Origin of the sequence: Cohnella silvisoli (assembly GCF_021190915.1) — a bacterium.
Taxonomy (GTDB): domain Bacteria; phylum Bacillota; class Bacilli; order Paenibacillales; family Paenibacillaceae; genus Cohnella; species Cohnella silvisoli.
On sequence record NZ_JAIOAP010000018.1, the window covers coordinates 57,672 to 167,402 of the forward strand.

General features: G+C 45.7%; 109 protein-coding genes and 2 pseudogenes (1 of these 111 cut by a window edge). 91 read left to right on the forward strand and 20 right to left on the reverse strand.

Translation table 11 applies throughout. The features are described 5' to 3' along the window. From K7P76_RS26965 to K7P76_RS27090, 26 genes are all read left to right on the forward strand, one after another. Nucleotides 1-426: the 3' end of a hypothetical protein gene (locus K7P76_RS26965; protein WP_232189183.1), read on the forward strand. 621 nt of this gene lie to the left of the window's left edge; 426 of the gene's 1,047 nt are visible here — the last part of the coding sequence; the start codon falls outside the window, past its left edge; the stop codon is at nt 424-426. A 229-nt stretch (nt 427-655) separates the two neighbouring features. Next, complete coding sequence (locus K7P76_RS26970; RefSeq protein WP_232189184.1) at nt 656-1,519, forward strand: hypothetical protein; 864 nt, start codon at nt 656-658, stop codon at nt 1,517-1,519. A 323-nt stretch (nt 1,520-1,842) separates the two neighbouring features. After that, complete coding sequence (locus K7P76_RS26975) at nt 1,843-1,938, forward strand: putative holin-like toxin (protein ID WP_255678823.1); 96 nt, start codon at nt 1,843-1,845, stop codon at nt 1,936-1,938. An 830-nt stretch (nt 1,939-2,768) separates the two neighbouring features. Then, nucleotides 2,769-3,194, forward strand: coding sequence for an NUDIX hydrolase (locus tag K7P76_RS26980; protein WP_232189185.1), 426 nt, complete (start codon nt 2,769-2,771; stop codon nt 3,192-3,194). 256 nt (nt 3,195-3,450) lie between these two features. Next, nucleotides 3,451-4,176: a DUF695 domain-containing protein gene (locus K7P76_RS26985; protein ID WP_232189186.1), complete on the forward strand. Its 726-nt coding sequence runs from the start codon at nt 3,451-3,453 to the stop codon at nt 4,174-4,176. Nucleotides 4,177-4,426: 250 nt separating this feature from the next. Continuing rightward, nucleotides 4,427-5,029 (forward strand): hypothetical protein, encoded by a 603-nt coding sequence (locus K7P76_RS26990; RefSeq protein ID WP_232189187.1) that lies wholly within the window; start codon nt 4,427-4,429, stop codon nt 5,027-5,029. A gap of 351 nt (nt 5,030-5,380) precedes the next feature. Further along, complete coding sequence (locus tag K7P76_RS26995) at nt 5,381-5,476, forward strand: putative holin-like toxin (protein ID WP_255678823.1); 96 nt, start codon at nt 5,381-5,383, stop codon at nt 5,474-5,476. A gap of 437 nt (nt 5,477-5,913) precedes the next feature. Next, nucleotides 5,914-6,504 carry a hypothetical protein gene (locus K7P76_RS27000; protein ID WP_232189188.1) on the forward strand — a complete coding sequence of 197 codons (591 nt, stop codon included), beginning with the start codon at nt 5,914-5,916 and terminating at the stop codon, nt 6,502-6,504. A 259-nt stretch (nt 6,505-6,763) separates the two neighbouring features. Continuing rightward, nucleotides 6,764-7,186 carry a macro domain-containing protein gene (locus K7P76_RS27005; RefSeq protein WP_232189189.1) on the forward strand — a complete coding sequence of 141 codons (423 nt, stop codon included), beginning with the start codon at nt 6,764-6,766 and terminating at the stop codon, nt 7,184-7,186. Nucleotides 7,187-7,667: 481 nt separating this feature from the next. Then, a complete protein-coding gene (locus tag K7P76_RS27010) occupies nt 7,668-8,183 on the forward strand; it encodes a DUF6886 family protein (protein WP_232189190.1) in 516 nt (171 codons plus the stop codon). A 161-nt stretch (nt 8,184-8,344) separates the two neighbouring features. Further along, nucleotides 8,345-8,653, forward strand: a complete 309-nt coding sequence (locus tag K7P76_RS27015; RefSeq protein WP_232189191.1) for a hypothetical protein — start codon at nt 8,345-8,347, stop codon at nt 8,651-8,653. Between the two features lie 491 nt (nt 8,654-9,144). Next, nucleotides 9,145-9,474, forward strand: coding sequence for a low molecular weight protein tyrosine phosphatase family protein (locus K7P76_RS27020; protein ID WP_232189282.1), 330 nt, complete (start codon nt 9,145-9,147; stop codon nt 9,472-9,474). Between the two features lie 837 nt (nt 9,475-10,311). After that, the gene (locus K7P76_RS27025) at nt 10,312-11,157 is read left to right on the forward strand and encodes a DMT family transporter (RefSeq protein WP_232189192.1); all 846 of its coding nucleotides are present in this window, start codon (nt 10,312-10,314) and stop codon (nt 11,155-11,157) included. A 233-nt stretch (nt 11,158-11,390) separates the two neighbouring features. After that, complete coding sequence (locus K7P76_RS27030; protein WP_232189193.1) at nt 11,391-11,603, forward strand: hypothetical protein; 213 nt, start codon at nt 11,391-11,393, stop codon at nt 11,601-11,603. A 77-nt stretch (nt 11,604-11,680) separates the two neighbouring features. Beyond that, nucleotides 11,681-12,058 carry a VOC family protein gene (locus K7P76_RS27035; RefSeq protein WP_232189194.1) on the forward strand — a complete coding sequence of 126 codons (378 nt, stop codon included), beginning with the start codon at nt 11,681-11,683 and terminating at the stop codon, nt 12,056-12,058. Nucleotides 12,059-12,198: 140 nt separating this feature from the next. After that, a complete protein-coding gene (locus tag K7P76_RS27040; RefSeq protein ID WP_232189195.1) occupies nt 12,199-12,594 on the forward strand; it encodes a VOC family protein in 396 nt (131 codons plus the stop codon). A gap of 60 nt (nt 12,595-12,654) precedes the next feature. Continuing rightward, nucleotides 12,655-12,981, forward strand: a complete 327-nt coding sequence (locus tag K7P76_RS27045; RefSeq protein WP_232189196.1) for a DUF3024 domain-containing protein — start codon at nt 12,655-12,657, stop codon at nt 12,979-12,981. A gap of 583 nt (nt 12,982-13,564) precedes the next feature. Continuing rightward, nucleotides 13,565-13,981, forward strand: coding sequence for a YhfM domain-containing protein (locus K7P76_RS27050; RefSeq protein WP_232189197.1), 417 nt, complete (start codon nt 13,565-13,567; stop codon nt 13,979-13,981). A gap of 125 nt (nt 13,982-14,106) precedes the next feature. Continuing rightward, complete coding sequence (gene yqeK, locus K7P76_RS27055) at nt 14,107-14,736, forward strand: bis(5'-nucleosyl)-tetraphosphatase (symmetrical) YqeK (protein WP_232189198.1); 630 nt, start codon at nt 14,107-14,109, stop codon at nt 14,734-14,736. Between the two features lie 131 nt (nt 14,737-14,867). Continuing rightward, entirely contained in the window at nt 14,868-15,314 is a 447-nt protein-coding gene (locus K7P76_RS27060; protein WP_232189199.1) for a GyrI-like domain-containing protein, read from the forward strand. Between the two features lie 177 nt (nt 15,315-15,491). Further along, entirely contained in the window at nt 15,492-15,659 is a 168-nt protein-coding gene (locus K7P76_RS27065; RefSeq protein WP_232189283.1) for a pentapeptide repeat-containing protein, read from the forward strand. Between the two features lie 32 nt (nt 15,660-15,691). Beyond that, nucleotides 15,692-15,940, forward strand: a complete 249-nt coding sequence (locus K7P76_RS27070; RefSeq protein ID WP_232189284.1) for a hypothetical protein — start codon at nt 15,692-15,694, stop codon at nt 15,938-15,940. Then, complete coding sequence (locus K7P76_RS27075) at nt 15,940-16,314, forward strand: glyoxalase superfamily protein (RefSeq protein ID WP_232189200.1); 375 nt, start codon at nt 15,940-15,942, stop codon at nt 16,312-16,314. The genes K7P76_RS27070 and K7P76_RS27075 overlap by 1 nt, the downstream gene beginning before the upstream one ends. Nucleotides 16,315-16,451: 137 nt before the next feature. Continuing rightward, nucleotides 16,452-16,826 (forward strand): VOC family protein, encoded by a 375-nt coding sequence (locus K7P76_RS27080; protein ID WP_232189201.1) that lies wholly within the window; start codon nt 16,452-16,454, stop codon nt 16,824-16,826. Nucleotides 16,827-16,830: 4 nt separating this feature from the next. Further along, a complete protein-coding gene (locus K7P76_RS27085; RefSeq protein WP_232189202.1) occupies nt 16,831-17,505 on the forward strand; it encodes an HAD family hydrolase in 675 nt (224 codons plus the stop codon). Between the two features lie 92 nt (nt 17,506-17,597). Further along, nucleotides 17,598-18,047 (forward strand): hypothetical protein, encoded by a 450-nt coding sequence (locus K7P76_RS27090; RefSeq protein WP_232189203.1) that lies wholly within the window; start codon nt 17,598-17,600, stop codon nt 18,045-18,047. A 148-nt stretch (nt 18,048-18,195) separates the two neighbouring features. Here K7P76_RS27090 and glxB read toward each other — a convergent pair whose 3' ends face one another. Then, a complete protein-coding gene (gene glxB / locus K7P76_RS27095; protein ID WP_232189204.1) occupies nt 18,196-18,579 on the reverse strand; it encodes a methylglyoxalase in 384 nt (127 codons plus the stop codon). Between the two features lie 100 nt (nt 18,580-18,679). Further along, nucleotides 18,680-18,958 (reverse strand): ArsR/SmtB family transcription factor, encoded by a 279-nt coding sequence (locus K7P76_RS27100; RefSeq protein WP_232189285.1) that lies wholly within the window; start codon nt 18,956-18,958, stop codon nt 18,680-18,682. A gap of 374 nt (nt 18,959-19,332) precedes the next feature. Between K7P76_RS27100 and tnpB the strand changes: the two genes are divergently transcribed. The 13 genes and pseudogenes from tnpB to K7P76_RS27170 all read left to right on the forward strand — a co-directional run bounded on the left by tnpB (nt 19,333) and on the right by K7P76_RS27170 (nt 26,929). Further along, nucleotides 19,333-20,442: an IS200/IS605 family element RNA-guided endonuclease TnpB gene (gene tnpB / locus K7P76_RS27105; RefSeq protein WP_232189205.1), complete on the forward strand. Its 1,110-nt coding sequence runs from the start codon at nt 19,333-19,335 to the stop codon at nt 20,440-20,442. A 108-nt stretch (nt 20,443-20,550) separates the two neighbouring features. Next, nucleotides 20,551-20,889, forward strand: a complete 339-nt coding sequence (locus K7P76_RS27110) for a hypothetical protein (RefSeq protein ID WP_232189206.1) — start codon at nt 20,551-20,553, stop codon at nt 20,887-20,889. 336 nt (nt 20,890-21,225) lie between these two features. Continuing rightward, nucleotides 21,226-21,654 carry an SRPBCC family protein gene (locus K7P76_RS27115; protein WP_232189207.1) on the forward strand — a complete coding sequence of 143 codons (429 nt, stop codon included), beginning with the start codon at nt 21,226-21,228 and terminating at the stop codon, nt 21,652-21,654. Between the two features lie 600 nt (nt 21,655-22,254). Beyond that, nucleotides 22,255-22,422, forward strand: a complete 168-nt coding sequence (locus K7P76_RS27125; RefSeq protein WP_232189208.1) for a YHYH domain-containing protein — start codon at nt 22,255-22,257, stop codon at nt 22,420-22,422. Nucleotides 22,423-22,614: 192 nt separating this feature from the next. Then, on the forward strand, nt 22,615-22,869 hold the full coding sequence (locus K7P76_RS27130; RefSeq protein ID WP_232189209.1) for a DUF2164 domain-containing protein: 255 nt from the start codon (nt 22,615-22,617) through the stop codon (nt 22,867-22,869). Between the two features lie 60 nt (nt 22,870-22,929). Then, the gene (locus K7P76_RS27135; protein ID WP_232189210.1) at nt 22,930-23,454 is read left to right on the forward strand and encodes a YfiT family bacillithiol transferase; all 525 of its coding nucleotides are present in this window, start codon (nt 22,930-22,932) and stop codon (nt 23,452-23,454) included. Between the two features lie 28 nt (nt 23,455-23,482). Further along, the gene (locus tag K7P76_RS27140) at nt 23,483-23,944 is read left to right on the forward strand and encodes a VOC family protein (RefSeq protein ID WP_232189211.1); all 462 of its coding nucleotides are present in this window, start codon (nt 23,483-23,485) and stop codon (nt 23,942-23,944) included. 24 nt (nt 23,945-23,968) lie between these two features. Beyond that, on the forward strand, nt 23,969-24,451 hold the full coding sequence (locus K7P76_RS27145) for a GNAT family N-acetyltransferase (RefSeq protein ID WP_232189212.1): 483 nt from the start codon (nt 23,969-23,971) through the stop codon (nt 24,449-24,451). 60 nt (nt 24,452-24,511) lie between these two features. After that, on the forward strand, nt 24,512-24,868 hold the full coding sequence (locus tag K7P76_RS27150; RefSeq protein ID WP_232189213.1) for a RidA family protein: 357 nt from the start codon (nt 24,512-24,514) through the stop codon (nt 24,866-24,868). 77 nt (nt 24,869-24,945) lie between these two features. Continuing rightward, entirely contained in the window at nt 24,946-25,317 is a 372-nt protein-coding gene (locus K7P76_RS27155) for a VOC family protein (protein WP_232189214.1), read from the forward strand. Between the two features lie 30 nt (nt 25,318-25,347). Next, complete coding sequence (locus K7P76_RS27160) at nt 25,348-25,845, forward strand: DUF6933 domain-containing protein (protein WP_232189215.1); 498 nt, start codon at nt 25,348-25,350, stop codon at nt 25,843-25,845. A 70-nt stretch (nt 25,846-25,915) separates the two neighbouring features. After that, nucleotides 25,916-26,392: a DinB family protein gene (locus tag K7P76_RS27165; protein ID WP_232189216.1), complete on the forward strand. Its 477-nt coding sequence runs from the start codon at nt 25,916-25,918 to the stop codon at nt 26,390-26,392. 27 nt (nt 26,393-26,419) lie between these two features. Next, a pseudogene (locus K7P76_RS27170) lies at nt 26,420-26,929 on the forward strand (DUF4188 domain-containing protein). 230 nt (nt 26,930-27,159) lie between these two features. Here K7P76_RS27170 and K7P76_RS27175 read toward each other — a convergent pair. After that, on the reverse strand, nt 27,160-27,459 hold the full coding sequence (locus K7P76_RS27175) for a hypothetical protein (RefSeq protein WP_232189217.1): 300 nt from the start codon (nt 27,457-27,459) through the stop codon (nt 27,160-27,162). Between the two features lie 116 nt (nt 27,460-27,575). Between K7P76_RS27175 and K7P76_RS27180 the strand changes: the two genes are divergently transcribed. The 5 genes from K7P76_RS27180 to K7P76_RS27200 all read left to right on the forward strand — a co-directional run bounded on the left by K7P76_RS27180 (nt 27,576) and on the right by K7P76_RS27200 (nt 33,466). Further along, nucleotides 27,576-28,280, forward strand: a complete 705-nt coding sequence (locus K7P76_RS27180) for a FadR/GntR family transcriptional regulator (RefSeq protein WP_232189218.1) — start codon at nt 27,576-27,578, stop codon at nt 28,278-28,280. Nucleotides 28,281-28,496: 216 nt separating this feature from the next. Then, nucleotides 28,497-29,687 carry a trans-sulfuration enzyme family protein gene (locus tag K7P76_RS27185; RefSeq protein WP_232189219.1) on the forward strand — a complete coding sequence of 397 codons (1,191 nt, stop codon included), beginning with the start codon at nt 28,497-28,499 and terminating at the stop codon, nt 29,685-29,687. A gap of 154 nt (nt 29,688-29,841) precedes the next feature. Further along, the gene (locus tag K7P76_RS27190) at nt 29,842-32,163 is read left to right on the forward strand and encodes a xanthine dehydrogenase family protein molybdopterin-binding subunit (RefSeq protein ID WP_232189220.1); all 2,322 of its coding nucleotides are present in this window, start codon (nt 29,842-29,844) and stop codon (nt 32,161-32,163) included. Beyond that, entirely contained in the window at nt 32,150-32,983 is an 834-nt protein-coding gene (locus tag K7P76_RS27195; RefSeq protein ID WP_232189221.1) for an FAD binding domain-containing protein, read from the forward strand. Before K7P76_RS27190 ends, K7P76_RS27195 begins: the two co-directional genes overlap by 14 nt. Before the next feature lie 3 nt (nt 32,984-32,986). Beyond that, complete coding sequence (locus K7P76_RS27200) at nt 32,987-33,466, forward strand: (2Fe-2S)-binding protein (RefSeq protein ID WP_232189222.1); 480 nt, start codon at nt 32,987-32,989, stop codon at nt 33,464-33,466. Here K7P76_RS27200 and K7P76_RS27205 read toward each other — a convergent pair. Genes K7P76_RS27205 through cdaS form a run of 3 tightly spaced genes read right to left on the reverse strand, consistent with a single transcriptional unit; the run spans nt 33,421 to nt 35,612 of the window. Beyond that, on the reverse strand, nt 33,421-34,455 hold the full coding sequence (locus K7P76_RS27205) for an FUSC family protein (RefSeq protein ID WP_232189223.1): 1,035 nt from the start codon (nt 34,453-34,455) through the stop codon (nt 33,421-33,423). The genes K7P76_RS27200 and K7P76_RS27205 overlap by 46 nt on opposite strands. 21 nt (nt 34,456-34,476) lie before the next feature. Further along, complete coding sequence (locus K7P76_RS27210; protein ID WP_232189224.1) at nt 34,477-34,977, reverse strand: hypothetical protein; 501 nt, start codon at nt 34,975-34,977, stop codon at nt 34,477-34,479. Nucleotides 34,978-34,994: 17 nt separating this feature from the next. Then, a complete protein-coding gene (gene cdaS / locus K7P76_RS27215) occupies nt 34,995-35,612 on the reverse strand; it encodes a sporulation-specific diadenylate cyclase CdaS (protein WP_232189225.1) in 618 nt (205 codons plus the stop codon). A 200-nt stretch (nt 35,613-35,812) separates the two neighbouring features. Between cdaS and K7P76_RS27220 the strand changes: the two genes are divergently transcribed. From K7P76_RS27220 to K7P76_RS27230, 3 genes are all read left to right on the forward strand, one after another. Beyond that, complete coding sequence (locus K7P76_RS27220; RefSeq protein WP_232189226.1) at nt 35,813-36,784, forward strand: aldo/keto reductase; 972 nt, start codon at nt 35,813-35,815, stop codon at nt 36,782-36,784. A gap of 138 nt (nt 36,785-36,922) precedes the next feature. Next, nucleotides 36,923-37,651, forward strand: a complete 729-nt coding sequence (locus tag K7P76_RS27225) for an MBL fold metallo-hydrolase (RefSeq protein WP_232189227.1) — start codon at nt 36,923-36,925, stop codon at nt 37,649-37,651. Nucleotides 37,652-37,669: 18 nt separating this feature from the next. Beyond that, on the forward strand, nt 37,670-38,212 hold the full coding sequence (locus K7P76_RS27230; protein WP_232189228.1) for a DUF1697 domain-containing protein: 543 nt from the start codon (nt 37,670-37,672) through the stop codon (nt 38,210-38,212). 38 nt (nt 38,213-38,250) lie between these two features. Here the strand turns inward: K7P76_RS27230 and K7P76_RS27235 are convergent, their stop codons facing one another. Continuing rightward, a complete protein-coding gene (locus tag K7P76_RS27235) occupies nt 38,251-38,814 on the reverse strand; it encodes a CGNR zinc finger domain-containing protein (RefSeq protein WP_232189229.1) in 564 nt (187 codons plus the stop codon). A gap of 156 nt (nt 38,815-38,970) precedes the next feature. On the opposite strand from K7P76_RS27235, the gene K7P76_RS27240 reads away from it, so the two are divergent. The 4 genes from K7P76_RS27240 to K7P76_RS27255 all read left to right on the forward strand — a co-directional run bounded on the left by K7P76_RS27240 (nt 38,971) and on the right by K7P76_RS27255 (nt 42,426). Then, complete coding sequence (locus tag K7P76_RS27240) at nt 38,971-39,462, forward strand: DinB family protein (RefSeq protein WP_232189230.1); 492 nt, start codon at nt 38,971-38,973, stop codon at nt 39,460-39,462. Nucleotides 39,463-39,652: 190 nt separating this feature from the next. Further along, on the forward strand, nt 39,653-40,165 hold the full coding sequence (locus K7P76_RS27245; RefSeq protein WP_232189231.1) for a hypothetical protein: 513 nt from the start codon (nt 39,653-39,655) through the stop codon (nt 40,163-40,165). Nucleotides 40,166-40,184: 19 nt separating this feature from the next. Then, nucleotides 40,185-40,778, forward strand: coding sequence for a YdeI/OmpD-associated family protein (locus K7P76_RS27250; RefSeq protein ID WP_232189232.1), 594 nt, complete (start codon nt 40,185-40,187; stop codon nt 40,776-40,778). Nucleotides 40,779-40,860: 82 nt separating this feature from the next. Continuing rightward, nucleotides 40,861-42,426: a family 10 glycosylhydrolase gene (locus tag K7P76_RS27255; protein WP_232189287.1), complete on the forward strand. Its 1,566-nt coding sequence runs from the start codon at nt 40,861-40,863 to the stop codon at nt 42,424-42,426. A gap of 52 nt (nt 42,427-42,478) precedes the next feature. On the opposite strand, the gene K7P76_RS27260 is transcribed toward K7P76_RS27255, so the two are convergent. Beyond that, nucleotides 42,479-43,336: an alpha/beta hydrolase gene (locus K7P76_RS27260; RefSeq protein WP_232189233.1), complete on the reverse strand. Its 858-nt coding sequence runs from the start codon at nt 43,334-43,336 to the stop codon at nt 42,479-42,481. A gap of 142 nt (nt 43,337-43,478) precedes the next feature. On the opposite strand from K7P76_RS27260, the gene modB reads away from it, so the two are divergent. From modB to K7P76_RS27275, 3 genes are all read left to right on the forward strand, one after another. After that, the gene (modB, locus tag K7P76_RS27265; protein ID WP_232189234.1) at nt 43,479-44,141 is read left to right on the forward strand and encodes a molybdate ABC transporter permease subunit; all 663 of its coding nucleotides are present in this window, start codon (nt 43,479-43,481) and stop codon (nt 44,139-44,141) included. Nucleotides 44,142-44,248: 107 nt separating this feature from the next. Further along, a complete protein-coding gene (gene msrB, locus K7P76_RS27270) occupies nt 44,249-45,232 on the forward strand; it encodes a peptide-methionine (R)-S-oxide reductase MsrB (protein ID WP_232189235.1) in 984 nt (327 codons plus the stop codon). A 14-nt stretch (nt 45,233-45,246) separates the two neighbouring features. Then, the gene (locus K7P76_RS27275; protein WP_309244795.1) at nt 45,247-45,555 is read left to right on the forward strand and encodes a putative quinol monooxygenase; all 309 of its coding nucleotides are present in this window, start codon (nt 45,247-45,249) and stop codon (nt 45,553-45,555) included. A gap of 100 nt (nt 45,556-45,655) precedes the next feature. Here the strand turns inward: K7P76_RS27275 and K7P76_RS27280 are convergent, their stop codons facing one another. Then, a complete protein-coding gene (locus K7P76_RS27280; RefSeq protein ID WP_232189237.1) occupies nt 45,656-46,555 on the reverse strand; it encodes a DNA-3-methyladenine glycosylase family protein in 900 nt (299 codons plus the stop codon). 127 nt (nt 46,556-46,682) lie between these two features. Here K7P76_RS27280 and K7P76_RS27285 point away from each other — a divergent pair, with 127 nt between their 5' ends. From K7P76_RS27285 to K7P76_RS27300, 4 genes are all read left to right on the forward strand, one after another. After that, on the forward strand, nt 46,683-47,246 hold the full coding sequence (locus K7P76_RS27285; protein WP_304518424.1) for a bifunctional transcriptional activator/DNA repair enzyme AdaA: 564 nt from the start codon (nt 46,683-46,685) through the stop codon (nt 47,244-47,246). An 18-nt stretch (nt 47,247-47,264) separates the two neighbouring features. Continuing rightward, nucleotides 47,265-47,792, forward strand: coding sequence for a methylated-DNA--[protein]-cysteine S-methyltransferase (locus K7P76_RS27290; protein WP_232189238.1), 528 nt, complete (start codon nt 47,265-47,267; stop codon nt 47,790-47,792). A gap of 139 nt (nt 47,793-47,931) precedes the next feature. Next, nucleotides 47,932-48,864 (forward strand): manganese-dependent inorganic pyrophosphatase, encoded by a 933-nt coding sequence (locus K7P76_RS27295; RefSeq protein ID WP_232189239.1) that lies wholly within the window; start codon nt 47,932-47,934, stop codon nt 48,862-48,864. Nucleotides 48,865-48,942: 78 nt separating this feature from the next. Further along, nucleotides 48,943-49,938 carry an LLM class flavin-dependent oxidoreductase gene (locus K7P76_RS27300; RefSeq protein WP_232189240.1) on the forward strand — a complete coding sequence of 332 codons (996 nt, stop codon included), beginning with the start codon at nt 48,943-48,945 and terminating at the stop codon, nt 49,936-49,938. A gap of 69 nt (nt 49,939-50,007) precedes the next feature. Here the strand turns inward: K7P76_RS27300 and K7P76_RS33305 are convergent, their stop codons facing one another. Further along, complete coding sequence (locus tag K7P76_RS33305; RefSeq protein ID WP_309244796.1) at nt 50,008-50,376, reverse strand: zinc ribbon domain-containing protein; 369 nt, start codon at nt 50,374-50,376, stop codon at nt 50,008-50,010. 284 nt (nt 50,377-50,660) lie between these two features. Between K7P76_RS33305 and K7P76_RS27310 the strand changes: the two genes are divergently transcribed. Beyond that, nucleotides 50,661-51,167 carry a metallophosphoesterase family protein gene (locus K7P76_RS27310; protein ID WP_232189241.1) on the forward strand — a complete coding sequence of 169 codons (507 nt, stop codon included), beginning with the start codon at nt 50,661-50,663 and terminating at the stop codon, nt 51,165-51,167. Nucleotides 51,168-51,238: 71 nt separating this feature from the next. Next, nucleotides 51,239-52,117, forward strand: coding sequence for a radical SAM/SPASM domain-containing protein (locus K7P76_RS27315; RefSeq protein WP_232189242.1), 879 nt, complete (start codon nt 51,239-51,241; stop codon nt 52,115-52,117). A 388-nt stretch (nt 52,118-52,505) separates the two neighbouring features. On the opposite strand, the gene K7P76_RS27320 is transcribed toward K7P76_RS27315, so the two are convergent. Together K7P76_RS27320 and rsgA are read right to left on the reverse strand one after the other, a co-directional pair. Next, nucleotides 52,506-53,432, reverse strand: coding sequence for a transposase (locus K7P76_RS27320; RefSeq protein ID WP_232189243.1), 927 nt, complete (start codon nt 53,430-53,432; stop codon nt 52,506-52,508). 528 nt (nt 53,433-53,960) lie between these two features. Continuing rightward, nucleotides 53,961-55,067, reverse strand: coding sequence for a ribosome small subunit-dependent GTPase A (gene rsgA, locus K7P76_RS27325; protein ID WP_232189244.1), 1,107 nt, complete (start codon nt 55,065-55,067; stop codon nt 53,961-53,963). Nucleotides 55,068-55,383: 316 nt separating this feature from the next. Between rsgA and K7P76_RS27330 the strand changes: the two genes are divergently transcribed. The 11 genes from K7P76_RS27330 to K7P76_RS27380 all read left to right on the forward strand — a co-directional run bounded on the left by K7P76_RS27330 (nt 55,384) and on the right by K7P76_RS27380 (nt 81,675). Next, nucleotides 55,384-56,442: a M42 family metallopeptidase gene (locus tag K7P76_RS27330; RefSeq protein WP_232189245.1), complete on the forward strand. Its 1,059-nt coding sequence runs from the start codon at nt 55,384-55,386 to the stop codon at nt 56,440-56,442. Nucleotides 56,443-56,679: 237 nt separating this feature from the next. Then, nucleotides 56,680-57,720: a multicopper oxidase domain-containing protein gene (locus K7P76_RS27335; protein WP_232189246.1), complete on the forward strand. Its 1,041-nt coding sequence runs from the start codon at nt 56,680-56,682 to the stop codon at nt 57,718-57,720. A gap of 23 nt (nt 57,721-57,743) precedes the next feature. Continuing rightward, nucleotides 57,744-58,940 (forward strand): ZIP family metal transporter, encoded by a 1,197-nt coding sequence (locus K7P76_RS27340; protein WP_232189247.1) that lies wholly within the window; start codon nt 57,744-57,746, stop codon nt 58,938-58,940. A gap of 32 nt (nt 58,941-58,972) precedes the next feature. Further along, nucleotides 58,973-59,143, forward strand: a complete 171-nt coding sequence (locus K7P76_RS27345) for a twin-arginine translocase TatA/TatE family subunit (RefSeq protein ID WP_232189248.1) — start codon at nt 58,973-58,975, stop codon at nt 59,141-59,143. 98 nt (nt 59,144-59,241) lie between these two features. Beyond that, nucleotides 59,242-60,483 carry a DUF445 domain-containing protein gene (locus K7P76_RS27350; RefSeq protein WP_232189249.1) on the forward strand — a complete coding sequence of 414 codons (1,242 nt, stop codon included), beginning with the start codon at nt 59,242-59,244 and terminating at the stop codon, nt 60,481-60,483. Between the two features lie 307 nt (nt 60,484-60,790). Beyond that, nucleotides 60,791-68,650 (forward strand): SpvB/TcaC N-terminal domain-containing protein, encoded by a 7,860-nt coding sequence (locus tag K7P76_RS27355; RefSeq protein ID WP_232189250.1) that lies wholly within the window; start codon nt 60,791-60,793, stop codon nt 68,648-68,650. Between the two features lie 10 nt (nt 68,651-68,660). Then, the gene (locus K7P76_RS27360; protein WP_232189251.1) at nt 68,661-76,253 is read left to right on the forward strand and encodes a neuraminidase-like domain-containing protein; all 7,593 of its coding nucleotides are present in this window, start codon (nt 68,661-68,663) and stop codon (nt 76,251-76,253) included. Then, nucleotides 76,247-79,996: a Tc toxin subunit A-related protein gene (locus tag K7P76_RS27365; protein WP_232189252.1), complete on the forward strand. Its 3,750-nt coding sequence runs from the start codon at nt 76,247-76,249 to the stop codon at nt 79,994-79,996. The genes K7P76_RS27360 and K7P76_RS27365 overlap by 7 nt, the downstream gene beginning before the upstream one ends. A 55-nt stretch (nt 79,997-80,051) precedes the next feature. Then, nucleotides 80,052-80,432, forward strand: coding sequence for a type 2 periplasmic-binding domain-containing protein (locus K7P76_RS27370; RefSeq protein ID WP_232189253.1), 381 nt, complete (start codon nt 80,052-80,054; stop codon nt 80,430-80,432). Between the two features lie 25 nt (nt 80,433-80,457). Beyond that, nucleotides 80,458-81,165 (forward strand): type 2 periplasmic-binding domain-containing protein, encoded by a 708-nt coding sequence (locus K7P76_RS27375; RefSeq protein WP_232189254.1) that lies wholly within the window; start codon nt 80,458-80,460, stop codon nt 81,163-81,165. Nucleotides 81,166-81,357: 192 nt separating this feature from the next. Continuing rightward, a complete protein-coding gene (locus K7P76_RS27380; RefSeq protein ID WP_309244797.1) occupies nt 81,358-81,675 on the forward strand; it encodes a DUF4870 domain-containing protein in 318 nt (105 codons plus the stop codon). A gap of 49 nt (nt 81,676-81,724) precedes the next feature. On the opposite strand, the gene K7P76_RS27385 is transcribed toward K7P76_RS27380, so the two are convergent. Then, nucleotides 81,725-82,603 (reverse strand): AraC family transcriptional regulator, encoded by an 879-nt coding sequence (locus tag K7P76_RS27385; protein ID WP_232189255.1) that lies wholly within the window; start codon nt 82,601-82,603, stop codon nt 81,725-81,727. A gap of 140 nt (nt 82,604-82,743) precedes the next feature. On the opposite strand from K7P76_RS27385, the gene K7P76_RS27390 reads away from it, so the two are divergent. The 12 genes from K7P76_RS27390 (at nt 82,744) to hprK (ending at nt 94,649) form a co-directional block, all read left to right on the forward strand. Further along, complete coding sequence (locus tag K7P76_RS27390; protein WP_232189256.1) at nt 82,744-83,574, forward strand: amidohydrolase family protein; 831 nt, start codon at nt 82,744-82,746, stop codon at nt 83,572-83,574. Then, the gene (locus K7P76_RS27395) at nt 83,571-85,064 is read left to right on the forward strand and encodes a tagaturonate reductase (RefSeq protein ID WP_232189257.1); all 1,494 of its coding nucleotides are present in this window, start codon (nt 83,571-83,573) and stop codon (nt 85,062-85,064) included. Before K7P76_RS27390 ends, K7P76_RS27395 begins: the two co-directional genes overlap by 4 nt. Then, on the forward strand, nt 85,061-86,554 hold the full coding sequence (locus K7P76_RS27400) for a UxaA family hydrolase (protein WP_232189258.1): 1,494 nt from the start codon (nt 85,061-85,063) through the stop codon (nt 86,552-86,554). Before K7P76_RS27395 ends, K7P76_RS27400 begins: the two co-directional genes overlap by 4 nt. Continuing rightward, a complete protein-coding gene (locus tag K7P76_RS27405; protein ID WP_232189259.1) occupies nt 86,554-87,489 on the forward strand; it encodes an aldo/keto reductase in 936 nt (311 codons plus the stop codon). The genes K7P76_RS27400 and K7P76_RS27405 overlap by 1 nt, the downstream gene beginning before the upstream one ends. Before the next feature lie 16 nt (nt 87,490-87,505). After that, nucleotides 87,506-88,519 (forward strand): zinc-binding alcohol dehydrogenase family protein, encoded by a 1,014-nt coding sequence (locus K7P76_RS27410; RefSeq protein ID WP_232189260.1) that lies wholly within the window; start codon nt 87,506-87,508, stop codon nt 88,517-88,519. A 410-nt stretch (nt 88,520-88,929) separates the two neighbouring features. Further along, a complete protein-coding gene (locus tag K7P76_RS27415; RefSeq protein ID WP_232189261.1) occupies nt 88,930-89,196 on the forward strand; it encodes a CD3324 family protein in 267 nt (88 codons plus the stop codon). A gap of 148 nt (nt 89,197-89,344) precedes the next feature. Next, the gene (locus K7P76_RS27420) at nt 89,345-89,818 is read left to right on the forward strand and encodes an SRPBCC family protein (protein ID WP_232189262.1); all 474 of its coding nucleotides are present in this window, start codon (nt 89,345-89,347) and stop codon (nt 89,816-89,818) included. Nucleotides 89,819-90,075: 257 nt separating this feature from the next. Continuing rightward, on the forward strand, nt 90,076-90,516 hold the full coding sequence (locus tag K7P76_RS27425; protein WP_232189263.1) for an SRPBCC family protein: 441 nt from the start codon (nt 90,076-90,078) through the stop codon (nt 90,514-90,516). Next, the gene (locus K7P76_RS27430) at nt 90,513-92,105 is read left to right on the forward strand and encodes an MFS transporter (protein WP_349403271.1); all 1,593 of its coding nucleotides are present in this window, start codon (nt 90,513-90,515) and stop codon (nt 92,103-92,105) included. Before K7P76_RS27425 ends, K7P76_RS27430 begins: the two co-directional genes overlap by 4 nt. A 384-nt stretch (nt 92,106-92,489) precedes the next feature. After that, on the forward strand, nt 92,490-93,038 hold the full coding sequence (locus tag K7P76_RS27435) for a DoxX family membrane protein (RefSeq protein WP_232189265.1): 549 nt from the start codon (nt 92,490-92,492) through the stop codon (nt 93,036-93,038). Nucleotides 93,039-93,174: 136 nt separating this feature from the next. Next, nucleotides 93,175-93,702: a ribosome hibernation-promoting factor, HPF/YfiA family gene (gene hpf / locus K7P76_RS27440; protein WP_232189291.1), complete on the forward strand. Its 528-nt coding sequence runs from the start codon at nt 93,175-93,177 to the stop codon at nt 93,700-93,702. 32 nt (nt 93,703-93,734) lie between these two features. Next, complete coding sequence (gene hprK, locus K7P76_RS27445) at nt 93,735-94,649, forward strand: HPr(Ser) kinase/phosphatase (protein WP_232189266.1); 915 nt, start codon at nt 93,735-93,737, stop codon at nt 94,647-94,649. A 38-nt stretch (nt 94,650-94,687) separates the two neighbouring features. On the opposite strand, the gene K7P76_RS27450 is transcribed toward hprK, so the two are convergent. Then, nucleotides 94,688-95,128 (reverse strand): hypothetical protein, encoded by a 441-nt coding sequence (locus K7P76_RS27450; protein ID WP_232189292.1) that lies wholly within the window; start codon nt 95,126-95,128, stop codon nt 94,688-94,690. Then, nucleotides 95,109-95,582: a MerR family transcriptional regulator gene (locus tag K7P76_RS27455; RefSeq protein ID WP_255678833.1), complete on the reverse strand. Its 474-nt coding sequence runs from the start codon at nt 95,580-95,582 to the stop codon at nt 95,109-95,111. Before K7P76_RS27455 ends, K7P76_RS27450 begins: the two co-directional genes overlap by 20 nt. A gap of 213 nt (nt 95,583-95,795) precedes the next feature. Between K7P76_RS27455 and K7P76_RS27460 the strand changes: the two genes are divergently transcribed. Then, nucleotides 95,796-96,578 carry an alpha/beta fold hydrolase gene (locus K7P76_RS27460; RefSeq protein WP_232189268.1) on the forward strand — a complete coding sequence of 261 codons (783 nt, stop codon included), beginning with the start codon at nt 95,796-95,798 and terminating at the stop codon, nt 96,576-96,578. Between the two features lie 177 nt (nt 96,579-96,755). After that, complete coding sequence (locus tag K7P76_RS27465) at nt 96,756-98,036, forward strand: ArsB/NhaD family transporter (RefSeq protein ID WP_232189269.1); 1,281 nt, start codon at nt 96,756-96,758, stop codon at nt 98,034-98,036. An 8-nt stretch (nt 98,037-98,044) separates the two neighbouring features. On the opposite strand, the gene K7P76_RS27470 is transcribed toward K7P76_RS27465, so the two are convergent. Further along, a complete protein-coding gene (locus K7P76_RS27470) occupies nt 98,045-98,947 on the reverse strand; it encodes a DMT family transporter (RefSeq protein WP_232189270.1) in 903 nt (300 codons plus the stop codon). Nucleotides 98,948-99,098: 151 nt separating this feature from the next. Between K7P76_RS27470 and K7P76_RS27475 the strand changes: the two genes are divergently transcribed. Together K7P76_RS27475 and K7P76_RS27480 are read left to right on the forward strand one after the other, a co-directional pair. Beyond that, nucleotides 99,099-100,049 carry a hypothetical protein gene (locus K7P76_RS27475; RefSeq protein WP_232189271.1) on the forward strand — a complete coding sequence of 317 codons (951 nt, stop codon included), beginning with the start codon at nt 99,099-99,101 and terminating at the stop codon, nt 100,047-100,049. A 167-nt stretch (nt 100,050-100,216) separates the two neighbouring features. Continuing rightward, nucleotides 100,217-100,426: a hypothetical protein gene (locus tag K7P76_RS27480; protein WP_232189272.1), complete on the forward strand. Its 210-nt coding sequence runs from the start codon at nt 100,217-100,219 to the stop codon at nt 100,424-100,426. Between the two features lie 10 nt (nt 100,427-100,436). Here the strand turns inward: K7P76_RS27480 and pdxR are convergent, their stop codons facing one another. The 3 genes from pdxR to K7P76_RS27495 form a co-directional block, all read right to left on the reverse strand. Beyond that, nucleotides 100,437-101,885 carry a MocR-like pyridoxine biosynthesis transcription factor PdxR gene (gene pdxR, locus K7P76_RS27485; protein WP_232189273.1) on the reverse strand — a complete coding sequence of 483 codons (1,449 nt, stop codon included), beginning with the start codon at nt 101,883-101,885 and terminating at the stop codon, nt 100,437-100,439. Nucleotides 101,886-101,924: 39 nt separating this feature from the next. Further along, nucleotides 101,925-102,569, reverse strand: coding sequence for a hypothetical protein (locus tag K7P76_RS27490; RefSeq protein ID WP_232189274.1), 645 nt, complete (start codon nt 102,567-102,569; stop codon nt 101,925-101,927). A gap of 109 nt (nt 102,570-102,678) precedes the next feature. Further along, on the reverse strand, nt 102,679-104,130 hold the full coding sequence (locus tag K7P76_RS27495) for an RNA-guided endonuclease InsQ/TnpB family protein (protein WP_232189275.1): 1,452 nt from the start codon (nt 104,128-104,130) through the stop codon (nt 102,679-102,681). Between the two features lie 199 nt (nt 104,131-104,329). Between K7P76_RS27495 and K7P76_RS27500 the strand changes: the two genes are divergently transcribed. Further along, nucleotides 104,330-105,319: a zinc-dependent alcohol dehydrogenase family protein gene (locus tag K7P76_RS27500; RefSeq protein ID WP_232189276.1), complete on the forward strand. Its 990-nt coding sequence runs from the start codon at nt 104,330-104,332 to the stop codon at nt 105,317-105,319. Between the two features lie 76 nt (nt 105,320-105,395). Continuing rightward, the gene (locus K7P76_RS27505) at nt 105,396-106,412 is read left to right on the forward strand and encodes a serine hydrolase domain-containing protein (RefSeq protein ID WP_232189277.1); all 1,017 of its coding nucleotides are present in this window, start codon (nt 105,396-105,398) and stop codon (nt 106,410-106,412) included. 40 nt (nt 106,413-106,452) lie between these two features. Here the strand turns inward: K7P76_RS27505 and corA are convergent, their stop codons facing one another. After that, nucleotides 106,453-107,433: a magnesium/cobalt transporter CorA gene (corA, locus tag K7P76_RS27510; RefSeq protein WP_232189278.1), complete on the reverse strand. Its 981-nt coding sequence runs from the start codon at nt 107,431-107,433 to the stop codon at nt 106,453-106,455. 157 nt (nt 107,434-107,590) lie between these two features. Between corA and K7P76_RS27515 the strand changes: the two are divergent. Further along, nucleotides 107,591-108,457: pseudogene (locus tag K7P76_RS27515) on the forward strand (IS1595 family transposase); the annotation flags it as partial. 362 nt (nt 108,458-108,819) lie between these two features. Continuing rightward, on the forward strand, nt 108,820-109,380 hold the full coding sequence (locus K7P76_RS27520; protein ID WP_232189279.1) for a dihydrofolate reductase family protein: 561 nt from the start codon (nt 108,820-108,822) through the stop codon (nt 109,378-109,380). Nucleotides 109,381-109,731: the final 351 nt, after the last annotated feature.

Consider the following 109,731-nt stretch of genomic DNA (forward strand, 5'->3'; position numbering starts at 1 on the left):
GAGTCTGAGGATGGAGTAAGTAAGAAAGATTTGTGGTGGGGGAAGGAAGACTGGAATGATCCTATTTGTTGGATCAGCAATACCCAAGTTGGTCTTTCAGGGAAGCTCGACATTAGCCTTTTTGATGAGGAAGATATCTTGAACCATCAAAAAGGAACAGTCTATAGAATATATAATGTAACGGATGGTAGCATTGTAAACGAATTTGAAATATATTATGGAAAATTATTTTTCGACACATATTTATTTTGTTCATCTCAGGATAAAGGGTTTCAAATCTATGATCACTCTAATGGAAAAGTTCTTTTTGAGGACAACACAATTAACCCCGTTATTTACCACAATAAATCTAAAGAATTTATTGAAGTCAAAGATAATGAAATAATGATTTGTCAGCTCCTCGAAGGAGAATGCAACTTCAGCTAACACCATGTTCACGCATCGGGCCATTCGGCCCTCGGTCCGGACTGGAGTTAGATGTGAATTCAAGAATGCAATTGGCAGCAGCAGGGAAGCGGAATCAGCCGGACACATCCACACCGAGTAACCGTATCGCGGCCGGACCCTCCGGGTCCTTAACTCGGTGGGACGTCGTGAATACAAGAACGTTATATGAAACCAGCGCTAAATACAAATTTTCAGGGAGGGAAAGAAAATGAATTTTGAGAAAGCTGCCAACTTCATTTGGGAAAATGGAAGATTACTTGAGAGAAGAGTATTTGAATATATTTTTCTAGGGGGAACAAAAAATAACGTTCTAAATGCAATAAAAGCATATCAGAATGATGATGGTGGATTTGGACATGCTTTGGAACCCGACTTGCGCACACCAGAGAGTCAACCTCTCTATACTGGATTTGCGCTAAAATTATTGTATGATTGCGAAATTAAAAATGAAGACCTGACATATAAAGTTATAGACTACGTATCAAAAAGTGCTGATTTAGAAACAGGAATCCCAATCATCTTGCCTTCATCCAGTAAATTTCCCAGAGCAGAACATTGGAACAATCCATTATCTGTGGAACCATCAATAAGTCAGCTAACTGCATTAGTAGGACTGATTAGGTGGCAAGGAGTGAAGCATCCATGGCTTGATAAAGCAACTGATATTTGTTTAAATGTCATATCCTCTCGAAGCGATGACGATGCACATACTATAGCTTCAGCTTTTATTCTGTTAGAAAGTCTACCTCAAATTGAAAAAATAAAGCCATTATTTAACAAACTATCTAAGGATCTCTATCAATCAAGATTCTTTTGTTTGGAAGCTCCTCCCCAGCAGTATGGGCTGACACCGTTAGAGATCGCGCCAGTACCTAACTCTTATTGCAGAAGTATTTTTTCAGACAAAACGATTATGGATCACCTGAAGGTGTTGGTTTCGCAGCAAGATGAAGATGGTGGCTGGCCTATACTATGGGAACCACCCGGGGGAATAGCGTTGAATGAATGGAGAGCATATAGAACATTAATGAATCTAAAAACCTTAAATGCATACAACATGATAAATCATTGAACGTAATTCGAAGAAGGCGCTGGTATCATATAACAATGTGTTCACGCATCGGGGCATACGCCCCTCGGTCCCGGGAGATAAGCCGGAGGAGTGATCGCCGGGACACATCCGCACCACCTAACCGCATCGCGGCAGCCCTTCGGGCTTAAGGTGGTGGGTCGTCGTGAACACGGAAACGTTATCCGAAACTAACGCGATACATGAAAATCAACAGTAATGAATTTACAAACATACGTTCTATTGTTGGTTGAAGAAGAATGGTATAATTAAATCACAATTGAATCTTGGGTGGGCATGGTTTCCCTTCGAAAGGAGGTGAAGCTATGGAATTAAAGGACGCAATATCGATCATGATACTTTTTGCATCGTTGATTATTGCTCTTTTAACTTACATTGGAAATAACTACAAGAGAAAGTAAAAACCCACCCCAAGGTTGCAGCCGCAGGTGGGTTTTTGCCGTCTAGGACCTAGAAGGGAATAACCCATCCAAGCCAATTGTGTAGCCGAGTGTTAGCTGCACTCGGCTTCTTTAATAAAATGATACCATAAAAGAAATTAGAAATAAACCATTGGAAAGATACCAAGGGCACGAAAGATACTTGGGTATTTCAGGGAGGCGTTAATTCGTCTAACACCATATTCACGCATCGGGGCATTCGCCCCTCGGTCCGGACCGAAGTTAGAAGAGAATTCGGTGAGGCAATTTCAGCAGCAGGGAAGCCTAATCAGCCGGACACATTCTCACCACCACATCGCAGCCGCCCCATTGGGGCTTAAGGTGTTGGACGTCGCGAATACAAGAACGTTATATGAAATCTGAGCAACCCATTAAATAAAGGAGTCATTTTGCTAATAGATATATCTCCTGAGCATATTGTAGTCGCTGCTGCGGTTGTATTGAACTTTGGAAGAGCTTTAAAGAACAAATTGAATATTGTTTAAACCGAAAAGAACCATTTCTTATAGAATTTAATAGCTAAGGTAAGGACTTTTTGTAGGTATATCGAGGAAGGCTCAGACATCAAGTAACAACGTGTTTCAGCTTCGCGGCTGTCGCCGCTCGGTCTGCCAGAAGAATATCAAAGAAGCAGATACAGGCAGACACATCGATTCCCCTAAGATAAGAGCTATCTAAGGGGAATGGGACGTCGCGAATATAAGAACGTTAGATGAAACCTACGAAGAGCAATTAAAGTCGAAAATATTTTAGATCATAAATACATATTAATCTTTTTAAGGAGTAAAGCGATGAATCCACCAAAGCATATCGTTTCGGCAGCTGCAATTGTAATAAATGACAAAAACGAATTATTACTTATCAAAGGACCAAGAAGAGGCTGGGAGATGCCTGGTGGTCAAGTGGAAGAAGGAGAATCCTTAACTCATGCTGCAATAAGAGAAACAAAAGAAGAATCAGGAATAGACATAGAAATTATCAAATTCTGCGGAATATTTCAGAACGTTGGAAATTCAATTTGTAACACCCTGTTTTTAGCGAAGCCAATTGGTGGTGAATTAATACAAACATCAGAAAGCTTAGAATCGGGCTTCTTTCCGATAGAGGAAGCACTAAAAAGAGTCGAATGGAAAGATTTCAGACAAAGAATCGAGTACTGTTTAAGACCTGAAATACAACCTTTTTGTATTGAGTTTAATGATGAGAAGAATATTTGAGGGTATCTCAAGAAGCCGGAGGCATCATCTGACACCGTATTCACGCTTCGGGCCATTCGGCCCTAGATCCGGCAGAAGTTAGAAGTAGAATCAAAAAAGCATTTCAGTAGCATGGAAGCATAATCAGCCAGACACACCCGCGCCACCTAACCGCATCACGGCCGGCCACTTCGTGACCTTAAGGTGGTGGGGCGTCGTGAATACAAGAACGTTATGTGAAATGACTGTAACTACTTAAAAATAAAGGAGAATTAATTTGTCTGATCACTGGGAAGTATATCTATCTAAATCCAAAACTGTTGTAAGAGTAGATGTGGGGATAGTTGGAAATGCCCCTATCGATGGTGCAAAAATATTAATGGAAGTAAACATGAAATCAAGAAGTATATTTTCAAAGAAATTAGATAATGAACTTCTTGGTACAGTTGAAGATGAAATAGAAAGCCATTTGACAGAACTTGATTATGTAGTTGGTGCCATCACTTATGCAGACTCTAAATCTTTTTACTACTATACAAAGCATAAAGATTCACTTTTTAATATGCTTAATAAAGCACTTTCGAAATATAAAAAGCTTAAATGTGTAATCTCAATTGGGGAAGATCCAAATTGGGAATTTTATTTAAAAACTTTATATCCAGATGATTTTGAAAAGCAGCGGAAAATAGATAGGGAAGTTGTTGAACAATTAAAAGCAAACAATGATGATCTTCATATACCTCGTGAAATAAACCATTGGGTTTATTTTCTAGAAAATAAGAATAGAGAAGACTTTAAAAGAAATCTCGATTCAAATTTCTATAAAATTGTTGAAGAAGGAACACTACAAGAATCGGAATATCCATATCGATTAATTATCTCACACACAAGTACTGTTGAATTTGAAACAATAAACAAAATTACAACAGAACTACTTAAGAAAACAATAGAAGCCGATGGGAATTATGATGGTTGGGAAAGTCCTGTAATAGAAAGTAAGTGATTCAATGAAGTCAGTCACTTCTGATAACACCATATTCACGCTTCGGGACATTCGTCCCTCGGTCCGGCAGAAGGATTTCAGGGAGTGGTTTCAGGCGGACACACCTGCGCGGCTAACTGCGCAAGAGCAGCCGGACCCTTCGGGTCCTTAAGCCTCTCGGCGTCGTGAATATAAGAACGTTAGCTGAATCAACGAAAAGAACATGGGTATCATTTAGGTAGTTTCACTTAATCCAAAAGGAGGAAAGTCGGTGGGGCTTATACTTGAAGAGAAAACAAGACGAAATATCGAAGATGGCAAGCGAGCTATTTTTACTTTATCTGCTTATACCGATGATTTTCACCCTAATAATGACGAAGGCTGTTATACATGTACCATACAGATTTTCGATCCTAATAATAACATTGTGGATGAGTTCTATAGACACTTTTTGGTGAATGATTTTAATGATAAGTATTACAAACACTTCATTTTGAAATTTTCGAGAGACATAGATTACCGTGAACAATTTAATATCAAGAACGACATAGTAGAAAAACGTAATAAAAATGAAATTGACGAAGAACTTGTAAACATAATTGCTAAGCTTAACTTATTGGGACTTAGGACAGAATATTCTTGCCAAGGAACTAAGACTCCGTGGATGGATAGACCACATAAAAGTGATGGACACAGTATAACGGCTTATATAACATTCGTAGACAAGTTACCGAACGGGTTCATACAACTGGCAAATAAATTTGAATGTATTGTAGTTGATTGCATGACGATTCGCTCTAAGAGACGAGATTATAATATTCTATTTCCCGGATGCATGACCGAAATTATTGACAAATGGGAAACAACACGATAAAGAAAAAATCGAGAGGTTATGAGTAGCTCGAAGAAGTCGTTGACATCAGCTAACACCGTATTCACGCATCGGGCCGGCATTCGCCGACCCTCGGTCCGCCCGAGGCATTTCGAGGAAGTGGATTAGGCGGACAACCCTGCGAACCTAACCGCGTCGTGGCCGCCCCGTTGGGGCTTAAAGTTCTCGGGTTCGTGAATACAACAACGTTAGACGAAACTAACGCGAAACATGAAAATCAACAGTAATGAATATACGACCATACGTTCTGCTATTGGTTGGAGAAGAATGGTATAATTAAATCACAATTGAATCTTGGGTGGGCATGGTTTCCCTTCGAAAGGAGGTGAAGCTATGGAATTAAAGGACGCAATATCGATCATGATACTTTTTGCATCATTAATTATTGCTCTTTTAACTTACATTGGAAATAACTACAAGAGAAAGTAAAAACCCACCCCAAGGTTGCAGCCACAGGTGGGTTTTTGCCGTCTATGACCTAGAAGGGAATAACCCATCCAAGCCAATTGTGTAGCCGAGTGTTAGCTGCACTCGGCTTCTTTAATAAAATGATACCATAAAAGAAATTAGAAATAAACCATTGGAAAGACACCAAGGTCACGAAAGGCACGAAAGATACTTGGGTATTTCAGGGATGCGTTAACTTCGTCTAACACCATATTCACGCATCGGGGTATTCGCCCCTCGGTCCGGACCGAAGTTAGAAGAGGATTCGGTGAGGCAATTTCAGCAGCAGGGAAGCCTAATCAGCCGGACATACCCGCACCACCCAACCGCGTCGCGGCCAGTCACATCGTTCCTTTAGGATGGTGGGGCGTCGTGAATACCAGAACGTTATCTGAAATATGACGAAAAGAGGAAAGATCATGAAGAGAATATTACCTCTCATACTTGTTGTTTGTATGTTATCAGTTTGGTCTTCGGCAGGCGTCGCATCTTCTGCTCAATCAAATAAAGAGATTAGTGCTTTATTTTTGAAAGAGAATCCTAAACTTAAAGTAAAAGAAATAAAATCTGAAGATCTAAATAATGACAAAATGAAGGAATACTATTTACTAGATGATGAAGGTCAGTTTTGGATATATCAAAACCAAAAATTTAGAAATATTAATTGTTGTTATTATAGTGATGATGATTTAGAGCCTGCTCATATTATTTTTCTGAAGCAGAACAGTAAGGAAAAACATGTATTAGTAAGTTTTGAGTATTATCCTTCAAATGCTTCAGTAGCAGTATTTAGATTAAAAAAGGACAAACTGGAAGAAATCTTAAACCTTCAGGGCGATAGAGGCGTATTTATTAAAGGTCAAAGCATATTAATGCAATGGAAAAAATATAGAAATGAAGGAGGTTGGGATGAAATAGCAACCATCTATATTTGGAATAATACAAAAAAGAAATATGAAATAAAAAGTAGCAAACCAAATGGATATAATTCTGATAACTTTATGGAATAGATTTTGATAGAAGTGCTTCGAGGTCGTCATACTTCAGATAACACCATGTTCACGCATCGGGCCATTCGGCCCTCGGTCCAGCAGAAGTAAGATGTGGATTCGGGGATGCAATTGGCAGCAGCGATGAAGTGGAATCAGCCGGATACACCCGCACCACCCAACCGCGTTGCGGCCGCCCTTCGGGCTTAAGATGGTGGGACGTCGTGAACTCATGAACGTTAGGTGAAATCCCTATAAAGGCAAAGGTGGAGTGGACTCAATGGAGTTAATAGAAATCAAGAAAGATTTATTTACAATGCCAGAAGATTATTTCCTGGCTCATTGTATTTCTGCAGATGCTAAGATGGGAGCAGGAATCGCAGTTCAATTTCGTAAGAAGTTTAAGTTGTCTTCACTTCAAGACATGGCTTCAAGAAATGATTTAATAGTTGGTAAGTCGTACAAGGTGGACAGAGTATTTAATTTAATAACAAAGAGTAAGTATTGGTATAAACCAACATATGAAACTTTAACAATGTCATTGAAATCGATGAAAGAGATTTGTGTTCAAGAATCAATTAATAAATTAGCAATGCCTGAAATTGGATGTGGACTGGACAAATTACAATGGGGAAGAGTTAAAGAAATAATAATAAATGAATTTATAGATACACCTATAGAGATCACTGTATGCAGATTATAATTTTCGAGAACACTGTCAGTATTTCAAAGAAGACAGGGACATCACCTAACACCATGTTCACGCATCGGGCCATTCGGCCCTCGGTCCGGCAGGAGTTAGATGATTATTCGGGGAAGCAATTGGCAGTAGCAGGGAAGCGGAATCAGCCGGACACATCTTTCCCCTAAGATAAGAGCTATCTAAGGGGAAAGGACGTCGTGAATACGCGAACGTTATCTGAAATTCAAGTAAATACATATAAACCATGAGGGATTCTATGAAATGTTATTTTCACGATTCACTGAATCTATAAGGCAGTGCATTAACTGTAATAAACCGCTGTGCCAGGATTGTATTCATTCGGAATATCCCGAATACTGCTGGAGTTGTGGATTAGATTATGACAACTCTTTATTAAATACATCAGGAATCCAATTACCAAGATTTTTTGAGAACAGAAGACGCAAATGCTTACAGAACCGTAAGTTCAGGAGGTAAATCGGTGAAGCTTTATCATTTTAGTGATAAATCTGATATAAGAATTTTTAATCCAAGAGTTAAACATAATAGACAGAACATGCCTCCGGTTGTTTGGGCGATAGACCAGCAACATGAATTTACCTTTTACTTTCCACGAGACTGTCCCAGAATTGTTTATACAAGAACTGAAGGAATAAGTGATGAAGACGATCATAAGTTTTTTGGACTTACGGATTCAAATATTGTTATCACTGTCGAAGTTGGTTGGTACAAGAGAATTAATAAGACAACTATCTTCAGATATGAATTACCAGTAGAAAGCTTTAAATTGTTTGATGAATTTGCAGGCTATTATATATCTGAAGAATCAATAAACCCAATTGGAATAAAGCCACTAGATAATTTAATTGAAAGACTTACAGAACTAAATATAGAAATTAGATTCACGCCTAACTTGAACCCATTAAGAGAAACTTTACTAAAGTCTTCAATCAAAGATTTTGGAATACATAGATTTGAGAATGCTAGAAAGCTGTAAGTTATTCAAGAAGAAGCAACTGCTTCTAACACCGTATTCACGCTTTTGAGGACAAGCCCCTCGGTCCGGCAGGAATCAATAAATGATAATCTTTTGAAATCGGGGCAAAGGCTAAAACACTTAAGAATCGAACTAGAATTCTTTAATTTGGGGGAATCAACTTGAAACCATTTGGGTTAGCCTTTTTAATAACAGGGATTTTCTTAATTAGTTTGAGTGGATTAGAAAAAATCATTATATACATCTCTCTAAATGAAAGAGCAGGAGATTACCAATCCTTAAAAATAATAACACCAAATGAAATCTGGGATATTACCAAAATGACATTTATCTTTGGAATATTGATTTTTATCATTGGATTAATTATGTCATTGTGGAAATTTATTGTTAAACAAATGGTTTTGATTACAGAAGCTAATAGACAATTTCAAATAGAACATGGATTCAATAGGGAAAACAAAGAACAATAGTAATTTTGGAAGTAATTCTTCGAAAGCCCCGCCATCATCTAACAACATGTTCACGCTTCGGGCCGTTAGGCCCTAGGTCCGGACCGATGCATTTGATGAAGTTTCGCGGATGTTTCTCATGCAAAGAAGCAGATTTAGCCGGACACATCCGCACCGAATAAGTGTATCGCGCCCGGCGACTTCGTCGTCTTAAGTCGGTGGGACGTCGTGAATACAAGAGCGTTAGATGAAATCGGGGAAAGACTGGTTAATTAAAGGAGAACATTAATGGGTGGTCTTTTACTATTTTCAGCCTTAGCAATATTAAGTGGAATATTTCAAATTATTTAACCTGATGTATTTGTTCGCCTAAGAGTGAATGGCGTGAGAAACCTTAAAGGTGTCATCTGGGGAGGATACTTATCTATTTTTGTAGGAGTTATCATAATCATAATTGCGTTTTTTAACTAATTTTATTTGCAAATTCTGCTGACTATATGGAGGAGTAATTTATTAAACTATTATTTATTTGTAGCCGTAATAAGTGGCGAAGCTTGACGGCAGAGAAGATCTTTGATGGACTCAACGGCTATGAAGTCAGATCCGCCGGAACAGAAGAAGGTGCAAGGATTAAAGTTACAGAAGGACATGTTGGTTGGTCAGATTTGATATTTGTTATGGAGAAGAAACATCTTAGAAGGCTTAAAGACAAATTTTCAAATATTCTAAGTGGCAAACAGATCATTTGTTTGGATATTCCGGATGACTTTAAGTTTATGGATGAAGAACTAATTGAAATTTTGAAATCACGAGTATCGGAGCATATAGAACTTCCGGAATAAAATATGAAATCATTTAGATAGCTTATGAGGGTGCGCGAGAAGCCATGTCACGGATTTCCGTGACTTTTTCGCTATTAAGTGACATATAGGTTAAGGAAGAGAAAGGAAATAATTGAGGGACATGGAATAATAAAAAGTAGGCATTTCGAAGATGTGGAATACTGGTAAATTATGGGGAACAAACACATTTAAGTTCTATATATCCAAAGAGGAAGCCAAATACAAAAGATCCGCCAAAAGGACTGGTAATAGTTATTGGAAGAATAGTAGGTGTAATTGAAAGAAGGCAGGAACATCGAGTAACTATAGTGTTTACGCAATGAAACATCCGCTAAATCATTAAAAACAAGAAGTTGAAAGCACATTATTTGTAACATGGAGGTGCTCACGATTACTTTTTTCTTTTGGCCTTTAATGATTGCATCAATAGTAAGTTCGTTTGTAGGGCTGTTATTCAATAATTATCGATTTTTATATATCTCTGCAGTAATGATAATACCAATGTCCTTATATCTTGCTTTTACTCCGAGGTTTATGTTTTTGAGTTTATTGTTTCCTTTATTTTATATTGGATCAGCAATTTATATAAAGAAAGGAAAACGTATTTTAGCATTAACGATGAATTTACCCAATTATATTATTATTGGATGGTTGGGATATATTGTATTAAATCAATAAAAGCATATAACACCATATCACGCTTCAGCATTTCGGTAGCAAGGTAGCAGATTCAGCCGGACACACCCGCACACCTAACCCCATCGCGGGCCGAAGTGGGGCGTCGTGAATACCAGAACGTTATCGGAAATTCATGTAATGCTAAGAAAGGTGAACTAATTGACCTTAATTGCAGTTCTTTTAGTTATTCTATCAGGATTAATACATTCAATTTGGAACCTTTTTGCGAAGAGAAGTATAAACAAAAACGTATTTCTTTGGTACTGCCAATGGGCAGCTATAGTAATTTTCCTGCCCCTTGTATTAATTGAAATAAGAACAATTGAATATATCCCTTTAGCAGGTTGGCTTTTAGTTATTGCAAGTATGTTATTTCATGGAGTTTATGTACTTTTACTTGCTAAGACTTATACGATAGGTGATATGTCACAAGTTTATCCTTTAATGCGAGGAACAAGTCCTTTAGTGGTACCTGTAATTGGTGTTCTAATCTTAGGAGAGAATCTAAGATTCCAAGGATGGATTGGTATCGTCTGCATTGTAGTAGGAATTTATCTGGTTGGGGACTTAAAAACCAAGGGGCGCTGGAACTTCTCTAACAGGTCTATTATTTTGGCTGTTATGGTTGGAATAATGATAACTTCCTACACTATAGTTGACAAAGTCACGCTTAAATATCTCCCTGCTATAACACTAAATGAGGCAACTAACATTGGTAATTTAATTGCACTTACATATATAACAATTAAGTCAAATGGACTTCGTCAGGAATGGCGAATTAATTGGAAAACAATTATTTTAGGCGGAGTGCTCGCTCCAGGAGGGTACATATTATTTTTGAAGGTACTAGAGACAATGCCTGTTTCGCAACTTGCACCTATGCGTGAAATTGGAACAGTATTTGGAACATTAATGGGAATCTTTATTTTGCAGGAATCGCAGGGAAGAAATCGAATAATAGCTTCAATATTGATAACAATTGGAATAATAATGCTTGCTCAATAATCGGTGGGTATGCCAAGAAGACATGTAGATCCGAAACCACCGTATTCACGCTTCGGTCTATTCGGCCCTCGGCCCGGCAGAAGTAAGATGTGATTTCGGGGATACAGTCGGCAGCAGCAGGGAAGCCGAATCAGCCAGACACACCCGCACCACCTAACCGCGCCGTGGCCGCTCTTTGGGCTTAAGGTGGTTGAAAAATTTAAGTTTTTCTTATGTAAGGGGATGTATCATTCATGGAAGTCGCAGGAATCTTTGTAATATTACTTTTATGTCTAATTGCTATTCTTATTGTTGCTGCTGTTGTGCGGTATGCAGTAGATTCATCAAAGACATCAAAGAAACTTGGTGACTTAATAACTGAAGTGCAATATTTACGCAATGAAATAAGAAAACAAAATGACAATAAAAAAATTGAAAATAAACATATAATTGACGAAAGAGTTTAGAAAGCATATTCAAGACGCCTCTACCCTTATATAACACAAACCCGTACTACCCAACCTCATTGAAGGGATTGAATAACATGCTTCAACAATTTATCGAAGGCATTGAGTATACCGAAATACCTGTTTCAGATTTAGAGCAAGCAATAGACTGGTATTGTAACAAGTTGGGAGCAAAACTTGGATTTAGAAATGATGAACGGGCATATGTGGATTTCACAATGGGGCCAAGCTTATTTTTAGTTAAGACTGATGATGAAACCACTTCCACATTCCTTGTAAATGGAGAAGACCATTACACAATTGGTTTTAGAGTGAAGAACATAGAAGGATTTTATAACTATCTATTAGAACTTGGAACTGAAGTAGGGAAGATAATTGATGAAGGATATATTGGCAAGTTCTTTACATTTTACGACCCGTTCGGGAATATGTTTGATGTTCATCAACCCGCTTAAAAAGAGGAAAAGATTTTAAAACCAAGAAGTCGGGGCCATCACCTGACAATGTATTCACGCATCGGGGCATTCGCCCCTCGGTCCGGACAGAAATTAGATGAGGTTTCGGGGATGAATTCTCAAAATTTGGAGGTATTCCTATGAGCAAAGTTCAAAACTCAGTTCAAGTATTATTAGTTTCAGATTTAGAAATTTCGAAGGCATTTTATAGGGATGTTTTAGAATGCGAAGTTACAGAATGGTGGGCAGTAAGAGATGAATTCGGACTAGGATTTAAATTAATCGAAGCAAACCATCCTGATGATATTACACCTAATACGCCAGGTAAAGGGCAAGATAAATCATGGGATACATATGCTTATGTAGAAACACATATTGAACTAGATGAATTATATAAGCAATTGAAAGATAGAGGGGCAAAAATTAATCAAGTGCCAGAAATTTATGATTTTGAGTGGGGATCTTGGAAGGAATTTTCGATAAAAGACCCAGATAATTATGTAATTGCATTTGGATCTGGGAAGAAGAGTGACTAAGAATACATTTACTTTAGGCGAAACCATTGCTAAAGTTCAAAACACATTGGAGTGATTTAATTGCTAGATGCATTTACCAAAAAGAGAATTGAGAAATTTCTCAATAACTACATCGATCAAAAAATTCCAAAACACCTCAAGCGAGACATTCAAATTAAATACAAGTTCAGAGGGGATACAATTACATTAACCCAAGAAAGACCTTCATTTATGCCAGGACAGCGCGTTGAACTCCCCATTGCTCAATTTAGATTAGATAACTCATTTTGGAAAGTATATTGGAAAGATAGTAGGGATAAATGGCATTTTGTAGATGACATAAAACCAAATGAAAATTTTGAAGAACAAGTAAAGGCTGTAGATAAAAATGATATTTTTTGGGCTTAATCGAGGAAGGTAATGACATCAGCTAACACCATATTCACGCTTGGGGTCATTCGGCAGCAGAGAAGTAGATTAAGCCGGACACACCCACACCACCCAAACGCGTCGCAGACAGTAACTTCGTTCCTTTAAGATGGTGGGGCCTGGTGAATAGCAAGAAGTTATATGAATACCTAAAGTACATAAATATCAATAAGGGAGGAAACAAGCATGACTTTTAGTTGGTCAACTGCAATCATTCAGTTGTTAAGTATAGGAATGATTTTATTGTTATTTTCCTGGCTATATCGATTTAGTAAGACGCGCAACAGAAAATGAATTGCAGGTAACAAATAATGTCGCTTATAAAGCGACATTATTTGTTTTTCAATGACAATAATTGATCAGGAAACGAAAGGAAATCAATGCATTAATATGGAAATAGTTAGAATGGTCATTTGGTCCTTGGTATGGGATCACGATTCAGGGAAGCGGATTCAACCGAATACACCCCGTACCACCCAACCGGTCGCTTCTTTAAGGTGATGGGACGTCGTGAATACACGAATGTTAGGTGAAATCCCCATAAGATCCTAATGATTAGGAAGTGGTAGAAATCAAACAGCTCTATATTCTCACTGCGATAATAGGTTTTCTGATTGCAGGGTGTATGAACCAGAGCAGTTCCATAGAAATTCAGAAACAGATTATTTTAATAAATCTCAAATGTAACCCTAGCATGAATAGTAAAGAATGTAATGATAAGTCATATGAAAATGAAAAGGATATTCAAATTTTTAGAAACGCATTTGAAAAAGCTGAAACAATGTCAGGAGATATCGACTATGGCGCAGAATACATTTTGCAATTAACGTATAAGGATAAAACAATAAAAGAATACCATTTATCATTAGGGACTAGTAGAAATTCAACAGGACTCCTCGTAGATCTTATTAATACAAATCAGGGTTATGAAATTCCAAAAAAAGAAGCTAATAAGTTAAGAGATTTGATAGGGAATTGAATTGATTAAGTAAATTGTATTGGTAGCGCTTCGAAGGTGGGAACATCACATAACACTGTATTCGCGTATCTGGGCATCGTGAATATCAGAACGTTACCAGAAATTAATGCAAAGGAATGAAAAACATGAATGAACTCTTCAAAAAATATACAAAAGACTTTTATTCTTCAGGTGACTTAAATGAAGATATAAATCAATTCTTTACACAGAATGGTGATTTAAGAACGTTGAAACACACTTTAGAAGTTGCTGCCGAGGCAAAGCATATCGCAGAACTCTATGCCATTGATCCAGCTAAAGTCATTAAAGCATCCCTGTTGCATGATATTAGTAATGTGATTCCAATCTCTACAATGCTGGATGTAGCCAAAGAGCTATCTATTGAAATACTCGATGAGGAGCATAAATATGATAGAAGCGTTCACCAAAAACTATCCAAGTATATGGCTCAAGATATTTTTGGAATAACGGATTATGAAATATTAAATGCAATTGAAAGTCATACAACCCATAAAGCGAATGCTAGTATGACCGATAAGATATTATTTGTTTCAGATAAGATCTCATGGAAACTACCTGGAGATCATCCATACCTACAAGAAATGAGAATTAAAGTAAATGAACTTGAAATAGACAAAGCAATATTAATATACCTCAATAACATTTGGGACCAACGAGATAAACTAAAACTAGTACACCCTTGGTTAATAAAGGCGAGAGAAGAACTTATGGAGAATGTCTCAAGAGGCCATTAACTTCTGCTAACACTGTATTCGCGCTTCGGGCCATTTGGACCTCTGTCCGGCTGGAGTTAGAATGTAGATTCGGGGATGCAATTAGCAGTCACTGCGGAATGTTATGAAAGCATATCAATGGGGGAGGAAATTTGAAGAACAATCAAATCGAGATCGTTACTTTAGGAGAGAAGTATTTTGTCGGAGTTCCAGTGACTAATGTATTTCAAAGATTTGATCCTGATAGAATAAAAGAGGCAAATCAGATATTTCTTGCTAGAAAGAGTGAGATTAAAGAAATTATTAATGAGAATGAATATGTATGTCCCCATTTTGCTAACGATGTTCTTTTTACATATATTTACTGCATGGAGGTAACAGAAATCAAGGATATTCCGAAGGGAATGATTGGATTCTGTGTGCCGAATCAACGCTATGTCAAGGTAAGATCAACGGATCAAGATCCATATGCGTTAATAAAATCGTACTTAAAAGCAAATGGTCTTGAAAATAATACAAGATCACTATCACTTGAAGTATTTAGATTTGGAGAAGAACAACATTTCAATAAAGCTGATATTTTTGTACCAATAGTATAAAGGCATTTGTAAACTATTCAGGAAGGCAGTTACTTCAGCTAACACAGTATTCACACATCGGCACATTCGGCCCTTAAGCCGGTGAGGCGTCGAGAATACCAAAACGTTATGTGCAATCATCAATGTTATCTACATATATGAGTACTCTAAATTTGAAGGGAGAAATTTAAAGTGGGAATGAAAGTTGAGAAGTTGGATGTAGAAATGGCGGATATTTCTGGCTCGACGTTTAAAGATGTTAATGCACAAGAGCTCAATTTTGATAATGTTAATTTAGCAAAGTCCCATATTAACAATGCAAATATGAGTGGAATTGTCATGAATGACATCAACTTGTCTGAATAAAAATTACCAACGCGAATTTATCAGGAACAGGAATCCAACACGCAAATTTAAGTCATGCGGTTATTGATCATGTACATCTTTACGGAACGGAATTTCTTAATATTGTGCTTCCCCAGGAAGGTGATGGAAATTTTAATCCTGATGGACAATATAAGCCTATTATTTTTCGGAATAGTAATTTATCCAATATGGAAATAATCGATTGTGATATTTCAGGGCTGAAAATCAATGGAATATTAATTGAAGAATTACTCAGGGACAAAGAAGGAGGTAGACAATAATGATACTTCAAGGAATAATCCCAATTTTCCGTATATTTGATGAACCGAAGGCAAAGGAATTTTATATAGAGTACCTTGGATTCAAGGTGGATTGGGAACATCGCTTTGAACCCAATATGCCTTTATATATGCAAATTTCTATGCATGAGATCAGAATTCACCTTAGTGAACACTATGGAGATTGCAGTCCCGGATCTGCAATTAGAATTGAAGTGAATGGAATCAGAGAATTACAAAAGAATCTAAATGGAAAGCAGTATAACTATTCAAGACCCGGCTTGGAGAAGACCTCTTGGGAAACGGAAGAATGCTCTGTTGTAGATCCTTTTGGAAACAAAATCATTTTCTATGAGGATATTAATAAAGACAAGTGAGATTTAAGTTGGTGGGACGTCTCGTGAATACATGAAAGTTAAGAAATCACAAACTCGGGCTTAGATTACTTGAATCCTACCATGCAGTGGGCTAAATAGAAGGCATTAACATCCAAATTTGTGGAGGTATTTACTAGATGGAACAAGCAGTGTTATCTGGGCCAACAATGGTGTTACTTGTAAAAGATATTGAAAAATCAGTAAGTTTTTATAAGGATCTTGGCTTTAAATATGAATTAATCGGTGGTCCAGATGTTCAACATGTACATATGACAAGGGATAAAGTTACATTTATTCTTCATCAAGCAATAAATCTAGAAGAGGTCAGACCTTTTTCTTCAGTTGAAGGCGGGTTATATTTTGATGCTTTTTGTTATGCAGATGTTCGATTGTTGCTTGAAGAGTTTAGTTCTAAAGGAATAAAAATTGTAAGAGGACCGGATCTGAATGATTCTTTTAGTGAATTTACTATTCAAGATACCGATGGATATAGAATTGCGTTTGGGGGATAGATCTATGGAGGAAACCATGGAGAACATTAAGGCGGTCATTTTTGATCTGGATAATACGATCTTAGATAGGTTAAATACGTTTAGAAACTTTGCTGCTTCTTTTGTGAATACGTACTTTTCTCATCATGAATTAAACGAGAACTTTATTAATAGAATTATAGAACTTGATCAAGATGGTTATAAAGACAAGAATGAATTGTTTAGTGAATTACTAGATGAGCTCCCATGGATCGAAAAGCCTGGAATTACTGAATTATTGGATTACTACGGAGTACATTATGTTAGAAATGCCCTTTTAATGGAACAGGCCAGGGACGTTGTGCAGTTCATTCGAAAGAAATATAAGACTGGATTAATAACTAACGGAAAGACGGCAATACAATATGGGAAGATCGATCAATTAGGGATTAGAGATGATTTTGATTTAGTTATTGTTTCAGAAGAAGCTGGGATTAAGAAACCGAATCCAAAGATATTTCAAATGGCATTAGAGAAGCTTGAATTAAAACCTGAACAATGCGTTTATATAGGGGATCATCCTGTTAAAGATATTGAAGGAGCCGCGAAGGTTGGTATGGAAACGATATGGATTAAAATGAATCAAGAATGGAAAGATGAAGTAACTGTAAAACCACGACACACAATCATTCAATTAAGAGAATTGTATGAGTTACTCTAAACCGAAGAGCCGCGGAAAGATCACAAGATACGTTAACTGAAATCGCCTAGAACAAGAGCATGACTTAAATAATTTAGAGGAGAGTTTATAAGATGAAACTTGAACTAACAAAAAAACAGTATAGAGATTTGATTGAATTGTTATTTTTGGGAAATTGGATGGCAAATGCTTCACGGACAGGAGCAGAAGGTGACGAGAGATTGGAGAAGTATGAAGAAATTCAAAATTACGTAATATCACAAGCAAAACATTTTCAAGCTGAAGATGTTGTGAAAGCAGAAGGAAATGAATTTTATACAACTATGGATTTTGAAGAATCATTAATGCCAATAGTTGAGGAATATGATGAATACACTTTCTGGGAACAGATTTCAATGAAGCTAGCAAAAAGAGATCTTTTAAGAGAAATAGGACCAGTAAGACAATTAAAGGAAGAACATAGGGAAAGAATGTATGAGATTGAAGAGCAATATGAAACTGAGTTTGAAAAGAATGGACTAAAAAATCTTGAAATAATCAATAAGGATAAGAAGAAATTGTAAGTAATCAAAGGTGGGGCGGCATCAGTTAAGAGCCGCTTGGTTAATAAGGAGAGCCATCAGAATATGAGGGCTCTCCCATTTGCAATTTTCAACTATCGTTATCCGTTAGACTCCTTTTTCTTTTAAGTACCGACATTTCGTCATAAAGTTACTTCTGAATAATCTGAATAAGGTTGCCGCATGTATCGTCGAAGACAGCTATTGTGAGTTCGCCCATTTTTGTCGGCTCCATAGTAAACTTCACGTCGTTTTCCAATAATCGTTTATACTCTTTATTAATATCTGCAACGCCAAACATTGTTGCTGGGATGCCATCGGCAGATATCTTCTTTTGATACTCTTTGGCGGCAGGATGGTCATTCGGTTCGAGTAAAAGCTCGGTACCGTCTTGCTCATCGGGAGAAACAACCGTTATCCACCTAAATTTTCCGACGGGAACGTCATGCTTTTTTACAAAGCCCAGCTTTTCTGTATAAAACTCCAATGCCTTGTCTTGGTCTTGAACGAATATACTGGTAACAATGATTTTCATAGTGTTTTGCCTCCTTTGATATTTGCAATGTTGGTGCTCTACTAACAATCTGGCTCCAATCAGAAAAACCCATACATTCGTCAGAAGTTTTTAATTAAAATTACTCTATCCATCCTTTCAGCAAATTTTTAAGTGGTTCGTTGTTGAATATAACCACTCGATATTTTCCCTTTTTTTCTGATTTTACGAGCCCTGCATCTTCCAATGCAGAAAGATGTTTAGCAATCGCCTGTCGCGTAATGGAAAGGTCGTGCTTCGTAATGAGACGCACCGTAAGTTCATACAACGTCTGCTCGTTGCGTTCGGATAGTTCGTCTACTATAAGCCGCCGAGTCGAGTCGCCAAGTGCTTTGAATATAGCGTCTTTGTCCCTATTCATATATCGAGTATAAGCAACTCTAAGGTTGCTTGTCAAGTATAAGCAACTGTAGAGTTGCGTGAGCAAGGAACCGTATCATGCAACCTTATCTTCAAAGAAGAGTGAAATGCAAATTGAAATACGGATAAGGAGCATTTAGATGAGCGAATTTAGTGAAAGCTATCACTTATTTTCTACGAAACAGAATGATGGGATTACTCTTTTGAGGAGAGCCTGGCTTAGAGGATTCGTTTATCATCTGGCTGAGAAGACTCCCTCTTCTACGAAGTAAGAGGGGGAAGAATCGACGGTGTTAAGCTTTGCACTCGAATGGGAACATATGTGCTATAATAGAGGGGTGAACCATCTACTTAGGAGGAGGTGAACAAAGCTCTATGTTGCACCCTAAAGCTTTTCGCTTTCGCCTCTATCCGACGCCCGAGCAGATGACCCTCATTCATAAGATGTTCGGGTGTTCCCGATTTGTGTTCAATCACTTTCTCGCCAAATGGAACGAATCGTACTACGAGACGGGAACAGGTTTGTCCTATCACAAATGTGCGACGGGTATTCCTGCGCTCAAACAATCTTTTGACTGGCTCAAGGAAGTAGACAGTATTGCTCTTCAATCTTCCGTCCGCCATTTGGCGGATTCGTTCGACCGCTTCTTCCGCAAACAAAACGAGGCTCCCCGTTTCAAAAGCCGCAAAAATCCGGTTCAATCCTACACCACGAGATACACGAACGACAATATTGCGATCCGGGATGCAGAATTGAAACTGCCCAAACTCGGATGGGTCCGTTTTGCGAAATCGTGCGAAGTGGAAGGACGTATCTTGTCGGCTACCGTAAGACGGAGCGCAACGGGCAAGTACTTCGTGTCCATCGTCTGCGAGGTGGACATCGTACCTTTGCCCAAGCGGGACACCGTCATTGGAATCGACTTTGGGCTAAAGAAATTTGCCGTATGCAGCCGCGGGGAAGATGAGATTAATCCCAAGCATCTGCGAAAGCGGGAGAGACGGCTGGCCCACTGGCAGCGGATCCTGTCGCGCCGCATACCAGGAGGAGCCAACTGGCACCGTGCCAAGCGGAAAGTAGCCATGATCCATGAGAAAATCGCGAACAGCCGGCAAGATTTCCTGCATCAGATCACTACCCGATGGATACGTGAAAACCAAACGATCTGTCTGGAGGATTTGCAGGTATCGGACATGCTGCAAAACGGAAGATTAGCCAAGGCGATATCCGACGTCTCGTGGTCAATGTGCAGGACGATGCTGGAATACAAGGCAAAATGGTACGGACGTAAGATCAGCGTGGTGGCGAAAGATTACCCGTCCAGCCAACTGTGTTCAAGCTGCGGGCATCGCAACCCGGAAGTGAAGGACTTATCGCTGCGGGAGTGGGATTGCCCGGTATGCGGAAGCCACCACGATCGGGACAAGAACGCCAGCCGGAACATTGAGAAAGAAGGATTGCGTTTGGCAGCGAAGACTGCCTGAACTGCCGGGACGGCAGGGATCGCTTGGTCAAGTTCGGACCGATAGGTACGATTACCCAAGAATCCCCCACTTCAGCGCAACAATGCAGGTGGCGGGAGTGTTCAACCAGTGACTAATAACTGGGTGACGATTATCCCCAATGGTTCAAGGTTTAAACCAAATAAAAGGCTTATTAATAGTAATAATGGGATACTGGTACACTTAGTGAATGCAGAAGACCATGGCTGGTCTTTTAGTATTTATGATGGGAAGAAAAGAACCTTTCATTACGAATGTGCTTGGGAAGAAGATATTGAAATAAACCAAGATGAATACAATAGAAATCGAATTGTAGAACTAATAAATAGTAATCCCAATAAAATGAAGTCAGTGACCCCTTTAGATATTACGAAGATTTTTTATATTTCAGATTTTGAAGAGGTTTTTGAAAGAAATCCAGTAAATTAAGTTGCGGAACTATTAAGACTGGGAAATTTTGAATGATTTCTTATGAGTATGTCCAAAGAGAATATAAAGAAAACCCTATTGAAATTCAGAATAAAGGGATAAGAATAGTTAAGAGTTTGTTTTCATTTTGAACAATAAGGGTTTATAGCTTCGGTCCGGATTGGAGATAGAAGAGGAGTCGGGGTTATAATAGGCAGTAGCAGGGAAATAAGTTCAATTCAATCGGTCATAGCCGCATGTAACTCCGAAGAAGTTTAACGTGACACCTACAAGGGGGATTATCTTATGACAAATTCGTCCAGCAAGAAGAGAACTGATTCTGCATCGAGAGTTATTATGTCATCACCGCGAACTATCTATAAGGCATTCGTGGATCCAAAGGCCCTGGTTTCGTGGCTTCCGCCAAAGGGCATGATAGGCCATATTTATGAGTTCGACGCTCGGAACGGTGGTGCCTATCGAATGTCCTTAACCTATGTCGGAACGGACCACTCAACGATCGGTAAGACCTCGGAACATGCCGATGTTGTCCAGGGGAGATTCCTGGAGTTAGTCCCAGACGAGCGTGTTGTACAACTAGTAGAATTCGAGTCCGAGGACCCCGCGTTCGCGGGCACGATGACAATGACATGGAGTTTGGCAGCCGTTCCGGAAGGTACCGAAGTCACCATCGTTTGTGAAAACGTACCGGAAGGAATACGGCAGGATGATCACGCCGCGGGATTGAGTTCCTCTCTGGAGAATCTCGCTGCTTTCACAGAATGACAAGTTCAATTATCATGGTTCTGTGCGCGCAAATGCCGAGTGGAGAAATTGTTGACAATTAGACATATCTTCACACTTGTGAAGTGCTATGTGTTGTTGGAGAGAAAATGGTATTTTTAGTAAAAAGCAGCCTAGATAAGGGAGGATCTGAACAAAGACGACAGAGAATTTGATAAAATCTTATAAGCGCCTTTCTTGCCGTGTGGGAATTTCCTTTGTTTCGGTTTGTGGAAAACATTGCTGTCGATCCATCCATACGGGGTAGTAACATCGGAGGAAAATTAATGACCGCGTATATCGGAGATTCATTAAATCTCATTCTATTGGAAGTGGAACCTCCTGCTACGGACTTAGTACATTCCCTACCAGAAACATGTCGGATGCTCTTTCGGCTAGACTGAGTCCGATCTGCAGCTGGCTTTGACCTGGTACACGCAGCTTCACCCATCGGTTGTTTTCTCCATAGCTTTTTGTAGTCATTCAAAGGGGCGGGGACCTTTTATAACAACGTATTCTCTATATCCTAAATATGGAATTTGCTATAAAATGATGTTAGATTCTATTAAGTCCTAAAGCATAGGGCAAATAAAGGGTGAAAATATGAAGAAGATCATCGTGATGTTTATTGCTCTCGTAGTATTAGTTGGAACTTCAACTTCTGCTTATGCACATTCAGGAAGAACGGATAAAAATGGTGGACATAATTGCTCCGCAAAATCCAAACAAAAAGGACTTTGCACTGGTTATCACTATCACAATAAAAAATAAACTAAAAGAAAATAACATGTCGAACAACACAATTGTAACTTTTAAACCCAGCTGAGATAATTCAAAGGCTGGGTTTATTAATATTAATCGTTTATCCACGGAAGGAACGGCAGTATTTTTATGCTAATATTATTATATAAGTAATCAAAATCGTGCCAAACACTTGAAAACGATCGAAGAGGAGTAATCTAAATGATCATATCTATCAAGCTCCCAAAAGAAGAAAAGGAGGAAATTGTAAAGAATGTTCAAACCTATTTTGAAGAGGAGCGATCGGAAATTATTGGGGCATTAGGAGCTGAGCAACTAATTGATTTCATGATAAGAGAACTTGGACCGTATATCTATAACAAGGCAATAGCGGATGCCAGAACTATAATAAACGAAAAGAACAATCAAATAGATGATGAATTATACACACTCGAGAAGCCGATTAAACGTAGTTAGGGTGCATCAGATAACACCATTTTCCCGTGGAGTCATTTGAAATATAAGGGGGATCAAAGAGTGGAAAAATTACGTTTTCCTATTGGTCATTTTGAACCGATTCTAACTCCTTCTTCTGAAGAGCGACAAAGCTTCATAAATCAGATCCCTAATATTTCAATAACTCTTAGAAGTCTTTTAAAGGATCTCACTCCTAATCAACTTCAAACCCCATATCGTCTCAATGGTTGGACAATTCAGCAGATTGTGCATCACTTAGCCGATAATGATATGAACGCTTACTTACGGTTTAAGAGGGCGTTGACTGAAGAAGAACCGCTGGCGGACTCTTATCGTGAAGATTTATGGGCAGAACTAAGCGATTACAAGAATGTCCCTATTGAAACCTCACTTTTGCTTCTTGAAATACTCCATAGTCGATTTCTGATTCTACTTAATGGGTTGAACCCAGATGACTTTAATAGAAGATTAAGAACCCAAGTACTAGGTAAAATTACTATTGATACTGCCCTGCAAAGGTTTGTTTGGCATAATCAACATCACATTTCGCAAATTAAATCTTTAATAGTCAGTAAGTGCTGGTAGCGCGATAATTTCTAAGGGAGTGTTTCCATTGAACCAACAATTTGCTTTTTCACGCATAGGCTACGTTTATGTACCAACAACTCAAATAGATGAGTCAATTGCCTGGTATATAGAAAACTTAGAATTCAAGTTGATGGATAAGTTCCAAGACCGAGGCTCAAATTTGGCAGTTCTACATCATCCACATAAGAATTCAATTGCGTTATTACTTGTTGAAACAACAAATAGAAACCCTTTGGAAATAACAAGAAATGGGAACCCTTTCCCCATTATGGCTCTCAATTGTCCAAATATCGAATATACATATAATTTGTTGAAGGATAAAGGAATCAATGTTGAGGAATTAAAAACCCTCGGGGCAGGAGAAGCTAAATATTTTTATTTCAGAGATAACGAAGGGAATTTATTAGAAGGAGCATGGTCAATTTGGGATCCGCAAGATGAAATAAAAGAAGACTTTATTAAGCAGCAGAATTCATATGAACTATAAGTAGCTAATCAAAGGGAGATAACCATGTTATCACATCGAACTCTATCAAATGCTGATTTAGAAACAATTTGTTCTTTTCCTCAGAATCCTGAGGAGTTGTTTTATATGGGTCCTAAATTTCATTATCCACTAACGCCTGATCAAATAGTAAGGGTGTTAGAGAATAGATTTAGTCCAACAGTAATAATAAATACAAGCACAATGGAGTCAATCGCCTATGCTAATTTGTATGATATAGACGATAAGGAATCGATTTGTTGGCTTGGTAATGTAATCGTTAGCCCGGAATATAGAAATAAAGGCATTGCAGAATTTCTAATAAATACAATGACTCATAAGGCCAAGAATGAATATGGAATAAGTAAGATGAAGCTATTTTGTCACAATACAAATACAAGAGGACTAATATTTTATTGCAAATATGGCTTTAAACCTTGTGGCAATAAAATAATAATAAGTCAGGAAAACAAGAAAATAGTTGCGATTGAAATGGAAAAAGAACTTTGAATGCATCTCAAACCGGTATGGCCTTATGCTTGTAATTTTTAATACTACTTGAAGGGATAGATGAACTTGAAAGAATATTTCGGTAAAGACAATTCAATGGGCCTGTCATATTCTCAAGCTATTAAAACCAACAATACGATTTATGTTGCAGGTCAGGGACCGGATAACCTTGAAGCTCCAGTTGATGAACAAATTAGACAAACTCTAAGGAACGTAAAGAAAGTACTTAAAGAAGCTGGAGCTGAATTAGAAGATATAGTTAAGACGAATGTAATATTAAACTACAATTTTATAACACCGGGTCAATTTGAAATTATCTATAAGGAGTTTTTTAAATATCCTTTTCCCGTTAGGACGGTATTAAGCAGTGACATTGGGTTCAATATACAAATAGATGTGGTAGCGGTGATTGACTAAGAGTTTCTAAAAAGCATAATCGGTGATCGCTTAATTATTCTGTAATTAAACTTGAATGCCCTATTGGAGGATTTAGCATGCAGTTGCTTGGTGGATATCATTATATACCTGTAAGTAACCTTCAACGCTCAGCGGAATGGTATTCAGATCATTTGGGCTTTAAATTAGTTTTCGAAGATCCATTGTACCTTGAATTAAGGTCCGAGTCCGGAATTAGAATTATCTTAATAACAAATGAGGATAACGTGAGATCTCATATGACATATTCGAATGGCCCACAAGCTGCCTATGGATTTATCGTTTCAAATATTGAAAGTACATACCAACAATTTATTGAAAAAGGAATTAAGATAGGTAGAATCTCCAATTATCAAGGAACATCTTTTGGATTTCATGATCCTGATGGTAATATTATTGAATTATGGAGTGACTATCCTACTAACAAATAAAACAATATAGATGGTGAAGGGACAAAAGATATGATAACAATCTCATGTACTAAGAAGCTATTTGAAGCTAGCGGTTTTGTTGAAGAACAAGACAATGAACAGAATGACGAGTTTTATAAATGGCATGCTAATATATTTCGCATGGCCAATAAAAATAACTTGATCGTTATGAACAATAAAACAAGATATTGTTTTATTTTATTTGGTATAAAGAAGGAGCATTATAAAAATTTTCAAGAGATATTTATCAATTCACTTATAGAAAATCTAAAGGCAGAAGGAATATCAGATACCTTAATCAACAAATATATAAGCAATGTGAATGATATAAAATTTATCAAGACATATGATCGAAGCGTTCTAGGATCTATGACAGACATGGTCAAAATGACGGAATTCTTAATTGAAGACTACTTACCAATAAAGGCAATGAATATCATCGATTTAAATAAAAAGAATAATAAATCCCCACTTGTAAAACTTAATAAAATCCCGAACCAATATATGAAAGAGACTCTTAGTAACTGAATCGAGAAAATATCGTGTTCACGAATCGGCTGCCAGTAAAAATATAAAAACCAAAGGAATGAATAGAACAATGTCACTTGAAATGCAAAGTTTACTAGAATTTTTTGAAGAGTGGATTTCGTTCACCATTACCTTGCAGGAATTAGATGAAGTGGTTTGGGAATCCAGTATTGAACCAGGTAAATGGGCCATAAGAGACATCATCAGTCATATTATGTTATGGGATAAGTATTTTTACGAGGAAGCAGTTGATAGAATTGCTTCTGACAAACAAGTCACTATCAAACACTTAAATTTTGATGACTTTAATAGCAAGGCAATTATATACGGGAGAACAATATCAACGGACGAATTAATTGAAAAGACCCTATTTTATCGTAAGAGAATCATTGGAGATATTAGAAATTTGTCGGAAGAGGCGATTAATCGAGATTATAAAGATGGGGACGGTAATGTTTTTAATGTTACGCAATACTTGAAGGATTTTATTTGGCATGATCAACATCATATGAATCCATTAAAGGAATATCTAAAAACAATAACCTAACTAAATCGGAATTAAGGAGAGAACGAAATGGCAAAAGTTATCCCAGGCAGATTTACAGCTGGAAATTGACGATTCATTTGTTGTATTTGTAATTGGTATGAGAATAAACCGATTATTTGCATTTCATAAATGGATTCCCGTAGCAAAAGCAATGGGACCCATGGTCAAAGAGTTATATCAAAACCCTGAACTTGGATTTATTAGCACGGAATTTTTTTGGAATTGGAGAGGCGTTACTCTATTACAATAATGGAGAAGTTACGAACAACTAGAGAAGTATGCTCGGGGCATCTAAAAGCCTGGAAAAATTTCAATAAATCTGTTGGGACGGATGGGACGGTAGGAAATTACCATGAAACGTATATGATCTATCCTGGACAATATGAATGCGTATACGGGAATATGCCTAAATTCGGTTTAGCCAAAGCGGGGAAGCATACCCCAGCAGTAGGTCGAATGGAAACATCAAAAAGAAGAATGGGCGGAGAAAATGAACCGGCAGTCCCAACTCCAAATAATCCTGATTTACCAAAATGAGCTGCAATTATTTTTGCTGATCAGGCAAATTTATCGGTAAATCAAGCCAGGCAAGACCGATATCGCGGTAAAAATGGTCAAATCCATGACCTTCTACGCCGTCATAAAATAGGGCTAATTTATTTCCTAGACGAAATACGGAAGGCGCGCCAATGACGGATTTTGACCAATTACACTTGCTGCCGTCAAATACGAGCGCTTTGTTGTCGACATCCCAGTTCTGGATATCCTTAGTCCAATAAACCCATATGGCATCGGTGTATTAATTTGATCTCGTTGAGTCCGACGTGATTGGTGAATAAAAACCATGTTCCGGTTTCTTCCTCGTAGAACACCGTACTGTTCTCGATCTGTTCCTCAAGAGGGAACAGAGGCTCCGGATCTACAGCCCATTGTCCGTCTAAATCTTTTGTGCGCGCAATTCCGTAACAATCCAACTCCTCGCTGCCGCGTCTTAACACAATACCGTGATCCTTGGCGGGTATGGTAAACTGAGTTTCCGATCTGCCATCGAGATATTTTTTGCCCAAAATCATCACGCCTTCCATCGTTTTTGAGTGCTTCGCTATTGACAGCGTTTGCAGTAGAATTTACAATTCAGTTAATTGGTCTGACAACTTACTAGTTATCGTCTGGAGAGATGAGTATGCTGAAGTCGTTAAAGAGACAAAAGCTGCACGAATCCATTACGGAGGAAGTGCTTAAATATATCGAGGAGAAGGGATTCAGCCAAGGAGATCGGCTGCCTACGGAGCGTTTTTTTTGCGAACAGTTTCAAATCAGCCGCCCTTCTTTCCGTGAAGCCATGAAAAAACTGGAAAGCTTCGGCTTAATTGAGATTAGGCCAGGAAGCGGAATGTATCTACGTGCCGAGAAAACGATATTGGCGGAGATGGCTAACTTCACGCTTAAGGTTTCATTGGAAAAGAAGGCATTACTCGAAATGATTGACTTGCGCGAAGTGATGGAGATGCATGCGATCGAACAAATAATTAGCCACGGCAATACCTTTTATCTGGACAAGCTGGGGGAAATCGTCGATGAATACGACTGCAAAAGAAATAAAGGCGGAATCCCTCGTCAAGAAGATTATATGTTCCACCTTGCGTTATACGAAGGATCCGAGAATCGATTAATGCTCACCTTGTTTCAGTCGATAAAGAAAATGGATTCTTTGTGGGCGGACCCCGTCATAGATGGACTGGATATACATGTGTTTGGAAGAGAAACCGAACCGCTGCACCGTCTTATTTACGAAGCGATGAGAAGAGGCGATGTGAAAACGGCAAAGAAACTCATTAGCAAGCACTTTGAAATTATGCGCGACGATCTTAAGAAAATCGGAGGATAGTCTCTCTGTCAACTCAAATTGGTCAGACAACTATCCAATATTATGATGTCAATTGGGGAGTAATGACGGCCGGTGCTGTTATGGCGCTAGTTCCTTCTCTCGTTATGTTCGCTGTTGTGCAACGTTTCGTCGTTGAAGGGTTGTCGGATGGAGCCGTTAAAGGCTGAGTAGGATTGAGAAAAAATTGGGATAGAGACAAAGGATGGAGAGGACAAAATGAGCAAGGAGTCTATTAAAGAAACAATGGATGCAGGTATGCAGACGATGCTAGCCCATTACGGAGATGAAACGTTTCATGGTGCGGTTGTTCCTCCTGTATTTATAAATACGTTATTCGCATTTGATTCGTATGAAGCTTTCCAAAGATCGCAATGGGAGAAAGAGGCTTATTATTATTCAAGAGTCTCTAATCCTACTCAGCAAATTGCCGAGAGGAAGCTGGCCGCATTGGAAAGAGGAGAGGCGGCTAAGCTGTTCTCCTCCGGTATGGCTGCGATTTCCTCTACGCTGCTTCATTGCTTGCAACAAGGAGATCATGTCGTGTGCAGCTTTCCGATATATAACGGTACTTATCAGATGCTCCGGTCGTATTTGCCTAAATTCGGAATTACGGCAGATTTCGTTGATTTTAGACAACTGGATAAAGTTCGTGAAGCGATCAAGCCGAATACGAAAATGCTGTATTGCGAGGGCTTGTCTACTTTCTTCATGGACGTGTTCGATATTCAGGCAGTTGTTCAAATCGCCAAAGAGCATCAATTGCTAACGGTAATGGACAACACCGTTGCCACACCGGCTACTTTGCGACCGCTAGAGTGGGGAATAGATATCGTAATCCATTCCGCTTCCAAATATTTATGCGGACACAGCGACGTGACGGCTGGAGTAGTCATTGCATCGCAAGAGAGGATCGAAGGAATAACGAAAAATGAAGTGGTGTTGCTTGGGGGTACGCTGGCTCCATTCGAAGCGTGGCTGCTGACGCGCGGATTGAAGACATTCGGACTTCGCATGAAGCAGCATGCCGAGTCGGCGATGCGGATAGCTATTATGTTAAGCAATCACCCTCAAGTTAGCAGAGTAAATCTTCCTTTACTAGAACAGCATGAGCAACATGAGCTGGCAGAGCGGCAGTTCAGCGATATTACGGGTTTGTTCAGCTTTGAACTGCATGGAGGTGCCGCTGCGGTCGCACGAATGATGAACAGGCTGCAGTTGTTTAAGATCGGCGTGAGTTGGGGAGGCTTCGAAAGTTTGGTTTATTCCCCCGGCCTCGGTATTCATCCCGATCAGAAGTCCCGAACCGAGCATGAAACCAGGCTGGAGCATACGATCAGAATATCCGTCGGTCTTGAGGATACGGATGATCTAATGAAGGATATTATTCAAGCGCTGGATAGTATATGAAGGAATTAAGCTCAAGCCGAAATCATGCTTGGGCTTTTTGTATGCGTAGAAAACAATATCATCACAGCTATTCGCTTAGTATATTTTAGATAATACGGACAAATAGCCATTTATATAAATAGGTTATCGGGTAGACCGAAGGAGTGGATAACAATTGGGAGCAGTTGGACAAAGCGTTCCGAGAAAGGAAACATGGGAAAAAGTTACAGGGAGAACCAAGTATATAGATGATAACCCGAGACCGGGGCTTTTACATGCTCAAATAGCTGTCAGCCCTCATGCTCATGCCAAAATACTGTCGATTGATACGTCAGATGCCTGGAAAATACCGGGGGTAAGAGCAGTCATAACCGGACAATATTATCCGATTTTGACGGGGTCGCCGCTAGCGGACAGGCCGCCGATCGCAATTGACAAAGTGAGGTATTATGGGGAGCCTATCGCCCTTGTTGTAGCGGAGCAAGAATATATGGCAGAAATGGCGGCTCTTCAAATCAAAGCGGAGTATGAGCTTTTACCGGTCGTACATTCCCCGAGCGAAGCCTATCAGAAGGACGCTCCGCTCATTCATGAGCATCTTGCCGAGTACAAGCGGCACGAAGAGGTTTACCCGGAAGCGGGAACAAACATCGCTAACCGTACTAAAATACGCAAGGGGAATAGGCAGGAGGGGTGGAACAAAAGCGTTCACGCCATAGAAGTGCATGTAACTGTACCGCAATCGGATCACGCCGCGATGGAAATGCGGTGCAGTATTGCGGAGATTTTACCTGGCGGCAAAACGATCATCCATTCCGCCTCACAATCACCTTATGTCATCCGAAGGGCAATCAGTCAATCTTTTCAAATTCCGCTGCATAATGTCGTCGTTCATACCCCTCTGGTCGGAGGAAGCTTCGGGGGGAAATCCGCCATTCAGATAGAATATCTTGCTTATTTGGCTTCCAGAGCCGTTGGTGGAAAAGCCGTAAAATTGGTTAATTCCAGGGAGCTGGATATGATCTCTTCTCCGGTGCATATTGGATTGGATGCCACAATTAAACTTGGCTGTACACATGAAGGGACAATTGCGGCCGCGGAAATTTTATATCTGTATGACGGCGGAGCCTATGCGGATCGGGGAGCGGTCATGAGCCGAGCGGGAGCCGTCGATTGTACAGGGCCTTATCGGATCGATAACGTTTATTGCGACTCATTATGTATGTATACCAACCATCCCTATTCAACTTCTTTTCGAGGATTCGGCCATCCGGAACTGACGTTTGCCATGGAAAGAGCAATGGATTTATTAGCGGATCAAGTGAATATGGACCCTCTGGAATTTCGATTTCATAATGCGATTGGACCGGGGGATACGACCCCGACACAAACTTTACTGGATAGAAGTAATATCGGTGATTTGCCCATGTGTATTGCAAAATTGAAAACGGTAATTCACTGGGATGACCGTCCCATCCTAGAAATCGACGGCCATCTCATAAAGGTGAAAGGGGTATGCTGCTTCTGGAAAACATCAAATACGCCGACAGATGCCGGGGCGGGAGCCGTAGTTATATTTAATCCGGACGGAAGCGTTAATCTGCTTTGCGGCGCAGTGGAAATCGGTCAAGGAACGAGGACGGCGCTTACTCAAATATTGGCCGAAAGGTTGCGTATGGATGATCGGATGATAGCTATTTCTACGGAGGTAAACACGGAAACCGATCCCCAACATTGGAAAACGGTGGCGAGCCGCAGTACCTTTTTAGTGGGTAATGCGATCCTGAAGGCGGCTGACGATGCCATCGAACAGCTAAAAAACATAGCTTCAATTGTGCTGGAATGCTCGCCGATCGAGTTGGATGTCGGAGGGGGGAGGGTGTTCTTCAAAAATCGTTCCGATAGCGGGATAGAGGTTGCAAAGATCGCTAACGGATACAAATTCCCGAGCGGAAATACCATCGGTGGCCAGGTAATCGGACGCGGAAGCTACGCAATGCGTAATTTAACGTTACTGGATCCGGAAACGGGCAAAGGAAATCCCGGGCCGGAGTGGACGGTAGGCGCACAGGCGGTTGAAGTGGAATTGAATACAAGAGATTACACTTATAAAATCGTTATGGCGGCAACGGTCATTGATGCCGGCAAGGTGATCAATCCGGAATTTGCCCGTAGTCAAATCACGGGCGCCATGAGTATGGGGTTGAGTTTTGCTAGTCGAGAGGCTTTTCTGTTTGATAATAAAGGAGTCATATTAAATTCGCAACTGCGAACATATAAACTGATTCGGTACGGGGAACAACCGGAATATAGGGTGGACTTCATCGAAACGCCTCATTTGGAAGCGCCATACGGATTGCGTGGAATCGGTGAGCATGGCTTGATTGGCATGCCGGCGGCATTGGCGAACAGCTTGTCAACCGCTGTCGGCGTAGGACTTAATCAGTTGCCTCTGACGCCGGAATCGATCTGGAGGACGGTTCATGATTCCGTTTGACTTTGACTATTATAAGCCTGCTTCCGTTCAGAAAGCCGTAGAATGGTTTCAGATTTTGCACCTGCAAGGTAAAAATCCGATGTATTTTTCCGGTGGAACGGAAATGATCACTTGGGCACGAAGAAACTCTATTCAACCGGGAGCTGTCCTCGATTTAAAGGCCATTCCGGAATGTAACGTAATGGACTTCAAAAAGGATAGCCTTGTTATTGGATCTTGCGTCACGTTATCGGCTTTGTCCGCGACGAATCTGTTTCCGCTGCTCAGCGAAACGGCACAAGGAGCCGCTGATCAAACGGCCCGAAATAAAATCACGCTCGGGGGGAACATTTGCGGCCAAATTTATTATAGGGAGGCTGTGCTCCCGCTGCTGTTGGCAAACAGTCGCATGGTCATAGCTGGACTGAAAGGCATGAAAGAGGTTTCTATTCATGATGTTTTCTTCCAACAGATAAGATTGGAGAAAGAGGAGTTTCTTGTACAAATCGTAATTGACCGTGGATATTTATCGTTGCCGTATGTTCACTACAAAAAAAGGCAGATCGGCAATGTCGGTTATCCTCTCGTAACGGTAGCTGCTCTTAAAAAAGATAATCAAATTCGCACAGCCTATAGCGGCGTTTGCGCATTTCCTTTTCGTTCCTTTGAAATTGAACAGGCTTTGAACGACCCCTTGTTGCCCCTTGCCGTAAAAATCGAACAGGCGATCGGTAAACTTCCGGCTCCAATTCTGACTAATGCGGAAGGAACCGCCTCATACCGGGAATTCGTGCTCAAACAAACGATGGCTGAAGCCGTAAACGTGTTGGAAGGAAGGTGAAGCATGCCATCTTACGATACTGCTCTTTATCCGATGGAATTTCATGTTAACGGAGAACGGAGAACGATTCGGGTTAGAGCTGCGGATACACTATTATATATTCTACGTGATAACCTTGGACTAACAGGGAGTAAATCCGGCTGCGATAATGGCGATTGCGGCACTTGTACGATATTAGTAAACGGGCTGCCTCAGAAATCGTGTCTCATGCTCGGCGTGGAAGCTTTCGGACAACATATCACCACAATCGAAGGTTTGGTAAATTCGCCTGTGCAGGAAGCTTTTGTTCAAAAGCAGGCGTTCCAATGCGGATACTGCACGCCCGGTTTTATTATGAACTGTCATGGCTTGTTGAATGTTCACCCGGATGCAAATGAAGAAACGATCAGGGTATGGTTGGAATCCAACATTTGCAGGTGCATGTCCTATGAAGAAATTCATAAAGCGGTGAAGGCTGTTTTTACAGGATCGCGGAAGTCTTGAATGAGTTGTTCGGCGTTCATATATAAAGCAAGTGGGTACTGATAGTTCTTTATATGGGAAGGTGCTTTTATTTGTAGTGCCAAAGTATTCGGATCGATTGTGCATGTATCCGGATCACCCAACATTTTTTTCCATTCCTTTATGAGCATTGCTATCGTGTTCAAATGATCAGCCCAAATCCGTTGATCCTCTTTTGTAAAAAAGCCGCTTCCGGACCAGTTAATAAAAATACTTATCATGTCAGAAAGATTCGCATAGCCTAATCGGAGTTGATCTAATTGCCGTGTCAGTTGATTCAAAGCATTGCGTTTTTTTTGAGCGAGCGGATTGTAATGCAAACTTTGGCCCGCTTTTTCCGATTCGGTTGTTGCTTGATGAAGTTCTTGAAATAGGATTTGCAGTTTTGCCTTCATATTCTGAGTTTCAATCAAGGAGCAACCTTTTTCTACCCACCGTGCGGCGTTAAAAAAATGGTTGGTTAAATGGTCCGCGAAATGGATCATCTTTTTCTGGGCTTTATTAATGGAATCGGGGGGGAATAGCAGCATTTGGATCAGTACCGCAACTGCAGCGCCGATAACGGTATCGCGAATGCGATCAAGCGGATAGCTGGGCATCTTGCTTTGAAAGTACATCACCAATAAAATGCTGAGCGCAACTTGAATCATAATCGCATGGTCCAATTTCAACATCGCAACGATGGCGGCCCCGACAAAGAGCAACAGCCCGATACTCCAACCGCTTAAACCAACGTAGGGTGCTATCAACGCAGTGAAAAAGACGCCGGCAATTGTACCTATAACTCGTTGCCATGCGAATTGGATGGATTTACTGACAGTTAGCTGAATGGACAATATGACCGTAAGCGGAGCTAGGTAAGGATGGCTAGATCCAGCCCACTTTGCTAATTCCCATGACAATGCTGCAGCTAAAGGGGTTTTCCATACAATCCCGTATTTATTGATAAAAACCATGATCTTACCCTTCATTTATTTAACCCCACTTTAATATTAGTCTGGATTATTGATATCCGATGAATTTGTTTTTTCAAACCAAATATCGCTCAGACCATTTTGCTTAATGAATTTTTCATTATCATAATTCAACACCACAATAATTTGGCGGCGATTTTCTTGAAACAACAATGCTTTTGGTTTTTGGCCGTGTTCAAGGAAGAGATAGATCTCACTAACTTTATTGAGATAGAAAGCATGTGGAATTTGAACCTTGGTTGGGAATGGGAGATGAAATACTAGGCCACTCACAGGATTCATAGAAAAACCTTCATAATGGGCTGGGGAAGATTGGAGAACGCCAAGTACGGAATTTTTAAATTCTGATGTCAGGGGCATGACTTTAACGACTTTTTCTTGTTTAACATCAAAGACCGAAACAGTAGGCAGTTCTTTAGACGAGACAAGCTGATTTGTCATTAGAAATAAGGCTAAGACCGATATGATTTTGATCATTTTGAATTTCATAATTAAATCCCATTTCTTGAGGGCTTCCATATTGGTCCTCCCAACGATCAAGGCGTGATTACGGGGTACAATTGTCCTTTATTGGCAAAGGAAGCTTTGCCGGTCTCCTCGGAGACGACGAGGACGATTGCATCGGTCAGTTCTGAAAGGCCGACCGCTGCTCGATGACGAGTGCCGGTTATTCTGTCGTTGCCGCGGGTCGTCGTTAAGGGAAGAATGTTCTTGGCGGAAACAATTTGATTGGATCGGATGAGTATGGCTCCGTCATGAAGCGGACTGCCAGGGTAGAAGATGGATTCCAGCAAGGAATGAGTGATCGGCGCGCCTATCATGATACCGGGTTGAAGAAGAGATTCAATTGAATCATTTCTTTCCACGGCGATTAATGCGCCATGACGTCGTTCCGACAAAGTTTTGATACAGAGGGATAAATCCATATAACGTTCAATGTATGGAGATAAATAACAATTCAAATAAAAGGTTGCCGCGCTCGATTCGATATGGAAAAAGTTTTTTTTGATTTTCTCGAATTCTCCGAGCAAGCAATCGTTCTCATCGTCGAGGGTGCGCAAGAGTTGTTGCAGTCGTTCCGTCATTTGATGCAAATCTTCTTTAATTATTCGTTTCATCGGCGAGAAGTCGCAATTAACGGAAGGTGTCGTCATTAAGGGTCACATCTCCATAATCAGGCTCTGCATTAGCATGCAAAATTGGGTTACTTTGTATGCAGAGCACACGTACAAAAGGTAGGTTACTTCAAAGTTACTTACGCACAAACTTTTCAGTTCTTATTCTCGGCAATGTTTTCCCTTACAATAAGAAGGGATACACTTGATAATAACAAGCGATCATGGGAGGTAATACGATGAATTATAGAACATTGGGCAAAACCGGACTGAATGTATCGGAAATCGGATATGGAGCGTGGGGAATCGGCAAGTCCCATTGGATCGGGGCTTCCGACGACGAGTCGATTAAAGCCTTGAAGCGTTCGATCGAATTGGGGCTTAACTTCATCGATACCGCGCTTGGATACGGGGAAGGCCACAGCGAGAGGCTCGTTGGACAAGTCGTTAAAGAGCATTCGGATAAAATCTACGTCGCAACCAAGATTCCGCCGAAAAATTATCAATGGCCTGCGCAAGCGGGAGTGCGCGCAGAGGAAACTTTTCCGGCAGAACACGTGATCAAGTGCACTGAGCAAAGTCTAAGCAATCTCGGCTTGGATACCATTGACGTCCAACAATTCCACGTATGGTCCGATGAATGGGTAGGCCAAGGGGATTGGGCGGAAGGAATTCGGAAGCTTAAAGAGCAAGGCAAGATCCGCCATTTCGGCGTTTCCATCAACGATTATCAGCCGGCGAACGCGATTAAATTAATCGAGACGGGGCTTGTGGACACCGTTCAAGTGATTTATAACATTTTCGAGCAGAGCCCCGAGGATGAATTGCTGATTGCTTGCCAGAAGCATAATATCGGCGTCATTGTTCGGGTAGCATTGGACGAAGGCGGCTTAACGGGAACAATCACTCCACATTCCCAATTTGCTGAAGGGGATTTCCGCGAAGGTTATTTCCAAGGAGATCGCAAACGACAGGTTTACGATCGGGTCAGTCGGATCACCACGGATTTAGGCATTTCAAACGATCAAATGGCCGAAACCGCTCTGCGTTACGTACTCAGCCATCCAGCCGTTTCTACCGTAATCCCAGGCATGCGCTCCGTTCGCAACGTAGAGCGGAACATGAAAGTCGGCGACGGCCAAGGCTTGCCGGAAGATCAACTCGCTAAGCTCAAATCTCATCGGTGGGTAAGGGATTTCTATCGGAGTTAAGGACGTAAAATAAATTCATATATTCGATCAACACCTTGCTGGAGTTCGGCTTGGTGTTTTTTTGTGAAGGTGTTTTGTAGATTATTGTCGAATAAGATGGGGGGATAAGTTGAAAGAAGTAAGGGGGCTTACTTTTAGATGATCGAGTTAATGATGTTAGGCACGGGAAGCGGTTTTTCCAGAAAATATTATAATAACAATGCCTTGTTTAACCTTAACGGTTACAAGCTCTTGGTGGATTGCGGACACACTGCGCATAGGTCGCTTAATGATCTGGGAATGTCGTGGCATAGCGCAATTGATGGAATACTCATTACGCATATTCATGCCGACCATGTTGGCGGACTTGAAGAGGTTGCCCTTGACGGGAAGTATAAATATAACAAGAAAGTCGATCTGTACATAGCGCAAGATTTGGTCATGCCGCTCTGGAACAACTGTTTGCAGGGGGGAGTCTGTGATCCACTGCACAATGACTTGTCGGATTTTTTCAACGTTAAAGCTCAGGACGAGAAACCCTTTCAGATTAATGGAATTCAGCTAGCGCTAATCCATACCGAGCATGTTCCAGGCAAGAAAAGTTACTCCGTTCTCATCGACGATCTCTTCTTCAGTTCGGATGCCCAATTCGACGAGAAGTTAATAGTGTCTATGAACGAGAAAACCCGGATGCTGTTCCATGATTGCGTACTCGACAAATCCCCAATTCATGCTTCGATTGACGAACTGCTAACTTTGCCTTATGACATACAAGAGAAAATATGGATCATGCACTATTCGGATCATCTGGAAGAGTATAAACGGAACAACGATATGGGTAAGTTGAAAATATTACAGCAGCATAAACAGTACCTATTGAAAAATTAAGCGGTTGGAGTGGTCGGAATGACAACCTACATAGCACTTCTTCGAGGAATTAACGTAAGCGGACAGAAAATGATCAAAATGGACCATCTAAAGGGTGTCTTCGAATCGATGAAGCTTCATCATGTTCGGACGTACATCCAAAGCAGGAATGTCCTTTTCGAATCGCCTGAGGGTGACGCTCAGCTGCTTACGAAACGAATCGAGCAGCACATCGAGTCCGCCTATTCCTTTCAAGTAACGGTTATACTCCGAACGCTGAAAGAATTGGAAGAGATCATCCGCCAATGTCCTTACAAGCCGGAACAATTGTTGGAAACAGACTCCCTGTATGTCAGCTTCCTGTCTGAGCTTCCGTCTAGCGAAGCAATCGATAAGTGTATGGCTTTGCAGAACGACATTGACGAATTCGCGATTGCGGATAAGGAAGTTTATATCCTTATCCATAAGAAATACGGGGAAACGAAATTTTCCAACAATTTTCTTGAGAAAAAGCTCAAAGTAACCGCGACGACGCGGAATTGGGCAACCGTTAACAAGCTGGTGAGCTTGGGAAGAGGCTGACTTTTAGTTGATGAAATGAACGAATAACCGAGTTGTCGTTAGTGCTCAGACGGGGGCATGGCGGCCTCGGCTTTTTTGCGTGCGCGGAAACGTCTGACCTTCATTAAATTGCCGCACATCTTATCGTCGCAGTAACGCTTCGATCGGTTGCGGGTATCGTCATAATAAACCCATAGGCAATTAGGATTGTCGCATATGCGAATGCGGGATGGCTCGCCATCTGCCAGCATCTGAGCGAATGAAGCCGCTATTTCGGCCATTACGTTCGGCCATTGATGACCGGTAGGAGAGAGAGTGACTCGGTAATGCACATCGGTAGTAGCTATCTGCCGGATGACCGGTCCGTCAGCCAACACTTTGTTAAGTGCTTGAATATCTTCCGCGCTAGGGGAGACGGCGGAAACAAGAACCATGACTATGCGATGCATGAGTTCTCTTAATTGTTTCAAGTTGGATAGCTCATTGGAATTAGGAAGACCGAGGTCGAATTGCTGCTGTTTCAGCCACTTCCGTAACCAGTCCGGATCGTCAAGTCGATCTTCGACCGCCCCGTCTCCACGCCAATCATGATGAACGCTATTCAGGAAATCGTCCCACAGCATAGTTGCTCAGCTCCGCTTTTTATCCCATATTGTAACACCTTAAAGGTGCTTATACTAGTTACTTGACCCTTAGTTGCATTCATGATAACTTACTTATGTAACTAGTTAATTATAATTTGGTGGTTACATAATTCGGTCGAAAAGGAGAATCGATTCATGAACAAAATCGAGCTATTGCTCCAAGGTTGGGACAGCTGTTATGAGAAGGAAGAATGGAACCCGCCGTTAACCGACGTACTAAACGATGTCACGGCCGAACAAGCCATTTGGAGACCCGATGGCGAGCACGTGAATACGATTTGGGAGACGGTTACTCATCTTATTTTCTACAAAGAACGATTGTTGAAACGCTTGACCGGAGAAGAAATCGAATACCCTTCCGGATTAACGAACGATGATACGTTTACCGTCGCTTCAACAAGCGAAGAGGATTGGCTGCAAACACTTTCACGGCTAAGCGCGGTACATCTGGGCATTCGGGAGCGACTCGCCGTTATGCCGGAAGAACAATTCGACCGTAAGATTCCGTCCACTCCGGTTGGGTTATGGATCCATAATTTAATCTTGCATGATTCCTACCACACCGGGCAGATCGTGTTTCTTCGCAAGCTCCAAGGCTCATGGCCATCTCGTCGTTCTTTCGAATAATCGCCATGCCAAAAGACGCAGACTAAAAATCATCCGATCCTAATATGTTGTCGTATAGGCATTTTTCACAAGGTTAAAAAATTTTAATAAATCCAACGCGGACATGTAACTTTCTGTTTAATAGCTACGTCTAATGGCTAAAGGATATTGAAGGCTGTTATTAAGGGCCTCTGAAGGAGAGAATGCGGACATGATCAACAAAATGCTAATCAGCTTCGCCGCCGTATTATTAGGGTTCATGTCGCTTGGGTTTATTCATGCCAATAATAACGATTACATGCCTGTTCCCCGCGATTCGGAAACACATGCTTCCTATATTGACCAAATCTATCAAGAGAACGGCAAAACGTATATTAAAGCGGATTTCATCCAATGGTATGAAGGCGAAGAAGCTAACAAAGTATTCCGCGAGAGGGAGCATGACCCGGAAATGACCGAAGCTCCCGATGGCTACTATATTGTAAATGACGATACGAAATTACAAACTTTTGAGATTGCCGGCGATGCTAAAGTATATATGCAAATCTATAATCGGACAGGAAACATTGAAGAGGCAAGCACAAAGTGGAACGAAGAAATCAGCGTCGCGAAATTCGCTTCGTTGTTCTCGGATGAATCAGAGATGAACATGAAAGACTATCCTTATCATCTGACGATCGAGAACGGTATTATCGTTAAGATAACGCAGCAATTCATTCCGTAAGTTTGAGGTGTTTGTCGCGATGAGTGAACAACCGATTTTTTTCGCTACGCCAGCAGAGTGGCGAACTTGGTTATCGGACAATTATGATCGGTTATCACATCTGCTAGTTGGATTCTACAAGAAGAGTTCAGGAAAGCCCAGTATAACCTGGCCCGAATCCGTGGATGAAGCTTTATGTTATGGCTGGATTGACGGCGTGCGCAAAAGCTTGGACGAAGAGAGCTATACGATCCGATTCACTCCTAGGAAAGCGGACAGCATATGGAGCGCCGTGAACATCAGACGTGTCGCTGAGCTAACGGAGCAAGGATTCATGAAGCCTTCCGGGCTTACGGCTTTCGATAAACGTAAAGAAGACAAATCGGTTATCTACTCCCATGAGCAGAAGGATAAGTCCATTGAGCTTGGTTCATCGTATGAACAGCAATTTAAGGCGAACGATAAGGCGTGGAATTATTTCGAGAGTCAAGCTCCCGGGTATCGCAAAACGGCAATATGGTGGGTAATCAGCGCGAAGCGGGAAGAGACCAGACTTAAGAGGCTGACCGAACTGATTCAAGATTCCGAGCAAGGAAAGAAAATCGCGTATGTAACGTGGACCAAGAAGCTTTGACCCAGGAAAGCTATTTTTACTGCAACCATTATCCCTCTAAAGCGTCTAATCATTGAGACTAACCTTTGGAGGATTTTACATGATGAAGCTTTATACCCGATTTATATGCGTTCTACTATCGCTTGTTCTGTGCGTCCCTCTAATTGGGAGTACAAATACCTTCGCTAAGACGCCATCCAAGATCAGCATTTATTTGGATGGAAATCTAATTACTTCGGATGTTCCCCCCTATATCATCCCTAAATTAAACATTACAATGGTACCGCTAAGCGTCATCAGTAAAAATCTTGGAGCTGGAGTGACGTGGACGCAAGCAACGAAAACGGCCACGATTACGCAAACCGGCTTAACACTTACGATGAAAATCGGGCAAAAATACGCAATGGTTAATGGAGAACGAGTCAATCTCGATGCTACCGTTCAAGCGATAAGCGGCCGCGTGATGGTTCCTTTGCGTTTCGTCAGCAACCAGATGAAACTTCTGGTCACGTGGTATCAATCCGCTCAAACTATTAAGCTGCAATCGGAAGAGGGGTTGGCTGACAATTCGCTCAAAGGGGCATGGATTTCCACCGTCTTCAACCTTGATTGGCCATCCAAAGGCTCCTATGGCAATGCAGAGCTGCAGCAGCAGGAGTATGTTCAAATGCTGGATGAATTGCAAGATATGGGGTTAAACACGGTATTCGTTCAAGTGCGCCCGTCCGCCGACAGCTTATATCCGTCGCAACTCGTGCCTTGGTCGAAATTTCTGCAGGGGACACAGGGGCTTGCTCCGGATTATGATCCATTGGCGTTCATGATCGCAGAGACGCATAGACGGGGCATGGAATTCCATGCTTGGTTTAACCCGTTCCGCGCGAATACCGATTTGAAGACGGAAAACTTGGCTTCCAATCATGTTGCCATTACGAATCCGGAATGGATCGTGAAATCCGGCAACATCATGTACATTAATCCCGGCATTCCAGATGCGCGCCAACATATTATAGATGCCATTATGGAAGTCGTGAACAATTATGAAATCGACGGCGTTCATCTGGACGATTACTTCTATCCGTCCGGCGGGAAGTTCGATGATGACCTTACTTATTCTACTTATAACGCCAATAACATATCGACTAAGGACGATTGGCGTCGCGATAATATTAACCAATTCGTTCAACAGCTTGGACAAGCCATCCACCTTGCCAAACCACAGGTACAGTACGGCATCAGCCCCTTCGGCGTGTGGCGCAATCAGTCGGTGGACAGCACGGGTTCCGATACGAAGGCGGGCGTAACGGCATATGACAATATGTATGCCGATGTGCGTACATGGATCCAACAAGACTGGATCGATTACGTCGTGCCCCAAATTTACTGGAGCCTTTCCTTTCAAGCGGCCCGATATGACAAGCTAGTCGATTGGTGGGCGAATGAAGTGCGGGGGACGAATGTCAAGCTTTACATTGGCCACGCCACATATAAGCTGGGAACTCCGGAAATCGGTTGGAGTACGGCGCAAGAAATCATAAATCAGCTTAACTATAATAAAAACGATTTCGAGGTTAAAGGGGATGTGTATTTCAGCGCCAAAGATTTGCGGAGAAATCCGTTCGGCCTGATTCCTGCGCTTCAAGATTACTACAAAGTGACTAAGCCATAACGTAAACCCCTGAATTCTTCCCTGCTAGGTGAGAATTCAGGGTTTATTATGTTTATACGGCAGGGTCCTTGCCTGCTAATTGTTCATTTAACCACGTACGGATTACCGCGAACACGTCTTCACGACCTATATCGTTATGCAATTCATGCTTGTAGCCAGGCCATTCATGCCAACGGGACAATGCTTTCGTCTGATCGGCGAATTGTTTGCTGGCATGGATCGATGTGACACGATCATCTCCGCCATGCATGATCAGCAAGGGAACCTTCAAATCATTCGCATGCTCCAAAGCCCAATTTCCCGCCCGATGGACGCCGAAGTAATATTTGGCCGTTATTTGCCCATGTCCCAGCTTATCGTTGACATAACGTTCGATCATCGCCGGATCGGAGGTGAGGTGCTCCGCAACCATAGGGCGACTGTTCGTATATTTCGGATAAATCCTTTCGATGATCCGACCGATCGCCGCTTGCAGGGACGGGGGCTTAAAGGCAAGCTTTAACCACGGACCCGTCACGATCGCTCCGGCGATCTTCGGTTGTTTCCTCAGCAAGTAATTGAGCGTAACATTGCCTCCCATGCTGTGTCCGTATAAGAAAAAGGGGATTCCCGGATATTTCGTCCGAGCTTCCGCGATAAGGAGGTCCACTCCTTCGAGAAGTCCTACATACGCGGGCACGTGACCTCGCTTGCCTTCCGTTCGCCCATGACCTCTCTGGTCAAATCCGATAACCATATAACCTTCGGCATTCAGCATCTCCGCGACGTGGGAATAACGCCCCATATGCTCGCCCATGCCGTGAACGATACCGACAACGGCCCGTGCTTCCTCGGGTTGATCGGGGCTCCATTCGCAAGCGAACATCCGAGTACCATCCGCGCATTTCCATTCCATTTCCTTGTAACCCATGCGACGATCCCCCTAAGATATCCGAATACTCTAACCCTATCTTAAACGATTTTGATCCGGTTGGATCGACAATATCGGAATTGTTTGTGCTAAAATAAGGCTAAACTTCGCGTGAATCGATTTTAAAGAGGAGTCACCCCTATTGTCCGATTGGAATAATTTTGCCGCACCCGTCTATCTATCCATCCAAGTCGCCGTCATTAGCAGTATAATCGTCTTTGCCCTAGCTGTCGCTATTGCCAAATGGATGGCCCGTAAACGGTTTGTCGGCAGAAGCGTACTTGAAACGTTGTTTCTGCTGCCGCTCGTGCTGCCCCCATCCGTAGTCGGATTCATCCTTCTCGTATGGCTAGGCAGACGTAGTATAGTCGGACGAGCGTACGAATGGTTCGTTGGACAGCCGATCGTCTTTTCTTGGATTGCTGCCGTCATCGCAGCGGTAGTCGTCGCGTTCCCGCTCGGATATCGGACGATCAAAGCGGGCTTCGAAGAAGTGGACGAGGAACTGGAGGATTCCGCCCGCGCCCTCGGTGCCAGCGAATGGCAAGTATTCCGCTACATCACCGTACCTCTAGCCTCTCGCGCTTTGCTCGCCGGTTATATTCTCGGATTTGCCCGAGCACTTGGCGAGTTCGGTGCGACGTTAATGATTGCGGGCAACATTCCTCATCGTACGCAAACGATACCTACGGCGATCTACGTTGCCGTAGATGGAGGCAACCTGTCCTTAGCATGGATGTGGACGTTCGCGATGATATTATTGTCTTTCCTCATGTTGTTTGTGGCGAATCGATATTCCAAATAGGTGTTATTATACCCACTCTCTCTTCCGAATTGGAATAGGGAGTGAATTTTGTTTACAATAGAACGATAAGCTGCGTTTGAAGGAACTGCATGGAGAGGAGAATTTAGATGGTCAACAATAGCGATAACAATCAAGGAACAACACAGTTAGCTACATTCGCCGGCGGTTGTTTCTGGTGCATGGTAACGCCATTCGAAGAGCTTCCCGGCATTGTGGGAGTCGTCTCCGGTTACACCGGAGGTCATACCGTCAATCCTACCTATGAAGAAGTATGCTCGGAAACGACCGGGCACGCGGAAGCGGTACAAATAACGTTTGATCCCGACATTTTTCCTTATAGCAAGCTTCTGGACATTTACTGGCGTTCCGTAGACCCGACGGACGCGGGCGGACAATTCCATGACAGAGGTACATCATATCGGCCGGCGATTTTCTACCATAATGAAAAGCAATATGAAGAAGCATTGGCCTCGAAGGAAGCCTTACAGCTTAGCGGGCGGTTTGACAAACCGATTGTCGTGACGCTAGAACCGGCATCCGTCTTCTACCCGGCAGAGGAGTATCATCAAGACTATCATCATAAAAACCCGCTCAGGTACAAGTACTACCGCAACGGATCCGGACGGGATGCTTTTCTCCATCAGAATTGGAACACGCGGAAGGATAAGGAGGAGCTTCGCAAGCGCCTGACGGCTATGCAGTTCGAAGTGACTCAGAACAATGGGACGGAGCCGCCTTTCCGTAATGAATATTACAATAATCAAGAGCAAGGGCTTTACGTGGATATCGTCTCTGGAGAGCCTCTTTTCAGCTCGCGAGATCAGTTCGATGCCGGCTGCGGCTGGCCCAGTTTCTCGAAGCCGCTCCATGGCGGGAGCATTCAGGAGCATCAGGATGTCAGGCATGGGATGATTCGTACCGAAGTGAGAAGCAGGGAAGCGGATTCCCATCTAGGGCATGTATTCGACGACGGTCCGAAGCCAGGGGGATTGCGTTATTGTATCAACTCGGCTGCGTTGCGCTTTATTCCTAAAGACAAGTTAGAGGAAGAAGGCTACGGGAAATATTTATCGATGATTAACGAGGATTGATTTGGAAAAGAGGGATGAGATTGAGTAAATACGTAGCCTTCGGAAAAATCACGTCTCATCCCGGTCAACGGGACGCACTTGCCCAGATTCTGTTGGAAGCTGCGGATTTAATGAAGGCTTATGAAGGATGCGAGTTATATATCGTCGGCACAGTGGACGATGATCCCGATTCGGTCTGGGTCACCGAAATTTTCAAAGACGCTGAAGCACATAAAGCTTCTCTTGCGCTCGAATCCGTTCAAGAAATCATTCAGCGCGGAAGACCTTTGATCGTAGGCGGGGAGCAAATTAAATTGAACCCTTTGGGCGGCAAAGGGCTTTAAAAACCAAGGGGCTGTCCTATTAGGGCAGCCCCTTGGTTTTTACCTTTTAACTGTAACAATCCCGTTATTTCAAATCGAAGCGGTACGAAAAGAGCGAGCCTCAATAAAGCACTCGCCACAAATAGAAGGTCGCATAGGACTCCCAGTTCGTCCAACCGGCCGATAGCTCTTTAATGTGAGCAACGGTCGGCTTGTGCGGCATCTCCAGTACGGATTTAATTGCATTGTGTAATCCTACATCGTCGATGGGAAACGCCGAAGGATATCTTAAGCAACGCATGAGCACGTAATTTGCCGTCCAAGGACCGATTCCCCGTATCGACACAAGCATTTTCTCCGCAGCCTTGAAATTGTCCGCCGCGAGCAGCATTTCTTTGCTTAACTTCCCGTTTGCGATCAATTGGGCAACGCCAATCAAATACTCGGATTTCTTGGAAGTCATTTGCAGGGCGGCTAAGTCGCTAACCGATAAGGTTGCAATAGCTTGCGGAGAAGGGAATAGCCAGCAAGTAATGTCACCTTTGCTTAAGTTCGTTCCGAACGTTTCAACGAATCGTCTCTTGAGCGTATAGGCGAAAGCGAGGTTAATCTGTTGTCCGATAATCCCCCAGCATAACGCCTCGAATAAATCGGGAATCCCCATATTGCGCAGCCCGTACAATCGATTAACGACATTATTCAGAATGGCATCTTGTTGCGATAACGAGTAGAAGGGAGTCAGATCGTTATCAAGATCGAACCATTCCCTAACATAACGAATGATTTCTTCTTGAATTTCAACGCTCCAACCTAGCCCGTCATCCAAGGATTGAACGAGAAGGTACCCGGGTTCGTCGCCGCTAATCATGAACAATGGCTGATAAGAGCCTACAGGTATAGCCTTGTATAACTTGCCGTCGCGAATCTGATATAAGCATTCGTCAGGGGATCGTGCTAAATAATCCAGGTTAACAGAGAAGTTGAACTCCTTGGGTACGGGAATTCTAATCGTAGGGTTCATTGGTAACCTACTCCTTTAATTTCAAACTACTGATCTAGTTGTACCATAAAAAGCCCCTCTAACACTTTGGTAATCTTGCGCTTTCATTCCAAATAGCTAACATGAAGCGGGAGTTCGGGGTATACTGATGGTGGAGGTGGTTATTTTGAACGACGAATATTGGCAGGCGATCGTCTTAAGCGACGCCTCTTACGATGGCAAATTTTATTATGGCGTAATGACTACCGGTATTTACTGCCGGCCTTCCTGCAGGTCAAGGGTTCCAGTGAAAACGAACGTGAAGCTATTCGCGAACAGCTCGCTGGCCTTGGCGGAAAATTTTCGCCCCTGCAAAAGATGCAAGCCGGACGGAGGGAGATTGCCGAATGAAGAATGGGTAGCGCAGATCGTTGGCGTCATCGAATCGCGTTATGCCGAGGCGCTGTCGCTCGATAAGCTTGCGGATATGTTTCACGGCAGCCCTTATCATTTGCAACGGACGTTCAAGCGAATACAAGGACTTTCGCCAGCGGAGTATTTGCTGAAGACAAGAATAACCAAAGCCCAGGAGTTGCTCGAGAATACGGGACTTTCGGTGATGGACATCGCATTAGCGGTCGGGATTCCGAATACTTCCCATTTTTCAACCCAATTTCTGAATCAGACGGGAAGTACACCGACATTATACCGTAAATCCAAGCAAAATCTATGAGAGATGGGGGCTTAACTAATGGAAAACAAGGGAGCAAACTCAACGCTGTATTGGACCTATTTAACACAAGGCAATAATCGGATGGTGATCGCGGCAACTTCAAGCGGGTTGTCTTATGTCGGATCGTGGAATGAGTCGGATCAAGCTTTTGCGGATTGGGCTCATAAGGTGTTCAGCAACTATGAGAGAGTCCAAGACGACGAGAAAATGGAGCTCTACGTAAGGCAACTGGAGGAGTATTTGGCGGGGGAACGCACATCGTTTACTTATCCGGTTGATCTGCAAGGTACGCCGTTTCAACGAGCGGTATGGGACGCAATGAGCCAAGTTCCCTACGGCAAGACGGCGAGTTACTTGGAAGTCGCGCAGTCTCTCGACAAGCCCAATTCCGTAAGAGCCGTTGGAACCGCGATCGGAAGAAATCCGGTGCTTATCGTAGCGCCCTGCCATCGAATTATCGGCAAGAACGGAGCGCTAACCGGGTATCGGGGCGGGTTGGCGATGAAGGAGCAATTGCTGAAGCTGGAAAAAGCGAGTAATCATTAACATTGTTATCTATAGTAATAGCAGCTCCTCTGGCGAGAAAATGAGGTATACCTATCGGAATGATCGTCAATTTCCTTGATTATGACCCTCAATTTGCGGTATAATTTTCTCGCCAAAATAATAGATGAGGAGCAAGAAAATGAGCAAAGTACTTATCTTCGGTCACAAAAATCCGGATACGGATACGATTTGTTCCGCCATTGCCTACGCAGATTTGAAAACACAGCTGGGAGCCGACGTTGAACCGGTTCGTCTGGGCTCCGTAAGCGGCGAAACGCAATTTGCTTTAGATCATTTCGGAATTGCGGCACCGCGTCTCGTCGAGACGGTTGCAAGCGAAGTAAAAGGCGTCATTCTCGTTGATCATAATGAGCGCCAACAAAGCGTGTCCGATATCGATCAAGTTACTGTGCTGGAGGTTATCGATCACCACCGCATCGCTAATTTCGAGACAAGCGCTCCTTTGTACTATCGTGCTGAACCGGTTGGTTGTACCGCAACTATTCTCAATAAATTATACAAAGAAAACGGAAAATCGATCCCGAAAGCGATTGCCGGGTTGATGTTGTCCGCGATCATCTCCGATTCCCTGTTGTTCAAATCTCCTACATGCACGGCTGAAGACGTGGCTGCGGCGCGCGAATTGGCTGAAATCGCAGGCGTTGACGCGAACAGCTACGGACTCGACATGCTGAAAGCGGGAGCGGATCTAAGCGACAAAACGATCGCGCAACTCATTTCCCTTGATGCTAAAGAGTTCCAAATGGGCGCTGCCAAAGTGGAAATCGCTCAAGTAAATGCGGTGGACGTGAACGATGTTCTCTCCAAACAAGCTGAACTTGAGGACGCGCTTACGAATATCATCAACGAAAAAGGACTTGATCTGTTCTTATTCGTAGTTACCGACATTCTCAACAACGATTCCGTTGGTCTGGCTCTCGGTCGCGCGGCGGAAGCCGTCGAGCAGGCTTATAGCGTCAAGTTGCAGGACAACAAAGCGGTCCTGAAAGGCGTAGTATCGCGCAAATCGCAAATCGTGCCTGTATTGACCGACATTTTCAACAAACGCTAATCATTGGTCGGAGCCCGCGAATAACGCGGGCTTTTTTGCATACTCGGGGAGACATAGAATGGAGGCTTTGGACTAACCATGAAATTGAGTGTGCTTGACCATTCTCATGTCAATGAAGGTAGAACCGTGAAGGACGCGCTTAACGAGACGGTAGCGCTTGCCCAAGAAACCGAGAAATTAGGATATCATCGCTTCTGGGTATCCGAGCATCACGGCTCTCAGGCGCTAGCTTCTTCGAGTCCGGAAGTTCTGATTGCGCATCTTGCGGCTCATACAGAGAGCATCCGGGTTGGATCAGGCGGGATCATGCTGCCGCATTATAGCTCGTATAAGGTCGCCGAGAACTTCAAGCTGCTTGAAGCGCTCCACCCCGGTAGAATCGATGTCGGTCTTGGACGCGCGCCGGGGGGATTTCCTATCGCAACTCGAGCGCTGCAAGAGCACAAACGGGTTGATATCGATTTGTATCCGCAGCAGGTCATGGATCTGAACGATTATTTACATGATGAGAACCCAGCTAATCATCGTTTTGCCGGGTTAAGGGCTTTCCCGCAGACGGAAACGGTACCCGAACTATGGTTGCTCGGTTCCAGCGACGGCAGCGCGAGAATCGCGGCTGAGCAAGGAACGGCTTACGCTTTTGCCCAGTTTTTCGGAGCTGCGGGAGATGAGGCTCTTCAACATTATTTCGCCTATTTCCGTCCATCGGTTTATAATAGCAAACCCAAAGCGCTTGCGGCGGTCATGGTTATATGCAGCGATACGGAGGAGGAGGCACGTCTTCTAGCCAAGAGCAATGAACTGTTCTTCCTCAAGCTGTTAAGCGGCCAAGAGCTCGGTTATCTGCCATCGGTTCAAACCGCGAATCAGTATCCCTATTCGGCTATGGAAATACAGATGATCGAACAAATGCGAAGTCGCCGATTTATCGGCACGCCGGGGCAAGTGAAAGAAGCGCTTAAGCGTTATGCGGATCGCCTACATCTGGAAGAGTTGATGATCGTCTCGCATATCCATGATTTCGATAAACGAATTCAGTCCTACCGTCATGTTGCCGAAGCTTTTGGATTGTAACCGCGAATAGACCGATAACTCCATCAAGGGTCGGAGCGTCGGTCTTTTTGATGGTGTGCTTAATCATTTTCATCCCCCGAATAGAATGTCCAGTACCGTTCCCAACTGCCCCGTTTTATGCCCGTTCAGGACATCCGGATCATACACCTCGACGAACCCGCAATTCAAACAGGATACGAACAAATAATGATTATGTTCAATGTCGAACAGCTTGCTTAACCCTGTGCCGGACATCGCCACTTCCTTTGCCCTGCATTCCTCGTGCTTACATTTTGAGCATTTGAATTTATTTTCGATGATATCGATAATGGATAATTCGCTGAAGGATTCCACTCCGTGATCACGACCTTGCTCTTGTTCGTACAATTCATGCTTGCATGAAGGACAGATAGTTTCGCCTTGACGTATTTCTTGCTGGCAAAAAGGGCATTCCATCATAAGTTCAACTCCCGTTAATCGTGTTATAAGGTTTTGATTTGAGTATATATAAATGATGTGATCGGTTAAAGCGTAAAATAGGGTGTTGCGAAAACTAATCTAATTAGTTAGCGGCGTTTTTCTCACTGTTTCTACCCCGATCCGGGCGGTTCTACAATTCATTGTTTTCGCGATAGGCGCCATTGGATACGCCGTCGTGGTGTTGATTGATATGGCTTTGGTGTATATGATGAAGTTATATAATACGGTTCAGGCTTAATAACACGGAATCGAGGTCGGTGCGGATGAAAATCGTAGTCGTATCCGATACGCATATGCCAAGAATGAATAAGAAGCTGCCCGAGAGACTGCTTAAAGAGCTGAAGACCGCGAGCGCGATCATTCATGCTGGCGATTGGACGAAGTTGTCAGTTTACGAATCTTTGGCAGCATTTGCCCCAACCTATGGAGTTGCAGGGAACAATGACGGTTCGGACATCGTTCGTAGGTTCGGCCTGCGCAAGGTGCTTGAATTCGAAGGTAGCCGGATCGGAGTCGTACATGGGCACGGTGCGAGCAAAAGGCTGGGCACGGAATCGCATGCTTTGGAGGCTTTCAAGGGCGTGCAACTAAATGCGTTGATATATGGTCATTCTCACATCCCGGTTCATAAACGTATCGGAGAAATGCTCGTATTTAATCCCGGGTCTCCTACGGATAAGAGGAGGCAGGCTTTGTATTCGTTTGGCTTATTGGACATAACAGGCGGTTCCTTGGTTGCCAAACATATCTTTTACGACGACAAAACGTAAGATGAGAACGGTTCGCTTATGTTATAATTGGAGCATCATTCTAATGGTTTAACCGATTGGAGCACCCGACAGTGAAGACATTTAAGAAATTTTACATCGAAATCACGAGCATATGTAACCTTGCCTGTACCTTCTGTCCTCCGACGAAGCGCCAAGCCAATTTCATTAAGGTCGATGCTTTCACGAATACATTGGATCAAATCAAGGGACATGCCGAACATATTTATTTTCATGTAAAAGGCGAGCCTCTGCTCCATCCCAAAATTGATGAGCTGCTTGATATTAGCCACGACAAGGGATTCAAGGTTAATCTCACCACGAACGGAACGTTGCTTCATAAAGCCAAATCCAAGATTCTTGGGAAACCTGCTTTGAGGCAGATTAACTTTTCTTTGCACAGCTTTGATGGACATGAAGGCTCGGTGGACAAAGAAGGATACGTGTCGAGTGTCCTTGCGTTCGCGAAGGAAGCGGTGGAAACTTCCAACATTCTAATATCGCTTAGATTGTGGAATCTTACGCCGGATAACGCGACGAACGTGGAGAAGGATCGCAACCGGGAAGTGTTGGAGAAGATCGAGAAAACATTTAATCTCGACTTTAAGATCGAGGAACATTTTGTCCGAGGGAAAGGCATCAAGATCGCGGATCGGATATACTTGAATCATGAGGAAGAGTTTAAGTGGCCGGATTTGAAGGAAAAGGAAGACGAGGGCAAAGGTTTCTGCCACGCGCTTCGCAATCAAGCCGGTGTACTCGTTGATGGGACGGTCATCCCTTGCTGCCTCGATGGCGAAGGCGTCATTAACTTAGGCAATATCAACGACAAGCCGTTCTCCGAAATCATCGAAGGCGAGCGCGCTAACAATTTGTACGATGGATTCTCCAGAAGAGAAGTCGTCGAGGAATTGTGCAGAAAATGCGGCTATCGCCAAAGGTTTAACGTGTGAGTAATATAAGGAACAAAACCAGAGCCGCGGCAACGCGGCTTTTTATATGATTAGAAAGTTTATGGACATCTACTCAACTGGGAAATATAGGGAAAAACCGACACCTAATTTCCGTGCCATTTCGGAGAAATGGTACCATTATCCCTTTGTCTCAGAAGTGAGTTGCCAATCAGCGGATATTCGAATGCCGCGATTTGAGAGGGAGTTGCTAATCAGCGGATTTACGAATGTCATGACAGAAGTGAGTTGCAATCAACGGATATTCGGATGCCATGACTTGAGTGGGAGTTGCAATCCACGGATTCCCGAATATCACGCATATGTTTGCCGTTTCGTGAATTGGTATGGAACGGGTTATCGGCAACTTAAAAAGCAGTCATCCCAAGTATCAAGCATTCCATAGGGTGAGATATTTTCCTTTCCACTTCGCTTTGCTTCCCCAGACCACCCAGGGAACGGTGAGAACCGGTTTGCTGCGGGTCAGATCTTTGTAAGTCAAGGTTGGTGTCACAGCGCACCAATGGAGCAGTTGGCTGAAGACCGGGGCATGGCGGAGTTTTAAGTTCAACCGGAAACAAAACTCGTCTAAATAAGCCTGCAAATGTTTGGCCCCGATGCCATTAAACGTAAAGTTCAGCCACGCGGTCACCTTCCACTTGATTGGGTTCAAAGCGGGGTGAAGTTTGCCGCGCCCCAAAACGGTCACTGCTTTTTTATCTATATGATTGTCTACGAACGCTTGGACGCCAGGTTTTTCAATCCACCTCAACGCGTTATTCACATGGCTGGGATCCGGTTGTTTGATTTTGACCTGCTTAGGCTCGTCTCGCTCATCGAGGGAGACGCCGATCAACAGCGGCTGCTGGGCCTCGCTATAATACGTGTAACCGTAAGAGATAGGGTCTACTCGCACAACACCCGTGAGCGGATCGGCTTCATCGGCTTGTTGCAGGGCATGGCGGATTTTTCTAGCGATGAGCCAAGCGGTCTTATAGGTGACCTGAATCACTTGGGACAGGCGGGAGGCGCTGATGCCGGAAGGCCGGGAGAGCAGAAACATCGCTTGGAACCAGCGGGTCAACAGGGTGGAGCTGCCTTCCATGATGGTGCCGGCGATGACAGAAGTCTGATGGCGACAGGAGCGGCATTCGTAGAGAGGCAGTCTGCGCGTTTGGATAAGATAAAAGTGAGGATGACGACAAGTCGGGCAACGGAAGCCGTCCGGCCATCTGGCTTCGAACAGCGCCTCGGCGCAAGCCTGCTCGGAGTTGAACTGCTGGCAAAATGCCTCGAATGTCAGATGATCCTGAAACATACACGCCCTCCTCAAATAGAACATTTGTTCTCATTTCCATAATACCAAACATATGTTCTATTTTCAAGAGGTGTCGGGTAAAATTTCAGCGTTCCAGGTTTATTTTCAAAAACATGAACAAGGGTTTTCCCCCCTTATCGGATGGGATAATGGTACGTTTTCGCGGAAAGGAGGTGGGAGCTGTGGGGGGCTATTCTCCTACTGATCGGAAGGGATAATGGGACGTTTTCACGGAAAGGAGGTGGGGGGCTCTGTTGTGGGCCTTTGTTCCTTCTGATGCGAGGGGATAAAGGTACGTTTCGCGAACAACCGCAGGATGATCAGGAGTGTCGGACCGGGTACGATTGCTTTTTTACGGATATCCGCCAAAAGTTAAAGGACCGGTTTGGTATTTCTGAACTGGAAAGGGCCAAACCATCTAAAACCTTTGTCCGGAGGAAGAAGCACGGCAAGCCCATGATCGATGCCAAACTGAACATGGGCGCGGCCGCATTATGCTGCAAATTACAGAGTAGAGGTTAAAAAAATTCAATCCTCGCTCATGTACGCGTTGCGATTTGGTCTAACGTAAGATCTTGCGGATTTGTAGCTCGTCGCTTTTTTGCTGATTTTTTGGTTGTTCGCATTTTCTTTACGCGTCAGGTGAGCAAGTTCTCTGGCTGTTTTTTTATAGTTTGCCAGTCGCTTCGGGTCGAGTTCGCCGGTATTCACCGCTTCTACGACCGAGCAGCCTTGATCGGCGTCATGACGGCAATCCCGATAACGGCATGACTCGGCAAGCTGTTCAATATCTGCAAAAGCATGCTGCCAGCCATCCTGGGATTCCCAAAGCTGAAGCTCCCGCATTCCAGGAGTGTCCATGATGAGCGCTCCGTTATGAAGCAGAAAAAGCTCGCGATGCGTCGTCGTATGCCGACCTCTAGCATCGTTTTCCCGGATCCCTTGAACCTTCTGGGTATCGGCTTCCGCGAGCCAGTTCAACAACGTCGACTTGCCGACACCCGAGGAACCGGTAATGGCTATCGTAATGCCTGGCTGCAAATAAGGTTGGAGCTGCTCCTTACCTTGGTTAAGCAATGCGCTAATAAAGTGTACCGGTACGCCTGGCGCAATATTTTCCACTTCCGAAGCAAACTTCGTGGGCTGCTCGCATAAGTCCGCTTTCGTTAACAAGACGACCGGGTTTGCACCGCTTTCCCATGCCGCGATGAGGTATCGTTCGATCTTCCTGATGTTAAAATCCTGATTAAGCGCGTTGACGATAAACAAATAATCCATGTTCGCGCCAATGATTTGGTCTTCGATGACGTTGCCGGCTACTTTACGAACCATTGAAGTCCGGCGCGGCAGCACCGCATGAATAACGGAGCGGCTTTCGTTCGGGAGCATCTCGACCATTACCCAATCGCCAACCGCGGGATAATCCCCCCGTTTAGCGGCGTTGAATTCGAATTTACCGGTCACTCCGGCGCTGTGTTCACCGGATTCGGTCATTAGCTTATACGAGTGTGAAAATTGGGCGATTACCCGAGCAGGCGGCAAATGTTGAATGTCTGGGTTTTGCTCAGCGAGAATGGAGTACCAGTAAGTGTTCCAGCCGTAGGTTTGAATTTGATTATTCACGTTATTGTTCAATTGAAAACTCCTCATAGTCATATTTAAGCGCACAAAAAAACCGCTCAGAAACCGAATGGTCTCTGGCGGCGCGTAAAACGTAGCAGCAAAGTATGCGCCTCATGCATACTTAATACCGACTACAAATTGCCTACACCATACCGTAGAGACCGATGCAAATGAACTTTCGAAACAATCGAACGATTCAATAAGTTGTACATATAACATCAGCCTCCTTGCCGTTAATTTATGACGTAATTATAATAATCCTGAAAGCCGTTGTCAACGAACTACGCGCGATTTACGCGAACAACCCCAAATAGAGGAGACGAAACCGATGTCCGCACCCTTACAACCCGGCTTAAACCGAGAATACATCATTAGTTTGCTAAACTCTATTTTAACAACGCCAAGCCCAAGCGGCTTCTGTATGGAAATCATGAAGCTGATCCGCGAGGAGACGGCCAAGCTCGGATTCGCGCTCGAAATGACGCCGAAAGGCAATGCCGTCATTACGATACCCGGTGCCGATTCCAACTCGAGTGGAGTCATTGCATTGACCGCTCATGTCGATACGTTAGGCGCAATGGTCCGCTCGATTAAACCCAATGGCATGCTTCGTTTTACGCCCATAGGCGGATATGCCATGCACACTGTGGAAGGGGAATATTGTCTCATCCATACGCGCGACGGGAGAGCCTATGTAGGAACCGTGTTATCCACCAAACCTTCGGTTCATGTTTTCTCGGACATGCGTGACTTGAAAAGGGAAGAAGCGAACATGGAAATTCGCATCGATGAAGCGGTGAAGACGAAGGAGGAAACGGAGAAACTCGGCATATCCGCAGGTGACTTCATCTCTTGGGAACCGCGAACCCGCATCTTATCTAACGGTTGGATCAAGTCCCGTCATCTAGACGATAAAGCGAGCGTGGCTGCATTGTTCGGATTGTTGGATTGGTTGAAAAGAGAAGGCAACACTCCTGCGAAGACGGTGAAGATCATTCTGTCCACCTACGAGGAAGTCGGCCATGGCAGCTCATATATCCCGCCCGACGTTACCGAGCTAATCGCCGTCGACATGGGAGCGATCGGGGACGATCTAACGACAACGGAACAGGATGTATCAATCTGTGCCAAAGATTCGTCGGGCCCCTATGATTACAATATGACCTCGAAGCTGATTGAGTTGGCAAAGCGCGAGAACATTCCTTATGCAGTGGATATCTATCCGCATTACGGTTCAGATGCATCGGCAGCGCTGCATGGAGGAAGCAACATTCGAGCAGCGCTAATCGGACCTGGCGTACACGCTTCACATGGAATGGAACGGACGCATGCGGACGCTATTGTCAACACGGCAGCTTTGCTTCTTGCTTATATCATGGACAATTAATCGGGGAAAACTTATCGATAATCGAAAAACCGCTGCAGCTTATGAGCGGTTTTTGGTGCTTGTGGACATTATTTTAGTAAAAAAGGGGTTTACAAACTGCAGTCCCTAACATATATTCTAAGTAAGTAAGTTTGCATCAAGGAAACATTTTGTCCTCAGACCACAATAAATTTTTTTATCCAATATTTTGCCTGTGGCAAAAATTATTTCCTCAAGACAAGATTGGAGGCAACTGGTATGTCATTTGATCCCAAACGTCCCGTTTCCAGACGGGATGTGCTGAAATGGGGAGCAGCAGGCGCAGCAGGTATTTTCGGCGCGAGCGTCCTGAATCCGTCTTCGTGGTTCGCCCAAACGGTCAAAGCGATGGATAAACATGAACTTCACACGGCGCTCCAGCATGGAAGCCATACGATGGCACATGGGTATGATCCTTCTAAAACATTGTCGAAGGGTTTGAAGTCAGCCATCGACGCGTTAACGGCTTTCGATTACGGCAAGGTCAGCATAAGAGCGGACGGAAAAACCGTTAGGGATTACGAATTAGTCGCTTACGATGGTGAAGTAGAGATTGCTGACGGCATCAAGTTTCCGGGCTGGACGTTTAACGGAACGATCCCGGGACCGACGCTGCGCTGCACGGAAGGCGATATTTTGCGCATTAAGTTCACGAACGGCTCCACTCATCCGCATACGATTCATTTTCACGGGATTCACCCGACGAATATGGATGGTCTTGAACCCATCGCTTCCGGTGCCGAATTCATCTACGAATTCGAAGCCAAGCCGGCAGGATTGCACGTGTACCATTGCCATATTCCTCCTCTGGCAAAGCATATCCACAAAGGATTATACGGCAACTATATCGTGGATCCGATTAAACCGAGAAAACCTGCGCGTGAGCTGAACATGGTCATGAACGGATTCGATTTGGACTTGGACGGCGGCAATGAGGTTTATACCGTCAATGGCTACGCTTTTGCTTATCAAGCTTATCCGATCGAAGTAAATGTAGGCGAATTGGTGCGTGTTTACTTAAGCAATATGACGGAATTCGATCTCATCAACTCCTTCCATCTTCACGCCAACTTCTTCCGCTATTACGAGGTCGGAGCCGATCCGGAGGCAAGGCCTATTTTCACGGATACGATTATGCAATGCCAGGGGCAAAGAGGCATTCTCGAAATCGAATTTCCGTCGCCGGGCAAGTACATGTTCCATGCGCATCAGAGTGAATTCGCGGAGCTTGGTTGGATGGGCTTTTTCATGGCTAAATAGAGGAAGAAGGGAGCAAAGAGCAAATGAACGTCCAAACCGTAACGCAGGCGTACCCGAGAAAGTCTAAGCTCGTATGGCTGTGGGGCATTATTCCTTTAGTGCTGCTGTTCGCCATTCTATATCTCATTACTCGTCTTGGTACCGGGATTACTAGCGAATCCGTCGCGCCAATTGAAGTGTTGAATGTCCAGAAAATCGTATTAAACGACGAGGGGTTTAAGATCAACGTGCTCAACTCCGGTCCGGAGGATGTCACGATCGCGCAGGTCGTCGTGAATGACGCCTTCTGGAACGCAAGCTTTGATCCTAGTCCGACGATCGGACGTTTATCGCAATCCGTCGTGAGCATCCCTTACGCTTGGGTAGCGGGGGATCCCTACGAGATTCGGTTCATTACGACTAACGGTTTGATTTTCGTGGGCGATGTGCCCGTAGCTATGAAATCCCCTGAACCCGGAGCCAAGCTTTTCGGAGAATATGCGCTGATCGGTTTTTACGTAGGGATCGTTCCCGTCGGGCTTGGGTTGCTGTGGTTCCCGTTCTTGCGCCGCTTTTCCGACAAAGGGATGCAAGCCGTTCTTGCGCTTACGGTCGGTCTGCTGTTTTTCCTCGTTATTGACACTTTTCAGGAAGGCTTTGAGTTGGGTGCGGAGGCGCCGGGGGTTTTCCAAGGATCGGGCTTGGTTTGGTTCGGGGCATTGCTGAGCTTTCTGATGTTGCTTGCCATCGATCAAGCGAATGAACGCAAAGGCAGCGAATCCGGCAGGAGAGTCGCATTTAAAATTGCCGGAGGAATCGGCTTGCATAACTTAGGCGAAGGATTGGCGATCGGCGCGGCATTCTCGTCGGGGGAAGCCGCATTGGGGACATTCCTCATCATCGGCTTCACGCTTCATAATATTACCGAAGGAATCGGCATCGCCTCGCCGTTGTTGAAGGAGCAGCCAACATGGCGGACGTTCTTATGTCTCGCTTGTCTCGCAGGCGGGCCTGCGATTATCGGAACATGGGCCGGAGGGTTCGTATTTAACGATACGTTAGCGGCGTTGTTCTTCGGAATCGGTGCTGGAGCCATCGTGCAGGTCATGTACGTCATCGGCAAAATGATCGTAAGAGAAGCGCGCAAATACGGAACTCCGGCGATCTCGTGGCTGAATTTCGGAGGCTTGACGCTAGGCATCGTTCTCATGTATGCTACGGCTTTATTGGTTAAATTTTAAGGAGTGGAGCGAGTGGAGAGGGGGTAGTGTTAATGCCATTAAATATAGGTTGGACGGGAATTATTTTTCTCGTATTTATCGCGCTGATTTTCTTCGGACCTTCGAAGCTGCCGCAATTAGGCAAGGCGATCGGAACGACGATCCGGGAATTCAGGTCGGGTTCGAAAGAGGTTGTTAAAGAAGACGAGGCAGATAAGCGTTAATAATAAGCTGATTAACGGGATGCACCTTCTAGCGGGGTGCATCTTTCGGTTATACTTAATGGATAACCCATCACACTACTTTAACGAGGTCGTAGAAAATGAGAACAAGATACATCGCAGTTTTATCGCTTATTACAATGGGCATCGGATTCATCACTACTTTATTGCTGCCTGATAGTACAATCGTTCAGCTATTGAAAGGCGGTTTTGAAGCGGGATTAGTGGGCGGCTTCGCGGATTGGTTTGCCGTGACGGCTTTGTTCCGCCATCCGCTCGGCATACCGATTCCCCATACATCGTTGCTGCTCAAGAACCGGGACAAAATCGCCAATTCTCTTATATCCGCTTTGAACAATGAGCTTCTCAATAAGGAAAGCATTACGCAGAAATTAAAGCAGTTTCAACTGCTAAAGGTAATTGGCTCCTCCGTAACAAGATTAGTGCGGAAGAGAAGCAATCGCGTTGGCGCGCTGAATCTGCTGCAAACACTCTTAACTAATCTCCCGCTCGAGACGATTGCCCCGCTTATTCAGAAAGGTATCACATCGACTATTCGCCAAACCGACGTTAAGCCTCTTGCTGAGAAAGCGTTACACACGGCTATTCAAGCGAATTGGGACGAACGGGCACTCGATTACGCGCTGGATCAAGGAAGAGCGTGGGTAAGCAAGCCGGAAACCGGATACATGCTCGGATCGATCGCGCAGCAGAAAATTTCCGAAGCCAAGGTTGGCGGCATTATGGGTTTCGCGGTACAAGCATTCGCCGGATTCATGAACGAGGAGAAGCTAGGCACGATGATTCAGCAGCTTCTGCTATCCGGTATTCAAGATTTAATCCAGCCTGGCAATGAGAACCGGGAGAAACTGATCTATGAAATCCGCAATCAAATACAAAGGATGTCGGACGATGAAGAACTTCTTAACCGCGGGAAACAATGGCTGATCGATAAAGCGGAACACTCGGACAGCGGGGAATTCCTTCTGAAGAGATTGGAAGACATTCGAAGCTCGCTGCTCGCGTCCTTGGAGAAAGAGAAATTAAGCGGAGGCAAGAAGGTCGTCACTGCCGTTAAATATATCGTCCGGAAGCTGCAAGCCGAGAAGGAAATGACGGAAAGCGCTGAGCAGAAGGTACTGTCGTTTATCGTCGACTCCGTCGAGGCCAATCATTACCGTCTCGGGCTGCTGCTCAAAGACAATCTTGACCAGTTGGACGATCGCGAATTGGTGCGCATGCTGGAGGAGAAGGTCGGGGGCGATCTGCAATGGATTCGCGTCAACGGCGCCCTGTGCGGCTTTATTATTGGTTTGATTTTGACGAGTATTCAGTGGATATAGACGTTACGATGCGTGGGCTCAAGTCTTCGGACTAAGAGGGCTCACGCATTTTTTGTGTTCTGACAAGAAGGTAATTTATGGAACTTGTATTAGAGTGAACCCCCACTAACGCCCTAAATTCAAACTACATTTTTCCTGATTAACTCTCATTTTCAGACAATTTATTCCTTTTTTATGGGAAGGAAGTAACTGGTGCACCACTACCATCTAAGATACAATTCATCTCAAGACATATGAGTTTACGCGACATGGCTCGAAAGAATTCTGAACTTGATGTAAGGGATATTCACGGAAGGAGACCACCTTAATGCTCTTACCGGAACATACAACAAGTCAAAGTAAAGACGAGCACGTATTGAAGACACCTTCCATAACGTTGCCCAATGGCGGCGGGGCGATTCGAGGGATGGGGGAGAAGTTCGCTTCCAATCCTGTCACGGGTACGGGTTCCATGAGCGTACCTATCGCAACCAGCCCTGGTCGTTCGGGCTTTGGCCCACAACTTTCCCTTTCGTATGACTCTGGAGCAGGTAATGGGCCTTTCGGTCTAGGATGGAATCTCTCGCTGCCTTCGATCACACGCAAAACGGACAAGGGGCTGCCACGCTATCACGATGCGCCCGATGCTATCGATTCGGATGTGTTCATTTTATCAGGTGCGGAAGATTTGGTACCCGTTCTTAAACAGGATGCAAACGGGAAATGGATTCGCGAGCAACTGAAGCGGACCGTGAATGGTGTTAGCTATCATATTCGCCGCTATCGTCCGCGCGTCGAAGGTCTGTTTGCCCGCATAGAGCGATGGACGAACGAAGCGCAACCCAGTGAAATTTTTTGGCGTTCCATCTCGAAAGAAAACATCACAACCTGGTACGGCAGAACTGACAATTCGCGTATTACCGACCCCACCCCCGATCATTCCGATCGCGTCTTCAGTTGGCTGATCTGTCAGAGCCACGACGATAAAGGCAACGTCATCTCGTATCAATACAAAGCGGAGAACGCCGATCAGTTGGATCTGTCGCACGCCCACGAACAAAATCGCGGCGACGAAAAGGATAAGCGGCGTACCGCAAATCGATATCTCAAGCGAATCTATTACGGCAATCACTCCCCCTATCTTCCCGAACTCCAGGCAGACAAGCCATGGCCAGAACCGTCGGAGGACGATAACAACTGGTACTTCGAAGTCGTGTTCGATTATGGCGAACATGACGAGACTCACCCTACGTCCCATGAAGCTGGACAATGGAAATCACGCTGTGACCCGTTCTCGTCAAACCGTTCTACGTTTGAAATCCGCACCTACCGATTGTGCAAGCGAGTGTTGATGTTCCATCACATTCCGGATGACCCGAATGGCCACAAAGGATACGAAGGCCTTGTTCGCTCGACTGACTTCTCCTATAAATATGAGAAAGACGGTGCTAGCTCACATACACCTGTTTATTCCAAACTCATCGAGATAACTCAGCGAGGCTATCAACGATCGGCTGGCGGAGACTATCTCGCCTCGTCGCTCCCCCCGCTCGAGTTCACCTACAGCGAAGCCATGATTCAGACGGAATTACGCGAAATACCCGAAGAAAGCCTGGAAGACTTGCCATTCGGCATCGACGGTACCTCCTGTCAATGGATTGACCTTGACGGCGAAGGGTTATCGGGTATGCTGTTCGAGCAGGCAAATGCGTGGTTCTACAAACGGAACCTTAGCCCACTTACTGGAGCGGGCGGCGGGCGCGTCGAAGCGAAGCTCGCGCCGGCGGTCCTTGTCACGCCCAAGCCCATGATTTCATTGACGGACAACGTGCAATTCCTCGATCTGGCAGGTGATGGCCTACCGGACGCTGTTCAATTTTCTAGCCCGATGCCAGGGTTTTACGAACGGACTGTGGATGAGAAGTGGGACTCGTTCGTGCCGTTCACTTCACTGCCAAATGTGAACTGGAACGACCCTAATCTCAAGTTCATCGATCTCGACGGCGATGGTCACGCCGATATCCTGATTAGCGAGCACGACGCTTTTATTTGGCATCGTTCGCTAGGCGAAGCAGGTTTTGATTCAGCGCAGCGAACGAGTAAATGCTGGGATGAAGAAATGGGGCCGCATATCATCTTTGCCGACGCGAAACAATCCATCTATGTTGCGGATCTAACGGGCGATGGATTAAGTGACATCGTACGTATTCGCAACGACGGGGTTTGCTATTGGCCGAATCTTGGCTTTGGCCGTTTTGGTGCCAAAGTTACGATGGATAATGCGCCACTGTTCGACCATACGGACCAATTCAGCAATAGCCGCATACGGTTAGCTGATATCGACGGTACTGGCACGACCGATATCCTATACCTGCATCTCGATGGTGTACGCGTGTATTTTAACCATTCCGGAAAAAGCTGGAGTGCCCCAACGACGATCCAAAACTTTCCCGTTCCGGATAATGTCGCTTCGGTTCAGGTGTTTGATCTTCTAGGCAACGGCACGGCGTGCCTGGTCTGGTCATCACCTCGGCCTGTCGATGCGCGCCGATCGCTCCGTTATCTCGATCTGATGGGCGGGCAGAAGCCGCACCTGCTGGTGAAGACGGTCAACAATCTGGGAGCGGAGACAACGGTTGAGTATGCGCCTTCGACGATGTATTACTTGCTTAATGAGCAGGAAGATAAGCCTTGGATCACCAAACTTCCTTTTCCAGTGCATTGCGTGGAAAAGGTAACGGTGTGCGACAGTTGGCGCCAAACCCGGTTCACGACCGCATACAGCTATCACCACGGTTATTTCGATGGGGCGGAGCGGGAGTTTCGCGGTTTTGGCCGGGTTGAACAGATCGATGTCGAAGACTACGGCGAGTTCGCGAAAGGGAACTCAAATAGCCCTTACATTGCCGACGACCACACGTTATATCAGCCGCCTGTCAAAACGATAACCTGGTATCACACCGGTGCGTTTCTTGATCGGGAAAGAACGCTTAAGCTCTTTAAGGACGAGTATTGCACGAGCTGGATTCAGGATGAGGGGTTTAATGAGAAAGAGTTGCCTGAACCCGACCTCGATTCCATGGACCTTACCGCCGATGAGTGGCGCGAGGCGTTAAGGGCGTGCAAAGGTATGGTGCTGCGCCAAGAGGTATTTGAGCTGGATGTGAAAGCGATGGCGGGGAGCGTACAAGAGCCAGTTAAAAAGCCGTTCCATAAGCCGGTCAAACTGTTTTCGACTGCTTTTCACAACTGTCATATTCATCTCGTGCAGCCGAAAGCGGATAACACGCATGCGGTTTTCCATGTTACCGAGAGCGAAGCGATCACCTATCACTACGAGTTGGAATTACTCCATGGATTGAAGCCTGATCCGCGCATTTCGCATACGTTAAACTTGAGCATCGACGAATACGGCAACATCCAGCAGTCCGTTTCCGTAGTCTATCCTCGTCTAATAGAGTATACCGACGACACTCTGAACGCCGATGTGCAACATCTGATTCGTAAGGTGCAATCCGAGACGCATCTGATCTATTCGGAGAGACGTTATACGAATGACGTGCCCAATGCGGTCCATCCTGATCCGGACGACTATCGTTTGCGGCTGCCTTACGAAGTGTTAACTTATGAGTTGACTGGCGAGTTGAAAACGAACACAACGGATCGCTATTTCACGTTAGAGGAGTTGCGCGAATACAAGCTTAGCGATATCTATCAGAACAGCAGTGCGGCGGTGAAGGAAGTTGCAGAGATCGCCTATCACAAGCTGCCTGATCGCATTTCGCCTCAGAAGCGAATCGTTGAACATACACGAACTTTGTTTTTCGATAAAGCCTTGAATAAGCCACTAGCACTAAGGGAATTGAACGCACTGGCTTTGCCGTATGAGAGCTACAAACTGGCGCTTACCGGTGACATTCTTGACATCGTGTTCGCGGATAAGATCACGCCAGACGTTCAAGCGACGCTTACGGACAAGAAATATAGCGGATACTTGACCGGTGCACAATTGGCTGCTCGTTTTGGCGCGAACACGACCGGACAGTATTGGAAGTGTTCAGGCATAGCAGGATTTAATGAGGATGCTCCCAATCACTTCTATTTGCCCGAGCGATACACTGACCCCTTTGATAACATAACAACACTCTCCTATGACTCTCGTGATCTATACATCCAATCTAGCACCGATGCGCTGGACAATCGTACTGAGGTAACCGAGTTCGATTGTCGCGTACTGGCACCTTGCCGAATGAAAGATGCGAACGACAATGTTTCGGAAGTAAGATTTGACATTTTGGGTATGCCCGCTGCCATTGCGGTGATGGGCAAAGGCGATGAAGCCGATAGCCTGAACGATTTTAATGACGATTTGTTGAACCTGGATTTGGACACCCGGCACAGATTTTTCGTCAATCAGGATTATGACGCTGCAATTGCCAAAAATTTGTTGCGCGGCGCAAGCACGCGGTATGTGTATTACTTCGGAGAAGTCATCGATAACGGCAACACCGTCTGGGGACGGTATCCTTCCTGTGTCAGCGCGATCATTCGGGAGCGGCATGTTGCCGACGAGCCGGATAGCCCGATTCAATGCGGGTTCGAGTATTCGGATGGCATGGGCAACGTACTTGTGAAGAAGACGCAAGCCGAACCGGAACGAACCGACGGGGCTTTGCGGTGGGTCGCCAGCGGCAAAACCATTCAGAACAACAAGGGAAAACCGGTCAAACAATATGAGCCGTATTTCAGTGCGCCGTCAATCGGACATCGTTTCGAGCATTCGCTAGAAGCGGGCGTAACTCCGGTGATGTTTTATGACGCGGTTGGACGGGTCATTCGCACCGATTCGCCGGATGGTTCTTACAGCCGCGTGGAGTTTTCGCCTTGGCATGCGAATCACTACGACGCCAACGACACGGTTAGTCAATCGGACAACAGATGGTTCGTCAACAAGAGCGCACCGACGGCATCGGAAGAAGACCGGCGCGCAGCACAATTGGCCGCCGAGCATGCAGATACGCCTTTGGTGTCAGTGCTTGACAGTCTCGGACGCGAGGTCGTCAAGATCGCTCATAACCGCATGGGACCGGCGAATGCTCTGGTTGACGAGAAATATGTCACCTATACGAAGCTTGATGCGGAGGGAAAACCTCTATGGGTACAAGATGCTCGCAGCAACCGCGTGGTGCAATACATCATGCCGCCGCTACTTAATGGAGTAGATGATTCCTCAACGATTCCAAACTTTACCCCTTGTTACGACATCGCAGGCAACTTGCTTTATCAACATAGTATGGATGCTGGCGACCGCTGGATGTTGAACGATGCGGCGGGAAAACCGATGTTCGCCTGGAACAGCCGCTCGCACGTGACGAGATTAGCCTATGATAGATTGCATCGACCAATCGGCTCATATGTCACTGGTGCTGACCCGAACGATCCAACACGCGAGATTCAATATGAGAAGAAGGTCTACGGCGAAGAGGTGGCGGACAATAAACGACACAACTTACGAGGCAAGCTGTATGCGCTTTTCGACACGGCGGGTGTCGTTACCAACGAGTCTTACGACTTCAGGGGCAATCTCCTGAGCACGAAACGCCAGCTTGCTCTCGACTACAAGACAACACCCGATTGGTCGCAAAATCCTGCGTTGGAAGAAGAACGTTTCGTTGCCAGAACCCGATACGACGCTCAGAACCGTCCGGTTCAGATCATCGCTCCGCATCTTTTAACGGCGGCAGCTACACAGCGAATCTGTGTAACCCAGCTAGCATATAACGAAGCAGGTTTGCTGGATCGCGTGGACTTATGGCTCAATCAATCCGCGGAGCCGACGACATTGCTCGCCGGAAATACGGCAAACCAGCGTTTGGTGAAGAACATTAACTACAACGCCAAAGGCCAGCGTGTACTTGTGCAATATGGCAATGAATCGGAAACCAGCTATGACTACGAGCCTGATACTTTCCGACTAAAGCGGCTCAAGACTAAGCGTAATCCTGATCACGCGGTGTTACAGGAACTGAATTACACTTATGACCCGGTCGGTAATATTACTCGGATCTTCGATGACGCTCAGGATCGCGTATTTCATAGCAACCAATGCGTGCAGCCGAGTGCTGAGTATCGCTATGACGCGCTTTATCGGCTGATCGCCGCCAGCGGACGAGAGCATAGAGGGAATGGTCAGCAGTTGGACTGGGATGACCGTTCCCGCTTCGTACCCGTGATGCAGAACGATTGCCAGGCGTTACAGAACTACGTCGAGACGTATCGCTATGACGAAGTCGGCAACATTATGCAAATGGTGCATCACACAGGGAGTAATCTGGAGCAGCCAGGTCAGGCGATCTGGAATCGGCGTTACCAATACGCGCTGGATAGCAATCGCCTGCTCTCCACTAGCGTACCCGGCGATCCGATCAATTCTCCCGGCTATAACGCCACGCCCGTTTACAGCGTGAAATATACATACGACGCTCATGGCAACATCACGGCGATGCCGCATTTGCCACAGATGAATTGGGACTTCAAGGACCAATTAAGCGCAACGACGGGGATGGTCACGAATACGAATGACAATCCGCAACACGCCCAATTGCCTGCGACGACTTACTACGTGTACGATGCGTCAGGTCAACGCGTTCGGAAGGTGACCACCACGCAAACCGGCGCGCCTAACAAGCAACGTATATACCTCGGCGGATTTGAGGTGTACCGCGAATATAGCAACGGTACAGTAAAGCTAGAGCGAGAGTCGCTGCATGTGATGGACGACAAGCAACATCTGGCATTGATCGAGACGCAAACAATTAAAGACCAATCTCAGATGACGAATGTCCAACCGCTCGTCCGTTATCAGCTTGGCAACCACCTTGGTTCGACCAGCCTGGAGCTCGATGAGAATGGAGAAGTGATTACCTATGAGGAGTACACTCCCTTCGGCAGCACCGCATATTGCGCCGGACGAAGCGCTTCCGAGGTGAGCTTGAAGCGTTACCGCTATACGGGCAAGGAACGGGATGAGGAGACGGGGTTAAGCTATCATGGTGCGAGGTATTATGCGCCGTGGCTGGGAAGATGGATGAGTTGTGATCCCAATGGAATTAGCGATGGCAGCAATATCTATCGTTATGTGAGGGGCAATCCAACCATTTTTGTGGATTTGTCAGGTCGAACTACGACATTAAATTTGTTATCCGAGGACATGAGAGATCAGAGGGAGCAGGAGCTCAAGAAACAAGCAGACGACCCCTACGTGACAGAAGGAGTTTCCAAGGAAGAAGTCGCTGACGCCATGAACTTAAAAAACGGGGATATGATAGAAAAATACGGATGGAACAGACGTGGTCAAATTTTTGATGCGATGAGCAAAATGTCTTTGAAAGATTTAGCGAGGGCTTTGCCGGAACAAGATAAAACGGTTTATTGGCAACCGAGTGGCCGACAGGCAACGAACTCACAAGAACAAAGATCGGTGCTTGCAGATAAAGTGGAGAACTTCAATCCAGGTACGCCAATCGGTGGTATCGTCAGAACGGCAGCCTACGCCGCTGGAGCATCACACGAAGAAGCAGAAAGGATTGGAGCCGTCGGTGATCTAGCAGAGGGGCTTTTACCTGCAGCAACCGCAGGTGTTGCGAGATACAAAGCAGCTAGCGCAAAAGCTCAATCAACAAAACCGATTACTGGCGCGCGGAACGCTAATAAGGGCGTTGGAACTCCGACAAGTTCTCATAATGCCGGGAAAAACAACTCGGTTAATCCCCCCGATCCATCGACTGGAGAAATTAACGACGAAAATTGCGTTCCCTGCACTGCTGCGACTTTGAAGAATGTGAATGAGAAAAGTCAGGCTTCGACGGCAAATAACATCGATCCAGCAGGACTAATGAAAAGTGTAGGAAGGGCGGGGCAAGCACTTAAATTTGTTGCGAACGCGACTGGTATGCAGTATGACGAAAAGCCTGTTGACCTTAAAAATAACAAAGATGCCTTAGCTGCGAAATCCGGCCATTACGTCATTATCGCAAGAACGGCAGCAGGTGGCCATATGGTATATGCACAAAAGACCGATTCCGGGTCATTTGTCATCTATGATGGTCAGCATTCAAAAATCTATACTTTGGATCAGCTCCGCAGTCAATACAGCGACATTGCGGCTTATCGCTTCTATAACAAGTAGGAGGAAACCCATGAACAAAATTACATTTCCTTTAGAACATGGAAAACAAGGCTCTGAAGTAGGCGACCTGCAAGCCGCGCTGCAATTGTTCCTCGACAAGTCTATTCTATTGGAGAACGAAGAAGGAATGCGGCGGGAGTACTCCTATGGACTACGACGTGAAAATGCCGAACAGATTTACAGCGATTACACCTCAAAGCTGGTCAGCATTTTCCAGGAAGAGCGGCGACTTGAAGCCCACGGCAAAGTAGATGAACAGACCGCTAATGCTATGAACGCCATCCTTCGCAATCTCGGGTTACTGAATGTAGAAGGCTGGACCCAGGTTGTCGAAGCTCTGAATACGCAAGGTCAAACGCTGAGTGCCATCAGTCTTGGAACGGATCGTCTAGCGAGTATAGACGAGAAGATCGGCACACTGGGCAAAGCTCCCTTGATCAGCTTCAACACGCGCGGTAAAGCAGTGAGAAGCTTGCATGAACAATTGCATAGCTTAGGAGTTTCATTGCCGGCCAACGAAACGGCCGAGGGCATTTTCGGCGTTGGCACTCGCGATGCGCTGCTGCAACTACAAGCGAAACACGATTTAGTCCGTACAGGTTTGTTCGATGATGCTACGCGAAATGCCCTTGCCATTGCCGTCGGCAGCGTGTCACAGCCAAGGCGTGTCGAGGGACGAATTTTACTTGATAATGGCTTGCCTGCTTCAAGGGTCAAACTGAGTATTGTACACAAAGGTTTTGGCGAGGATGCTGTCGTGTTAGGAGAGACGGAAACCGACGAGCGCGGGTTCTACGCGCTGCCCTATGACACAAATGGTACGGCGGCGAACATTGAAGTGCGCACGTTCGATGCGAATAGCAACGAGGTCCGGCTCTCCAATCCGAAAGTGAACGCTGACCGCAGCGAGGTAATCAATCTCGTAGCGCCTTCAACGGTCATATCCCAGGCGAACGAGTTTGCGTTGATGGCAAGCGATCTGGGAAGGTTCGTGGGTTCTGACCTGAGCAAGCTCGCGCTGGCCCAAGAGAGCGAAGAGAGGCAAGATTTGACGCTGCTGCATCAATCCACGGATTGGGATGCGCGCTTGATCGCTAGAGCTTCTTCTGCCGCCCAATTGAACGCAGTGACGGGTATTTCGCACGAGGCTTTATATGGCGTTATCCGCGCTGGCTTGCCTGATGATCCCGAAGCTTTGTCGATGGTAAGTCCGGAGGCGTTCGCAACCGCGCTGAAACGGGCCAACGAGGCAAGCGTCATTGCCCTTGACGCCGAGCAGATGGCGGCGGCTAACCAAGTGTTCGAACAGTTCGCGATGGATAAGCGGCGTAATATGATCGTGCCGGGTATGTTGTCCAACGTGGGCGACATGTTGGATCAAGTCCGTATGGAACCCGACCATAAGGCGGTGTTTGAGAAGCTGGTGCTCATGCACGACGGTGAAGACGAAGAGCTGTGGGTGGAGGCTAAGGCACAGGGCATTCCCCGCGAACGTATCGCCGATATGCAATTACAAGGCAAGTTAGCTTATTTGACCCTGAACAATGCGCCTCTAACGAAAGCGCTGCAAGACGAGTTGGGCTCACAGGACAACCTGGCACAGTTGGTAGAGAAAGACTTGTATAAGCAGGACGAGTGGGTGGATCGACTTCATCGCATGGCGTATGATGACGGCACCCTTAATCCGGACAAGGTTGCAAAGCTGATTCCGGCTGCTTACACGCATAAGGATATCAACGACCGCGTCACCGCTTATGCCAACGATTTAGCACGTAAAGTACGCCAAAGTTTTCCCACTCACGTTATCAGTCGGATGCTAGCGAAGGATGATTTGACGCTTGGCGCGCAACACGCCGAGATGAAAGCGCCTGTGCAATCGTTATTGAATAATGCCGTAACCAAAGGGTTTCAACTTGGACGTACACCGGTGGGGCAATTCCTGATGCAGCACGGTGAGACTCTGTTTGATGGCTTCACTGAGGACGATAAGCAACTCGCCGAGACTGGTGTCAAGCTGTTGACGCGGGCTTATCAGATGACCCCGAACGACGAATCGATGACGAAATTGCTTGCGCTCGGTTTCACCTCTGCAAGGCAAGTAGCGTCCATCCCGAAAGCGGAATTCGTAGGGAGATATGCGAAAGATTTCGGTTCCAGTTCGGAAACAACAGTCATCTGGGATAAAAGCGTTCAGATTACTTCTTCTACCTTCAACATCTTTACGCTGGCCAAGAAGCTAGACAGCACTCCTCCGATTCATGCGATTACCGGCAACTCCGAGCGCCATGAGAAATCCAAAGAAGAGTTGAAATCATCGTTGCTCAAAGCGTATCCGACGATGGAGTCGCTCTTCGGTTCATTGGATTATTGCGAGTGCGATCATTGTCGTTCGGTGCTCAGCCCTGCCGCGTATTTGGTGGATCTGCTGCGCTTTATCGACCCTATCGAGCAAGATTGGAAACTCACCCTGGATAGTTGGGCATTCAAGCACAATGGCAGAACCTATACGGGTCCCGACTACCATTTTATGAAACCGTACGACGCGCTCATCCAACGCCGCCCTGATCTGCCCCATCTTCCGCTAACCTGCGAGAACACCAATACGGCATTGCCCTATATCGATCTCGTGAATGAAATTCTAGAGTATTACGTTGCCAACGATCAGATGGATGAAAAGGCTGTACGCGATACAGGCGAAGCCACCTCAGCGGAATTGATTGCGGAGCCGCACAATCTCATCCCCTTAGCGTACGACACTTTGAAAGACGCCAATTACCCGCTAACGTTGCCCTTCGATCTATGGTTGGAGACGGTGCGCCGCTTTTGCGCGTACTTCGAGACGCCGTTCTGGAAAGTGCTGGACACGTTCCGACCGAGCGACAACTTATTCGCGCCTGCATCCAACCCTGAAGCCTATTACCGTGCCTCTATTTTCGCGGAATATGTTGGCCTCTCTCCCAAGGAATACGACATCTACGCTGCCCCCGCGATTGCTCTTTGGCCCAAGCTTTATGGGTATGACAAGGAGAACGATACCGAAGCCACAACTTTAGAGTCGCTTATATCGGCGAAAACACTTTCGCGTCGGTTGGGCGTGACCTACAAAGAGCTCGCCGAGCTTATCAAGACGGAGTTCGTGAATCCAAGGTTGAACACGTTAGTTATGCTGCGCAAATTGGGCGTAGAAGTGAGCGATGTGTTCCGCTACAAGAAACACGAAGATTACATACCTCTCACGCCAGAGGAAGAAGCGGAATTAGTAAACCGGCTAACTCAGCTAACCGAGAAGTTCCAACCCCCATTCAATGCTAGCAAATGGTTGGATGATTCGTGGGAGGACCGCTCGTTCGAGAAAATTCTGGTGTTGCGAGACGCTGACGCCGGTTGCGATTTTGATCAAACGACAGTGTGTTATGCCAATCCGAATGACCCTGTGCAGCCGCTAGACTTTGTTAAGCTGAACCTGTTCGTGCGGTTATGGAAACGGCTCGGTTGGACGATGGAAGAGACCGATCTCGCTTTGCAAACCTTTTTCATCTTGCCAGAGGATGATGTCATCAGCGACGAGGCTTTAGGAAATGCGATGAAGACCGCACTCATTTATCTCGCGCATCTTAAGGAGCTTAATGAACTCATCAACGTAGGCAAAAATAGCCGGATCAAGCTGCTAACGTTATGGGCCGGCTTGCCAACTAAGGGCAAAAACTCGCTATATGCGCAATTGTTTTTAACCCGCAAGAGTGATGTCATTTTCGATGACCCGTTGGGCAACTACCTTAGCAATCCTAACGTGCAGCTTATCGATCACTTGCAGGCGCTGCAAGCTGCACTGAATTTGACCGCGGACGAGATCTCGCAAATTTTGCAGGACGGCAATAAAGGAGACGAGGGCGATGTGACGAAAGCAAAGCTTTCGCTGGCTAATGTCTCCCTTCTTCATCGTTATGGGCTTCTGGCTAAAGCATTAAAAATGTCCATATCCGAACTGATCTCTTTGAAGGTGATGAGCGGATTAAACCCGTTTCATCCCCTAAGCTCGGACGTGCTGAACGATATCCAAGACGATATCCCGCTCCAGCACACGATTGAATTTGTACGTCGCGCGAAACAGCTGAAATCCAGCACATTTTCGATCAGCGATCTCGAATACTTATTTCGACATCGTGTTGATCCTCTCGGTAAATATCGGGAAGACGTCGATGCTAGATTGGCATGGATGGGGACGTTATCTGCGAAGTTGCGGACAATTGCAAGCGACTTTGCTGTGCCATCGAGCGCGGACAGCATAAGCGATGATGCGCTGCGGCAAAAGCTGGCTATGGCGTTTGCGCCCGATGTGGTGGAGATGCTGCTCGATAAAGTCGCTTATAGCGCGACGAAAGAAAACGTAGTTCCAAACAGTCGCCTTGACCCGAACACTTACGGGAAAAACGGAGTGAGCGTTTCCTACGACGAGACGCGCGAGCGGCAACAAGTGACTTACGTGGGCGTATTGACCGCCGCTGCTAAAAACGTCTTACTGAATCTTTTTCCACAACCAGCGTTTGATGATCAAGCTGCCATTGAAGCGCGAAATACGATTTCAGATCTGCTCGATGAAATTGTGTTGAAGTCAACAGACCAATACAGGGTGTTCTTCGACATGAACTTCGACGTTGAGCTACTGAACTTTGACGATTTCTTCGGAGCAGAGGTGACCGAGACGCGAGAGAATAAGCGCCTGAACCTAGTGAAGAAGATATTGCCGTTCTTGCAAGCGAAGTTGGCGCGTCAGGCGATTTGGCAAACGATGACGACGCAGACCGGCGGCGATCCGGCGTTGATCGAATATTTGCTCACAAACAGCAATGCTCTCTCTTTGCCTGACTCAACCAATGAGTCCCTGACGGCACGGTTTGAGGGATTGGGAAAGAGCGGATTTACGTTATTGCTAACGCCGACAGATCTTAATAAACAGCCCTTCAAGTTACTAGATGAGAGGTTGAAGATAAAGGAATCCGACAAGTGCAATAAGGCGCAATGGAAAGGCTGCATCGAGGTTCCCCAGAGCGGAGCATACCGTTTCTTTGCCCATCTAGGTAAAAAGGGAGCAAAGGTACATTTGCGTATCGACAGTGCCGTTGAACCGATACTGTCCGGTACGGCTGCGAACGATGACGCGCAACTGAGCGGGTTCATCGATATGAAGTCGGGTACGTTATATGCCGTTACGCTGGATGCAAGCGACTTGCAAGACGGGGCGTTTCAATTGCTTATTAAAGGAGAAACGACGACTAAATGCCCCTTCAATCAGCTTGTGGCGATGATCCCGCATGATGAGTTGGATGGAGCCACGCGCGCCTATGCGATGTTAACCAAAACATCGCAGCTTGCGCAAGAACTTGGCTTAAGCGAGCGGGACGTGCGCCATATTCTGGCGTATGCTGCGGACTTTGGCGGAGTGGACTGGCGGTTGTTGCCCATACAAGAGCCCGGGGTAGTCGACTCTTCCGTAGCGCTCTTCAATGGATTTCTACGATTACTGGATTATGCCACTCTTAAGAGAGACATGGCGGGCGGAGGCGATGATCTAATTGCCGTATTCGAGGAAGCGCATCGCCTATCGACAAATCAGCCTGACATCGTGAAGGAATTGTGCCTACAAATTGCAACCATGACACGGCGCAAATCTGAAGGGATACAAGCTGCTGCAACTGTATTGAAAATGACGGAAGCTTTGCATTTTGCGGATGCGTCGCGAATGGAACGTTTATGGCAAGCATTGCAGATCGTGGAGAAGTACGGCGTGTCGGTGGTGACGTTGAAGAGATGGCTCACCCCGCGACCGGATGCTTCCGTGGCCATGGATGTGCGCAATACGATCAAGGCCCGTTATGAACCGGAGATATGGCAGCGTATCGCCAAAGGGATCTTCGATCCGTTACGTCAACTTCAACGTGATGCACTTGTCGCGCGTATTATGTACATGAATGAAGAGTTGGACAGCGAGGAGAAGCTGTTCGAATATTTTCTGATCGACCCCGGCACGGAGCCGGTTGTGCAAACTTCGCGACTGAGGTTGGCGATCTCCTCCTTACAGACATTCATTCAACGTTGTTTCTTGAACCTGGAAAAGCGGGTGCATCCTTCTGTGCTTAATACGCAGCATTGGAGTTGGATGAAACGTTATCGGGTGTGGGAGGCCAATCGCAAAATTTTTCTTTATCCCGAGAACTGGCTGGAACCAGAGTGGCGCGACGACAAAACGCATTTGTATCAGGAGCTGGAAAGCAGCTTATTACAGGGTGATGTCACGAACCAACTGGCCGAGGATGCCTTGTACGTGTACTTAAAGAAGCTCGACCAGTTGGCGCGGCTGGAAATCGTCACTATGCATGCCGAGGAGAGACCGCCCGGTCCGCCGATCATGCACGTAATCGGACGCACTTATCTGTTTCCGCATCAATACTTTTATCGCAAATACGCGAATCAGATGTGGACGCCGTGGGAACCGATTTCGGTAGAAATAGATGGAGATCATGTGGTGGCCGTCATGTGGCGAGAACGTCTACATTTGTTCTGGTTGACCTTTATGGAGAAGGTAGAGGAGTCAAAAGACGGACCCCAATCCATGCAAAAAGGCCCGACCGGAGGGCTAGGTCTAAACATTCTAGTCTCGGAAACAGCGACTGTCTCGAAAGGGGCGGCGAAGAGAATACTGGATACTCAATTGAACTGGTCCGAATACGATCAGGGCGCATGGACACCGCGCGAATCCAGCGGGTTTGGCAATACGCTGCCTATTACGACTTCATTCGATGCCAGCAAGGTCATGATTACCGTATCCAAGGAGAACGACCCAGAGACAGGCGCTGATACCATCGTCTGGATCAATATGAATTTGAACGTAAGCAACTTAAAACTCAAACAATGTTTCCGTGTGGCGAGCAGAAATTCGCGTCCGCAGTTCATGCAGAAACCCGGAAAGATCATTCCTGCCTCGCCTTACTCTTACAAAGAAGTTATCCATAACCGTTACAAAGGGTCAGGGCCATTAGCGGTAACGTTCGTACAGAGTATAGAAACGACGGATGGGGTCGTGAAAGCCACACCGCCCGCGCCGCAAACCATTTTATCCAAAGGCGGCTCTTACAATCTATTGCCGACAAACAATCAATTGCATTTTCCTAACGAGGAGTTCGCGTCGCTTATCAGCCCATCCTTTTATGCCGATGATTTGTACACCTTTTTCGTGGAGCCATCGCTAACGGAGACGACCGTGGACAGGTGGGAAGGCTACACGATAACTCACCACTCACAACGACCCAAGTGGATCGATTTCGTCGAGCGTCAGCCCCATCTTCTTACACCGGTCATTCCGCCAAAATATAACCAAGAGGTTTTTAAGCTTCCCGAATATATACCCGACTTTATTGATCCGTTAGCGCTGCATGAGATCCAATCCCATGTGGATGAGCTAACACATCCCAACATCGGCGTTCAGTATGGCGATACCATCATAGGTTCTTCGGGCCGCATACATAACCTCGACAACATGACCGATATCGTCACTAGCATTGGTGGCAGCATCAATCTGAGAAATAGAGGTGCAGGTTCATGGTGAATGACACGAAAGGTACTTATGCAGCCCCTTTTCACGGGTTGATCGATTCAAGTGCCATCCATTATCTAGGGTCCATGGAGGATGTGGCAGAGACTGAGACAGGTGTGCATCACACCGTGACCCAAACACGTTCGTTAAGTTATCGCTTCTATCCGCACTTTCACCCTTACGTGAATGAATTGGCCAGGAGATTGATCGAGAAATCCGTAACGGGATTGCAAGCTGCGGACACCGATTATAAGTCGAACGACGACGGCACTTTTCAGACGCAGCCGTTCAGTTATCGGATTGCATTGCCGATCGGACTGACATTGATCTTGCCCAAGCCCGGCCAACCGACGGAGACAGAAGTGATTAAGCTGCCCGGGAGCGTTGCGGTTACTCTTCCCGATGGGGTCAAGATCAAGCTCGCCAACGGTAACGAGGCGATATTACCAGGTTGTGTCATCGCCAATGATGCTGAGCGGGGCACGCGGGTCGTACAAGATGATGGTCTTACAGCAGACCTAGCAGATGGCGAAGTCGTCTTACTCGCCTCTGCGGCTAAAGTGACTTTACCCGAAAAGAGCATCATCATCGGCGATGATGGTTTTCAGCGCAAGCTTACCGAGTCATGTATCGTAGAAGTGCCGATGGGGACGAACGTGAGTCTGTTGGGAGGAAAACCTCTTCCCACTTTGTACAAGACGATATTTACGGAGTCGCGATATGCTCCGTCCGATCTGGTGCAGCAGCCTTACCCGGTAAGCGACCTCGACTTTACTTCCAGTGGCGCTTACTCCGTCTATAACTGGGAATTGTTCTATCATGTCCCGCTTGCGGTAGCCATTCATTTAAGCAATAATCAACGCTTCGAGGAAGCCCAGCGCTGGTTTCATTTCATCTTTGATCCTACGGACAGCAGCGACGGTCCGACGCCGGAACGATTCTGGAAAGTGAAGCCGTTCCAGTTTACAGAAGTCAAACAGATAGAAGACATTCTCTTGAATTTGTCCTCGGACGCTGACTCGAAGCTGAAGGATGACACGATCAGCAGCATCGGCGCATGGAAAGATGCACCGTTTCGCCCCCACCTGGTTGCGCGCTTCCGCCAAACGCCATACATGTTTAAGGCAGTGATGGCTTATCTGGACAATCTGATCGCGTGGGGGGATGACCTGTTCCGCCAGGATACGGGTGAGTCGATCAGCGAGGCGACGCAGATTTACGTGTTGGCAGCATTGATTCTAGGCGAGCGTCCGCAACCCGTACCTAAAAAAAGCTCGATGGTACCGCTCACCTATGCAAGCGCACGTCATAAGTGGGACGAGTTCGGCAACACGCTGGAGAAGATAGAAAGCGAAATTCCGTTTGATTTGTCGGCTTTTCCCACGGCCGGTGGTGCAAGCGATCAATTCGCGACTCTAAGCAGCATCGGCACTTCGTTATATTTCTGCGTGCCGCGTAACGACAAGCTAATGAGCTATTGGGATACGGCAGCCGACCGTCTGTTCAAAATCCGTAATAGCCTTAACTTGCAAGGCCTTTTCCGCCAATTGCCGTTATTCGAGCCGCCTATCGATCCGGCTTTATTGGCGCGCGCAACAGCGGCAGGATTGGACGTGGGCGCGGTAATCGCAGGAATCAATCAACCGCTGCCGCTGGTTCGCTTCCAACTGCTTGTACAGAAAGCCGGGGAAATTTGCCAAGAAGTCAAATCCTTGGGCAACAACCTGCTTTCGGCGATAGAGAAGGAAGACAATGAGGCGCTGGCGATCCTCCGGGCCAGACATGAGAAGGAGATTCTCGGTTTAGTCTATACAGTTAAGTATGCACAGTGGCAGGAATCGATAAAGAATTGCGAAGGGCTGGAAACTTCGCTTGCTAATGCTGCACAGCGTTACATCTATTATGAACGCATGTTAGGCAAACAAGAGAGCGATATCGTATTTCCGGAGATTGATGCCCTGAATGCGGAGTTATTGGAAAAGTTAAAGTTCATGAGCGACGAACCTGACATGCAACGCCGTCCTGTTGAAATCGACATTGCGAAGGATTTGGGGGACTCGGGAGGAAAGATCGTAAACCGTTACGAGGCAGAGGAATTGGAGAAGTCGGGGCAAGCGCGAGACATTCAAGATATGATCAAAATTTTGAACCTTTCGGCTCAAGGCTTATCCTTGATTCCCGATTTTAAGATCAATCTTCATTTTTGGGGATTAGGGGGATCTTCCGATATTTCTGGCGGCTCCAAGCTCTCTCAGGTTAGTCGATTTGCGGCTAACGTCGCCCTCGCATATGCCGATCGCTTAAGCTATGAAGCGGGCCGTGCTGCTAAGATCGGTTCTTACGCCCGTCGGGAGCAGGACTGGGTGCAGATGAGCAATGCTGCCGTTGGCGAGATCAACCAAATTTTCAAGCAACTGCGGGCAGCGCAAATTCGCGAGAGTATTTCCGAGCGAGAATGGCACAATCACAAACGGCAAATGGAGCATTCGCAGGAGATTGAAGACTTCTTGACCAACGAGAAAAACGGTAAGAAAACGAATCAGGCGTTCTACGCGTGGTTGAAGCGCGAGGTGCGCGGCATGTATACGCAAGTGTTCCAATTTGCATTCGATGTGGCTAAGAAAGCGGAGCGCGCGTTGCAGCACGAACTGGGAAAGCCCGATCTGACGTTCTTGCAATTCGGCTACATGTCCGGCAAAGAAGGTTTGTTGGCAGGTGAAAAGCTTTATCTCGACTTGAAACGAATGGAAATGGCTTATCACGAATTAAATCAACGCGAATATGAGCTAACGAAACACGTCAGTCTGTTTCAGATCGACCCGATGGCTTTGCTGCAGCTTCGCACGACGGGGAGCTGTACGGTTTCTCTGCCCGAGGAGCTGTTCGATATGGATGGGCCAGGTCATTACTTCCGCCGTATAAAAACCGTAGCCGTCAGCATCCCTTGCGTAGCGGGTCCGTACAGCTCGGTAAATTGCACGCTGATGCTGACCAAGAGCTCGATTCGCAAAGAGGTGAGCATTGGGGATGGCTATGCGCGTCAAGGCGCCGAAGATAATCGGTTTAGCGATCACTATGGCAGCTTGCAAGCGATCGTGACGAGTTCGGCCCAGAACGATAGCGGTCTGTTCGAAACGAATCTTCGCGATGAACGGTATTTACCATTCGAGAACTCGGGTGTCATAAGCGAATGGCAGCTAGAGCTGCCGAGCGAGCCTCGCCAGTTTGATTATAATTCGATCAGCGACGTCATCTTGCATATCCGTTACACGGCGCGCGAGGGCGGCGTTCCCTTACGTAAGGGTGCTACCGATAATGTGAAGTCATTGATTAGGGAAGCCCAGGCACCGGGGTCCGTTCGACTGTTCTCCGTGCGCCACGAGTTCCCGACCGAGTGGGCAAAATTCCTCAATCAAACGCCGTCCTGCAACCAGCGATTCGAGCTTATGCTCACCTTACGACCGGAGCATTTCCCGTTCTGGAGCGAGGGACGAGTGAAGATGCAACGGATCGACATGATTGCGCGCACTGGAGATACGGCTTCTTCCAGCTTGGACGTCTTTGAAACGGCTGAAGGGGAAGATAAGACGACATTAATGAAATATACGATCATGGGCAGCCTGCTCGTTGGAAAATTCAGCGGTGCAGCAGAAGAAATCGTTTTGCCTGATAAGACCGAGAGTAAGCTGAAGCTCTTTTTCGACAAAAAAGGGATTGCAGATCTCTGGATTGCGGTGACATGGAGCAGTCAATAACGGGTTGATCTTGCGCCAAAAAGAGGCCATTATCCGGGAGTTCAGAGTCCTGATAATGGCCGTTATTTCTATTTGGAATTACCCGCCGGTCGTCATCACCAAAGAGAAGGCGCTGAGGGATAATGATCAATTGAAATTTAACGACACGATTGATAATAACCCGATTACGCGTTGGGCTAGAAACCGTCTTGGCATTATCCAGATGAATAAGTGGATTCTCTCGGACGAGAATCAGGCGCTGGCTACGAGAATCAAGCTGGCCTTGTCGAGCGACGAGGAGCTTCCTGACGTCTTGTTTATATTGGACAAGGATATTCCGGAGCTGCTCAGCGTTCTGTTGGAATCAGGCAAAGTGATTGATCTGGAAGAAGCCTTCAACACCTACGCGCCGACTCGCATCAAAGAGGCATATAAGAAAAAAATTCCGAGGTATTGAAGACGGTTACTTACAAAGGGGGAATATGGGGCATTCCGCAAATATCCGACGACAAGGTCGGCTCTCCGATTATATGGATCCGTCAGGATTGGCTGGACCGGCTGGGCCGGACGGCAAGATCAGCAAGATTGGCTCGCAGGTTTCGTATGGCGCCTATTTTTTCCGCAAGGGATTCTCGCATATGGATGCCGTATTTGCCTATATGGATCAGGTATACGGGGTATTAATCGAAGATTTGGATTCCGACTTTGCCGAAGGCTACGCGGAAGGCTACGATTATATAAAGCGGGACGGGCAAATTATTTATGATTTCCGAGTATCTACCAGCACGATCGCCAACTTTTTTCTCGTCTCGCCGGGAAGTACTCCACCCCATGTCATGCAAGGGGGAAGCCTGGAAAGCCGAGTGCTGCGGGGCAGCACGAATACCCATTATGAGCGGAAAATGGCCAGTACGACATCGCGGCGTTACTTGGAAGGGCTTAAAGTCGGAGCTATCCAAGTGGCTTATTCACACAGCAATAAGTTCGTCGGGCGATATACGCCTACAATGAATCTGAAGTGGACGCTGCTGAAGAAGCTGGAGAAGGAAACGATGCTGAAGATCGTATACGGCAATTTGCCGGTCGAAGCTTTCGATGACTTTATCAGACAGTGGAATGAAAGAGGAGGAGAGGACATAACCCGAGAAGTTAACGAATGGGATCAATCGGTCAACGTTACCCGTAAATAGTTATAGCAGAAGTGCGGATTCAGGATGGTCGGAGTCGAAGTCCCGGTATTCGTAAAAGTCGGGAGAACAACTAGGTGAAAATACCTAGGAGTAATAACCAGTGTTGACCAAAAGCATGACGCCAGTAACTTGTAAAATGATGTCAGTTTGAACTAAGCTAGAGACAATACAATCTATTAATGAGGTGTTGTCGTGCAACCAACCGTAAACGAAACCGATGTTCAGCAAAATAAAGGGATGGCCATCGTGGGTTACATCTTATTTTTTGTCCCTTTGTTAGCCGCCAAGGAATCTCCATTCGCGCAGTATCATGCTAGACAGGGACTGAATCTCTTTCTTCTAGCGCTGGCCGTGAACATCGTGCTAGGGATCCTGCCGTTTATTGGATGGCTGCTGCTTCCATTTGCCAATCTGGCTATACTCGGACTTATGATTATCGGGATTCTCGCAGCGGCTAACGGTCAGATAAAACCTTTGCCGATCATTGGCAAATATGAAATTTTGAAGTGATTGCCGATCATAGTACGATCACCTCCACCGACCTTCCGTGTGGGGGTTTTTACGTTCTCCCACGCTCGGGGATATCTCGCCTATAAACTCCAGGAGTCAAACCCGTCATTCTCTTGAAAATCCGGTGAAAATGAGGAAGGCTCTCGAAGCCGCAGCGATCCGCGATTAGGCCAATGCTCTCGTCCGTCTCGAGCAATAATTCTTTAGCCTGTGCGATTCGCTTGGCGTTGACGTAATCGGTGACGTTCATGCCGGTGAGTTGCTTGAATACGCGGGAAAAGTGGGCTCCGGTTACCGAAGACTGCTGCGCTAAAGCAGATAATCCCAGGTCTCTGTTCGGATGCTGAGCGATATAATGGAGAATTTCTCTCATCCATAACGGGCCGATCCTTACGTCGTCCGAGACATCCGAATGAGTCGTGATCATATGGCGGTTTACGCGAAGCATCCATTGTTGAAACTGCAGGGAGATCGCATGACGATAGCCCGGTATTTTCCGCTCAAGCTCAAGATGAATGTCTTCCAAAGCTGCTTCCGTTTGGCCGCGCAGCTGCCCGGCCGTTTCAAGCTTGTAATTTTTCCTTTTCTTTGCCAGCTCGAAGCAACGCATACTGCTATACGAATCGTCCAATTTCTCATAAGAGATCAAGCTCGGAGCGAAGAAAACGGCCGTAGAAGTAACGGGATCAACCGGATCGGGAAAAGCGCGATGAATCGAGTTGCCCGGTATGATGAACAGATCGCCGGCTGCCATGTCGTAAAATTTCTGATCGATGAACATCGTTCCATTGCCTCCGTAAACATAGACAAGCTCATAACGATCGTGAAGATGGTCCGGCAGCTCTCTCTGCGGACTCTTGGTGTCTTTGTACACGAGATCGAAGGGGAACAAGGGATCGTCCGAGAACGACTTGCGAAGGGCATTCACGATGATAGCCTCCGGAGGTTTATTTTGTTATCTATAAAATATCAAAATAGAGTACATTTATGCAATTATCAACTCTTTATATGTAGAATAGTGCTGGTAAAATAGAGGTATATCAGCTGTAATAAGGGGAGATTTCATGCATGCGGATTGATGCCCACCAACATTACTGGAAAATCGATCGTAACGATTACGGTTGGATTACGCCTGAGCTTCCCGTGCTTTATCGGGATTACTTGCCCCAGCATCTGGTACCGCATCTGAAGGAACACCGATTGGACGGCACCATCGTCGTTCAGGCGGCCCCGACTATGGAGGAGACGGACTATCTATTGACGTTGGCGGATTCGGACGAGACGATTCTCGGCGTTGTCGGCTGGCTGGATTTGAACGATCAAGAACACCGTACGCATTTCGAACGATTCCGTGAGCATCCGAAATTCGTTGGTTTCCGGATGATGATCCAGGAGATGACGGATGCTTCAAGCATACTGGAGCCGCATTTCCTGAAAGCGCTTCGCGACTATGCGGAGATAGACATTCCGATCGACCTGCTTGTCGTTTCCCATCAATTAAAGCCGCTCGTGAAGCTGCTTGAGCTTGTACCCGGTTTACGCGGCGTTATCGATCATATCGCCAAGCCTGCAATCGCCGAGGGCATAATGGAGCCGTGGCTCAGCCATATGAAGGAAATTGCCAAATATCCCAACATCCACTGCAAGCTTTCGGGTATGGTGACCGAGGCCGAACATCAGAATTGGAAGCCTGAACATTTTACCGGGTATATTCGCAAAGTGATTGAACTGTTTGGACCAAATCGCATAATGTTCGGCAGCGATTGGCCGGTATGCCTACTAGCAGCCAGTTACGATCAGGTGGTGGAAGTGCTTGAACAAGCTTTGCCTGAAACTTGGGGAGAGAAGGAGCGCGATCGGTTATTCGGCGTCAACGCAAAGGAGTTCTATAAGCTATGAGAACTCTAAACCGATCCGTTCTGGATGAGACGGAAACGAGACGTCTGGATGAGGTGAGCGCAAGCCCCGTAACGGTTCTCCAAATCGGAGAGGGTAACTTCATTCGCGGGTTTTTCGATTGGATGGTTCATCGGTGCCGCTCGCAAGGTTTGTTCGATGCCAGCATAGCGGTTACGCAGCCTCGGCCGACGGGTAAACCGAAGATCGATGCGTTGGCCGGTCAAGACGGCTTGTATACGATGGTTATCCGAGGGATCGAGAACGGACAGAGCGTGGAGAGCAGAGAGATCGTTACCGTTTTCTCGCAGATGATCGATCCTTATACGGAATGGAAGCGATTAGTGGAGCTTTCGATCAGCCCGGATTTGCGCTTCATAGTGTCGAATACAACCGAAGCGGGTCTTGTGTATCGCCCGGAGACGTTGGCGGAAGGAGTGCCGATCATTTCTTTCCCGGGTAAAATCGCATATTTGCTCTATCAGAGGTATTTGAAGTTTGACGGGGCTGCTAATCGCGGACTCATTCTATTGCCTTGCGAGTTGATCGAGCGAAATGGGGATGCGCTGCAGGATGCCGTCCTGCAATATGCAACGGATTGGAGCTTTCCGGCGGCGTTTCGGGAATGGGTGTATTCGCACAATCGATTCCTCAATTCGCTCGTTGACCGGATCGTTACAGGGTACCCAGACAAAGCTCAAGCGGAGACGTGGTTTGCCGAGTGGGGTTATGAGGATGAATTGCTATGCACGGCAGAGCCTTATCATCTATGGGTGATCGAAGCTGAACCGGAGCTGGATGAGATGCTTCCCTTCAAGCGCGCAGGGTTAAACGTTCAATGGGTGGATGACTTAAAGCCTTACCAACAGCGTAAAGTCCGCATTCTGAACGGCGCGCATACGTTGATGACTCCACTGGGTCTGCTTTATGGTCTTGATCATGTACGAGAGTTGATGGAGCATCAGACGCTAGGCGCATTCGTTCGAGCAACGGTAATCGACGATATCATACCAACCCTCCCGTACCCGGAAAATGAGATGAGAACTTATGCGCACAGCGTATTCGAAAGATACTTAAACCCCTACATTCACCATCGGCTAACGGACATCGCGATGAACAGCATTAGCAAGTTTAAGGTAAGGCTCCTTCCTTCTCTTGCATTTTACATAGAGCGTGGAGAGCCGATTCCGACTAGACTCATCCTTGGATTTGCGGGATTGCTTCGCTACTACAAGGTAAAGCTCAATGGTGAGGTTTACGAAGGCTTCTCTCTCAAAGGGCAGAGCTATACCGTTCGCGACGATGCCAAGGTTTTGGAAACGCTAGCCTCCATTTGGGAGGAAGCGGACCACGCCAAAGAGCCGCTGAAAGAGACGGTGGAACGGCTGCTTGCACAGCATTCGCTATGGGGACGAGATTTGTCTAGCTGCCTCAGTTTAGCGGAATCGATTACAGCGAGATACATGGAATTGGAAAAGAGGGAACTTCAATGAGCGATTGGATTCGTCTATCGGCTAAAGACCAAGTCGTGATTGCTCTTAGGCCGTTCTCGGCAGGAGAGACAATTACGTTAGAAGATGGGGCACAGTTGCAATTGACGGACGACGTGCCAAAAGGACATAAGATCCTTACTAGGCCAGTGGGTGAAGGTCAGGACGTCATGAAATTCGGCTATTCCATCGGTAAAGCGAAGGAAGCGCTAAAGCCGGGAGTTTGGGTGCATACGCACAATCTGGGGACGGGTCTGAAGGGATTCCTGAACTACCATTACGAGCCGACCCCTCCTGTCGCGCAAGCGAATCAGCCTCAAAGACAAACTTTTCAAGGTTATGTCCGCGACAATGGAGAAGTCGGCATTCGCAACGAAATTTGGATCATCAATACCGTAGGCTGCATTAACAAAACATGCGAAATAATCGCCAAGCGCGCCAATACGTTGTATGAAGGCAGAGTGGATGGAGTCCATCATTTCTCCCATCCATTCGGGTGCTCGCAGCTCGGGGATGACCTGAAGCATACGCAGAAACTGCTGGCTTCGCTGGCGAACCATCCGAATGCGGCAGGGGTGCTCGTTGTTGGGCTTGGCTGCGAGAATAATCAGATTGATTCGTTTAAACAAGTGATAGGAGAGTTCGATCCGCGACGAATTAAATTCATGAGATCGCAGGATGTAGAGGACGAGCTTGAGGTGGGACTATCTCTCATCGAGGAACTGGTCGAATATGCGGAGAAATTCAAGCGCGAGACTGTTCACGCGTCTAAACTCAAGCTAGGATTGAAATGCGGCGGCTCCGACGGATTGTCCGGTATAACGGCGAATCCTCTCGTTGGATCGGTATCCGATCGACTTATCGCAACCGGCGGCACGGCTATTCTGACGGAAGTGCCTGAGATGTTCGGCGCCGAGACGATTCTGATGAACCGCGCGGTCGATGAAGAAGTGTTCGGGCGGATCGTATCGCTCGTTAACGATTTCAAGCAATATTTTATCCGGCATGATCAAGAGATTTACGAGAATCCGTCGCCGGGCAATAAAGACGGAGGCATAAGCACGTTAGAGGAGAAATCGCTTGGCTGCACGCAAAAAGGCGGTCATTCGATCGTAACCGATGTCGTCCCTTATGGGCAGCGTGTGAGTAAGGAAGGGCTGAACCTATTGGAAGCCCCCGGCAATGATTTGGTTTCCGTAACGGCGTTATCTGCCGGGGGAGCGCATATTGTTCTCTTCACGACCGGCAGGGGAACGCCGTTCGGCGGACCGGTGCCGACCGTCAAGATCTCTACGAACAGCGAGCTCGCGCAGCGTAAGAAAAATTGGATCGATTTCGATGCGGGGCAGCTTCTGGAAAGCAAGAGCATGGCACAATTGACTGATGAGCTATGGAACCAATTGCTCGACATCGCTTCGGGCGACAGTCATACGTATAACGAAAGGAACGGATTCCGTGAGATTGCTATTTTCAAAGATGGAGTGATTCTATAATGCAGTATCGGAAGCTCGGTCAAACTGGCTTGGACGTATCCATTCTCAGCTTCGGCGCATCGTCGCTTGGATCTGTTTTCAGGGAGACCAATGAGGCGGAAGCTATCCGTACCGTGCATGCGGCAATTGATTCCGGCATCAATCTGATCGACGTTTCGCCCTATTACGGCTTGACGAAAGCTGAAACCGTACTTGGAAAAGCAATCAAGGAAATTCCGCGGGATCGATTTCTTCTCTCCACCAAAGCGGGGCGTTACGGGGCAGACGAGTTCGACTTTTCCGGGAAACGAATCACGGCTAGTTTGGAAGAAAGCTTTTCCCGGCTGAACACGGACTATATTGACATCCTGTATTTGCACGATATCGAATTCGTTTCCTCCGAAATAATTCTAGAAGAAGCGATTCCAACGCTGCAACTAATGAAGGAACAAGGCAAAATCCGCTATTTCGGTATTTGCGGACTTCCGCTGCAATTGTTCGAGATGCTGCTTCCTCAAGTGAATGTCGACGCGATTATTTCTTATTGCCACTACTCCTTAAATGATAATTCGCTGCTCGGACTGCTGCCTTTGCTGGAACAGCGTGGAATCGGACTCGTTAACGCATCCCCCCTGTCGATGGGTTTGCTTAGCAATCGAGGAACGCCGGAGTGGCATCCAGCAAGCCGCGAGTTGAAAGAAATATGCAAACGGGCAGCCGAATTGTGCGCAAGCCGAGGGCAAGACATCGCCAAGCTGGCTGTCCAATTTACGACCTCGAACGAGCGGATTCCTACTACGCTGGTGAGTACGGCTAACCCGGATAATATCCGCAATAATGCCTTTTGGACGGATGAACCTATTGATGAAGAGCTGCTCAAGGACGTGCTCGATATACTGAAGCCTGTTCACAACCAGACGTGGGTCAGCGGCAGACCGGAATATAACGGCAAATGAAAGGCGATGACAAGTTATGCTGGGCATTGTTTGCGAGGAAATCGAACGTTTCAAGCTTGTAGACCTTCCCGAGCCTTCTTTGGCGGAAGGGGACGCCATTATACGTGTGAAAAGAATTGGCATCTGCGGTACGGACTTACATGCTTTTAAGGGAAATCAGCCATTCTTCAGTTATCCTCGGGTGTTGGGTCATGAATTAGCCGGCATCATCGAACAAGTTGGAGAGAATGAAGCGGGGTTAGTAGCAGGGGATCAGGTTAGCATTATTCCTTACATGCATTGCGGGCAATGTATCGCCTGCCGCAGCGGCAAAACGAATTGCTGTACGTCCATGAAAGTGCTAGGCGTCCATATCGATGGCGGGATGCGTGAGCTTATTTCCGTTCCGGTCACCCACTTAATCCGTACGAACGGCTTAACGCTCGATCAGTCAGCGGTATTGGAACCGCTCAGCATCGGGGCTCATGCGGTGAGAAGAGCCGGACTGCACCGAGGCGAAACGGTACTCGTAATCGGCGGCGGACCCATCGGCTTAGGCGTTATGGCATTCGCTAAATACGCGGATGCTAGGGTCATCGCGATGGACATCAAAAACGAACGGCTCGCTTTCTGCCGTTCGTGGGCTCATGTCGATGAAACCGTTAATGCGCTGCATGAACCTAAAGAGAAGTTAGCCGAGCTGACGAACGGCGACTTTCCGACAGTTGTATTCGATGCGACGGGCAACGCGAAGTCTATGACAGATGCTTTCAGCCTAGTGGCGCATGGGGGCACGCTGGTGTACGTCGGGCTTGTTAAAGCCGATCTAACTTTCCATGATCCCGAGTTTCACAAAAGAGAGCTAACGCTTATGGGAAGCCGCAACGCCACGAAGGAAGACTTCACACTAGTTTACGAAGCGGTCAAGGGCGGCAATATCGATGTCGGCAGCTTCATCACGCACCGATCGCCGTTCGAGGGTATGATCAGTGAATTCGAAAGCTGGCTGAAACCCGAATCCAAAGTCATTAAGGCGATGGTGGAGCTGTAAGCCTCTTAGCCGGTAAAGATCATTTATAAATATTCTTTCACTGTTCATCTCCTATACATTGGAAGTACAATAAAGGTGTCGGGCCCGACGAATTCGAGGAAAGGAGATGATCTGCGTGATTATAATCCTTGAGGTGATTTCCGTTTAATCGGAAATCATTTATGAAGGGGGAGGCCGCAAGGCCTCCTTTATAACAATTGGAATGCAACGATAAGGGACATTAAACCGTGATTATGCGGATCGAAAAGGTTTTCTGTGGAAGATACCCAATCCACGGATTTTTTGTTGTTTCTGCCAGGTAGTAAAATGCCAAAATTTCGAGAGGAGGCTGGGGAATATGATGTCAGCTAATGCGATGATTGTTCCAAGCCATATAAAAGCAAACCTGTTCGAGGAGGACGACGTTTATCGTGAATTACAGAAATGGGAGAGATGTGCTTCCCCCTAGATTGCTGAAGGAATTGCAAAAGCATATTTCCGGCGAATTGATCTATATTCCCAAACCGACCGATCAGAGGGCCAGTTGGGGAGAAGTGAGCGGAACGCGGAAGCTGCTGGCCGAGAGAAATAAAGAGATTACGCTTTTCTTCGCGAACGGTTGGTCCATTGTGGATCTGGAGAAAAAGTATCACTTATCAAGTGAAAGCATCCGTAAAATTATCGTTAAGGCACGTTAGATAAGGAAAATAATTAAACCGCAAAGGGTTCAACCTACTGCCGCCTTCTTTTGGGCGGTTTTATTTTGGTCCAACTCCCATGATAGAAATTACCGTATCATTGTGTCTATAGATTCGAGGGAACAAAATTAAATTTGGAGGAATGGACATGAACGAAAACAATGTAACAAACGACAGCTCAACGAACGCAAACGAAAAAGAGTTGGTGACCACGCGCATCATGAATGCGCCGCGCGATCTTGTTTTCAAGGCTTGGACAACACCTGAATGCTTGGCACAATGGTGGGGGCCGAAGGGATTTACGAATACTTTTCATGAGTTTGACTTGAGGCCGGGCGGCAACTGGCAGTTTATCATGCATGGTCCCAATGGCGTCGATTATCCAAATAAAAGCGTCTTTACAGAGATTGTTAAACCTGAGCGGATCGTTTTTCAACATCTGTCAGGCCACCAATTTCAGGTGACGGCCACCTTCGAGGACCTTGATGGCAAGTGTAGGCTTACCTTTCGCATGCTTTTCGAGACTGTTGCTGAATGCGAGAAGACAAAGACCTATGCCGTCGAGGCGAATGAACAGAACTTTGATCGCCTGGAGGCTCTTTTGGCGAGGTTATCCGCATAACACCTCATTTTCATGCCAAAATATTAAAAATTTCATTTTGCACTTGAAAGTGACGTAACGTCATGTTGTAAACTTTAGTTACCGGTAGAAAGCTGGCGCAGAATAAGGGGATGATCATGAAACATTGAGCGTCTGAGGAAAGTATAAGATTACAACAAAAGCTTATACAGGAATTAGAGCATGTAACAAGCCTTATGCAGAGAAAAGAACCATTGACCGTTTAAGAATTCACCCCCAGGGGAGGACAAAATAAAACCATGAATGAACGATCTGTAAAGTACTCTACCTTTGTTATCGAGAGAAATTATAATGCATCGCCCGAGCGGGTATTCTCCGCATGGTCGGACCCGTCGGCCAAAGCACGGTGGTTCGTTAAAGCCGACGAGTTCGACTTTCGGGTTGGTGGTCGAGAAATCAACCGCGGCGGCCCGCCGAATGGTCCGATTTACACTTTCGACGCTTGCTACCAAGAGATCGTTCAGGACAGTCGCATCGTTTATACTTACACCCTGGACCAAGGAGAGATACGGATTTCAGTCTCCGTGACGACAGTAGAAATAAAGCGATCAAGCAACGGTACTCAACTCATCTACACCGAACAAGGAGCTTTCTTGGATGGTCACGATACACCAGAACAACGCGAGCACGGCACAAAATTAATGTTAGATAAGCTAGGCTTGGAGCTGCAGAACGAATGAAGAACGCATTGCATGGAAAAGAGATGAAGGCCGGCAAGCGTGAATGGATCGGGCTCGCGGTACTGGCCTTGCCCGCCCTTCTCGTCTCGATTGATCTCTCGGTAATGATTCTCGCATTGCCGCACATTGGTGCCGACCTCGGCGCCGATAGCGCTCAGCAGCTGTGGATCATCGACATCTACGGATTCATGCTCGCCGGGTTCTTGATCACCATGGGGACGCTGGGAGATCGGATCGGCCGCCGCAAACTGCTGTTGATCGGCGGGAGCGCATTCATGATAGCCTCGATATTGGCTGCATTCTCTCGAAGCGCTGAGATGCTCATTGCGGCCCGAGCAATACTCGGTATAGCCGGAGCGACTGTATCGCCTTCTACTTTAGCCTTGATTAGCAATATGTTCCGTGACCATAAGCAGCGCTCCCTTGCCATCGGCATTTGGTTAACGTGCTCTATGGGCGGTATGGCCCTTGGACCGGTAGTTGGAGGTGTCATGTTGGATCACTTCTGGTGGGGCTCGGTGTTCCTTCTGGGTGTACCGGTCATGTTGCTTCTACTAATAACCGGACCTATGTTGCTGCCTGAATACCGACACCCCGAATGCAGCCGGCTGGATTTGACCAGTGTCGCGTTATCGCTGGGCGCCATCCTGCCGGTCATATACGGCCTCAAGGAAATCGCCAAGCACGGTCTGCAGATGGTGCCTGCACTGTTAATACTGGCGGGCGTCGTCCTCGGCACGGTGTTCGTGTCGCGGCAGCGCAGGCTGACGAGTCCCCTGCTGGACCTACGACTGTTTACGAGTCCCGGATTCAGCGCTGCACTGGGGGGCATGTTCGGTATTACACTGACAGGAGCGACCATGCTCTTCATCGCGCAGTACCTCCAATTCGTACAAGGAATGTCGCCGCTTCAGGCAGGGTTGTATATGCTCCCTGGGGTAATTGCCTCGATGGTCGGTATGTTTTTCTCACCGCTTATCGCACGCCGGATCCGACCGGCCCGGCTTATCGGAACGGGTCTATTGGTATCGACCGCGGGCTGTTTTCTGCTGACCCAGGTGGGGGTTGAGTCAGGTCTCACGTTTCTAGTGCTCGGGTACATCTGCTTCAATTTAGGTGCAGCCCCGCTCCCGAGCCTGTCCAGCGACCTTATCATCGGCTCAGCCCCGCCGGAAAAGGCAGGATCGGCGGCCTCCATGCTGCAAACCAGCGGCGAATTCGCCTTCGCGCTAGGTATCGCAGTCTTGGGCAGCATCGGCACGGTCGTTTATCGCAACCAGGTGGCGAACTCTATTCCCACCGACTTGTCGACGTCCGCGGTACAAGCTTCCCGCGACAGCTTGGCCGGTGCCACGGCTATAGCGGAAGGCCTCTCAGAACAAGTCGGCAAGGCACTGCTCACGGGGGCACGCGAAGCCTTTACGAGCGGGATGCACGCCGTTGCGGCAGCCAGCGGCGCCATCATGCTTGTTATCATCGTCCTTGTCGTTACGCGGCTTCGGCATGTACGACCAATCGGAGAGACTCAGTCTAGCCAAGCCGGCAGTATTCCAGAAGTTGCACCCGGCCCAGTCAAAGTATCAAGGTAGTTGCACTACCTAGTCATGCTTAAGTAAGAAACCAACCAGAAATCCTGAGATAAATGCCGTATTCAATGTATTCTTGGTAGTAGCATCAACAAGCCGACCAAAACTGGAACAACGCGGTATCTGACACGCTGGGGCGTCTGGGTCGGTATTACTGTCGCCCTGACGAGATATCAATATAACTGAACCGCTCGATATCGGATTTATTTTCCGAAACTCGGGCGGTTTATTATATTTCCAACCGAGCCAGATGGATCACATCGGCGGATGGTTTTCACAAAATAAATTCCTTATGTGTGATGAACTTCACATCGTGGAATTCCATACACAACGATACTGAGGGTGTAAGATAAACAAATCCAACATACCTGAGGGGAGATGACCATCATGGTCATGAGATGGTTCAAAGAAAATGTCTGGGCGGCAGTTGCGGTTACGTTGTTACGAATTTATGTCGGTTGGCAATGGATTGACGCAGGTTGGCACAAATTGACCGGTGGATTTGACGCCAGCGGGTTTCTAAAGGGAGCGGTCGGCAAGCCGGTAGCGGATCACGCCACCAAGGAAGTTTTGTTTCCGAATTACACCTACTTCCTAAATCATTTCGCATTACCGAACGTGAAGTTGATCAACATTTTGATTCCTTGCGGCGAATTTTTGATCGGTCTCGGACTTATCCTCGGGGGACTAACGCTGACGGCTGCATTCTTCGGTATGTTACTGAACTTCATGTTCCTAATGGCCGGTACTGTTAGCACCAATCCATGGCTACTCATGCTTGGCGTAATCGTGTTCACAGCCGGAGCTAACGCAAGACGCTTCGGACTTGATGCATACTTGCTGCCATTGCTTCGCAAAGGCTGGACAAAGTTGACGAACCGAACGGATCATACCAAAACGGACAACAATATTAACGGGAAAGTCCTGCCCCATTGATGCGGAAGAAAGGGGATCGAAGCTATTCAAGCTTCGGGTTCGCCTCTTCTTGAATTAACTGCAGTGGGGAGAAGAAAACGCGAAACTGTGTGAAAATTGGATTCTTCCATAAAAAAAGGGGCTGAGCTCATTGAAAATGATCATTCGAGGAAAAAACGTGGAAGTTACCGAGGCTCTAAAGAAATATGCCGAGGATAAGTTGGGACGGTTGAACAAGGTGCCGATCGATGAAGCAGAAATGCAAGTCACATTATCGATATTAGGCCATCAGCCGCTGCATAAAGTGGAGGTCACTTTACGCGACGGGGGTACGGTAATTCGAGCCGAAGAAGTTACCGAGGATATGTATACTTCGATTGATCAAGCAGCCGTCAAATTGACAGGTAAGTTCCGCAAATGGAAAGAGAAGATCAGAAGCCGGATTAACCGGAACGGAGCAAAGATATTGGCATCAGAAATTCATGAGGAAGATGTGCCGGATGAATATTTTCAAGTGGAACGCATAAAGGCTATTCCTTTCAAACCGGTCGATATTCAGGAAGCCATTCTGCAAATGAATTTGTTAGACCACGGTTTCCATGTATTCATGAATTCGGAAACCAATCAAACTGAAGTCTTATATAGGCGCCATAACGGGACGTACGGCTTGATCAGAGCCGATTAATCTCATGATCTGGGGGGGGGGGGATCCGAACGATGAAATCTGTGACAATAAAAGATTTGGCCGATCGGTTTTCACTGGAGATCCTTGCAGGAAGCACTCACCTGCATCAATCGATAACCAAGTCCAGGGCAAATCGCCCGGGACTGGAGTTCGCAGGGTATTTTGAGTTTTTCTCACATGCGCATGTTCAGATCCTAGGTCAGAAAGAGATCAATTATTTACACACCCTAAGCGAGAATGAGCGGAATAACCGAATCGGAAACATCGTGCGATACCACCCGCCTTGCTTTATCGTTACCCGGAATCAAGCAGGGTTCAAATATTTGATCAAGTATTGCGAGGAAGAAGGGATCCCTCTTCTGCGTACAAAGGAACCGACGTCCAAGTTCATGGAACGGGTCGACGATTATCTAGCCAAACAACTGGCGCCCGAGATGAGTATCCACGGCGTTTGTGTCAATGTCTCAGGCATTGGCATACTTCTTCGTGGAATATCCGGCGTGGGGAAAAGCGAGACGGCGCACACTCTGATTCGAAGAGGACATCGTCTAGTTGCCGATGATGTGGTTGTCTTAAAGAAGATTAGTCCAGAAACGATTATTGGGACACATGACGGAAAAACGAAGGAATTTCTTGCTCTTCGAAGCATCGGCTTGATTAACGTGTCTCGGATATATGGCCGTAAGGCTTTTCAGGATGAAACTCCTATCATCCTTGATATCGAATTGACAAAGTGGGAGGATCAGGCACTGAATAACGAATTGGAGTTGGAACCGAAATTTACTGAGTATCTGGATACTCAAATCCCGCATATTGAAATCCAACTCCAGCCTGGAAGAGACGTTGCGGGATTAGTAGAAGCTGCAGCAAACAACTGGTACCTTCGTCAACAAGGCTACAGTGCAGTTGAAGATTTTATGAGGCGATTGGAGCAGCATTCGGATTGAGCCTTCCAAAGTATGATAGGCGTGTCTAGTTTGTGTGTTTACTGTGTTTGCTGACCATCGTACTGCTTCTGCTTTTTCTTCATTCTTGTGCCCAGTATGATGAGGGCGACATAGATTACGATGGCAATCGAATCTATAAGCGTATCCGTAAGACCCGATACATCAAGCAATGCCGTTATGCCAATAATAACCATCAGTCGGACGATCAGGATCGCCGCGATCAACCATGCGGCAAACCGGATCCTTGATCGCTCGGTTTGGAATGACATGAAAATGAAAGCGATGCCTAAGACCAGATTTTCTGCCGTGATGATGTGCCAGACATATGTGAATACTGTCCGGGTATCCACGGATATCGCCTCAATGTTGAGCATCGGCAGTACAGCGGATTGCCCGTTCCAAGCGTGCGTGACGGCAAACAGCATTGCAAGGACGCCTGCAATCAGATAATAAAAATTCTTAACCTTGATGTTCACCACAACCTTCTTTGGAAATTCCCGGTTCATTCTTTTGGATATCCTTGTAAATTTCGCGAACAATCTCTGCCAGAAGTTGGTCACTATCGTTATTAAAGTCCCTTAGCGTTTCGGCTGCGACGTCGAGCAGCCGACTGACCTTTTCCAGATGAGCAATCTTCTCGCGCGTTTTTGCGTTCTTTGCATCGAAGAACGCGGCAACCTCTTCGCAGTAAGCGGGGTCGATATTTTCCATCTTGCGGAAACCAAACTTCCCCCTGATTTCGTCAAGAGAAAAGTCTGCATACTGCATGATCTGAATATTCATCAAGTCGATGAGGTCGTTCTTCGAATACCTGCGGTACCGATTGTCTTCCCGGGACGGCGAGACGATCCCTATCCGGTCATAATACCGAAGCGTATCCTTCGGCATCCCAAGTATCCGTGAAACCTCTTGTATAGAATATAGTTTTTTCATAAGATCAAAATATCATTTGAGTTGACTCCAATGTCAAGTTATTTTTCGTTTATTTTCGCAAAATTCCAATGGATTACCTAGAGCAGTTCCGCGGAAGTTCACAGCTTCTAATTCCTTCATGTATCTTTCTACAACAAGGATAGGTATTCACCCATGATTGCTCAAGTGAGTATCCTATTGAAGTTGAGAATGATAATAAACGGAGGAATTAGCGTGGGATACTTTGTTACTGTAGAACCAGGCGTAAGAATATACGTAGAGGATCTAAACCCGGGAGGCAGCAAGACGATACTGTTTATACACGGTTGGCCTTTAAGCCATAAACAGTTTGAATATCAGTTCGATGTTCTGCCCGCATTGGGATATCGTTGCATAGGGATCGACTGGAGAGGCTTCGGAGAATCGGATAAACCGGTGAGCGGCTACAATTATGACCGGCTGGCGGATGATGTGCGTGCGGTAGTTGGTGCGCTTAGATTAGACAACTTCACGCTAGCCGGTCACTCCACGGGGGGAGCGATCGCCATTCGTTATATGGCTCGATATAATGGCTGGGGAGTATCTAAACTTGTCCTTATAGACGCAGCGGCTCCGACTGGTTTTACAACGGAAACCGCAAATAAACTCATTGCCGAAACTTTAAATGATCGCCCTAAAATGCTGCAGGGAGTAACGGATATGTTTTTCTTTCAGTATATAACCGAGCGATTCTCTGACTGGTTCTTTCAAATGGGATTGCAGGCAGCAGGTTGGTCGACCGCGGCCATAGCAGCATCGCTAAGAGATGAGAAGTTATATCAGGATCTTGATAAAATATTCGTTCCGACTTTGATCATTCACGGAATCCATGACAAAGTGATTCCATTCGCACAAGCTCAGGAAGTAAATAAAAAAATAAGATATTCACAGCTTGTCCCGTTTCAATATAGCGGTCACGGCCCTTTCTGGGAGGAGCGGGACAAGTTTAACCAGCTATTGACGCAATTTATTGGGTAGTTTGTCGTGCTCATGCCTTGAGAATTACGGCTATATCCTATAAAATACATGTATAGACGAAACGAATCGAACCGAATAGATAATACCCGGAGGAGCCTGCCATCAGCAGGCTTCTTTTTGCATTTTTTGGGGTTGCGGTAAGCCATACTAATACGACATTTATTTTCAGGAGGCACTATGGAACAGCAAGCAGCTTGGGCCATCGGAATTTTTCTTGTCATTTACGCGCTTATTATTACGGAGAAAATACATCGGACGATCGTAGCCATGATTGGCGGCATTCTGATGGTCGTATTTGGGATTGTAGACCAAGAAACAGCGATGCACCACATTGATTTTAATACGTTAGGACTTCTGATCGGCATGATGATCATTGTAAGCGTAACGGCAGATACCGGTGTGTTCAAATATATCGCCGTTGTCGCATCGAAGAAGGCTAAAGGCGATCCGGTTCGCATCCTGATTGCTTTGATCCTAATAACGGCGATGGGTTCGGCTTTCCTGGATAACGTCACAACCGTGCTTCTCATGATACCCGTAACGTTTAGTATAACTAAGCAATTACGGGTTAATCCCTTTCCTTATTTGCTTACCCAAATTATTGCATCGAATATCGGAGGAATCGCGACGCTGATCGGCGATCCCCCGAACATTATGATCGGAAGCGCCGTAAAGGAACTTACATTCACAGCCTTTATCGCTAACTTAGCACCCATCGTAATCATTATTATGCTGGTGAATATCCCGATTTTCGTATGGCTTTTCCGCAAAAGCATAACAACGACAGACGAATTAAAACGCGGCATTATGGAATTGGACGAGAAACAGCTCATTACGGATTCCAAGCTTCTGAAAAAAAGTTTAGCCGTTTTAGGCTTGACCATGATCGGATTTTTTACGCACCAGTTGCTTCATCTGGAGTCCGCTACCGTAGCCTTAGCAGGCGCGTTCTTGTTGTTGCTGTTAACCGGAGAACATAAGATGGAGGAAGCGTTCACCAAAGTGGAATGGATGACGATTTTCTTCTTCATCGGGTTGTTTGCCCTTGTGTCGGGCTTAATAGAAACAGGCGTTATTTCACAATTGGCGGAAAAAGCGATCGAATGGACGGGGGGAGACTTGGCGGCAACATCGATGCTGATTCTTTGGCTTAGCGCGATCGCGTCCGCTTTCCTTGATAACATTCCATTCGTGGCAACGATGATCCCAATGATTCAAGAAATGGGAACGATGGGTATTACAAATCTAGAGCCGCTATGGTGGAGTCTTGCATTGGGAGCTTGCTTAGGAGGTAATGGTGCACTGATCGGGGCTAGCGCTAATCTTATCGTAGCCGGGATGGCAGCAAAGGAAGGACATCCGATTTCGTTCATGAAATTTTTGAAGTACGGATTCCCGCTCATGATTCTATCGATCGTCATGGCGAACATATACGTATATTTAAGATATTTACTGTAATGACCGTATCATGCCGTTTCGGCGACTGGTTTCACAGCGGCATACTCGGTTCTCATGTACAGCAGCAATCCTATAATGATAAACGCTCCGCCGACTAGCTGGAATGAGGTAACCATTTCCTTGAAGATCAGCATGCCGAGCAGGCTTGAGCCTACCGGTTCCGCGAGCACCGATATGGATATCGTTGTCGGCTTCACGTATTGGAGCAGCCAATTAAAGATCATATGGCCGAATACGGTAGGAACGATGGCTAACAGAACGAAAATAAGCCATTCCCGGGCTGGATAACTCGTAAAGCTGAAGTCCATCGAGAGGTTAAACATCGCAAAGCATAGGAATGCAACGGCGAAAACGATCAAGCTGTACAAATAAGACGGGACGCGAGCGAGAATTCGTTTGGCGATCAGCATGTTAACGACTACCGCCAAAGTCCCGAGCAACGACAACATATCGCCTGTAAAAGCTTTGCGAGACAAGCTTATGTCGCCGGCTCCCACGCAGAAGGCGCCGATCAGCGCGACGAATAAGCCCATCAACGCGAATTTACCGTGCCGGTCTTTGAACACGAAATAAGCGCCGATCATGACGAATACCGGTTCCAATGATAGGATGATCGTCGAACTGGCAATGGACGTGTAATCCAGAGATTCCATCCAGAGAAGAAAGTGCAGCGCTAGGAAAAATCCGGCCAAACCAAGCAATACCCAATCTTTTCTCGTAATCGAACGGATTTGCGGAATTTGTTTCGTTCCGAACGGAAGCATGATCACAATCGTGAATAACATGCGGTACATTCCTTGAACGGAGACTGGAGCATGGGAATACCGAACTAGAATCGGGGCGAAGGAAATCGCGATCATGCCCACGATCAAGGGGATGAGGGGCGCAATAGGCGCTGTCGTCGTTTTCATTAAGCAATTGTAATGCCGATTAACGCAAAGATCAATAATAGGCGGCTGAAAAAGTTTACACAATAGAAACATCCGGAAATGACCCTGATACATCCACCCGGTAATCTATAAGCAGATTCAAATCCTATACGAACAACGAAGGAGATTCGATATGAAACAAAATTTTATGAATACGAAGACAATGACGCTTGCAACCTTAGCGGCGCTTACTCTTTCCCTTAACGCAGGTGCTGTATCTGCGGCAAATTCGCCGGTTAAACCCGCTGTATCGGTTAACCAGACCGCAACATCCGATCATCCTATGTCTGCCGGAGTCATTGGTAGATTCGAAGAATTAGTAGCGAAGCAAGGCCAGCTGCCTAAAGCGATCGCCTATCTGAACGCGCATTTCAAAGACGTCACCAAACCGCAAGCAACCATTATGGTTCTTCATTTGGAGAACGCCATTAAGAAACAGCTGCCATCTATGGAACGACGGTTCGAGAAAAACTCCGTGCAACAGGCCATCGGTAAAGCCTATAAAAGAGGAGACAGCTTCGACAATGTCATTAAACGGATTACAAGTTCAAGCGTAAAAGCTTTGCTTAAAGAAGCAAGGGACAGCGGATATAAGCTGGAGACGGCGGAAGGGTTTTATTTTCCTGTCATTGATTATTCGAAGTTCAAAATCTATAGTTTACAATTAGATGTTGATATTAAAGCTTATATCGATATTATGGCCGTCGAATCCGATCAAGCGAAACTCAAGGATGCCGCAATCGTTATTGGCTACCAGCAGCTTGTTAACCGGGCGTTAAGTCAAGAGAGTTTCGTATCCAAGTATCCGTATTCCAATCGGGTTTCCCAAATCCGCAATCTGTTCCACAGCTACAAAATATTGACGTTCTATGGCGCCAACAATACGCCGTTGTTCGATTACGATACCAAAGTTATCCAACCTAACGCGCTCAAAGGTTATACGATGATCTTGCAATGGAACAATCCAGAGTCTAGCGCTTATTTGACCACTTTGCAGCAATTCATGGAGCTGCTGGCCGCTAACAACAACAAGCTGACTCCAGAGGTAGAGAAGTTCCGTAAAACGAACGTGCCAAACAATTAAGGAAATCCTACCCGATATATGGACTAAATTGATTTAATCCCGATGCTTTCCGGTCGGGATTTTTTTGTGTGCAATCCGTATAAGTGGATGGTCTACAAATTCGTAAAATGGATGGTCTCAGATATCGGTAAAACGGTTAAAATGAGCACAAAGGACGGTGCGAATTTATGAACACAAACGTATTGTTAATCGTAACTTTGATCATTATGGCGGCAGCCGTAGTCATAACGCTTAAGGTCGGATCAACTCTGAGCAATAAAGAGGGGAATAGCACCTATTCCGCCAATAGAGGGCGCAAATGGGGAAGATTGCTCTCGATCTATCTGGTCGTCATTGTCGCTGTCCTAATCATCTTCATTGCGATTATGAATGAATAATTAGAGCGATTTAACGCCGATGCTTGACAGCGCGATAGGCTTCCGCAAATTTTTGAATTCCCGGACGGATTAGCGGATCATCTACTTTACTAAACGTTAGACGCACGCAGCCGCTTTTAGAGCCAAGAGTACTGCCGGGAGCGATTACGACTCCATTCTCGATAGCTTGATTAAACAGTTGCTGCTCGTCCCATTCCCCCTCTAACTTACACCAAAGATGAATGCCTCCGCGTGGAGCATCGAATTGTACGTCGTCGCCGAGTTCCGCGCGAAGAGCATTTATAGTTAGGTGAAGCTTTCTTTCCAAGCCTATTCGGAGTCTCATGAGGTGGTTGTCCAGCTCAGCGGAAGAGAGCAGCTGCGCGGCGATCCACTGAGAATAATTGGACTGCCCGAAATCCATTTGCTGTTTGGCATCCGTCAGGCGATGAATGACGGATTGCGGTCCGGCAATCCATCCGATCCGAAGGCCAGAGGATATGATCTTGGATAAAGAGCTTACGTATAGAACCGAGCCGTCTTGATCCATCGATTTCAATACGCTGACCGGTGTTTGGTCATAGCTGGTCAGACTATAGGGGTCATCCTCTACAATCGCAATCCCGTATTTCGTCGAGATTTCAAGCAGTATTTTCATGCGTTCACTCGTGAGAGTCGCCCCAGTCGGATTCTGATAAATGGGGTTGACGAACACCATTTTAATTCTATGCTGTTTATATAGGGAGACGATCTGCTCAGGGTCTATTCCATCTTGCTCAACGGGCAGTAAATACGTCCTTAAACCTGCTGAATGAAAGATGGGCAGGGAATAAGAATACGAAGGATCTTCGATCGCTACGCTGTCTCCAGGTTTCAACAGACACTGAACGATAAGCTGCAAAGCCTGTTGAGCGCCGGAAGTGACCAACAGGGAAGAGGCGGTCGAAGAAAGGTTGCGGTAGGTTTGCAAATGGTTCGCGATGCTTTCCCGTAATCTGAGATTTCCTTGTATGTGCTCATAACCTAAGTATTGGCTCATATCCAACTGGTTATGGGCTTTTTGCATGAGAACGGCAGGGAATAAATCTGCGCTCAACTCCCCGATGGCAAAGTTGATATAAGGCTTATCCGATCCAACGCTTTTATGAATTTGGCGGGTCATCGGATTATTGAGATGCAGGAATCCGCCCTTGACGTATTCGTCCCAATTCGGAACGCGTTTAATATCGCCATCCACCGTAGCGGCGAGGGTAACGACGGTTCCGAAACCTTTAATTCTGTTCACAAGACCGAGTGATCTTAGCTGATCGTATGCGGCGACAATCGTACTTCTATTGACGTCCAGCTCTTGCGCAAGCGCACGTTCCGAGGGTAGGGAACTACCCGAAGGATATTCTCCGTTCAGTATCCTTGTCTCTATGTAGTTAGAAATCTGTATATATACCGGGATTTGCAACGATTTATCCGGTTTCCAATCCATGTCGCGGTTGCTCCTCTTGATTGAATAATAATCGTAAAATTACAAGCCGAAGAGCCGGAGCACAGCGACCGTTATTACGGCAGCAAGGGCAGCTCCCGCAACAGCCTGTAAAGGCGTATGAGCTTTCACGCGCCATCTGGCCCACCCGACGATAAGGATGATCGGTGACAGGTAATAGAGAAATGGCGAGACGAATAAGCCCAGTGTAACGATCGTACCTGTTATTCCGATTAAGTGCAGACTAATTTTCCAATGCGCCAAATGCGTAATGAGGAGTGCGATGACGATAGAGCTGATCATTCCCGTGAAAGTGGCGAGGATAATGACGGATACATGGAGGGTCAGCAATAATACGAGAACGGTAATCATGCAGCCGATCGTGAATAGGAAGGGGACCAATCTTTGATCCCGTTTGCTAATATCATGGTCCGTATAACGGCCTTGCCGTACGCCTCGATGGATGAATACGGCTGGGGCTATGCCTATACCCAAGCTTATGATGGCCCACCATAATAAAGCTTCATAGGTACTTGATGCAGAAACAAGCGCAACGGTTAAATATAAAGGAACGACAATGAAAACAGGATTCAATATTCGAGAGACCCACTGTGCGATTCGTAAGCTTGCCTGCTCAGTGCGACTCCCCAGATCGATATTGAGGTCGGAAGGATTGTTCTGTTTCATGTTAGAGCCTCAATTCGTCAAAGTTGAATTCCATTATGAATACTCCCGCCACTTACCTTCGCCCGCGCTCCGGTTGAAGTGGGGGTTTCTGGTGTGTCCATCGTACAAGTTACCGAAGGCTTAACACCAGCGGAGTTGACACGTTGACGGGCTGATTACCGTCCAACCCCTCTACCCCATGAGCCGAAGCTGTTGGGACTACTTTTCTTAAAATGTTCGCCGCACCATTCACATCCGCATTGATCAAGCCTTTCAAACTCTTATACAAGCCGCGGCAAATCCGTTTTCCGGAAGACGTCCACGTTTTCCCTTCTTCATATCGAGGCAAAGGGTCGTGATCCAGAAAGCTGGCTTTAGAGGTGTAAGCTTCTTCCGTGATTTGTACATCAATGCCTTGTTCAGCGGCTTTATATCGGATCATGGAAGTGAGCATGTGATGCGGAATATGGCAAAAGGATTGGTTGTTTCTTTTGCCGATGTCGGATGCTTGTTTCCATCCGCGATTCTGTCCGATGATGATCGTGCCGATATTTTGATCGACTGCCAGCTGTACGATATGGCGGCTCGCCTTGTGAAACAGGTCTTTGATTTTACGATGACGCATTTGGTGCAATCGCTCTAAACGCTTGGAGGTATGCTGTCCTTCTCTCGGTTGCTTGCCGTGACGGAGTATGCCCATGAAATGAGCCTTCCTTTTGTTATAATACTGATTGATCGCTTTGACGTGCTTGCCCTTCACCAATACGGGTTTTGATCCCGTTGTGGTGACGATGGTTGCAAGATTATCAATACCCAAATCAATCCCCATGTAGCGCTCTTTGTCCACCATTTTCGTTTCAACCGGACATTCAAAAATCAATTCAACGACGTATTGCCCGTACCTAGGAACGACACGCACCTGTTTCAGCTTTCCTTCGGTGTTTCCCAGCTTCCCGATATTCAATCGTTGTTTGGTTTTCGGGAATTTGAGGAACTTTCCTTCTTTGAGGATACAATCCTGATTCGTGAACTGGATTTCCTTTTCTTTGGCGCGGCTGTAGGATGGAATGCTAGGCTTACCTTGGTACTTTTCGGGATGTTGGCGGTAGTCCTTGATGCTCGCAAAGAAGGATTTCCAATTTTGAAGCACACTCTTCATCACCCATTGGCTGCTTTGCGTCGGCAATGCCCGGTAATCCGGCTGCTCCATGACTTTGAATAAGCTGTCCAAAAAATAATAGTCTACGTAAGGGCTCTCTTCCGATGGCAATACGAATGGGTTGCAGTGAATCTCTTGCCGCTTGTCCGCCAGTTTTAGCTGTTCCCTCGCCATTTTCGACTGATAGGCTTTGAACTGGCGTTCATTCATCACTTCGATGTATTGATGCAACGTATCCAGCACTTCTTGTTGCAACGGTTGGAGGGGTTTGTCTTGCCGAAAAGCTGTGAATACTTGCCGGATGTAATAGTTAGTGGTGTTATATAAATGCTTGGCATCTTGACACATCTGTTCAAAATAAGGGAATAAGCAGTGGCTTTTCTTCATCCAAATTTGAAATGTTTTGTACGAGGAATCAGACATGGTTTCACCCCCCCCCTTTTTTTTCATTAGAACGTATGTTCTATTTAATTCTAGCATAAATCAGTCTCCAAAAGTAGGGTTTTCTGACAGTAGATCAGGAAGTCACCGATTCACCGCCCCTTTGCTCTTTGTGTCGCTTGAAGGACGTCCTCACGGTGGTTATGATAGATGGGATTTACGTTAAAGGAGACGAGCTATTATGGAAGCCGCATACGTTAAATTTTATGAATTCGGTAATCCTCTAAGCGTCTTAAAGGTTGAAAATAGAAATATACAACGACCTACGCATGGAGAAGTCCTTGTTCGTATGACCCGTTGCCCAATTAATCCATCTGACCTTATTCCGATTAGAGGGGCTTATCCTCATCGCATAAGTTTACCTGCAGTTCCCGGTTATGAAGGTGTCGGTATTGTTGAGGAGGTCGGCCCTTCCGTTTCTCGCGAACTAATTGGTCGTCGTGTATTGCCTTTGCGGGGGGAAGGGACTTGGCAGCAGTTCGTTAGAGCATCGGCGGCATTGGCAGTGCCTATCCCTGATGCTATTGATGACGACACGGCCGCGCAATTATATATAAATCCGATTACGGCGTGGCTTATTTGTACCGAAGTATTAAGGTTAGGCTCGGAGGATGTCCTGTTGGTAAACGCCTGCGGTTCTTCGATTGGCCGTATTTTTGCCCAGTTGTCCAAGGTTCTAGGTTTTAGGTTAATTGCCGTAACGAGAAATGATGAGCATACAGAACAATTAATTCAGCTCGGCGCTTCCTATGTAATCAATATTTCAAATACACCGTTGTATCAGACTGTTATGGAATTAACGAATGGGCGCGGGGCGAGTGCTGCGATCGACTCTGTAGGCGGATTATCCGGTTCGGAGTTAGCATTATGCATTCGACCTCACGCTAACTTATTAACGATAGGGCTTTTGTCGGGAGTACCCGTAAACTGGGCTGAAATCGCACGGGAAACTAACGCGAATGTTAAGATGTTTCATCTGCGGCATTGGAATGGGCAAGTATCCGTACAAACATGGCAGGAAACCTTCGACCGATTGAAATCTCTGATCATGGACCAAAGATTGAGTTTGATGAAGCCAGACTCTTATTTTAGCCTAAACGAGGTGCACGAAGCCGTGCGTGTCGCTGAATCCTCTAGAAGGAATAAGGGGAAGATTTTTTTGAGTTTTTAGTTTCCCCAAGCGAAGGCGTGGGAGCGTCCTCTCTTATTTGAACGAAAATGTAACGTACTGAGAAGGAGATGGATAATTGAGAAAGTTAATGACCAACCATTTTCAAAGCCTCAATGAGTATGTATATAACATTCAAATGGATATCAGTGCTACAGCTGCAGCTACCTATATTATTATGAACGACACAATTGTAAATGAGTGGTACTCAGGTAGACATGATTCATCGGAAGTCTCACGGATTGTAGATGAAAAAACTGAATTTAATGTAGGCTCTATTCGTAAAACGTATCTTGGACTAGCTATAAGTTTGTTAGTTGAACAAGATTTGATTAGAAGCATTGACGAAGAAGTTGCAGATTATCTACACGAATATAAGGGCGTAATAAAAGGAATTACTCTACGTCACCTGCTTACTCATACTCATGGTTTATTTGAGGATAGAGGGGAAATGTCAAGGGAGTTTCGGGCCGGGGAAAATTGGGCCTACCGAAATATAGGCATTAATATGTTGATTCGATTGGTCTCAAACTTGTCAGGGAAAACCTTAAGCACTTTTATGCAAGATGTTGTATTTGAGATATACAAGCTTAACGATACCGGGTGGAGAACAGAGAATCACGAGCATCTCATTTACAACTATTATGATGATAAAGATACATGGGTCGGTCCCAACGATAGTCATTCGGGTGACCAAGGGAATTTGTTTATAAGTGCAAGGGACTTGGCAATGTGGTGGTATATTCATCTTAAAAAAGGCTGTCTGAACGGAAATCAATTGTTGCCTAAAAGTGTTTTTGAACGAGTAACCTCGCTTGCCACTCCAAAGACGGTTCCGCCTCATTTGCCACGAAACGGTTATATATGGTGGCTTCAAAATGATACTCCTTTGAATCAATTAGGGGAACGTTTGCCTAGTTGTTCTTACCAAATACTTGGTATAACGGGATGCGCTTGCTTGGTTGTACCGGAGTTTAATGCAGTCGTCGTTAGAATGTACAACCAGTTAAGCAATTCCAGCGAATATGATTATTTAAGCGATATCAGACAGTTCGGAAATTTAGCAAACGATCTTTTGAGGTCTTATTCAATATAAAATTATGTTACTCAACAAATGCCCTTATCGTCACTTGAGATCAATTGCTCTCCTTATTAAACCAACCTTTTTTCTTAAAGATTACAAACAGCGTTACCGCAATAGCGATCATCACTCCCCAAGCTATAAAATACCCATACTTCCAATGTAGTTCGGGGATGTTGTCAAAATTCATGCCGTACACGCCTACGATGAACGTCAACGGGATGAAGATGACCGAAATGATCGTGAGCAGCAACACGATATCGTTCGTCTTCAGGGTAATTTGATTCGTTCGATGATTCAGAACCGAGTTTACGTTTTCCACGATATCCGCCGTAGTATCCCGGTCATCTGCCAGCTTCTCGGAAAGTTTTAATAAATGGTCGTATACATCCATGAAATGGAGCTTATTTTCCTCATTCAAGCCAAGGCGTTCTGAATTCACCATACGATAGAGCAAATCCCGCATCGGATGGACAACACTTCTTATTTTAAGAAGATCTGCTCGGATATCGTAAACTGCGTCGAAAATATGCCCGGATGCATGCTTCACCGACATATTTTCAACTTCGTCCAACCGCTCTTCGATTTTTAGAAGAGGCGGAAAGAAGTCATCCACCATTTCATCAATGACCAAATATGCCGTGAATATTGGACTTGTCGCGACATGATGCTTTTGGATGAGCTTGTCCATCGCTTTCTTCACTGTCTCGTTGTGGTCCAAGTGAAAGGTCACGATGTACTTTTCAGATAAAAAAATATCCACTTCTTCCGGTAGCAAGTACTCTCCTTTAAGCGAATGTACGACTAGGAATTTATAATCGCCGTAAAAGTCCGCTTTTGGCCTGGGAATGTGGTGCACGCAATCCTCGATGGCTAACTTATGAAATGAAAAGTGATCGGAAAGAAACTTCGTTTCTTCAGGAGAAGGCTGATCAAAATCAGCCCAGTACCAGGCAAACTTCTCGTCCTTCATATCCGACAGGGAGAGATCTGTTTGCATGTCGCCGTCTCTTGTCATGGCTACAATACGGATCATGTTCACTCCACCTTATTATTATTTATACGACTTTTGTAGTAATGCATAATTCTACAAATAAATATACTCCTTTTTTGTTTATTAAACTAACGGGCAATTATGTTTAACAACCGAGGAGATTTTAGGTATTTAGTTTTAATGTAAGGGGAAAATTTCTGTTGTGCGATTTGGGAAGTACGCTGTAAAATCCCGTACTGGAGAGGTTAAACGTCAACGTTACCGTTGTAAGTCCTGTCGCCAAACGTTCAATGACCTTACAAATACCCCTCTGAAACGAACGAGGAGACCTCATATTTGGATTTGCTTTATTGAATGTATGATTGAGGGTTATTCACTGAGAAAATGTGCAGAGCAGTTAAATGGTGAAGTCACGCACGTCACCTTGTTTTACTGGCGACATAAGATTCTTGCCGCTCTAAAGCAGACTCCAACTGAAGCGTTCCAAGGAATCGTTGAAATGGACGAAACGTATTTCTTATTCTCCGAAAAGGGCAAACGGAATATTGCCGATCGTAAGCCACGTAAACGCGGCGGAAAAGCCAAATATCGTGGTATTAGTAATGACCAAGTATGTGTACTCGTTGCCCGTGACCGTCAGAAAATGACTTACTCTGGCGTACTTGGGCGTGGACGTATTCGGACTACAAAATTGGATGAAGCGATTGGTGGTCATATATCTGACTCAAACGTGCTTTGCACTGATTCGTGGAGAGCATTCAGTTCCTATGCGAATTCAAAGGGCTTGGCTCATTACCGATTTAAGTCCGACGGAAAGCAACGTGTAAAGGGCGTGTACCATATCCAAAACGTAAACAGCTACCACAGCCGCTTAAAAAAGTGGATGGATCGCTTTAACGGCGTTGCAACTAAATATTTGCAACATTATTTGGCTTGGTTTCGTTACTTAGACAGCAAGGAATATGAGAATACAGCATCGAATAAGAAAAATATGTTGGTGAAATCATGCCTGTTTTCTGTGACCGACACGAATGACAAACTTCGGCTTTCTGCTTATACTTGTTAAACTAACTGGCAGTTTAAATTAGCAATCCATAAGAAACAACCCAAGCTGAAATGTGCTAAGCTGATTTGGAGAAACACGCAATAGAAATTCTGAGTACTGCCGACAATGTCATTTGGGGACGTGGGACTTATCAGGGAATGCACAGTTATTGGCCATCTGTGCCTTCGAACCCATCAGCTTCGCAACATGAACGGAATCATGCCGAGTGGATCGAAAAGACAGCCAAAATCGTTTTTTCCACGACACTGGGGAAAGTCGAATGGAACAATTCCAGATTGGTGAAAGAAAATGTCAAGGAATAGATCAAGAACCTCAAGCAGCAGGCAGGCGTTGGAAACTAATAATTGGAGGGAGTTATTGAAATGGCAAAACTGATCTACGCTAATAACATATCTTTGGACGGGTACATTGAGGACGAGCGCGGCAATTTCGATTGGGGGATATCCAATGACGAGACGTATGCGTTCTGGACTGGCTTCCAGCGGCCGATCGGCACCTTCCTATACGGGCGTCGACTCTACGAGAACATGGTGTACTGGGAGACGGCTGACGCCGGCGGCGATCAACCGGAGATAAAGCAGGAATTCGCACAGACCTGGCGAGCGGCTGAGAAGATTGTATATTCCCGGACGCTTCAGGCAGTGTCAAGCGCCAGCACCAGGATAGAGCGCGAATTCGATGCTGATGCGATCCGAAGGCTTAAGGAGTCTTCTGTAGCCGACATTACGATTGGCGGACCCGAGCTTGCCGGGCAGGCGATGAGCGCGGGACTGATCGACGAGTGTCATCTGCTTCTTAATCCGATTGTCTTGGGTGGAGGGAAGCGAGCATTGCCGGACAACCTCAGCATGCGGCTCGAGCTGCTCGGTGAGCGCCGCTTCCAAGGCGGCGTTGTTCATCTTCACTACCGCGTGATCGTTTGACCGCGACGCTAGAGTGAAATTCAGGAGATACGCTTTCGGACTTACTATAATCAAGTGAAATTACGAAGCCGGAAGTTATGAGCGGCTTCCATTTTTGAACTAACGAAGTACGATAGCTCAATAAGCCGCCTCTATAACGAGGCGGTTTTCTTATCGTAAAGATCAACATCAGGATTTAACATAGCCTATTAGAAAATGATGTTATTAAGTTAGTGCCATTTAATGGCAATCCGAAAGAAGTCCTCTTCCTCTATAGGGAGGGGATGAATTTCGGCTAGGCGAAGCCTAGAATCTTCGTGCTCGAAGTCATGACCTTAAAAACTTACAATGAGCTCGGAAATCTAGATATAA

Excerpts from the sequence above, each read along its gene's own strand:
- K7P76_RS26970 (WP_232189184.1), top strand. The coding sequence starts at position 656 with ATGAATTTTGAGAAAGCTGCCAACTTCATTTGGGAAAATGGAAGATTA.
- K7P76_RS26975 (WP_255678823.1), top strand. The coding sequence starts at position 1,843 with ATGGAATTAAAGGACGCAATATCGATCATGATACTTTTTGCATCGTTG.
- K7P76_RS26980 (WP_232189185.1), top strand. The coding sequence starts at position 2,769 with ATGAATCCACCAAAGCATATCGTTTCGGCAGCTGCAATTGTAATAAAT.
- K7P76_RS26995 (WP_255678823.1), top strand. The coding sequence starts at position 5,381 with ATGGAATTAAAGGACGCAATATCGATCATGATACTTTTTGCATCATTA.
- K7P76_RS27000 (WP_232189188.1), top strand. The coding sequence starts at position 5,914 with ATGAAGAGAATATTACCTCTCATACTTGTTGTTTGTATGTTATCAGTT.
- K7P76_RS27005 (WP_232189189.1), top strand. The coding sequence starts at position 6,764 with ATGGAGTTAATAGAAATCAAGAAAGATTTATTTACAATGCCAGAAGAT.
- K7P76_RS27030 (WP_232189193.1), top strand. The coding sequence starts at position 11,391 with ATGGAAGTCGCAGGAATCTTTGTAATATTACTTTTATGTCTAATTGCT.
- K7P76_RS27035 (WP_232189194.1), top strand. The coding sequence starts at position 11,681 with ATGCTTCAACAATTTATCGAAGGCATTGAGTATACCGAAATACCTGTT.
- K7P76_RS27040 (WP_232189195.1), top strand. The coding sequence starts at position 12,199 with ATGAGCAAAGTTCAAAACTCAGTTCAAGTATTATTAGTTTCAGATTTA.
- yqeK (WP_232189198.1), top strand. The coding sequence starts at position 14,107 with ATGAATGAACTCTTCAAAAAATATACAAAAGACTTTTATTCTTCAGGT.
- K7P76_RS27065 (WP_232189283.1), top strand. The coding sequence starts at position 15,492 with ATGAAAGTTGAGAAGTTGGATGTAGAAATGGCGGATATTTCTGGCTCG.
- K7P76_RS27075 (WP_232189200.1), top strand. The coding sequence starts at position 15,940 with ATGATACTTCAAGGAATAATCCCAATTTTCCGTATATTTGATGAACCG.
- K7P76_RS27080 (WP_232189201.1), top strand. The coding sequence starts at position 16,452 with ATGGAACAAGCAGTGTTATCTGGGCCAACAATGGTGTTACTTGTAAAA.
- K7P76_RS27085 (WP_232189202.1), top strand. The coding sequence starts at position 16,831 with ATGGAGGAAACCATGGAGAACATTAAGGCGGTCATTTTTGATCTGGAT.
- K7P76_RS27090 (WP_232189203.1), top strand. The coding sequence starts at position 17,598 with ATGAAACTTGAACTAACAAAAAAACAGTATAGAGATTTGATTGAATTG.
- glxB (WP_232189204.1), bottom strand. The coding sequence starts at position 18,579 with ATGAAAATCATTGTTACCAGTATATTCGTTCAAGACCAAGACAAGGCA.
- K7P76_RS27100 (WP_232189285.1), bottom strand. The coding sequence starts at position 18,958 with ATGAATAGGGACAAAGACGCTATATTCAAAGCACTTGGCGACTCGACT.
- tnpB (WP_232189205.1), top strand. The coding sequence starts at position 19,333 with ATGTTGCACCCTAAAGCTTTTCGCTTTCGCCTCTATCCGACGCCCGAG.
- K7P76_RS27115 (WP_232189207.1), top strand. The coding sequence starts at position 21,226 with ATGTCATCACCGCGAACTATCTATAAGGCATTCGTGGATCCAAAGGCC.
- K7P76_RS27125 (WP_232189208.1), top strand. The coding sequence starts at position 22,255 with ATGAAGAAGATCATCGTGATGTTTATTGCTCTCGTAGTATTAGTTGGA.
- K7P76_RS27130 (WP_232189209.1), top strand. The coding sequence starts at position 22,615 with ATGATCATATCTATCAAGCTCCCAAAAGAAGAAAAGGAGGAAATTGTA.
- K7P76_RS27145 (WP_232189212.1), top strand. The coding sequence starts at position 23,969 with ATGTTATCACATCGAACTCTATCAAATGCTGATTTAGAAACAATTTGT.
- K7P76_RS27150 (WP_232189213.1), top strand. The coding sequence starts at position 24,512 with ATGAACTTGAAAGAATATTTCGGTAAAGACAATTCAATGGGCCTGTCA.
- K7P76_RS27155 (WP_232189214.1), top strand. The coding sequence starts at position 24,946 with ATGCAGTTGCTTGGTGGATATCATTATATACCTGTAAGTAACCTTCAA.
- K7P76_RS27160 (WP_232189215.1), top strand. The coding sequence starts at position 25,348 with ATGATAACAATCTCATGTACTAAGAAGCTATTTGAAGCTAGCGGTTTT.
- K7P76_RS27165 (WP_232189216.1), top strand. The coding sequence starts at position 25,916 with ATGTCACTTGAAATGCAAAGTTTACTAGAATTTTTTGAAGAGTGGATT.
- K7P76_RS27180 (WP_232189218.1), top strand. The coding sequence starts at position 27,576 with ATGCTGAAGTCGTTAAAGAGACAAAAGCTGCACGAATCCATTACGGAG.
- K7P76_RS27185 (WP_232189219.1), top strand. The coding sequence starts at position 28,497 with ATGAGCAAGGAGTCTATTAAAGAAACAATGGATGCAGGTATGCAGACG.
- K7P76_RS27195 (WP_232189221.1), top strand. The coding sequence starts at position 32,150 with ATGATTCCGTTTGACTTTGACTATTATAAGCCTGCTTCCGTTCAGAAA.
- K7P76_RS27200 (WP_232189222.1), top strand. The coding sequence starts at position 32,987 with ATGCCATCTTACGATACTGCTCTTTATCCGATGGAATTTCATGTTAAC.
- K7P76_RS27205 (WP_232189223.1), bottom strand. The coding sequence starts at position 34,455 with ATGAAGGGTAAGATCATGGTTTTTATCAATAAATACGGGATTGTATGG.
- K7P76_RS27210 (WP_232189224.1), bottom strand. The coding sequence starts at position 34,977 with ATGGAAGCCCTCAAGAAATGGGATTTAATTATGAAATTCAAAATGATC.
- cdaS (WP_232189225.1), bottom strand. The coding sequence starts at position 35,612 with ATGACGACACCTTCCGTTAATTGCGACTTCTCGCCGATGAAACGAATA.
- K7P76_RS27220 (WP_232189226.1), top strand. The coding sequence starts at position 35,813 with ATGAATTATAGAACATTGGGCAAAACCGGACTGAATGTATCGGAAATC.
- K7P76_RS27225 (WP_232189227.1), top strand. The coding sequence starts at position 36,923 with ATGATCGAGTTAATGATGTTAGGCACGGGAAGCGGTTTTTCCAGAAAA.
- K7P76_RS27230 (WP_232189228.1), top strand. The coding sequence starts at position 37,670 with ATGACAACCTACATAGCACTTCTTCGAGGAATTAACGTAAGCGGACAG.
- K7P76_RS27235 (WP_232189229.1), bottom strand. The coding sequence starts at position 38,814 with ATGCTGTGGGACGATTTCCTGAATAGCGTTCATCATGATTGGCGTGGA.
- K7P76_RS27240 (WP_232189230.1), top strand. The coding sequence starts at position 38,971 with ATGAACAAAATCGAGCTATTGCTCCAAGGTTGGGACAGCTGTTATGAG.
- K7P76_RS27245 (WP_232189231.1), top strand. The coding sequence starts at position 39,653 with ATGATCAACAAAATGCTAATCAGCTTCGCCGCCGTATTATTAGGGTTC.
- K7P76_RS27250 (WP_232189232.1), top strand. The coding sequence starts at position 40,185 with ATGAGTGAACAACCGATTTTTTTCGCTACGCCAGCAGAGTGGCGAACT.
- K7P76_RS27255 (WP_232189287.1), top strand. The coding sequence starts at position 40,861 with ATGAAGCTTTATACCCGATTTATATGCGTTCTACTATCGCTTGTTCTG.
- K7P76_RS27260 (WP_232189233.1), bottom strand. The coding sequence starts at position 43,336 with ATGGGTTACAAGGAAATGGAATGGAAATGCGCGGATGGTACTCGGATG.
- msrB (WP_232189235.1), top strand. The coding sequence starts at position 44,249 with ATGGTCAACAATAGCGATAACAATCAAGGAACAACACAGTTAGCTACA.
- K7P76_RS27275 (WP_309244795.1), top strand. The coding sequence starts at position 45,247 with ATGAGATTGAGTAAATACGTAGCCTTCGGAAAAATCACGTCTCATCCC.
- K7P76_RS27280 (WP_232189237.1), bottom strand. The coding sequence starts at position 46,555 with ATGAACCCTACGATTAGAATTCCCGTACCCAAGGAGTTCAACTTCTCT.
- K7P76_RS27285 (WP_304518424.1), top strand. The coding sequence starts at position 46,683 with ATGGTGGAGGTGGTTATTTTGAACGACGAATATTGGCAGGCGATCGTC.
- K7P76_RS27290 (WP_232189238.1), top strand. The coding sequence starts at position 47,265 with ATGGAAAACAAGGGAGCAAACTCAACGCTGTATTGGACCTATTTAACA.
- K7P76_RS27295 (WP_232189239.1), top strand. The coding sequence starts at position 47,932 with ATGAGCAAAGTACTTATCTTCGGTCACAAAAATCCGGATACGGATACG.
- K7P76_RS27300 (WP_232189240.1), top strand. The coding sequence starts at position 48,943 with ATGAAATTGAGTGTGCTTGACCATTCTCATGTCAATGAAGGTAGAACC.
- K7P76_RS33305 (WP_309244796.1), bottom strand. The coding sequence starts at position 50,376 with ATGATGGAATGCCCTTTTTGCCAGCAAGAAATACGTCAAGGCGAAACT.
- K7P76_RS27310 (WP_232189241.1), top strand. The coding sequence starts at position 50,661 with ATGAAAATCGTAGTCGTATCCGATACGCATATGCCAAGAATGAATAAG.
- K7P76_RS27320 (WP_232189243.1), bottom strand. The coding sequence starts at position 53,432 with ATGTTTCAGGATCATCTGACATTCGAGGCATTTTGCCAGCAGTTCAAC.
- K7P76_RS27330 (WP_232189245.1), top strand. The coding sequence starts at position 55,384 with ATGTCCGCACCCTTACAACCCGGCTTAAACCGAGAATACATCATTAGT.
- K7P76_RS27335 (WP_232189246.1), top strand. The coding sequence starts at position 56,680 with ATGTCATTTGATCCCAAACGTCCCGTTTCCAGACGGGATGTGCTGAAA.
- K7P76_RS27340 (WP_232189247.1), top strand. The coding sequence starts at position 57,744 with ATGAACGTCCAAACCGTAACGCAGGCGTACCCGAGAAAGTCTAAGCTC.
- K7P76_RS27345 (WP_232189248.1), top strand. The coding sequence starts at position 58,973 with ATGCCATTAAATATAGGTTGGACGGGAATTATTTTTCTCGTATTTATC.
- K7P76_RS27350 (WP_232189249.1), top strand. The coding sequence starts at position 59,242 with ATGAGAACAAGATACATCGCAGTTTTATCGCTTATTACAATGGGCATC.
- K7P76_RS27355 (WP_232189250.1), top strand. The coding sequence starts at position 60,791 with ATGCTCTTACCGGAACATACAACAAGTCAAAGTAAAGACGAGCACGTA.
- K7P76_RS27360 (WP_232189251.1), top strand. The coding sequence starts at position 68,661 with ATGAACAAAATTACATTTCCTTTAGAACATGGAAAACAAGGCTCTGAA.
- K7P76_RS27365 (WP_232189252.1), top strand. The coding sequence starts at position 76,247 with ATGGTGAATGACACGAAAGGTACTTATGCAGCCCCTTTTCACGGGTTG.
- K7P76_RS27370 (WP_232189253.1), top strand. The coding sequence starts at position 80,052 with ATGGCCGTTATTTCTATTTGGAATTACCCGCCGGTCGTCATCACCAAA.
- K7P76_RS27375 (WP_232189254.1), top strand. The coding sequence starts at position 80,458 with ATGGGGCATTCCGCAAATATCCGACGACAAGGTCGGCTCTCCGATTAT.
- K7P76_RS27390 (WP_232189256.1), top strand. The coding sequence starts at position 82,744 with ATGCGGATTGATGCCCACCAACATTACTGGAAAATCGATCGTAACGAT.
- K7P76_RS27395 (WP_232189257.1), top strand. The coding sequence starts at position 83,571 with ATGAGAACTCTAAACCGATCCGTTCTGGATGAGACGGAAACGAGACGT.
- K7P76_RS27400 (WP_232189258.1), top strand. The coding sequence starts at position 85,061 with ATGAGCGATTGGATTCGTCTATCGGCTAAAGACCAAGTCGTGATTGCT.
- K7P76_RS27405 (WP_232189259.1), top strand. The coding sequence starts at position 86,554 with ATGCAGTATCGGAAGCTCGGTCAAACTGGCTTGGACGTATCCATTCTC.
- K7P76_RS27410 (WP_232189260.1), top strand. The coding sequence starts at position 87,506 with ATGCTGGGCATTGTTTGCGAGGAAATCGAACGTTTCAAGCTTGTAGAC.
- K7P76_RS27420 (WP_232189262.1), top strand. The coding sequence starts at position 89,345 with ATGAACGAAAACAATGTAACAAACGACAGCTCAACGAACGCAAACGAA.
- K7P76_RS27425 (WP_232189263.1), top strand. The coding sequence starts at position 90,076 with ATGAATGAACGATCTGTAAAGTACTCTACCTTTGTTATCGAGAGAAAT.
- K7P76_RS27430 (WP_349403271.1), top strand. The coding sequence starts at position 90,513 with ATGAAGAACGCATTGCATGGAAAAGAGATGAAGGCCGGCAAGCGTGAA.
- K7P76_RS27435 (WP_232189265.1), top strand. The coding sequence starts at position 92,490 with ATGGTCATGAGATGGTTCAAAGAAAATGTCTGGGCGGCAGTTGCGGTT.
- hpf (WP_232189291.1), top strand. The coding sequence starts at position 93,175 with ATGATCATTCGAGGAAAAAACGTGGAAGTTACCGAGGCTCTAAAGAAA.
- hprK (WP_232189266.1), top strand. The coding sequence starts at position 93,735 with ATGAAATCTGTGACAATAAAAGATTTGGCCGATCGGTTTTCACTGGAG.
- K7P76_RS27455 (WP_255678833.1), bottom strand. The coding sequence starts at position 95,582 with ATGAAAAAACTATATTCTATACAAGAGGTTTCACGGATACTTGGGATG.
- K7P76_RS27465 (WP_232189269.1), top strand. The coding sequence starts at position 96,756 with ATGGAACAGCAAGCAGCTTGGGCCATCGGAATTTTTCTTGTCATTTAC.
- K7P76_RS27470 (WP_232189270.1), bottom strand. The coding sequence starts at position 98,947 with ATGAAAACGACGACAGCGCCTATTGCGCCCCTCATCCCCTTGATCGTG.
- K7P76_RS27475 (WP_232189271.1), top strand. The coding sequence starts at position 99,099 with ATGAAACAAAATTTTATGAATACGAAGACAATGACGCTTGCAACCTTA.
- K7P76_RS27480 (WP_232189272.1), top strand. The coding sequence starts at position 100,217 with ATGAACACAAACGTATTGTTAATCGTAACTTTGATCATTATGGCGGCA.
- pdxR (WP_232189273.1), bottom strand. The coding sequence starts at position 101,885 with ATGGATTGGAAACCGGATAAATCGTTGCAAATCCCGGTATATATACAG.
- K7P76_RS27490 (WP_232189274.1), bottom strand. The coding sequence starts at position 102,569 with ATGAAACAGAACAATCCTTCCGACCTCAATATCGATCTGGGGAGTCGC.
- K7P76_RS27495 (WP_232189275.1), bottom strand. The coding sequence starts at position 104,130 with ATGTCTGATTCCTCGTACAAAACATTTCAAATTTGGATGAAGAAAAGC.
- K7P76_RS27500 (WP_232189276.1), top strand. The coding sequence starts at position 104,330 with ATGGAAGCCGCATACGTTAAATTTTATGAATTCGGTAATCCTCTAAGC.
- corA (WP_232189278.1), bottom strand. The coding sequence starts at position 107,433 with ATGATCCGTATTGTAGCCATGACAAGAGACGGCGACATGCAAACAGAT.
- K7P76_RS27520 (WP_232189279.1), top strand. The coding sequence starts at position 108,820 with ATGGCAAAACTGATCTACGCTAATAACATATCTTTGGACGGGTACATT.